At 55.5% G+C, this 87,686-nt stretch carries 79 protein-coding genes, 5 tRNA genes and 1 pseudogene; 59 read left to right on the plus strand and 26 right to left on the minus strand.

Annotated elements, in window-relative coordinates:
• Nucleotides 1–101 precede the first annotated feature (101 nt).
• A tRNA-Trp gene (locus ABLU80_RS22105) sits at nt 102–177 on the plus strand.
• A gap of 102 nt (nt 178–279) precedes the next feature.
• Here ABLU80_RS22105 and hdfR read toward each other — a convergent pair.
• On the minus strand, nt 280–1,101 hold the full coding sequence (gene hdfR / locus ABLU80_RS22110) for an HTH-type transcriptional regulator HdfR (protein ID WP_015703960.1): 822 nt from the start codon (nt 1,099–1,101) through the stop codon (nt 280–282).
• Nucleotides 1,102–1,219: 118 nt separating this feature from the next.
• On the opposite strand from hdfR, the gene ABLU80_RS22115 reads away from it, so the two are divergent.
• Entirely contained in the window at nt 1,220–1,558 is a 339-nt protein-coding gene (locus ABLU80_RS22115; protein ID WP_015368901.1) for a DUF413 domain-containing protein, read from the plus strand.
• A gap of 23 nt (nt 1,559–1,581) precedes the next feature.
• Here the strand turns inward: ABLU80_RS22115 and ABLU80_RS22120 are convergent, their stop codons facing one another.
• Nucleotides 1,582–3,102, minus strand: coding sequence for a YifB family Mg chelatase-like AAA ATPase (locus ABLU80_RS22120; RefSeq protein ID WP_348850477.1), 1,521 nt, complete (start codon nt 3,100–3,102; stop codon nt 1,582–1,584).
• A gap of 353 nt (nt 3,103–3,455) precedes the next feature.
• Here ABLU80_RS22120 and ilvL point away from each other — a divergent pair, with 353 nt between their 5' ends.
• From ilvL to ilvA, 6 genes are all read left to right on the plus strand, one after another.
• Entirely contained in the window at nt 3,456–3,554 is a 99-nt protein-coding gene (gene ilvL, locus ABLU80_RS22125) for an ilv operon leader peptide (protein WP_001311244.1), read from the plus strand.
• 140 nt (nt 3,555–3,694) lie between these two features.
• Nucleotides 3,695–5,341, plus strand: coding sequence for an acetolactate synthase 2 catalytic subunit (gene ilvG / locus ABLU80_RS22130; RefSeq protein WP_015368898.1), 1,647 nt, complete (start codon nt 3,695–3,697; stop codon nt 5,339–5,341).
• Entirely contained in the window at nt 5,338–5,595 is a 258-nt protein-coding gene (gene ilvM / locus ABLU80_RS22135; protein ID WP_015368897.1) for an acetolactate synthase 2 small subunit, read from the plus strand. The genes ilvG and ilvM overlap by 4 nt, the downstream gene beginning before the upstream one ends.
• A 19-nt stretch (nt 5,596–5,614) precedes the next feature.
• Nucleotides 5,615–6,544 (plus strand): branched-chain amino acid transaminase, encoded by a 930-nt coding sequence (locus ABLU80_RS22140; RefSeq protein ID WP_008807980.1) that lies wholly within the window; start codon nt 5,615–5,617, stop codon nt 6,542–6,544.
• A gap of 60 nt (nt 6,545–6,604) precedes the next feature.
• The gene (gene ilvD / locus ABLU80_RS22145; RefSeq protein ID WP_110200329.1) at nt 6,605–8,455 is read left to right on the plus strand and encodes a dihydroxy-acid dehydratase; all 1,851 of its coding nucleotides are present in this window, start codon (nt 6,605–6,607) and stop codon (nt 8,453–8,455) included.
• A 2-nt stretch (nt 8,456–8,457) separates the two neighbouring features.
• Nucleotides 8,458–10,002, plus strand: coding sequence for a threonine ammonia-lyase, biosynthetic (gene ilvA, locus ABLU80_RS22150; protein ID WP_015368895.1), 1,545 nt, complete (start codon nt 8,458–8,460; stop codon nt 10,000–10,002).
• On the opposite strand, the gene ilvY is transcribed toward ilvA, so the two are convergent.
• Nucleotides 9,999–10,889 carry an HTH-type transcriptional activator IlvY gene (gene ilvY, locus ABLU80_RS22155; protein WP_348850480.1) on the minus strand — a complete coding sequence of 297 codons (891 nt, stop codon included), beginning with the start codon at nt 10,887–10,889 and terminating at the stop codon, nt 9,999–10,001. The genes ilvA and ilvY overlap by 4 nt on opposite strands.
• A 155-nt stretch (nt 10,890–11,044) precedes the next feature.
• On the opposite strand from ilvY, the gene ilvC reads away from it, so the two are divergent.
• On the plus strand, nt 11,045–12,520 hold the full coding sequence (gene ilvC / locus ABLU80_RS22160; RefSeq protein WP_015703965.1) for a ketol-acid reductoisomerase: 1,476 nt from the start codon (nt 11,045–11,047) through the stop codon (nt 12,518–12,520).
• A 202-nt stretch (nt 12,521–12,722) separates the two neighbouring features.
• Here the strand turns inward: ilvC and ppiC (ABLU80_RS22165) are convergent, their stop codons facing one another.
• On the minus strand, nt 12,723–13,004 hold the full coding sequence (gene ppiC / locus ABLU80_RS22165; protein WP_002883180.1) for a peptidylprolyl isomerase PpiC: 282 nt from the start codon (nt 13,002–13,004) through the stop codon (nt 12,723–12,725).
• 51 nt (nt 13,005–13,055) lie between these two features.
• Entirely contained in the window at nt 13,056–13,337 is a 282-nt protein-coding gene (gene ppiC / locus ABLU80_RS22170) for a peptidylprolyl isomerase PpiC (RefSeq protein ID WP_032709514.1), read from the minus strand.
• 112 nt (nt 13,338–13,449) lie between these two features.
• Here ppiC (ABLU80_RS22170) and rep point away from each other — a divergent pair, with 112 nt between their 5' ends.
• On the plus strand, nt 13,450–15,471 hold the full coding sequence (gene rep, locus ABLU80_RS22175) for a DNA helicase Rep (protein ID WP_015368891.1): 2,022 nt from the start codon (nt 13,450–13,452) through the stop codon (nt 15,469–15,471).
• Nucleotides 15,472–15,475: 4 nt separating this feature from the next.
• On the opposite strand, the gene ABLU80_RS22180 is transcribed toward rep, so the two are convergent.
• The 5 genes from ABLU80_RS22180 to rhlB all read right to left on the minus strand — a co-directional run bounded on the left by ABLU80_RS22180 (nt 15,476) and on the right by rhlB (nt 21,187).
• Nucleotides 15,476–16,198 carry a DUF554 domain-containing protein gene (locus ABLU80_RS22180; protein WP_348850481.1) on the minus strand — a complete coding sequence of 241 codons (723 nt, stop codon included), beginning with the start codon at nt 16,196–16,198 and terminating at the stop codon, nt 15,476–15,478.
• A 61-nt stretch (nt 16,199–16,259) separates the two neighbouring features.
• Nucleotides 16,260–17,258, minus strand: a complete 999-nt coding sequence (locus ABLU80_RS22185) for an amidohydrolase family protein (RefSeq protein WP_015368889.1) — start codon at nt 17,256–17,258, stop codon at nt 16,260–16,262.
• Nucleotides 17,259–17,389: 131 nt separating this feature from the next.
• Nucleotides 17,390–18,307 (minus strand): LysR family transcriptional regulator, encoded by a 918-nt coding sequence (locus tag ABLU80_RS22190; RefSeq protein ID WP_015703967.1) that lies wholly within the window; start codon nt 18,305–18,307, stop codon nt 17,390–17,392.
• Nucleotides 18,308–18,326: 19 nt separating this feature from the next.
• The gene (gppA, locus tag ABLU80_RS22195) at nt 18,327–19,832 is read right to left on the minus strand and encodes a guanosine-5'-triphosphate,3'-diphosphate diphosphatase (protein ID WP_015368887.1); all 1,506 of its coding nucleotides are present in this window, start codon (nt 19,830–19,832) and stop codon (nt 18,327–18,329) included.
• A gap of 89 nt (nt 19,833–19,921) precedes the next feature.
• Entirely contained in the window at nt 19,922–21,187 is a 1,266-nt protein-coding gene (rhlB, locus tag ABLU80_RS22200; protein WP_015368886.1) for an ATP-dependent RNA helicase RhlB, read from the minus strand.
• 343 nt (nt 21,188–21,530) lie between these two features.
• Here rhlB and trxA point away from each other — a divergent pair, with 343 nt between their 5' ends.
• The 19 genes from trxA to ABLU80_RS22295 all read left to right on the plus strand — a co-directional run bounded on the left by trxA (nt 21,531) and on the right by ABLU80_RS22295 (nt 38,601).
• Nucleotides 21,531–21,860 carry a thioredoxin TrxA gene (trxA, locus tag ABLU80_RS22205; RefSeq protein WP_002883224.1) on the plus strand — a complete coding sequence of 110 codons (330 nt, stop codon included), beginning with the start codon at nt 21,531–21,533 and terminating at the stop codon, nt 21,858–21,860.
• Nucleotides 21,861–22,191: 331 nt separating this feature from the next.
• Nucleotides 22,192–23,451: a transcription termination factor Rho gene (rho, locus tag ABLU80_RS22210; RefSeq protein ID WP_002883293.1), complete on the plus strand. Its 1,260-nt coding sequence runs from the start codon at nt 22,192–22,194 to the stop codon at nt 23,449–23,451.
• Nucleotides 23,452–23,692: 241 nt separating this feature from the next.
• Entirely contained in the window at nt 23,693–24,796 is a 1,104-nt protein-coding gene (gene wecA, locus ABLU80_RS22215) for a UDP-N-acetylglucosamine--undecaprenyl-phosphate N-acetylglucosaminephosphotransferase (protein WP_015368885.1), read from the plus strand.
• Between the two features lie 13 nt (nt 24,797–24,809).
• The gene (gene wzzE, locus ABLU80_RS22220; RefSeq protein WP_032715380.1) at nt 24,810–25,856 is read left to right on the plus strand and encodes an ECA polysaccharide chain length modulation protein; all 1,047 of its coding nucleotides are present in this window, start codon (nt 24,810–24,812) and stop codon (nt 25,854–25,856) included.
• A 55-nt stretch (nt 25,857–25,911) separates the two neighbouring features.
• Nucleotides 25,912–27,042, plus strand: a complete 1,131-nt coding sequence (gene wecB / locus ABLU80_RS22225; RefSeq protein WP_015703970.1) for a UDP-N-acetylglucosamine 2-epimerase (non-hydrolyzing) — start codon at nt 25,912–25,914, stop codon at nt 27,040–27,042.
• Nucleotides 27,039–28,301 (plus strand): UDP-N-acetyl-D-mannosamine dehydrogenase, encoded by a 1,263-nt coding sequence (gene wecC, locus ABLU80_RS22230; protein WP_015703971.1) that lies wholly within the window; start codon nt 27,039–27,041, stop codon nt 28,299–28,301. The genes wecB and wecC overlap by 4 nt, the downstream gene beginning before the upstream one ends.
• On the plus strand, nt 28,298–29,365 hold the full coding sequence (gene rffG, locus ABLU80_RS22235; protein WP_046883474.1) for a dTDP-glucose 4,6-dehydratase: 1,068 nt from the start codon (nt 28,298–28,300) through the stop codon (nt 29,363–29,365). The genes wecC and rffG overlap by 4 nt, the downstream gene beginning before the upstream one ends.
• 18 nt (nt 29,366–29,383) lie before the next feature.
• Entirely contained in the window at nt 29,384–30,265 is an 882-nt protein-coding gene (gene rfbA / locus ABLU80_RS22240; protein WP_015368880.1) for a glucose-1-phosphate thymidylyltransferase RfbA, read from the plus strand.
• Nucleotides 30,243–30,917: a dTDP-4-amino-4,6-dideoxy-D-galactose acyltransferase gene (rffC, locus tag ABLU80_RS22245; protein ID WP_047047223.1), complete on the plus strand. Its 675-nt coding sequence runs from the start codon at nt 30,243–30,245 to the stop codon at nt 30,915–30,917. The genes rfbA and rffC overlap by 23 nt, the downstream gene beginning before the upstream one ends.
• A gap of 4 nt (nt 30,918–30,921) precedes the next feature.
• Nucleotides 30,922–32,052: a dTDP-4-amino-4,6-dideoxygalactose transaminase gene (rffA, locus tag ABLU80_RS22250; RefSeq protein WP_015368878.1), complete on the plus strand. Its 1,131-nt coding sequence runs from the start codon at nt 30,922–30,924 to the stop codon at nt 32,050–32,052.
• Between the two features lies 1 nt (nt 32,053).
• Nucleotides 32,054–33,304 (plus strand): lipid III flippase WzxE, encoded by a 1,251-nt coding sequence (wzxE, locus tag ABLU80_RS22255; RefSeq protein WP_015703974.1) that lies wholly within the window; start codon nt 32,054–32,056, stop codon nt 33,302–33,304.
• Nucleotides 33,301–34,377, plus strand: a complete 1,077-nt coding sequence (locus ABLU80_RS22260; RefSeq protein WP_348850482.1) for a TDP-N-acetylfucosamine:lipid II N-acetylfucosaminyltransferase — start codon at nt 33,301–33,303, stop codon at nt 34,375–34,377. Before wzxE ends, ABLU80_RS22260 begins: the two co-directional genes overlap by 4 nt.
• The gene (gene wzyE, locus ABLU80_RS22265; RefSeq protein ID WP_015368875.1) at nt 34,374–35,720 is read left to right on the plus strand and encodes an ECA oligosaccharide polymerase; all 1,347 of its coding nucleotides are present in this window, start codon (nt 34,374–34,376) and stop codon (nt 35,718–35,720) included. The genes ABLU80_RS22260 and wzyE overlap by 4 nt, the downstream gene beginning before the upstream one ends.
• 11 nt (nt 35,721–35,731) lie before the next feature.
• Complete coding sequence (gene wecG, locus ABLU80_RS22270) at nt 35,732–36,472, plus strand: lipopolysaccharide N-acetylmannosaminouronosyltransferase (protein WP_047057116.1); 741 nt, start codon at nt 35,732–35,734, stop codon at nt 36,470–36,472.
• A gap of 205 nt (nt 36,473–36,677) precedes the next feature.
• A complete protein-coding gene (locus tag ABLU80_RS22275) occupies nt 36,678–38,063 on the plus strand; it encodes an amino acid permease (RefSeq protein WP_045378701.1) in 1,386 nt (461 codons plus the stop codon).
• Nucleotides 38,064–38,165: 102 nt separating this feature from the next.
• Nucleotides 38,166–38,242: transfer RNA gene (locus ABLU80_RS22280), tRNA-Arg, on the plus strand.
• A 55-nt stretch (nt 38,243–38,297) separates the two neighbouring features.
• A tRNA-His gene (locus ABLU80_RS22285) sits at nt 38,298–38,373 on the plus strand.
• A 22-nt stretch (nt 38,374–38,395) separates the two neighbouring features.
• Nucleotides 38,396–38,482: transfer RNA gene (locus ABLU80_RS22290), tRNA-Leu, on the plus strand.
• Nucleotides 38,483–38,524: 42 nt separating this feature from the next.
• Nucleotides 38,525–38,601, plus strand: a tRNA-Pro gene (locus ABLU80_RS22295).
• Between the two features lie 393 nt (nt 38,602–38,994).
• Here the strand turns inward: ABLU80_RS22295 and ABLU80_RS22300 are convergent.
• From ABLU80_RS22300 to hemC, 5 genes are read right to left on the minus strand one after another with little or no spacing between them, the layout of a single operon-like run.
• Nucleotides 38,995–39,567 (minus strand): hypothetical protein, encoded by a 573-nt coding sequence (locus tag ABLU80_RS22300; RefSeq protein WP_042894672.1) that lies wholly within the window; start codon nt 39,565–39,567, stop codon nt 38,995–38,997.
• A 60-nt stretch (nt 39,568–39,627) separates the two neighbouring features.
• On the minus strand, nt 39,628–40,824 hold the full coding sequence (hemY, locus tag ABLU80_RS22305) for a protoheme IX biogenesis protein HemY (protein ID WP_047052966.1): 1,197 nt from the start codon (nt 40,822–40,824) through the stop codon (nt 39,628–39,630).
• 3 nt (nt 40,825–40,827) lie between these two features.
• Nucleotides 40,828–42,000, minus strand: a complete 1,173-nt coding sequence (gene hemX / locus ABLU80_RS22310; protein WP_015703977.1) for a uroporphyrinogen-III C-methyltransferase — start codon at nt 41,998–42,000, stop codon at nt 40,828–40,830.
• 21 nt (nt 42,001–42,021) lie between these two features.
• Complete coding sequence (gene hemD, locus ABLU80_RS22315; RefSeq protein WP_015368870.1) at nt 42,022–42,762, minus strand: uroporphyrinogen-III synthase; 741 nt, start codon at nt 42,760–42,762, stop codon at nt 42,022–42,024.
• The gene (hemC, locus tag ABLU80_RS22320; protein WP_032715387.1) at nt 42,759–43,700 is read right to left on the minus strand and encodes a hydroxymethylbilane synthase; all 942 of its coding nucleotides are present in this window, start codon (nt 43,698–43,700) and stop codon (nt 42,759–42,761) included. The genes hemD and hemC overlap by 4 nt, the downstream gene beginning before the upstream one ends.
• Before the next feature lie 350 nt (nt 43,701–44,050).
• Here hemC and cyaA point away from each other — a divergent pair, with 350 nt between their 5' ends.
• Nucleotides 44,051–46,603 (plus strand): class I adenylate cyclase, encoded by a 2,553-nt coding sequence (cyaA, locus tag ABLU80_RS22325; protein ID WP_015368868.1) that lies wholly within the window; start codon nt 44,051–44,053, stop codon nt 46,601–46,603.
• 133 nt (nt 46,604–46,736) lie between these two features.
• Here the strand turns inward: cyaA and cyaY are convergent, their stop codons facing one another.
• Nucleotides 46,737–47,057 carry an iron donor protein CyaY gene (gene cyaY, locus ABLU80_RS22330; RefSeq protein ID WP_320944607.1) on the minus strand — a complete coding sequence of 107 codons (321 nt, stop codon included), beginning with the start codon at nt 47,055–47,057 and terminating at the stop codon, nt 46,737–46,739.
• A gap of 139 nt (nt 47,058–47,196) precedes the next feature.
• Between cyaY and ABLU80_RS22335 the strand changes: the two genes are divergently transcribed.
• The 7 genes from ABLU80_RS22335 to corA all read left to right on the plus strand — a co-directional run bounded on the left by ABLU80_RS22335 (nt 47,197) and on the right by corA (nt 54,111).
• Nucleotides 47,197–47,400, plus strand: a complete 204-nt coding sequence (locus ABLU80_RS22335; protein ID WP_020077593.1) for a lipoprotein — start codon at nt 47,197–47,199, stop codon at nt 47,398–47,400.
• A 35-nt stretch (nt 47,401–47,435) separates the two neighbouring features.
• A complete protein-coding gene (gene dapF, locus ABLU80_RS22340; RefSeq protein WP_015368865.1) occupies nt 47,436–48,260 on the plus strand; it encodes a diaminopimelate epimerase in 825 nt (274 codons plus the stop codon).
• Nucleotides 48,257–48,964, plus strand: a complete 708-nt coding sequence (locus tag ABLU80_RS22345) for a DUF484 domain-containing protein (RefSeq protein ID WP_015368864.1) — start codon at nt 48,257–48,259, stop codon at nt 48,962–48,964. The genes dapF and ABLU80_RS22345 overlap by 4 nt, the downstream gene beginning before the upstream one ends.
• Entirely contained in the window at nt 48,961–49,863 is a 903-nt protein-coding gene (gene xerC, locus ABLU80_RS22350; RefSeq protein WP_015703983.1) for a tyrosine recombinase XerC, read from the plus strand. The genes ABLU80_RS22345 and xerC overlap by 4 nt, the downstream gene beginning before the upstream one ends.
• Nucleotides 49,863–50,579 carry a 5-amino-6-(5-phospho-D-ribitylamino)uracil phosphatase YigB gene (yigB, locus tag ABLU80_RS22355; protein WP_015368862.1) on the plus strand — a complete coding sequence of 239 codons (717 nt, stop codon included), beginning with the start codon at nt 49,863–49,865 and terminating at the stop codon, nt 50,577–50,579. Before xerC ends, yigB begins: the two co-directional genes overlap by 1 nt.
• Before the next feature lie 63 nt (nt 50,580–50,642).
• Entirely contained in the window at nt 50,643–52,805 is a 2,163-nt protein-coding gene (gene uvrD, locus ABLU80_RS22360; RefSeq protein ID WP_015368861.1) for a DNA helicase II, read from the plus strand.
• Nucleotides 52,806–53,160: 355 nt separating this feature from the next.
• Nucleotides 53,161–54,111 carry a magnesium/cobalt transporter CorA gene (gene corA, locus ABLU80_RS22365; RefSeq protein WP_002883400.1) on the plus strand — a complete coding sequence of 317 codons (951 nt, stop codon included), beginning with the start codon at nt 53,161–53,163 and terminating at the stop codon, nt 54,109–54,111.
• A gap of 52 nt (nt 54,112–54,163) precedes the next feature.
• Here the strand turns inward: corA and ABLU80_RS22370 are convergent, their stop codons facing one another.
• The 3 genes from ABLU80_RS22370 to yigI form a co-directional block, all read right to left on the minus strand.
• Entirely contained in the window at nt 54,164–55,444 is a 1,281-nt protein-coding gene (locus ABLU80_RS22370) for a hypothetical protein (RefSeq protein WP_348850483.1), read from the minus strand.
• A 127-nt stretch (nt 55,445–55,571) separates the two neighbouring features.
• Nucleotides 55,572–56,465: an EamA family transporter RarD gene (rarD, locus tag ABLU80_RS22375; RefSeq protein ID WP_063445769.1), complete on the minus strand. Its 894-nt coding sequence runs from the start codon at nt 56,463–56,465 to the stop codon at nt 55,572–55,574.
• Nucleotides 56,466–56,513: 48 nt separating this feature from the next.
• Nucleotides 56,514–56,978 (minus strand): acyl-CoA thioesterase YigI, encoded by a 465-nt coding sequence (yigI, locus tag ABLU80_RS22380; protein ID WP_004097567.1) that lies wholly within the window; start codon nt 56,976–56,978, stop codon nt 56,514–56,516.
• Nucleotides 56,979–57,131: 153 nt separating this feature from the next.
• Between yigI and pldA the strand changes: the two genes are divergently transcribed.
• From pldA to rhtC, 3 genes are all read left to right on the plus strand, one after another.
• The gene (gene pldA / locus ABLU80_RS22385; protein WP_032709537.1) at nt 57,132–58,004 is read left to right on the plus strand and encodes a phospholipase A; all 873 of its coding nucleotides are present in this window, start codon (nt 57,132–57,134) and stop codon (nt 58,002–58,004) included.
• 67 nt (nt 58,005–58,071) lie between these two features.
• Nucleotides 58,072–59,898 (plus strand): ATP-dependent DNA helicase RecQ, encoded by a 1,827-nt coding sequence (gene recQ / locus ABLU80_RS22390; RefSeq protein ID WP_015368858.1) that lies wholly within the window; start codon nt 58,072–58,074, stop codon nt 59,896–59,898.
• 61 nt (nt 59,899–59,959) lie between these two features.
• Complete coding sequence (gene rhtC / locus ABLU80_RS22395; protein WP_032709539.1) at nt 59,960–60,580, plus strand: threonine export protein RhtC; 621 nt, start codon at nt 59,960–59,962, stop codon at nt 60,578–60,580.
• A 47-nt stretch (nt 60,581–60,627) separates the two neighbouring features.
• Here rhtC and ABLU80_RS22400 read toward each other — a convergent pair.
• Nucleotides 60,628–60,849: pseudogene (locus ABLU80_RS22400) on the minus strand (ISNCY family transposase); the annotation flags it as partial.
• Between the two features lie 7 nt (nt 60,850–60,856).
• Nucleotides 60,857–61,477 (minus strand): homoserine/homoserine lactone efflux protein, encoded by a 621-nt coding sequence (gene rhtB, locus ABLU80_RS22405; protein WP_015368855.1) that lies wholly within the window; start codon nt 61,475–61,477, stop codon nt 60,857–60,859.
• A gap of 109 nt (nt 61,478–61,586) precedes the next feature.
• On the opposite strand from rhtB, the gene pldB reads away from it, so the two are divergent.
• The 3 genes from pldB (at nt 61,587) to ABLU80_RS22420 (ending at nt 64,412) form a co-directional block, all read left to right on the plus strand.
• Entirely contained in the window at nt 61,587–62,579 is a 993-nt protein-coding gene (pldB, locus tag ABLU80_RS22410) for a lysophospholipase L2 (protein WP_015703989.1), read from the plus strand.
• Between the two features lie 44 nt (nt 62,580–62,623).
• On the plus strand, nt 62,624–63,424 hold the full coding sequence (gene yigL / locus ABLU80_RS22415; RefSeq protein ID WP_015368853.1) for a sugar/pyridoxal phosphate phosphatase YigL: 801 nt from the start codon (nt 62,624–62,626) through the stop codon (nt 63,422–63,424).
• A gap of 88 nt (nt 63,425–63,512) precedes the next feature.
• A complete protein-coding gene (locus ABLU80_RS22420; RefSeq protein WP_348850484.1) occupies nt 63,513–64,412 on the plus strand; it encodes a carboxylate/amino acid/amine transporter in 900 nt (299 codons plus the stop codon).
• Here the strand turns inward: ABLU80_RS22420 and metR are convergent.
• Entirely contained in the window at nt 64,300–65,253 is a 954-nt protein-coding gene (gene metR / locus ABLU80_RS22425; RefSeq protein ID WP_015703991.1) for an HTH-type transcriptional regulator MetR, read from the minus strand. The two genes, ABLU80_RS22420 and metR, sit on opposite strands and share 113 nt — an antisense overlap.
• A 237-nt stretch (nt 65,254–65,490) precedes the next feature.
• Between metR and metE the strand changes: the two genes are divergently transcribed.
• Nucleotides 65,491–67,755, plus strand: a complete 2,265-nt coding sequence (gene metE / locus ABLU80_RS22430; RefSeq protein ID WP_348850485.1) for a 5-methyltetrahydropteroyltriglutamate--homocysteine S-methyltransferase — start codon at nt 65,491–65,493, stop codon at nt 67,753–67,755.
• 59 nt (nt 67,756–67,814) lie between these two features.
• On the opposite strand, the gene ABLU80_RS22435 is transcribed toward metE, so the two are convergent.
• Complete coding sequence (locus ABLU80_RS22435) at nt 67,815–68,627, minus strand: dienelactone hydrolase family protein (RefSeq protein ID WP_015368850.1); 813 nt, start codon at nt 68,625–68,627, stop codon at nt 67,815–67,817.
• Nucleotides 68,628–68,892: 265 nt separating this feature from the next.
• Here ABLU80_RS22435 and udp point away from each other — a divergent pair, with 265 nt between their 5' ends.
• The 9 genes from udp to tatD all read left to right on the plus strand — a co-directional run bounded on the left by udp (nt 68,893) and on the right by tatD (nt 76,848).
• The gene (gene udp, locus ABLU80_RS22440) at nt 68,893–69,654 is read left to right on the plus strand and encodes a uridine phosphorylase (RefSeq protein WP_045367532.1); all 762 of its coding nucleotides are present in this window, start codon (nt 68,893–68,895) and stop codon (nt 69,652–69,654) included.
• Between the two features lie 136 nt (nt 69,655–69,790).
• On the plus strand, nt 69,791–71,239 hold the full coding sequence (gene rmuC, locus ABLU80_RS22445) for a DNA recombination protein RmuC (protein WP_063446960.1): 1,449 nt from the start codon (nt 69,791–69,793) through the stop codon (nt 71,237–71,239).
• A 70-nt stretch (nt 71,240–71,309) separates the two neighbouring features.
• Nucleotides 71,310–72,065: a bifunctional demethylmenaquinone methyltransferase/2-methoxy-6-polyprenyl-1,4-benzoquinol methylase UbiE gene (gene ubiE, locus ABLU80_RS22450; protein WP_015368847.1), complete on the plus strand. Its 756-nt coding sequence runs from the start codon at nt 71,310–71,312 to the stop codon at nt 72,063–72,065.
• 13 nt (nt 72,066–72,078) lie between these two features.
• Complete coding sequence (locus tag ABLU80_RS22455) at nt 72,079–72,684, plus strand: SCP2 domain-containing protein (RefSeq protein WP_015368846.1); 606 nt, start codon at nt 72,079–72,081, stop codon at nt 72,682–72,684.
• Nucleotides 72,681–74,321 (plus strand): ubiquinone biosynthesis regulatory protein kinase UbiB, encoded by a 1,641-nt coding sequence (gene ubiB, locus ABLU80_RS22460; RefSeq protein WP_015368845.1) that lies wholly within the window; start codon nt 72,681–72,683, stop codon nt 74,319–74,321. The genes ABLU80_RS22455 and ubiB overlap by 4 nt, the downstream gene beginning before the upstream one ends.
• A 131-nt stretch (nt 74,322–74,452) precedes the next feature.
• Nucleotides 74,453–74,704 carry a Sec-independent protein translocase subunit TatA gene (tatA, locus tag ABLU80_RS22465; protein WP_015368844.1) on the plus strand — a complete coding sequence of 84 codons (252 nt, stop codon included), beginning with the start codon at nt 74,453–74,455 and terminating at the stop codon, nt 74,702–74,704.
• A 3-nt stretch (nt 74,705–74,707) separates the two neighbouring features.
• The gene (tatB, locus tag ABLU80_RS22470) at nt 74,708–75,244 is read left to right on the plus strand and encodes a Sec-independent protein translocase protein TatB (RefSeq protein ID WP_032715395.1); all 537 of its coding nucleotides are present in this window, start codon (nt 74,708–74,710) and stop codon (nt 75,242–75,244) included.
• A 3-nt stretch (nt 75,245–75,247) separates the two neighbouring features.
• A complete protein-coding gene (tatC, locus tag ABLU80_RS22475; RefSeq protein ID WP_348850486.1) occupies nt 75,248–76,021 on the plus strand; it encodes a Sec-independent protein translocase subunit TatC in 774 nt (257 codons plus the stop codon).
• A 32-nt stretch (nt 76,022–76,053) separates the two neighbouring features.
• On the plus strand, nt 76,054–76,848 hold the full coding sequence (gene tatD, locus ABLU80_RS22480; protein WP_161798739.1) for a 3'-5' ssDNA/RNA exonuclease TatD: 795 nt from the start codon (nt 76,054–76,056) through the stop codon (nt 76,846–76,848).
• 8 nt (nt 76,849–76,856) lie between these two features.
• Here tatD and rfaH read toward each other — a convergent pair whose 3' ends face one another.
• Nucleotides 76,857–77,345 carry a transcription/translation regulatory transformer protein RfaH gene (gene rfaH / locus ABLU80_RS22485; protein WP_015703997.1) on the minus strand — a complete coding sequence of 163 codons (489 nt, stop codon included), beginning with the start codon at nt 77,343–77,345 and terminating at the stop codon, nt 76,857–76,859.
• Nucleotides 77,346–77,522: 177 nt separating this feature from the next.
• Here rfaH and ubiD point away from each other — a divergent pair, with 177 nt between their 5' ends.
• Together ubiD and fre are read left to right on the plus strand one after the other, a co-directional pair.
• Nucleotides 77,523–78,992 carry a 4-hydroxy-3-polyprenylbenzoate decarboxylase gene (gene ubiD / locus ABLU80_RS22490; RefSeq protein WP_015368839.1) on the plus strand — a complete coding sequence of 490 codons (1,470 nt, stop codon included), beginning with the start codon at nt 77,523–77,525 and terminating at the stop codon, nt 78,990–78,992.
• Nucleotides 78,993–79,047: 55 nt separating this feature from the next.
• The gene (fre, locus tag ABLU80_RS22495; protein WP_008807928.1) at nt 79,048–79,749 is read left to right on the plus strand and encodes an NAD(P)H-flavin reductase; all 702 of its coding nucleotides are present in this window, start codon (nt 79,048–79,050) and stop codon (nt 79,747–79,749) included.
• A 104-nt stretch (nt 79,750–79,853) separates the two neighbouring features.
• On the opposite strand, the gene fadA is transcribed toward fre, so the two are convergent.
• Together fadA and fadB are read right to left on the minus strand one after the other, a co-directional pair.
• Nucleotides 79,854–81,017 (minus strand): acetyl-CoA C-acyltransferase FadA, encoded by a 1,164-nt coding sequence (fadA, locus tag ABLU80_RS22500; RefSeq protein ID WP_015703998.1) that lies wholly within the window; start codon nt 81,015–81,017, stop codon nt 79,854–79,856.
• Nucleotides 81,018–81,026: 9 nt separating this feature from the next.
• Complete coding sequence (gene fadB / locus ABLU80_RS22505; protein WP_348850487.1) at nt 81,027–83,216, minus strand: fatty acid oxidation complex subunit alpha FadB; 2,190 nt, start codon at nt 83,214–83,216, stop codon at nt 81,027–81,029.
• A 191-nt stretch (nt 83,217–83,407) separates the two neighbouring features.
• On the opposite strand from fadB, the gene pepQ reads away from it, so the two are divergent.
• Genes pepQ through hemG form a run of 4 tightly spaced genes read left to right on the plus strand, consistent with a single transcriptional unit; the run spans nt 83,408 to nt 87,391 of the window.
• On the plus strand, nt 83,408–84,739 hold the full coding sequence (pepQ, locus tag ABLU80_RS22510; protein ID WP_015704000.1) for a Xaa-Pro dipeptidase: 1,332 nt from the start codon (nt 83,408–83,410) through the stop codon (nt 84,737–84,739).
• Entirely contained in the window at nt 84,739–85,353 is a 615-nt protein-coding gene (locus ABLU80_RS22515) for an IMPACT family protein (RefSeq protein WP_015704001.1), read from the plus strand. Before pepQ ends, ABLU80_RS22515 begins: the two co-directional genes overlap by 1 nt.
• 41 nt (nt 85,354–85,394) lie before the next feature.
• Entirely contained in the window at nt 85,395–86,846 is a 1,452-nt protein-coding gene (gene trkH, locus ABLU80_RS22520; RefSeq protein WP_015368834.1) for a Trk system potassium transporter TrkH, read from the plus strand.
• 11 nt (nt 86,847–86,857) lie between these two features.
• Nucleotides 86,858–87,391 carry a menaquinone-dependent protoporphyrinogen IX dehydrogenase gene (gene hemG / locus ABLU80_RS22525; protein ID WP_015368833.1) on the plus strand — a complete coding sequence of 178 codons (534 nt, stop codon included), beginning with the start codon at nt 86,858–86,860 and terminating at the stop codon, nt 87,389–87,391.
• Nucleotides 87,392–87,686 lie beyond the last annotated feature (295 nt).

Here is an 87,686-nt window from a genome sequence, read left to right on the forward strand (position 1 = left end):
CTGCCTGTCACGCAGGGGGTCGCGGGTTCGAGTCCCGTCCGTTCCGCCACTTATTTATATTAAGCCTGCTATATTAGCGGGCTTAATAGCGAGAAAGATTTAGGGGCGTAGCTCAGTTGGTAGAGCACCGGTCTCCAAAACCGGGTGTCGCGAGTTCGAGTCTCTCCGCCCCTGCCATATATAATCCTTTGCTTCGGCAAAGGATTTTTTTTGTCTTTAATTTCCACTATCACTCTGCCTTTCCAGTTTTTTAGCCACTCCATCCATGGAGTCAGATCGCTATTCCAGGATGCTGCTTTTCAGAATCTCGCGAATATGTGCCTGCTTATCGCTATTTTGTAGCCAAATGGCATACAGAGGACGTGAAAGGGTCGCGCTATCGGTCACCGTGTGCAGGCCAGTTTTCTGCTGTGCCCAACTAACGGGTAACCAGGTACAACCATTCAAGGTAGTGAGCTGTTGATAAGCCAGTTCTGCGGAGCTCGTCGTCAGTAGCGGTACATCATCGCTGCCGATCAAACCCACTTCGTTTTGCTGGAAGTCCGGTCCCCATTCCAGCCGCAGGTAGTTCAAATCATTCTTATTTTTTCCCGGCGCGGCACAATAGAGCGCCAGGGTGAAATGACCCAATAACTGGCTGCTTAATTCATCCATCTTCGGTGATTCTGTGGTGATCAGGAGATCGAGCTGGCGTTCATGCAACTGCTTCACTAATGACTGGCGTTGAGCTATCCGCGCCTCAAATTGCAGATTATAGGGATCTTTGTAGAGCGTCCCCAGCCAACCGTTCAATAGGCATTCCCATAGCGACGCGCTGGCACCGATCGAAAACTCATTATGGCGAGAAGAGTGGGCGACCTCCTTACGCGCGGCCTGCCAGGTATTCATCAACGTTTCGGCATAGGGCAACAGTTTCTCACCGGCTGACGTCAGGCGAATATTGTTACGATGGCGGGTGAATAAATTTACGCCCAGCTGGTTCTCCAACTGACGAATGCGGAAGCTAACCGCTGATTGTGTTAAATAAAGCGCTTCCGCTGCCCGCCCAAAGTGGCGAGTTCTGCTCACTTCAAGGAAAGTTTTGAGCAATTCCGTGTCCACACTCTTCTCCGCAAAATTATTTGTCGTGATGATTTAAATGTTTTGTTTGACGCTCTGTCAAGCGTAACTAATACTCCGCGCCATAAATAGCTCGGCCAAAGAATCAGGAGCGTGTAGGATGGCGGAAAGCTTTACGACGACTAATCGTTTTTTCGACAATAAAAATTATCCACGCGGGTTCTCCCGTCACGGTGATTTCACCATCAAAGAGGCGCAACTGCTTGAACGTCATGGTTACGCCTTTAATGAGCTGGAATTGGGCAAACGCGAGCCTGTTACCGAAGATGAAAAACAATTCGTTGCGGTATGCCACGGCGAACGTGAGCCGGTGACCGAAGCGGAACGCGTTTGGATTAAGTATATGGCGCGAATCAAACGTCCGAAGCGTTTTCACACCTTATCTGGCGGTAAGCCGCAGGTTGAAGGCGCTGAAGACTACACTGAAAGCGACGATTAAAAAAAAGGGCGAAAGCCCTTTTTTTATGCCATCAGCGTCTGCAGGTGATTTAACATACGGTCGATAGCCCGGTAGCTTAACGCCTCCTGCAAATGATGACGTTCGATATCCCTATCCTCATTAAGATCGGCGATAGTACGCGCAACTTTCAGTAAACGTTGCCATGCGCGGATTGAAAGCCCTAACAGTGAGAGCGTCTGTTCCAGCCATATCGCGTCGTCTTCTTTCAGCTTGCACCAGACTTTTATCTCCCCGCTGTCCAGTTGTGCATTAAGTTTATTCTGCCGTGCGAGCTGTCTGTCGCGCGCCGCGAATACCCGTAGACGAATGGTGGCGCTTCGCTCTTCGCCAACGCCACCCCGGCTTAATACGCCCGGTGGAGGGAGTGGAATCTCAAGCGAGAGATCGAAGCGGTCGAGAAATGGCCCTGACAATCGGCCCAGGTAGCGCAGGGTCTGTTCCGGTGTGGCCCGATTATGCTGACCCCGGTAATGTCCTGTTGGGCTGGGATTCATGGCGGCAATCAACTGAAATCGCGCAGGATAGTCAATCTTAGCCCGAGTGCGGGAAAGATGAATTTTTCCTGATTCAATGGGCTCTCGTAGTGCATCCAGAACCCGACGCTCGAATTCAGGTAGTTCATCAAGAAACAGAATACCGTTATGCGCCAGGGAGATCTCCCCCGGGGCAGGGATTGAGCCGCCGCCGACCATCGCCGTTAGCGAAGCGCTGTGGTGAGGGGCGCGAAAAGGCCGCCGACGCCACTGACGCGTAACGTAATGAGCATTGACGAGGCTGAGGATAGCCGCGCTTTCCAGCGCTTCCTGGTTGCTTAGTGGCGGTAAAAGCCCCGGCAAACGGCTGGCGAGCATCGTCTTCCCTGTACCCGGTGGACCCATCAAGAGTAAATTGTGACCGCCAGCTGCGACTATCTCCAGCGCGCGTTTTCCCTGCTGTTGGCCAATGACATCGCCGAGATCGTCATAATCGTCCTCTACCGCAGTTATTTCACCAGTCGGCGGCTGCAGAGTATGTTTCCCTTCCAGAAACGCACAGACTTCCTGCAGGTGCCCTGCTATAAGGCACTCATTGCCGTTAATCAAGCCGACCTCTTCGGCGTTATCTCCAGCAACGACAATCTGCCTCCCGACTTTTATCGCTTCCATAGCGCTGGATATTGCCCCAGGAACGCCGCGTAACGCGCCTGTAAGCGCTAATTCGCCAATAAACTCATACTGATTAAGTTTCGGGGCGGCAAGCTGCTGCGAAGCGACCAGGAGCGCGAGAGCGATAGGTAAATCATATCTCCCGCCCTCTTTCGGCAGATCGGCTGGGGCAAGGTTTATGGTTATCTTCTTTGCCGGAAAGCTGTAGCCGCTGTTAATAATGGCGCTACGTACCCGATCGCGGGCTTCCTTTACCGTGGTTTCCGGCAGGCCGACCATCGTCAAACCAGGGAGTCCGTTGCTGATATGGACTTCGACGGTAATTAGCGGCGCGCTGACCCCGAGCGCCGCGCGGGTATAGACAATTGCGAGTGACATAACGCCTCCTGAGCGGAATGATTATGTCTATTCATAGAGTTTCATGAACCTGGGAATATTTAACTTTACGACGCCTGTTCCAGACAATTGTCTGCAAAGTTTTGCATTTTTATTATTTTGGGAGGGCATACGCAAATCCGTCATGACGCCGTTTTAATGCCGTAAAACACGGATGCAACGCGAGAATAAGCTGAATTTTTTTCATTTTATTTTTTTCTTTTTAAAAACAACTGGTTTAATAAAAATCGTTAGCAAGATCAGAAAATGGAACATAAAAAAATCTTGTGCTTAATGTGATGTCTGTGGTAACTCTTTAGGTATTCCTTCGAACAAGAAGCCAGAAAGAACAGAAAATGACAGCCCTTCTACGAGTGATTAGCCTGGTCGTGATTAGCGTGGTGGTGATTATTATCCCACCGTGCGGGGCTGCACTTGGACGAGGAAAGGCTTAGAAATCAAGCCTTAACGAACTAAGACCCCCGCACCGAAAGGTCCGGGGGTTTTTTTATAACTTAAAAAACATAAGCGAGGAGCAGAAGATGAGTTATAGCATAAAATTCTGTTTCTCCCGATCTATGACGGGGAAGTAACTATGAACGGGGCGCAGTGGGTGGTACATGCTTTGCGAACACAGGGGGTCGACACGGTATTTGGCTATCCGGGTGGCGCGATTATGCCGGTTTACGATGCTTTGTATGACGGCGGCGTGGAACACCTGCTGTGTCGGCACGAGCAAGGCGCCGCAATGGCCGCCATCGGTTATGCCCGCGCGACCGGCAAAACTGGTGTTTGCATCGCCACTTCCGGCCCTGGCGCCACCAACCTGATCACCGGTTTGGCTGACGCGTTACTTGATTCTGTACCTGTTGTCGCCATCACCGGTCAAGTGGCGGCGCCGTTTATCGGCACTGACGCTTTTCAGGAAGTGGACGTTCTCGGTTTGTCGCTGGCCTGCACCAAACACAGTTTCCTCGTGCAGTCGTTGGAAGAGCTGCCGCGCGTCATTGCGGAAGCTTTCCAGGTGGCAAACTCAGGCCGTCCTGGCCCGGTACTGGTTGATATTCCAAAAGATATCCAGTTGGCTAAAGGCGAATTAGATCCGCATTTCTCCACCGTCCCTGATGATGTTGAGTTCCCGCACACACAAGTCGAGCAGGCGTTAGCGATGCTTGCGCAGTCCCACAAGCCAATGCTGTACGTGGGCGGCGGTGTTGGAATGGCACAGGCGGTACCGGCCGTGCGCGAATTTCTGGCGGTGACGCAGATGCCGGTAACCTGCACCCTGAAAGGGTTGGGTGCCGTCGCCGCGGATTATCCGTATTACCTTGGCATGCTGGGTATGCACGGAACCAAGGCAGCAAACCTGGCGGTGCAGGAGTGCGATTTATTAATCGCCGTCGGCGCCCGTTTTGATGACCGGGTGACCGGCAAGCTGAATACCTTTGCCCCGCACGCCAAAGTAATCCATATGGATATTGACCCGGCTGAGCTGAACAAACTGCGCCAGGCGCACGTCGCCTTAACCGGAGATTTAAACGCCATGCTGCCAGCGTTGCAGCAGCCGTTGGCCATCGATGCGTGGCGCGAGCACAACGCACAGCTGCGCGCGGAGCACGCCTGGCGTTACGATCATCCCGGCGAGGCAATCTACGCGCCGCTGTTGCTCAAGCAGCTTTCCGATCGCAAACCGGCGGATTGCGTCGTGACGACCGATGTCGGCCAGCACCAAATGTGGTCGGCCCAGCACATGACCTATACCCGCCCGGAAAACTTCATCACTTCCAGCGGCCTCGGCACCATGGGTTTTGGTCTGCCGGCAGCCGTTGGCGCGCAGGTGGCTCGCCCGGACGATACGGTTATCTGTATCTCCGGCGATGGCTCTTTCATGATGAATGTGCAGGAGCTGGGCACCGTTAAGCGCAAGCAATTACCGTTGAAAATCGTGCTGCTGGATAACCAACGTTTAGGCATGGTTCGCCAGTGGCAGCAGCTGTTTTTCCAGGAGCGTTACAGCGAAACCACGCTTACCGATAATCCTGATTTTCTTACGCTGGCCAGCGCTTTTGGCATTCCAGGCCAGCACATCACCCGTAAAGACCAGGTTGAAGCGGCACTCGACACCATGCTTTCGAGCCAGGGGCCATACCTGCTTCATGTCTCAATCGATGAACTTGAGAATGTCTGGCCGTTGGTGCCGCCCGGCGCCAGTAATGCAGAAATGCTGGAGAAATTATCATGATGCAACATCAGGTCGCTTTACAGGCTCGCTTCAACCCCGAAACCTTAGAACGCGTGCTGCGCGTGGTGCGCCATCGCGGTTTTCAAATTTGCTCAATGAATATGGAAACCGCGTCGGATGCGCAAAACATAAATATCGAGCTGACCGTTGCCAGCCAGCGGCCCGTCGAATTACTGTTTAGTCAGTTACGCAAACTGGTCGACGTCGCCTGCGTCGAGATCCAGCAACCCACATCACAACAAATCCGCGCCTGAGCGCAGAGGAATAAAAACAATGACGACGAAGAAAGCTGATTACATTTGGTTCAATGGCGAGATGACCCCATGGGGCGAGGCGAAAGTACACGTCATGTCCCACGCGTTGCACTACGGGACTTCGGTATTCGAAGGTATCCGCTGCTACGATTCTCACAAAGGGCCAGTGGTGTTCCGCCATCGTGAACACATGCAGCGTCTGCATGATTCAGCAAAAATCTACCGTTTCCCGGTTTCTCAGAGCGTTGACGAGCTGATGGAAGCCTGCCGCGAAGTTATCCGTACCAATAAACTGACCAGCGCTTATATCCGTCCGCTGGTGTTTGTTGGCGATGTTGGCATGGGCGTTAACCCGCCGGACGGCTATAAAACCGACGTTATCATCGCGGCGTTCCCGTGGGGTGCATACCTTGGCGCAGAAGCGCTGGAGCAGGGGATCGATGCGATGGTTTCTTCCTGGAACCGCGCGGCGCCAAACACCATCCCAACCGCAGCGAAAGCGGGCGGCAACTATCTCTCCTCTCTGCTGGTCGGCAGCGAAGCGCGTCGTCACGGTTATCAGGAAGGTATCGCGCTGGACGTTAACGGCTATATCTCCGAAGGCGCAGGCGAAAACCTGTTTGAGGTGAAAGATGGCGTGCTGTTTACTCCGCCGTTTACCTCTTCCGCGCTGCCGGGTATCACCCGCGACGCCATCATCAAACTGGCGAAAGATCTCGGTATCGAAGTCCGCGAGCAGGTGCTGTCCCGCGAATCTCTGTACCTGGCGGATGAAGTGTTCATGTCCGGTACCGCTGCGGAAATCACGCCGGTACGCAGCGTTGACGGTATCCAGGTTGGCGCAGGCCGCCGTGGCCCGGTGACCAAACGCATTCAGGAAGCCTTCTTTGGCCTCTTCACCGGTGAAACGGAAGATAAATGGGGCTGGCTGGATCCGGTAAGTAAGTGATTAAAAATGGGACGGCACGCACCGTCCCATTGCATAAACAGAAATGGGAGTAAAAAGAGCATGCCTAAGTACCGTTCCGCCACCACCACACATGGCCGCAATATGGCGGGCGCCCGCGCGCTGTGGCGCGCAACCGGGATGACCGATGCCGATTTCGGCAAACCGATCATCGCCGTTGTTAACTCCTTTACCCAGTTTGTACCAGGGCACGTGCATCTGCGCGATCTCGGCAAACTAGTTGCCGAGCAAATTGAAGCTGCTGGCGGCGTTGCTAAAGAATTCAACACCATCGCGGTGGATGATGGGATCGCCATGGGGCACGGGGGTATGCTCTATTCACTGCCATCCCGCGAGCTCATCGCCGATTCAGTCGAGTACATGGTTAACGCCCACTGCGCCGATGCTATGGTCTGTATCTCTAACTGCGACAAAATCACCCCGGGGATGCTGATGGCCTCCCTGCGTTTGAATATTCCGGTGATCTTTGTCTCCGGCGGTCCGATGGAAGCCGGGAAAACCAAGCTGTCTGACAAAATCATCAAGTTGGATCTGGTTGATGCCATGATCCAGGGGGCAGACCCGAAAGTCTCTGACGATCAGAGCGAACAGGTGGAGCGTTCCGCCTGTCCGACCTGTGGTTCGTGCTCGGGGATGTTCACCGCGAACTCAATGAACTGCCTGACCGAAGCATTAGGCCTGTCGCAGCCGGGTAATGGTTCTCTGCTGGCGACCCATGCCGACCGTAAAGCGCTGTTCCTCAACGCCGGTAAACGTATCGTTGAACTGACTAAACGCTACTACGAGCAGGACGACGCCTCCGCTCTGCCGCGCAATATCGCCAGCAAGGCGGCATTTGAAAACGCCATGACTCTCGATATCGCAATGGGCGGCTCAACCAATACCGTACTGCATCTGCTGGCGGCGGCGCAGGAAGCTGAAATCGACTTCACCATGAGTGATATCGACAAGCTGTCCCGCAAAGTGCCGCAGCTGTGCAAAGTGGCGCCGAGTACGCAGAAATACCATATGGAAGACGTGCACCGCGCCGGCGGCGTGCTGGGGATCCTCGGCGAACTGGATCGCGCCGGTTTACTCAACCGTGATGTCAAAAACGTCCTTGGCCTGACCCTGCCGCAGACCCTGGAACAGTACGATGTGATGGTGACCCAGGACGACGCGGTGAAAAAAATGTTCCGCGCCGGCCCGGCGGGGATCCGTACCACCCAGGCGTTCTCGCAGGACTGCCGCTGGGATACGCTGGATGACGACCGCGCCGAGGGATGTATCCGTTCTCTGGAACATGCCTACAGTAAAGACGGTGGCCTGGCGGTCCTGTATGGCAACTTTGCCGAAAACGGCTGTATCGTCAAAACCGCCGGCGTGGACGATAGCATCCTGAAATTTACCGGCCCGGCGAAAGTTTATGAAAGCCAGGATGAAGCGGTTGAGGCCATCCTCGGCGGCAAAGTCGTGGAAGGCGACGTCGTGGTTATTCGCTATGAAGGGCCGAAAGGCGGGCCAGGAATGCAGGAGATGCTCTATCCGACCACTTTCCTGAAGTCCATGGGGCTTGGCAAAGCGTGCGCGTTGATCACCGATGGCCGTTTCTCCGGCGGCACCTCCGGGCTTTCCATCGGCCACGTATCGCCGGAAGCCGCGAGCGGCGGCAACATCGCGATCATCGAAGATGGCGACATAATTGCTATCGATATTCCGAACCGCGGTATTCAGCTGCAGCTCAGCGATGCCGAAATCGCCGCCCGTCGCGAAGCGCAAGAAGCGCGTGGCGATAAGGCGTGGACGCCGAAAGACCGCGAGCGCCAGGTCTCCTTCGCGCTGCGCGCTTACGCCAGCCTCGCGACCAGTGCCGACAAGGGCGCCGTGCGCGATAAATCAAAACTTGGGGGTTAATCATGGCCGAGTCGCAACCCCTATCCGCCGCCCCTGAGGGGGCGGAGTATCTCCGGGCGGTACTGCGCGCGCCGGTTTATGAAGCGGTACAGAAAACGCCGCTGCAAAAAATGGATAAGCTCTCTTCGCGGCTGGATAACGTTATTCTGGTGAAACGCGAAGACCGCCAGCCGGTGCATAGCTTTAAGCTGCGCGGCGCCTACGCGATGATGTCCGGCCTGACGGCGGAACAAAAATCAAATGGCGTGATCACCGCTTCGGCGGGTAATCATGCGCAGGGCGTGGCGTTCTCTGCCTCCCGGCTGGGTGTTAAGGCGCTGATCGTGATGCCGGTAGCGACCGCCGATATCAAAGTCGATGCCGTTCGCGGCTTTGGCGGAGAAGTGCTACTGCACGGCGCCAACTTTGACGAAGCGAAAGCCCGCGCGATTGAGCTGGCGCAGCAGCAGGGGTTTACCTGGGTGCCGCCGTTCGATCACCCGATGGTCATCGCCGGTCAGGGAACGCTGGCGCTGGAGCTGCTGCAGCAGGATGCCCACATTGACCGCGTATTCGTCCCGGTTGGCGGCGGCGGTCTGGCGGCAGGCGTGGCGGTGCTTATCAAGCAGCTGATGCCGCAGATTAAAGTGATAGCGGTCGAAGCGGAAGATTCGGCGTGTCTGAAAGCGGCGCTGGATGCCGGTCACCCGGTGGATCTGCCGCGCGTCGGTTTGTTCGCTGAAGGCGTGGCGGTGAAGCGCATCGGCGATGAAACGTTCCGTGTATGCCAGGAGTATCTGGACGACATCATCACCGTCGATAGCGATGCTATCTGCGCGGCGATGAAAGATCTGTTCGAAGATGTGCGGGCGGTAGCGGAGCCCTCCGGCGCGCTGGCGCTGGCGGGGATGAAAAAGTATATCGCCCAGCATAACATCCGCGGCGAGCGTCTGGCTCACATCCTGTCCGGCGCCAACGTTAACTTCCACGGACTACGCTACGTTTCTGAGCGTTGCGAGCTCGGGGAGCAGCGCGAAGCGCTGCTGGCGGTGACGATACCGGAGGAGAAGGGGAGTTTTCTTAAGTTCTGCCAGCTACTGGGTGGCCGTTCAGTCACCGAGTTCAACTACCGTTTTGCCGATGCCAAAGATGCCTGTATTTTCGTTGGCGTGCGGCTGAGCCGCGGGCTGGATGAGCGTAAAGAGATCCTCGATTTACTGAGCGAAGGCGGCTACAGCGTGGTCGATCTTTCCGATGACGAAATGGCGAAACTGCACGTGCGTTATATGGTCGGCGGACGGCCGTCTAAACCGCTGCAGGAGCGCCTGTTTAGCTTCGAGTTCCCGGAATCACCAGGCGCGCTGCTCAAGTTTCTGCACACCCTCGGCACCCACTGGAATATTTCGCTGTTCCACTATCGTAGCCACGGCACCGATTTTGGCCGCGTTCTGGCGGCGTTTGAGCTTGGCGAGCATGAGCCGGACTTCGAAACCCGTCTTAATGAACTGGGCTACGAATGTCATGACGAAACCCATAACCCGGCGTTCCGCTTTTTCCTCGCGGGCTAGTGGTTAGGCAGGATTTTCCAGAACGCATCAATAAGCGGCTCGTACAGCCGCTTTTTTTGTGCGCAGACGCCCAGCTCAAATGGCGTCTTCTCATCGCTGCGATCGAGGATCATCACGCGATTGCGGACCGGCTCGGGGCTGTTTTCCAGCACCACTTCCGGCAGTAGCGCCACGCCGCAGCCGAGGGCGACCATCGATACCATGGCTTCATGGCCGCCGACGGTGGCGTAAATGGATGGATTGCTGATTTTATGGCGACGGAACCACAGCTCGATGCGGCGGCGCACCGGGCCCTGATCGGCCATGATAAACGGCACCGTTGCCCAGTCGGGATGTTCGACCGTCACCTGATTGCGCACCGGGCAGGGCAACGCCGGGGCAATCAGTACCACCGCAAGATTTTCCAGCATCGAAAACGCCACCGAACCTGGCAGCGTCTCCGGCTTACCGGCAATGGCCAGATCGGCTTCCCCAGTGACCACTTTTTCCATCGCATCAGCGGCGTCGCCGGTCGATAACTTTATCTCTACCGAAGGATGCGCGGCGCGAAAGCGATCGAGAATCGGCGGCAGATGGCTGTAAGCGGCGGTCACGGAGCAGAAAATATGTAGCTCGCCGGAGAGCGACGGCCCCTGCTGGTTGATGGCGTGACGCAGTTGCTGATACTGCAATAAAGTCTGCTGGGCAAAGGTGCGGAGTTCTTCGCCGGCCTCGGTTAGGGTTACGGTGCGATTATCGCGAACGAACAGCGGCTGGCCGAGGTCCTCTTCCAGGCGTTGAATCTGCCGCGAAAGCGTGGAGGGGCTGACATGCATAGCCCGCGCGCTGCGGCCAAAATGGCGGCTTTCCGCCAGATGCAGAAAGGTTTTCAGATCGCGTAAATCCATGGCTCAATCCCCTGAAAATAACGTTGCAGTTATTGCAATGTGATGTTGTGAATATATCAATTTTCGCAACGAAATTCCTGTCATATAGTGGGTTCATTCTCGCAAAACGCGAACCGAACAATAAGCACGACAACACAACATCACGAGGTATCACCATGGCTAACTACTTCAACACACTGAATCTGCGCCAGCAGCTGGCTCAGCTGGGCAAATGCCGCTTTATGGGGCGCGATGAATTTGCCGATGGCGCAAGCTATCTTCAGGGTAAAAAAGTAGTCATCGTCGGCTGTGGCGCGCAGGGCCTGAACCAGGGGCTGAACATGCGTGACTCCGGCCTGGATATCTCCTATGCGCTGCGTAAAGAAGCGATCGCCGAGAAGCGCGCATCCTGGCGTAAAGCGACCGAAAACGGCTTCAAAGTGGGTACCTATGAAGAGCTGATCCCGCAGGCTGACCTGGTCGTCAACCTGACTCCGGACAAACAGCACTCTGACGTTGTGCGTTCCGTACAGCCGCTGATGAAAGACGGCGCGGCGTTGGGTTACTCCCACGGCTTCAACATCGTTGAAGTGGGCGAGCAGATCCGCAAAGACATCACCGTGGTGATGGTGGCGCCGAAGTGCCCGGGTACCGAAGTTCGTGAAGAGTACAAACGTGGTTTCGGCGTGCCGACGCTTATCGCCGTACACCCGGAAAACGATCCGAAAGGCGAAGGTATGGCCATTGCTAAAGCCTGGGCAGCGGCGACCGGCGGCCATCGTGCGGGCGTTCTGGAATCCTCCTTCGTGGCGGAAGTAAAATCTGACCTGATGGGCGAGCAGACCATCCTCTGCGGTATGCTGCAGGCGGGTTCTCTGCTGTGCTTCGACAAGCTGGTGGCTGAAGGTACCGATCCGGCCTACGCGGAAAAACTGATTCAGTTCGGTTGGGAAACCATCACCGAAGCGCTGAAGCAAGGCGGCATCACCCTGATGATGGATCGCCTGTCTAATCCGGCGAAACTGCGTGCTTACGCGCTGTCAGAACAGCTGAAAGAGATCATGGCGCCGCTGTTCCAGAAACATATGGATGACATCATCTCCGGCGAATTCTCTTCCGGCATGATGGCTGACTGGGCGAACGACGACAAAAAACTGCTGACCTGGCGTGAAGAGACCGGTAAAACCGCGTTCGAAACCGCGCCACAGTATGAAGGTAAAATCGGCGAGCAGGAGTACTTCGATAAAGGCGTTCTGATGATTGCAATGGTGAAAGCGGGCGTTGAACTGGCCTTCGAAACCATGGTTGATTCCGGCATCATCGAAGAGTCCGCTTACTACGAATCGCTGCACGAGCTGCCGCTTATCGCCAACACAATCGCCCGTAAGCGCCTGTATGAAATGAACGTGGTTATCTCCGATACCGCGGAGTACGGTAACTACCTGTTCTCTTATGCTTGCGTACCGCTGCTGAAAGAGTTCATGACTACTCTGCAGACCGGCGACCTGGGCAAAGCGATTGCCGAAGGCGCGGTGGATAACGCTCAGTTGCGTGACGTGAACGAAGCGATTCGCAGCCACGCTATCGAAGCGGTGGGTAAAAAACTGCGCGGTTATATGACCGATATGAAGCGTATCGCGGTTGCCGGCTGATTCCTCGTCGTCTTTCGACTTGCCGATGCGTTGGCTACGGTACGTACACCCCAGTCACATAGGAATCTATGTTCCTGGGGATGTACTTCCTTGCCGCCTTCCGGCAAGCCGAAATCCATAGAGGAATGGATTTGTTTAGTAGGCCTGATAAGCGAAGCGCCATCAGGCAAAAACCCGGAGATTAAGATCCCCGGGTTTTTTATTATTTCCGGTACAGCACTTTGATGATGTGGTAACCGAACTGGGTATGCAGCGGGCCGGTTGGCTCCAGTTCCGGGCAGGAGAAAACCACTTTATCGAATGCCGGAACCATCTGGCCCTGGCGGAATTCGCCCAGATCGCCGCCGCGTTTTCCTGACGGGCAGATAGAGTGTTTTTTCGCCAGCTTGCCGAAGTCGGCGCCGTTTTTGAGCTGCTCAAGCAGATCGAGAGCCAGTTTCTCTTCTTTTACCAGGATATGCAGTGCTGCCGCTGTTTTAGCCATGATTGCGCCTTGATTGAGTTGGGATAAATCAGGGCGCCATAGTAACACGCGCTAGCGGCGATACAGCACCTTGATGATATGGTAGCCAAATTTGGTTTGTACCGGGCCATAGGGTTTGAGCAGCGGACAGCTGAACACGGCCTTATCAAACGGAGCGACCATTGCGCCCTGCTGGAACTCCCCCAGATCGCCGCCATGGCGTCCTGACGGACATTTTGAGTAGCGCTTCGCCAGATGATCGAAGCTGACGCCCCGTTCAAGCTTGGCGAGGATCTCGTGTGCCAGTTTTTCTTCTTTAACCAGAATATGCAGGGCCGCTGCGCTTTTTGCCATTACTGGAGCCTCAGGATGAATTGCGTGGCTGACACTTTACCATCAGCCGGTAAATCTCGGCCTCGCTTTCTGCTACAATCCACACCCCGTTCGAAGATTGAGCAATATTCCCATGCGTTTAAACCCTGGCCAACAACAAGCCGTCGAATTCGTTACCGGACCGTGCCTGGTGCTGGCGGGCGCCGGTTCCGGTAAGACCCGCGTTATTACGAATAAAATCGCCCACCTGATCCGCGGCTGCGGTTATCAGGCGCGCCATATCGCGGCCGTCACCTTTACTAACAAGGCTGCCCGCGAAATGAAAGAGCGCGTCGGGCAAACGCTGGGGCGAAAAGAGGCGCGCGGGCTAATGATTTCCACCTTCCACACCCTGGGGCTGGATATCATCAAACGTGAATACGCCGCGCTGGGAATGAAATCTAACTTTTCTTTGTTCGATGATACTGACCAGGTCGCGCTGCTCAAAGAGCTCACCGAAGGGTTGATCGAAGATGACAAAGTGGTGTTGCAGCAGCTGATCTCGACGATCTCCAACTGGAAAAACGATCTGAAAACGCCGGCGCAGGCGGCGGCTGGCGCGAAAGGCGAACGGGACCGCATCTTCGCCCACTGCTATGGGCTCTATGATGCGCATATGAAGGCCTGCAACGTCCTCGATTTTGACGATCTTATTCTACTGCCGACGCTTCTGTTGCAGCGCAATGAAGAGGTGCGCGAACGTTGGCAGAACAAGATCCGTTACCTGCTGGTGGATGAGTATCAGGATACCAACACCAGCCAGTATGAGCTGGTGAAGCTGCTGGTGGGGCAGCGCGCGCGCTTTACCGTGGTGGGTGATGATGACCAGTCGATCTACTCGTGGCGCGGCGCGCGGCCGCAGAACCTGGTGCTGTTAAGCCAGGATTTTCCGGCGCTGCAGGTGATCAAACTTGAACAGAACTACCGTTCATCAGGGCGTATTCTGAAGGCTGCCAACATTTTGATCGCCAATAACCCGCACGTGTTTGAAAAGCGGCTGTTCTCAGAACTTGGCTACGGTACCGAGCTGAAAGTGCTCTCCGCCAATAACGAAGATCATGAAGCGGAGCGCGTCGCTGGCGAACTGATTGCCCACCACTTTATTAATAAAACAAACTACAAAGATTACGCCATCCTTTATCGCGGCAATCACCAGTCGCGGGTCTTTGAAAAGATGCTGATGCAGAACCGCATCCCGTACAAAATCTCGGGCGGCACCTCGTTCTTCTCGCGTCCGGAAATTAAAGATCTGCTGGCCTATCTGCGCGTACTCACCAACCCGGATGACGACAGCGCCTTCCTGCGTATCGTCAATACGCCGAAGCGAGAGATTGGCCCGGCGACCTTGCAAAAACTGGGCGAATGGGCGATGAGCCGCAATAAAGGCTTATTCACCGCCAGCTTTGATATGGGGTTAAGCCAGACGCTGACCGGGCGCGGGTATGAATCCCTCACTCGTTTCACCCACTGGCTGCGGGAAATTCAGCAACTGGCCGAGCGTGAACCAGTCAATGCCGTGCGGGATTTAATTCGCGGGATTGATTATGAGTCCTGGCTATATGAAACCTCGCCGAGCCCGAAAGCCGCGGAAATGCGGATGAAAAACGTCAACCAGCTGTTCACCTGGATGACCGAAATGCTGGAAGGCAGCGAGATAGATGAGCCGATGACGCTGACGCAGGTGGTTACCCGCTTTACCCTGCGCGATATGATGGAACGCGGCGAATCGGATGAAGAGCTGGATCAGGTGCAGTTGATGACCCTGCATGCCTCAAAAGGGCTGGAGTTCCCGTATGTTTACCTGGTGGGAATGGAAGAGGGATTGCTGCCGCATCAGAGCAGTATCGATGAAGATAATGTTGATGAAGAACGGCGTCTGGCCTATGTAGGTATCACGCGCGCGCAGAAAGAGTTGACCTTTACGCTCTGTAAGGAGCGTCGTCAGTATGGCGAGCTGGTACGCCCGGAGCCGAGCCGTTTTCTGCTTGAGCTCCCGCAAGACGATCTGATTTGGGAGCAGGAGCGGAAAGTCATCTCTGCGGAAGAACGTATGCATAAAGGCCAGGCCAACGTTGCGAATATCAAGGCGATGCTGGCGAAGGCGAAAAAGGGCTAACGTTTCAGGCGACAAACTGCTGCCATGTGGTGGAAAATGGCATCACCAGCAGCAGCGACGGCAGCATGTTGGCGGTGGGGAAATGGCGAATACCGCAAAGCCGAAAACCGGTCGCCAGCATAATAATACCGCCGCAGGCAGTAAAATCAGCGATCATCGATGGGCTTATCAACGTCATAATAAACGTGGCGGCGAAGAACAGAATCACGAAGATGATCAGCTGGGGAATAAAAATCGCGGTGATAATGTAGCCCAGCGTCGAAGCGAAAATGGCGGCGGTGAAAAAGTCGAGTATCGACTTGGTCAGCAGAATGGTCGGGTCGCCGGTCATCCCTTCGGTTAGGGCGCCAAAAATACCGGTACCGCTGGCGCAGAACAGGATCAGCACCGCGATAAACTGGTTCATAAAATCCTCCGCTTCTACGCCTGCGTTGTTTTGGCCTGGAAAAATGCGCTCGATGGGCGTTCGCAGCTGTGTTCCCGCCCGCTCAATCCACTTCTCAATATTCAACAGGCCGCCAATAATCGTGCCGATGATAACGGCCAGCGCAATGGGTGGCAGATTGATGAGTTTGTTAAGGAAGAACACGCCCATACTGATAGAGATTAACCCGGAAATAAGCGGTAGCGTTTTCTTAAAGTGATCCGGGATAAATCGGTTGAGTGAGGCGCCTGCAATCGCGCCGACGAGTAATGAACCGCTGCAAACAAAAATACCTACCGGCATAGTATATTCTCCCTGTAATAAAATCAGGGCCTGAGAACAGGCCCTGTCGATTTATTTTTTATTATTTGATATTAAATACGCGGCTGGCATTGCCCCAGGCTATTTTTTCTTTCAGCCCTTCATCCATTTCTAACGGATCAAACCAGTCGCAGGCCTGATGAATATCTTCATAAGGGTAATCTACGGAGAACATCACGCGATCGGCACCCATTACTTCAATCGCATTATTTAGCGAGTGAGTATTAAAATGACCGCTGGTGGTGACAATAAAGTTATTTTGCAGATAGTGCATTAACGGTTTTTCCGCCTTGCCCAAACCGCAGCCGAAACGCTGACGATAGAGGCGATGTTGAGTGCGCGGCAGCATGTGTACCAGTCCTTCACCGAGGTGTCCCAGCACCAGGTTAAGATTCGGATAACGGTCGAACAGGCCGCTCATCATCAGGCGAATAGCGTGAACGGCGGTTTCCTGCGCAAAGCCCCAGGCGGAACCGATTAGGCTTTCGTAACCGGTATAAATCCCGCGCGCCGGGCCTTCCAGCGGTTCACGCGGATGCAGGTACACCGGCACGTTTAGCTCGTTGACTTTATCCCAGAATACCAGCATGGATTCATCATCAAGATACAGGCCATGTTCGCTGTCTTTGACGTTGGTGTAGCCGTTAATCAGCGCGCCTTTCATGCCCAGTTTTTTCACCGCGCGCTCCAGCTCTTCCGCCGCAGCTTCCGGGTTTTGTAACGCCAGCGTGGCGAACGCGCTAAATTTATCCGGATTCGGTTTTACATAATTATCAACGATAAAGTCGTTAGTGTCGCGAGCGAAAGAGACCGCTTTGGCTTTATCTAAAATAGATTGCGCGCCGGGTGAAGTCAGAGAAAGAATAACGTGGTCAATATTACGTTGCGCCATTTCTTCGAGTTGAATGCTGCGGTCAAGCAGGCGGCGCTCTACGTCTTGCATATATTCGCTACCGTTACGGTTAGCTTCGCCGGTCGAATCCCATAAACGGTTATTTTCAGGAGTAGATACATGTTCTTCTAAAGCGATTTTTCCGCGCATGATAGGTTCCTTTATTTATTCGGTCGATATGAACTGATGCGGGGAGATTAAAATGTTTGACGTATTGACAGCAATAAACCAAATAGAATATAGCGTATCAGAAATCCTAATACAGCCGCTTATTTTATGATTTAAATGCTAATAGAACCGCCTGAGGCGGCAAGATCTACAATCTGCTTGCGCAGCCAGATATGCCCAGGATCGCGGTGCAGACGCTGGTGCCAGACCTGGCGAATCGCGATGTTAGCCAGTGAGAAAGGTAGCGGCCAGCTGCGGCAGGGGTAACGCCTGGTGATGTGGCGCGCCAGCTGCTCCGGCACCACCGCGATCATCTCGCTGCCGGCAACCAGCTCGCCCGCGCCTAAAAAGCTGGGCAGCGTCAATGCGATACGCCGCGGCATACTGTGTTCCGCCAGCAGTTTATCAATGTCGCCGTGGGCGGTGCCGTTGACGCGAACCGCAAGGTGCTTTTCCTGACGCCAGTCTTCGGCGCTGAACCGATGACGAATGCGCGGGTGATTGTCCGCTGCCAGACAAACATACGACTGATCGAACAGATGCTGCTGATAGACGCTCTCCGGCAGTTGGGTAAGATAGCCGATCGCCAAATCACATTTCCCTGATTCCAGCGCGCTAAGCGTCTGATCGTCAATATTCAGCACCGTAAAGGTGATGCCGCTGGCGTCCAGCCGCTGGAGCTGGCTTTGCAGCAAAGGAAGAAGCGTCATCTGGCTGATATCGGTCATGCCGATGGTGAAGTTACGGTTGCTCTCCTGCGGGATAAATTCCGGCTTAGCCGCCAGATCGGTATCGGCCAGTTGCAAAAGAGTAAAAATGGTGGGGGCGATAGCGTCCGCGCGCGGCGTTGGCGCCATGCGTTGTCCAACGCGCACAAACAGCGGGTCGTCAAAGTGCTCGCGTAGCTTTTTTAGCAGCAGGCTACCGGTTGGCTGACTGATATCGAGTGCTTCCGCCGCCGGAGAAACATTCCCCAAACGGTAGAGCGCGGAGAAAAAGCGTAGTGATTTGAAATCCAGTTCTTCCCGCATGCGCCCTCCTGGCTGGAAATTACCTCGCCGTGTCGTCGTTGATCAACAGCGCCCAGTGGACATAGCTTTGCCACTGACACTCTTGCTCGACCATTTCCCGGCCCAGCGGATGTTCCTTCAGCCAGTCATCCGGCAGCGTCAGCGTCAGTTTTTCGTCGTCGGCGGCAAGTTGAATGGCTGGCAGGAGATCGTCGCGCCGGCGGCTGGCAAACAGAATCGCCAGCCGTAGCAGGCGACACAAATGTTCGGCAACGCGCGGCGGTACCGCGTTTTGCTGATGGAGCGAAGAAAGATCGATGGCGTTAGTCTGGTTGAGCAGCAGCGTGGCGATGAGCTTCTTCTGCGCCGGGGTAAAACCGGGCAGGTCGAGGTTATTGACCAGATAGGCGGCGTGCTGCGGCGCGCGTTTAAAATCAACGCTCAGGCCAATTTCATGAAGCGCACAGGCGCTGACGAGTAAATCGCGGCTTAGCGGATCCAGCTCCCAGCCGCTGTCCAGTTGATCAACCAGATGGGTGGCCAGATTAGCCACCCGTTGCGCCTGTTCAGTATCGATCATAAAGCGCCGCTGAATATTACGCAGCGTGCGGCTACGAATATCCTGATCGACAGAAAGGTGCAACATGCCGTAGACCAGGCCTTCGCGTAATGCGCCGCCAGCCAGCGTCATGCACTGAATATTCAGTTCGCTAAAGATAGCAATCAGAATGGCAAGGCCGCTCGGAAAAACCAGTGCGCGTTCGAGCGTCAGCCCTTCGATTTCCAGCTCTTCGAGTCGGCCGCACTGGATGGCGCGCTGCTTAAGCTGCTGTAGCTTGCTGAGGGTGATGCGCTCATCCATTCCCTGCGCCATCATAATTTCCTGCAGCGCCTGCACGGTGCCTGAAGCGCCGACGCACACTTTCCAGCCGTGGTAACGCAGGACATCAGCGATTGGAAGCAGCACATCGCGCGCCGCCGCTTCCGCGAGATCGAAGTTTTCTTTCGTCAGGCTACGGTCGGCAAAGTAGCGTTCAAGCCAGGTGACGCAGCCCATCGACAGGCTGAACAGCGAGGTCGTTTGCGCGCCGGTGCCGGTCACCAGTTCAGTGCTGGCGCCACCGATATCCACCACCAGACGCTGATCGGCGCCGCCGGTGGTATGGGCTACGCCCTGGTAGATCAGGCGGGCTTCTTCCTCACCGCTAATCACCTGGACGGGGCAACCGAGGATTTCCTGCGCCTTCGCCAGAAATTCGCCGGCGTTGACCGCCAGACGCAGGGTGGCGGTGGCGACGACGCGAATTTGCGCCGAAGGAATATCCTGCAGACGTTCGGCAAACAGGCGTAAGCACTGCCAGCCGCGCTCCATCGCTTCTGCGGAGAGCGCATTGTCGCTATTCAGGCCGGCAGCCAGACGCACCTTGCGCTTAATGCGGCTCAGGGTCTGAATACTGCCCGCCACCTCGCGCACCACCAACATATGAAAACTATTGGAGCCAAGGTCGATGGCGGCATACAGCGAGGTGGAACTCATACTCTTCATCTTTCAGGCAGCTCCTGTGTCGACTGGGCTTCGTTGCCCGGGATAATCTCCGTGGCGCATCCTGAAAAATTTCGTGTATGGCATAGATATTAACCTGAGCGACGACGATTACGAGGCGGGCCATTACGGCGCGGGCCATTACCGGGGCGGGTGCGCGTTAAACGCAGCGGCTTCGGTAAATCGGTCATCAGCGCGTCCGGATTGTACTTGCTGACCGGGATCGAATGGCCGATATAGGTTTCGATTGCCGGCAGGTTCAGCGCGTATTCTTCACAGGCCAGGCTGATGGAGTGCCCGCTGGCGCCCGCGCGGCCGGTACGGCCGATACGGTGGACATAGTCTTCGCAGTCATCCGGCAGGTCATAGTTAAAGACATGGGTGACGGCTGGGATATGCAGGCCGCGAGCGGCTACGTCGGTCGCAACCAGAATATCGAGATCGCCGCGGGTGAACTCTTCGAGAATACGCAGGCGTTTTTTCTGCGCCACGTCGCCGGTCAGCAGGCCGACGCGATGTCCATCTGCCGCCAGATGGCCCCAGATATCTTCACAACGATGCTTGGTGTTGGCGAAAACAATAGCGCGGTCGGGCCACTCTTCTTCCAGCAGCGTCTGCAGCAGGCGCATTTTTTCGTCGTTGGAAGGATAGAACAACTCTTCTTTAATGCGGTGGCCGGTTTTCTGTTCCGGTTCGACTTCAACGTACTCGGCGTTGTTCATCTGTTCGAATGCCAGTTCGCGTACGCGATAAGACAGCGTGGCGGAGAACAGCATGTTCAGGCGCTGAGTGGCCGGCGGCATGCGGCGGAATAGCCAGCGGATATCTTTAATAAAGCCGAGATCGTACATGCGATCGGCTTCGTCGAGCACGACAACCTGAATGGCGCCGAGATTAATGTGGTTTTGTTTGGCGTAATCGATCAGACGACCGGTGGTGCCGATCAGAATATCAACGCCGCTTTCCAGTACTTTCAGCTGCTTATCGTAGCCGTCGCCGCCGTAAGCCAGACCGAGCTTCAGACCGGTGGCCTGCGCCAGCGGTTCGGCGTCAGCGTGAATCTGTACCGCCAGCTCGCGCGTTGGCGCCATGATCAGCGCGCGCGGTTGGTTAACCTGGCGGTCTGCGATGGCCGGGTGAGAGAGAAGATAATGAAACGTTGACGTCAGAAACGCCATCGTTTTACCGGTACCGGTTTGCGCCTGCCCGGCGACATCGCGGCCTTCCAGCGTGAGCGGAAGGGCGAGAGCCTGAATGGGTGTGCAATTATGAAACCCTTTTTTTTCAAGGGCTTCGACAACTGCCGGGTGCAGGGCGAAGTCGGAAAACTTCTGTTCTGTCAAATGTGTTTTGCTCATAGTGTGGTAGAATATCAGCTAACTATTGCATTAAGAAAGCGTATCCGGTGAAATAACGTCAACCTTTCGTTGGCGATATACGAAATTATTCAAGGTGCGTCTCCGGCTACTGAATGGATCCCGGAAAGCTTAGACTACTAAGCGCAACGGGGGCGGTAAATCTGCCGCAGGTAGATTTGCAGACAGTGCGCTTAAGCATCGGCGGTGGTGGTCCATGGTGGATCCATTCCCGCAGGTAGCTTATAAAAGAGGCATCCTGAAGAATAGCGTGCATAACGTAGCATCAACACGTCGTTGATGACTGCGACACCAACACACCAGGCTTATTCCTGTGGAGTTATATATGAGCGATAAAATTATTCACCTGACTGACGACAGTTTTGACACGGACGTACTCAAGGCTGACGGGCTGACCCTCGTCGATTTCTGGGCAGAGTGGTGTGGTCCGTGCAAAATGATCGCCCCGATTCTGGATGAGATCGCTGAAGAGTATCAAGGCAAACTGACCGTGGCTAAACTGAACATCGATCAGAACCCGGGCACGGCGCCGAAGTACGGCATCCGCGGCATCCCGACGCTGCTGCTGTTCAAAAACGGCGAAGTCGCGGCGACTAAAGTCGGCGCGCTGTCCAAAGGCCAACTGAAAGAGTTCCTCGACGCCAACCTGGCGTAATCGGTTTGCCATTCCGGCGTCCGGATTCCTATTTTTTGTGGAACTCTGGACGCCCGGCCTGAGTCGTGCTAAGTTAATTCCAGACTTCGTTTTAAACATACCTATTGTTTGAATCTTGTTTTACCCAAAGCGTCCCGCAGACTATGCGCGTGAGGCTAATAATTCCGGGCTTATCACTCATTCCGTCTTGTCGTTTCAGTTCTGCGTTCTTTCCTGTGACCAGGCAACGTACAGACACGAGATGAAGCCGCTAACAGGCATGGATGTTCCTGCCATACCATTCACAACATTAAGTTCGAGATTTACCCCGAGTTTAAGAACCCACACCACTATGAATCTTACCGAATTAAAGAATACGCCGGTTTCTGAGCTGATTACTCTCGGCGAAAATATGGGGCTGGAAAACCTGGCTCGTATGCGTAAGCAGGATATTATTTTTGCCATCCTCAAGCAGCATTCAAAGAGTGGCGAAGATATCTTTGGCGATGGCGTACTGGAGATACTGCAGGATGGATTTGGATTCCTCCGCTCAGCAGACAGCTCCTACCTCGCCGGTCCAGACGACATCTACGTATCCCCCAGCCAAATCCGCCGCTTCAACCTCCGCACTGGTGACACCATTTCCGGTAAGATTCGTCCTCCTAAAGAGGGTGAACGTTACTTCGCGCTGCTGAAAGTTAACGAAGTTAACTACGACAAGCCGGAAAACGCGCGTAACAAGATTCTGTTCGAGAACTTAACGCCGCTGCACGCGAATTCACGCCTGCGTATGGAGCGTGGTAATGGTTCTACCGAAGACTTAACCGCTCGCGTACTGGATCTGGCATCGCCGATTGGCCGCGGCCAGCGTGGTCTGATCGTCGCGCCGCCGAAAGCCGGTAAAACCATGCTGCTGCAGAACATCGCGCAGAGCATCGCGTACAACCATCCTGACTGCGTGCTGATGGTGTTGCTTATCGACGAACGTCCGGAAGAAGTGACCGAGATGCAGCGTCTGGTTAAAGGTGAAGTTGTCGCTTCTACCTTCGACGAACCGGCATCTCGTCACGTGCAGGTTGCCGAAATGGTTATCGAGAAAGCGAAACGTCTGGTTGAGCACAAAAAAGACGTTATTATCCTGCTCGACTCCATCACCCGTCTGGCTCGTGCCTACAACACCGTGGTTCCGGCTTCCGGTAAAGTGCTGACCGGTGGTGTGGACGCCAACGCCCTGCATCGTCCGAAGCGTTTCTTCGGTGCGGCGCGTAACGTGGAAGAGGGCGGCAGCCTGACCATCATCGCTACCGCGCTTATCGATACCGGCTCTAAAATGGATGAAGTTATCTACGAAGAGTTTAAAGGCACCGGTAACATGGAACTGCACCTCTCCCGTAAGATTGCGGAAAAACGCGTCTTCCCGGCTATCGACTACAACCGTTCCGGTACCCGTAAAGAAGAGCTGCTGACCACCCAGGAAGAGCTGCAGAAAATGTGGATCCTGCGCAAAATCATCCATCCAATGGGTGAAATCGACGCAATGGAGTTCCTCATTAACAAGCTGGCGATGACCAAAACTAACGACGACTTCTTCGATATGATGAAGCGTTCGTAGGACGGAATACGCCGAAAAAACGCCACGCGATTGCGTGGCGTTTTGTTTTGTAGCTTTGTATGATCCAGGCGGGAAAAGCACCGCCAGCGTTGACGTATGATATGCGCGGCGGGTTAAGCAGAAAGGACTTTAACAGTCTAAAATATATACAATAAATTTGTAATGTTCTGCTTTTCCCCTTCAGGAGTGGAGACATCATCGTTATACTCCCCGGATTAACTATGCTGAGAGCACATGTGTTGTGAATTTACTCACTGCTATTACTGAATTAATCAGTGTTTTCTTATTCACGACCCTGTTTATATTTGTTGCCCGTAAAGCAGCGAAAAAAATTGGGTTAGTGGATAAGCCAAACTATCGGAAACGGCATCAAGGTTTGATTCCGTTAGTTGGTGGTATCTCAGTTTATGCCGGTATTTGTTTTACCTTTGCGATCGCCGATTATTATATCCCTCATGCCACGCTGTATCTGGCCTGCGCGGGGGTGCTGGTGTTGGTCGGCGCGTTGGATGACCGATTTGATATCAGCGTAAAAATTCGTGCGGTTATTCAGGCCGCGATAGCCGTTATCATGATGACGGCGGGTAATCTGCATCTCAGCAGCCTCGGCTATATTTTCGGTTCGTGGGAGTTAGTCCTCGGCCCCTTTGGTTTTTTCCTCACGCTTTTCGCCGTTTGGGCGGCAATCAACGCCTTCAATATGGTGGATGGCATTGACGGGTTGCTCGGCGGGCTTTCGTCCGTCTCCTTCGCGGCAACCGGCATCATCTTATGGTTTGATGGCCAGTACAGCCTGGCGATGTGGTGTTTTGCGATGATCGCCGCCATTCTGCCCTATATTTTACTTAATCTTGGCGCGCTTGGACGTCGCTATAAAGTGTTTATGGGTGATGCCGGCAGTACCATGATTGGCTTCACCATTATCTGGATCCTGCTGGAGACGACGCAGGGCAAAACGCATCCCATCAGCCCGGTAACGGCGCTGTGGATTATTGCGATTCCACTGATGGATATGGTGGCGATTATGTATCGCCGCCTGCGAAAGGGGATGAGCCCGTTTTCGCCAGATCGTCAGCATATTCATCATTTGATCATGCGTGCCGGGTTTACTTCCCGGCAGGCCTTTGTCCTGATTACGCTGGCTGCCGCTTTACTGGCGCTGGTCGGCGTAGTGGCGGAATACACCCGTATTGTTCCTGAATGGGTGATGTTAATACTCTTTTTGTTTGCTTTTTTACTTTATGGCTACTGCATTAAGCGCGCATGGAAAGTGGCGCGTCTGGTTAAGCGCATTAGACGCAGAATTCGGCGACACAGCGGCAATAATCCAAATTTAACCAAGTAAAACTGGGGAAGTGATGACTCAACCATTACCGGGAGCACAAGCAGTGAACGTTGAGAACGAACTGGATATTCGCGGGCTGTTTCGCGCCTTATGGGCAGGAAAAGGCTGGATAGTCGGCATCGCCGTGCTGTTCGCGCTGATCGTTCTTATTTATTCCTTTTTTGCTCGCCAGGAGTGGAGCGCGACGGCAATTACCGACCGGCCGACCGTCAATATGCTGGGCGGATACTATTCGCAACAGCAGTTCTTACGTAACCTGGATATCAAAGCCGATCTGGCTTCGGTAGACCAACCTTCCGCCATGGATGAGGCATATAAAGAGTTTATTATGCAACAGGCGTCATGGGATACCCGCCGTGACTTCTGGCTGCAGACCGATTACTACAAGCAGCGCCAGTCAGGCAACTCACGCGCGGATGCCGCGATGCTTGACGATCTGATTAACGATATTCAGTTTATCCCCGGCGACCCGCTGAAAAGCGTCAATGACAGCATCAAGCTGACGGCGGAGACCGCGCCAGATGCCAATAATCTGCTGCGTCAGTACGTCGCTTTCGCCAGCCAACGCGCCGCTGGTCATCTTAATGATGAGCTGAAGGGCGCCTGGGCGGCGCGTACGGTACAGATGAAAGCGCAGGTGAAGCGTCAGGAAGAGGTGGCAAGCGAGATCTACAACCGCCGCGTGCAGAGCGTCGAGCAGGCGTTGAAAATCGCCCAGCAACATAACATTTCCCGCAGCGAGACCGATGTTCCGGCGGAACAGCTGCCGGCCTCCGAACTCTTCTTACTTGGCCGGCCGATGCTGCAGGCGCGCCTCGAAAATCTGCAGGCCGTAGGGCCGGAATACGATCTCGACTATGACCAGAACCGCGCCATGCTGAACACGCTAAACGTTGGCCCGACGCTGGATCCACGTTTTCAGACTTACAGATATTTGCGTACGCCGGAAGAACCTGTAAAACGCGATAGCCCGCGGCGTGTATTTCTGATGATCATGTGGGGGATTGTGGGCGCGCTCATCGGCGCAGGCGTGGCGTTAGCACGTCGTCGTGTCCAGTGAATGGGGCCTGTGATGAAGGCTCCGCGCCATCATCACCTAATCGAAGAGAATCGATGTGAAAGTACTAACTGTATTTGGCACGAGACCAGAAGCCATCAAGATGGCGCCGCTGGTCCATGCGCTGGCAAAGGATCCTCATTTTGAGGCAAAGGTTTGCGTAACCGCGCAGCATCGGGAGATGCTCGATCAGGTGTTGAAACTGTTTTCGATTACGCCGGACTACGATCTGAACATTATGCAGCCGGGTCAGGGATTAACCGAGATCACCTGCCGCATTCTACAAGGTTTAAAGCCGGTACTGGAGTCGTTTAAGCCGGACGTGGTGCTGGTACATGGCGATACCACGACGACGATGGCGGCCAGCCTGGCGGCGTTTTATCAGCGCATCCCGGTGGGCCACGTGGAAGCGGGCCTGCGTACCGGCGACCTGAACTCGCCGTGGCCGGAAGAGGGTAACCGCACGCTGACCGGGCGTCTGGCGATGTACCATTTCGCCCCGACCGCCACCTCGCGCGATAACCTGCTGCGGGAAAATATTAACGAAGAACGCATTACCGTCACCGGCAATACGGTGATCGATGCGTTGTTCTGGGTTCGCGATCGTGTCCTTGGCGACGAGGCGCTGCGCAATGAACTGATGCAGCGCTACCCGTTCCTCGAAGAGGATAAGAAATTAATTCTGGTGACCGGCCACCGCCGCGAGAGCTTTGGTCTCGGCTTCGAGCACATTTGCCATGCGCTGGCGGATATCGCCAGCCATCACCCTGATGTACAGATTGTTTATCCGGTTCACCTGAACCCGAACGTCAGCGAGCCGGTTAACCGTATTCTCGGGCATGTCGCTAACGTGAAATTAATTGATCCGCAGGATTACCTGCCGTTCGTCTGGCTGATGAATCGCGCATGGCTGATTCTGACCGATTCCGGCGGGATTCAGGAAGAAGCGCCGTCGCTTGGGAAACCGGTACTGGTGATGCGCGAAATGACGGAGCGCCCGGAGGCGGTCGCCGCAGGCACCGTACGTCTGGTCGGCACCGACAGGCAGCGTATCGTCGATGAAGTCACCCGTCTGCTGCAGGATGATGCCGCCTGGCAGGCAATGAGTCGGGCCCATAACCCTTACGGCGATGGTCAGGCATGCGATCGTATTTTATCCGCTCTTAAAAATAATCAGGTAACGCTATGAGTTTTTCTACCATTTCAGTGATTGGCCTTGGGTATATTGGTCTGCCAACCGCTGCCGCATTTGCTTCCCGGCAACGGCGGGTGGTTGGCGTGGACATCAATCAACACGCCGTTGAGACCATTAACCGTGGTGAGATTCATATCGTCGAGCCGGATTTAGCGAGCGTCGTAAAAACGGCGGTTGAACAGGGATATTTAAGCGCCACCACCGTGCCGGTGGAGTCGGACGCCTACCTGATTGCCGTCCCGACGCCGTTTAAAGGTGGGCATGAGCCAGATATGGCCTTTGTTGAATCCGCCGCTAAATCTATTGCCCCGACCCTGAAGAAAGGAGCGTTGGTGATCCTGGAATCCACTTCGCCGGTCGGTTCGACTGAACAGATGGCCGAGTGGCTGGCGGCGATGCGCCCCGATCTCAGCTTCCCACAGCAGGTGGGCGAGGCGGCCGACGTTAATGTCGCCTACTGTCCGGAGCGCGTGCTGCCGGGGCAGGTGATGGTTGAGCTCATCAAAAACGACCGCGTTATTGGCGGCATGTCGCCGGTCTGCTCGGCGCGTGCCAGTGAGCTGTATAAAATTTTCCTTGAAGGCGAATGCGTAGTGACTAACTCGCGCACTGCGGAAATGTGCAAGCTGACGGAAAACAGCTTCCGCGACGTCAACATCGCCTTTGCTAACGAACTATCGCTGATTTGCGCCGACCAGGGGATCAACGTCTGGGAACTGATCCGCCTGGCGAACCGCCATCCGCGCGTCAATATTCTGCAGCCGGGTCCGGGCGTCGGCGGCCACTGTATCGCCGTCGACCCGTGGTTTATCGTGGCGCAAAACCCGCAACAGGCGCGTCTGATTCGCACCGCGCGCGAGGTTAACGACCACAAGCCGGAATGGGTTATCGAACGGGTGAAAGCACAGGTTGCCGAGTGCCTGAATGCCAGCAATAAACGCGCCAGCGAACTGACTATTGCCTGCTTCGGCCTGGCCTTTAAGCCTAACATTGATGATCTACGTGAAAGCCCGGCGATGGAAATTGCCGCGCAGATCGCCCGCTGGCACAGCGGCGCGACGCAGGTGGTTGAGCCCAACATTCACACGCTGCCGAAGAAGCTTGATGGCCTGTGTACGCTGGCGACCCTTGATAATGCGCTGGCGAGCGCCGATGTGCTGGTGATGCTGGTCGATCACAACGAGTTTAAAGCCGTTAGCGGCGATAGCGTTACCCAGGCCTATATCATCGACACCAAAGGAGTGTGGCGGTGAGAACGATTCTGGTCACCGGCGGTGCGGGCTTTATTGGCTCCGCGGTAGTGCGTGAAATCATCCAGCACACCGCCGATCGCGTCGTGGTCGTGGATAAGCTGACCTATGCCGGCAATTTGATGTCGCTGGCGCCGGTGGCGCAGGATGCGCGTTTTGCCTTTGAACAGGTGGATATCTGTAACCGAGCCGAGCTGGATCGCATCTTCCAACAGCATCAACCCGATACGGTGATGCATCTGGCGGCGGAAAGCCATGTCGATCGTTCTATTGATGGCCCGGCGGCGTTTATTGAGACTAATATCGTCGGTACCTATACGCTGCTGGAAGCCGCGCGCAGCTGGTGGAATACGCTGGCGGCGGAGCAAAAATCGGCGTTTCGCTTTCATCATATCTCGACGGACGAAGTGTATGGCGATCTGCATGGCAGCGATGATTTCTTTACCGAGACCACGCCTTATGCGCCAAGCAGCCCTTATTCGGCCTCGAAAGCCAGTAGCGACCATCTGGTGCGCGCCTGGCAGCGTACCTACGGCCTGCCGACGCTTATCACTAATTGCTCGAATAACTACGGCCCGTATCACTTCCCGGAGAAGCTGATCCCGTTGATTATTCTCAACGCGCTGGCGGGAAAACCGCTACCGGTTTACGGTAACGGCCAACAAATTCGCGACTGGCTGTACGTCGAGGATCACGCCAGAGCGCTGTATCTGGTGGCGACCCGCGGCGAGCCGGGCGAAACTTACAATATCGGCGGTCATAACGAGCGTAAAAACATCGAGGTGGTGGAAACCATTTGCGAACTGCTCGAAGAGCTGGCGCCGCATAAACCGCAGGGCGTGGCGCATTATCGCGATCTGATTACCTTCGTCGCTGACCGGCCAGGCCACGATCTGCGTTATGCGATTGACGCGGCGAAGATTGCACGCGAGCTGGGCTGGACGCCGGATGAGACCTTTACTTCCGGTATGCGCAAAACTGTCCAGTGGTATCTGGCAAATGAGGCATGGTGGCGACAGGTTCAGGACGGTAGCTATCAGGGCGAGCGTCTTGGGCTGCACGGCTAACTGGCCCAGGGGGGCATGATGAAAGGTATTATTCTGGCAGGCGGTTCCGGTACGCGCCTGCATCCCATCACGCGCGGCGTGTCGAAACAGCTATTGCCGATTTACGACAAGCCGATGATTTACTACCCGCTGTCGGTGTTAATGCTGGCCGGGATCCGTGAAATCCTTATCATCACCACGCCGGAAGATCAGCGCGATTTCCAACGCCTGCTCGGCGATGGTTCCGAGTTTGGTATCCAATTGCACTATGCCGTTCAGCCGACGCCGGATGGTTTAGCCCAGGCGTTTATCATCGGGGAAGCGTTTCTCAACGGCGAACCGGCGTGCCTGGTGTTAGGCGATAATATCTTCTTTGGCCAGAGCTTTAGTCCTAAGCTGCGTAGCGTCGCAACCCGCACCGAAGGGGCGACGGTATTTGGCTATCAGGTGATGGATCCTGAGCGCTTCGGCGTGGTGGAGTTTGATGACAACTTCCGCGCCTTGTCGCTGGAGGAAAAGCCGAAACAACCGAAGTCGAACTGGGCGGTCACCGGGCTTTATTTCTACGATGGAAAAGTGGCCGAGTATGCCAAACGGGTCAAACCGTCCGAGCGCGGCGAGCTGGAAATTACCTCCATCAACCAGATGTATCTTGAGGATGGCGCGTTAACCGTCGAGCTGCTTGGGCGCGGCTTTGCGTGGTTGGATACCGGCACGCACGATAGTCTGATTGAAGCCAGCATGTTTGTGCAGACGGTAGAAAAGCGGCAGGGCTTTAAAATCGCCTGTCTGGAAGAAATTGCCTGGCGTAACGGCTGGCTTGACGATGACGGCGTCAAACGCGCCGCGAAGCGGCTGGAAAAAACCGGCTATGGCCAATACTTGCTGGATCTCCTCCGTGCCCGCCCGCGCCAGTATTGAAGCGCTGGAGTGGGAAAACCGCTTCTTCGCCGTTAATAGCGGCATCGTTCGCTTTGACGAGCGCGCGCCGCTGCTCACCGCTGAAACCCTGGCGGGATGGTCGCGAGTGCAGGCGAAAGTCGCCGCCAGCGACACCGCCCGGCTGGATGCGCTACAGGAGATCGGTTTTCAACTGGTGGAAGGCGAGGTCGATCTGGCGTTGCCGGTAGGCGAGCCGGCTGATGCCGGCGCCGAATGGGCCGTTGAAGGCGATATTGCGCGGCTACGCGAACTGGCGGCACAGGCCTTTGCTATGAGTCGTTTTCGCGCTCCCTGGTATGCCGCTGACGCCAGCGGCCGATTCTACGCGCAATGGATTGAAAACGCGGTGCTGGGGACCTTTGACCACCAGTGTCTGCTATTTCGCGCGTCCGATGGCGACATCCGCGCATTTGTTTCTTTGCGTCAGCTCAACGACACCGACGCGCGTATCGGCCTGCTGGCCGGGCGCGGCGCTGGCGCCGAGCTTATGCAGGCGGCGCGTCATTGGGCGGCGCAACGCGGGCTTTCTACACTGCGGGTGGCGACCCAAATGGGCAACACCGCCGCGCTTAAACGTTATATTCTCAGCGGTGCGAATGTGGAAAGCACCGCGTACTGGTTATACAGGTGACACGATGATTCCATTTAACGCACCGCCGGTGGTGGGGACTGAGCTCGATTACATGCAATCGGCGATGAACAGCGGCAAGCTTTGCGGCGACGGCGGTTTTACCCGTCGCTGCCAGCAGTGGTTTGAACAGCGCTTCGGCACCGCCAAAGCGCTGCTGACGCCATCCTGCACCGCGTCGCTGGAGATGGCGGCGCTGCTGCTGGATATTCAGCCTGGCGATGAAGTCATCATGCCCAGCTATACCTTTGTTTCCACCGCCAATGCCTTTGTGCTGCGCGGGGCGAAAATCGTCTTCGTCGATATCCGTCGCGATACGATGAATATTGATGAATCGCTGATAGAAGCCGCAATCACTGACAAAACCCGGGCGATCGTGCCGGTGCATTATGCGGGTGTGGCCTGTGAAATGGACACCATCATGGCGCTCGCCGCCAAATATAACCTGTACGTGGTGGAAGACGCCGCGCAGGGCGTGATGTCCACCTATAAGGGCCGCGCGCTGGGCACCATCGGCCATATTGGCTGCTTTAGCTTCCATGAGACGAAAAATTACACCGCCGGTGGTGAAGGCGGCGCAACGCTTATCAACGATCGTAAACTGGTGGAACGCGCGGAAATCATTCGCGAAAAGGGCACTAACCGTAGCCAGTTCTTCCGTGGTCTGGTGGATAAGTACACCTGGCGTGATATCGGCTCCAGCTATTTGATGTCCGATCTGCAGGCCGCCTATCTTTGGGCGCAGCTGGAAGCCGCGGAGCGGATTAACCAGCAGCGCCTGACGCTGTGGCAAACTTATTATGACGCGCTGCTGCCGCTGGCGCGCGCGGGCCGTATCGATCTGCCGGCGGTGCCGGCGGATTGCGGGCAAAACGCGCATATGTTTTACATTAAGCTGCGGGATAACGATGACCGCGCGGCGCTGATTAACTGGCTGAAAGAGGCAGAAATTCTGGCGGTGTTCCACTATATTCCGCTCCATAGCTGCCCGGCTGGCGAACAGTTCGGCGAGTTCTGCGGCGAAGATCGTTATACCACCCAGGAGAGCGAACGCCTGCTGCGTTTGCCGCTGTTCTACAACCTGTCTGCGGTAAACCAACGGACGGTGATTAATTCACTGTTGAGCTACTTCTCCTGATATGTCGTTGGCAAAAGCATCACTGTGGACCGCGGCGTCCACCTTAGTCAAAATAGGCGCCGGTCTGCTGGTGGTAAAGCTGCTGGCGGTCTCATTTGGCCCGGCGGGCGTAGGCCAGGCCGGTAACTTCCGGCAACTGGTCACCGTTCTGGGCGTCCTGGCGGGCGCCGGGATTTTTAATGGCGTCACTAAGCTGGTTGCCCAACATCACGACGATCCGCTACGCCTGAAGCAGGTAGTTGGAACCTCGTCATCAATGGTGCTCGGGTTTTCCACCCTGCTGGCGCTGGTCTTTTTGCTGGCGGCGGCGCCCATAAGCCAGGCGCTGTTCGGCCATTCGCACTACCAGAATCTGGTACGTCTGGTGGCGCTGGTGCAGATGGGAATTGCGTGGGCCAACTATCTGCTGGCGCTGATGAAAGGTTTTCGCGATGCGGCGGGTAACGCTTTTTCGCTGATTGCCGGGAGTTTGATTGGCGTTGCGGCCTACTACGCCTGTTACTACTTCGGTGGTTATCAGGGGGCGCTGTTAGGGCTGGCCTTAGTTCCCGCGCTGGTGGTGGTTCCGGCCGCCATTATGCTATGGCGGCGCGGCGCGATCCCGCTGAACGCGCTACGTCCGCGTTGGGATAACGGGCTTGCGGGGCAGCTATCGAAATTTACCCTGATGGCGTTGATTACCTCGGTGACGCTGCCGGTGGCCTATGTGATGATGCGTAATCTGCTGGCGGCGCATTACGGCTGGGAGGCGGTCGGCATCTGGCAGGGGGTGAGCAGTATCTCGGATGCCTACCTGCAGTTTATTACCGCTTCCTTTAGCGTGTATCTGCTGCCGACGTTGTCGCGGTTGAGCGCCAAAACGGACATCACGCGTGAAATAGTAAAGTCGTTGAAATTCGTCCTGCCGGCGGTGGCGGCGGCAAGCCTGACGGTCTGGCTGCTGCGCGATTTTGCCATCTGGTTACTGTTTTCCGCTCGCTTCACCGCGATGCGCGACCTGTTCGCCTGGCAGTTGGTGGGCGATGTTTTAAAAGTTGGCGCTTACGTCTACGGCTATCTGGTGATCGCCAAAGCGTCATTGCGTTTTTATATTCTGACGGAAATCAGCCAGTTCACGCTGCTGACCGCATTTTCACACTGGCTTATTCCGGCGCACGGCGCACTTGGCGCGGCGCAGGCGTATATGGCCACTTATATTGTTTATTTCGCCCTTTGTAGTGGCGTGTTTTTACTCTGGCGTAAACGGGCATGACAGCACTGATACACGTACTGGGATCGGATATCCCGCACCACAACCAGACCGTATTGCGGTTCTTTAACGACGAACTGGCCGCCGACGCGCGGGCCAGGACGTTTATGGTCGTGGGTGATGCGACAGGTATGCGCGAGGCGTATCCGGCGCTGGAGATTACCTGCTATCCGGGTAAGAAATCGCTGGCGCAGGCGGTGATTGCCAAAGCGAAAGCCGATCGCCAGCAGCGCTTTTTTTTCCACGGCCAGTTTAATACCGGTCTGTGGCTGGCGTTGTTGAGCGGCGGGATCCGCCCGTCGCAATTTAACTGGCATATCTGGGGCGCGGATCTGTATGAAAACTCAGCCAGCCTGAAATTCCGTCTGTTTTATCCTCTGCGCCGCATGGCGCAAGGGCGGGTAGGACGCGTTTTCGCCACCCGCGGCGATCTCAGCTGGTTTGCTAACCGCCATCCGCGAGTGCCGGGCGAACTGCTGTACTTCCCGACTCGTATGGATCCGTCGCTAAATTCCCTTGCCGATACCGCCCCGCGCGGTGACACCCTGACCATTCTGGTGGGGAACTCCGGCGATCGTAGTAATGAGCATATTGCAGCGCTAAAGGCGATTTATCAGCAGTTTGGCGATACGGTGAATGTCATCGTACCGATGGGTTATCCGGCCAATAATGAAGCCTACATTGATGAAGTTCGTCAGGCGGGAGCGGCGCTGTTTAGTCGCGAGCATCTGCAGATCCTCAGCGAGAAGCTTGAGTTTGATGATTATCTGGCGCTGCTGCGCCGCTGCGACCTGGGCTATTTCCTGTTTGCGCGCCAGCAGGGTATCGGCACGCTGTGCCTGCTGATTCAGGCGGGTATTCCCTGCGTGCTCAATCGCGAAAATCCGTTCTGGCAGGATATGACCGAACAACAGATCCCGGTGCTGTTTACCACCTATACCCTGGATGTCGACGTGGTGCGCGAAGCACAGCGCCAGTTAGCGAACGTTGATAAAACGCAAATCGCCTTCTTCCGCCCGAACTATCTGGCGGGCTGGCAGCGGGCGCTACAGCTGGCAGCGGAGGCGCGGGTATGACGTTAATGCAATTTAGCGGGCTGTTGGTGGTCTGGCTGCTGTCGACGCTGTTTATCGCCACCGCCACCTGGTTTGAGTTCCGCCGCGTGCGCTTTAACTTCAACGTCTTTTTCTCGTTGTTGTTCCTGCTCACCTTTTTCTTCGGCTTCCCGTTAACCAGTATCCTGGTATTCCGCTTTGACGTCAGCGTGGCGCCGCCGGAGATTTTGCTGCAGACGCTGCTGGTTGCGGTGTGCTTCTATGCCATCTACTACGTGACCTACAAAACGCGATTGCGTCCGGCATCGCGCGATGTTCCACGTCGTCCGCTGTTTACCATGAACCGGGTTGAAACCCATCTGGCCTGGGGGATTTTGATGGGGCTGGCGCTGCTGTGCGTCGGTATCTTCTTCGCCCACAACGGTTTCCTGCTATTTAAGCTCAATTCATACAGCCAGATATTCTCCGCGGAAGTGTCCGGCGTGGCGTTGAAGCGCTTCTTCTACTTCTTTATTCCGGCGATGCTGGTGATCTATTTCCTACGTCAGGATTACAAGGCGTGGATTTTCTTCCTGGTGAGCACCGTCGCCTTTGGTCTGCTGACCTACGCGATCGTCGGCGGTACCCGCGCCAACATCATTATCGCTTTCGCTATCTTCCTGTTTATCGGCATTATTCGCGGCTGGATCAGCCTGTGGATGCTGGCGGCAGCGGGCGTGCTGGGTATTGTCGGCATGTTCTGGCTGGCGTTGAAGCGCTATGGGATGAACGTTAGCGGCGATGAAGCGTTTTATACTTTCCTCTATCTCACGCGCGATACCTTCTCGCCGTGGGAGAACCTGGCGCTGCTGCTGCAGAACTACGACAAGATTGAGTTCCAGGGGCTGGCGCCGATGATCCGCGACTTCTACGTCTTTATCCCCAGTTGGATGTGGCACGGTCGCCCGACAATGGTGCTGAATACCGCCAATTACTTCACCTGGGAAGTATTAAACAACCATTCGGGGCTGGCGATATCGCCGACGCTGATTGGTTCGCTGGTGGTGATGGGCGGCGTATGGTTCGTACCGCTGGGCGCCGTCGCGGTAGGGCTCATCATTAAATGGTTCGACTGGCTGTACGAACTGGGCAACCGGGAGAGCAATCGCTACAAAGCGGCTATCCTGCACAGTTTCTGTTTCGGCGCTATCTTCAACATGATAGTGCTGGCGCGCGAAGGGTTGGATTCGTTCGGCTCCCGCGTGGTGTTTTTCCTCGTGATCTTTGGTATCTGCTTGTTAGCGGCGAAACTGCTGTACTGGCTCCTGGACAGCGCAGGATTGATTCATAAGCGGGTGAAGCCGCTTTCGCAACCGCAGGTCTGATAAGGATGAACATGACTGATAACACTTCCGCGCCGCAGTATGCGCTGCGAGGGCTGCAGCTGATTGGCTGGCGCGACATGCAGCATGCGCTCAACTATCTCTTCGCCGACGGCGAGTTGCGTCAGGGTACGCTGGTTGCGATCAACGCCGAAAAGATGCTGGCGGTAGAAGATAACCCGGAAGTGCGTGCGCTGATTGAGGCCGCCGAGTTTAAATATGCCGACGGTATTAGCGTCGTGCGCTCATTACGTAAAAAATATCCGCACGCTGAGGTGTCGCGCGTTGCCGGCGCCGATCTGTGGGAAGCGCTGATGGAGCGGGCTGGCGCTCAGGGAACGCCGGTGTTCCTGATCGGCGGCAAGCCCGAGGTGCTGGCGGAGACGCAAGCGAAGCTGCGTGAGCGCTGGAAGGTCAATATCGTCGGCAGTCAGGACGGCTATTTTTCCGCCGATCAGCGTCAGCAGCTGTTTGAGCGGGTGCGCGACAGCGGGGCGAAAATTGTCACCGTCGCGATGGGATCGCCGCGCCAGGAAATTCTAATGCGCGACTGCCGGCTGGTATATCCCGCCGCGCTGTATATGGGCGTTGGCGGCACTTATGACGTCTTTACCGGCCACGTTCACCGGGCGCCAAAATTCTGGCAGAACCTGGGGCTGGAGTGGTTCTATCGCCTGCTCCTGCAACCGAGCCGTATCAAAAGACAGTTCCGTTTACTGCGCTATTTACGTTGGCATTATTCCGGCAAGCTCTGATATTCCACTGCAACCAGGCGAGATTGCATACATATTCTGTGTAATCTCTTCACTCGCCTGATACTTTATTTGCCATTTCCGTAAAATTAATTAACCATTCGCATGCTTCAAACGCGTGGGGGAGACCTGCGCGTCGGCAAGGCTATGGTTTCAATTAATAACAATAACCGGGAGTACCCGGAGTACAGCAAACACAAGAGGCTTTATGACTGAGAAAAAAGCGGAACTCCAGCGTGGACTGGAGGCCCGGCATATTGAGCTAATCGCGCTAGGCGGGACGATTGGCGTAGGGTTATTCATGGGCGCGGCAAGTACGCTGAAGTGGGCCGGTCCATCCGTCCTGCTGGCGTATATTATCGCCGGTTTATTTGTCTTCTTTATCATGCGTTCGATGGGCGAAATGTTGTTCCTCGAACCGGTAACCGGCTCATTCGCCGTTTACGCGCACCGTTATATGAGCCCGTTCTTCGGCTATCTCACGGCCTGGTCATACTGGTTTATGTGGATGGCGGTGGGAATATCAGAGATCACCGCCATCGGGGTATACGTGCAGTTCTGGTTCCCGGAGATGGCGCAGTGGATCCCGGCGCTAATTGCCGTTGGGTTGGTAGCACTAGCGAATCTGGCGGCAGTGCGTCTGTACGGCGAGATCGAGTTCTGGTTTGCGATGATTAAAGTCACCACCATTATCGTGATGATTGTCATTGGCCTGGGCGTCATCTTCTTTGGCTTCGGTAACGGCGGGCAGTCGATCGGTTTTGGCAACCTGACCGAGCACGGCGGCTTCTTCGCCGGCGGCTGGAAAGGCTTCCTGACGGCGCTGTGTATTGTCGTCGCCTCTTATCAGGGCGTTGAACTTATCGGTATCACCGCCGGGGAAGCGAAAAACCCGCAGGTCACGTTGCGTAGCGCGGTGGGTAAGGTGCTGTGGCGTATCCTGATTTTTTACGTGGGCGCGATTTTCGTTATCGTGACTATCTTCCCGTGGAACCAGATTGGATCGACCGGTAGCCCGTTCGTCCTGACCTTCGCCAAAATCGGCATTACCGCGGCGGCGGGGATTATCAACTTCGTGGTGCTGACCGCAGCGCTGTCGGGCTGTAACAGCGGGATGTATAGCTGTGGGCGTATGCTGTACGCGCTGGCGCGCAACCGTCAGCTACCGGCAGCAATGGCCAAAGTGTCGCGTCAGGGCGTGCCGGTGGCGGGCGTCGCGCTATCGATCGTGATTCTGCTAATCGGTTCGTGCCTGAACTACATTATTCCTAACCCGCAGCGCGTGTTTGTCTATGTCTATAGCGCCAGCGTGTTGCCGGGGATGGTGCCGTGGTTTGTGATCCTGATTAGCCAGCTGCGTTTTCGCCGCGAGCATCAGCAGGCGATGGCCAGCCATCCGTTCCGTTCATTGTTGTTCCCGTGGGCAAACTATTTGACGATGGCTTTCCTCGTTTGTGTGCTGATCGGCATGGGAATTAACGATGAAACCCGGATGTCGCTCTTTGTCGGAATGATTTTCCTCGCCGTGGTGACCCTTATTTATAAGGTTTTCGGCCTCGGCAAGCGGGGAAATCTCGATAAAACGGCGGAATAAGCGCCAAAGCGCACAAACTGTGAGCAAATAGAAATTTTATTTAAAAAGGCACTAGACAGGGGTGGGGGAAGTCCGTATTATCCACCCCCGCAACGGCGCTAAGCGCCCGTAGCTCAGCTGGATAGAGCGCTGCCCTCCGGAGGCAGAGGTCTCAGGTTCGAATCCTGTCGGGCGCACCATTTACCCGGTGCTGGAGCTGCGGTGGTTTTAATACCGCGTAAAAGAATTGTTGTGGTGGCTATAGCTCAGTTGGTAGAGCCCTGGATTGTGATTCCAGTTGTCGTGGGTTCGAATCCCATTAGCCACCCCATTATTTGATAGAGTTGTGAATTGCGAAGGTGGCGGAATTGGTAGACGCGCTAGCTTCAGGTGTTAGTGTTCTTACGGACGTGGGGGTTCAAGTCCCCCCCCTCGCACCACGACTTTAAAGAATTGAACTAAAAATTCAAAAAGCAGTATTTCGGCGAGTAGCGCAGCTTGGTAGCGCAACTGGTTTGGGACCAGTGGGTCGGAGGTTCGAATCCTCTCTCGCCGACCAATTTTGAACCCCGCTTCGGCGGGGTTTTTTGTTTTCCGATTTTTTCCACGCGTCTTTTATCCCGCTGATCTTCCTCGTAAAAAATCGTTTCTAGCTCTGCGAATTATTGTCCGGAATTGTCCCAAATGATTGCTGCGATAGATGCAATCTCCCAGGATCCTGTGCGATAATAACCGGGTAGATGCTCATTCCATCTCTTATGTTCGCCTTCGTGCCTCATAAACTCGGGAATGATGCAGAGCCGTACTTACGGTGCTTATCGTCCACTGATAGATGTCGCATTTTATGTCTCATCAAACACCATGGACATAACGTTGAGTGAAGCACCCAATTTGTTGTCAAACAGACCTGTTTTAACGCCTGCCCTGATTTCAGCGCAGGCGTTTTTTTCTTTCAGGGGTGGATAACGATCCGCTGTTGGCGAGCGGGCGTCATCGGTTGGGCGTTGAGGGCTCGCACCATATCGCCCACCGTCAGCACCGGCAGCCAGGGATTATCCTCGAGCCCGCTGAGATCCCGGCCGCAGCGCTGGGCGGCCTCTTGTAATAATTCATACAGGTCATCATCATCGCCAACCAACTCCAAATCCTCATCCAGCCGATCCCCGGCGGCAAAAGCCAGCGCAGGTGCTGATGGCATTGACTGGTTAAGCTGGTTATCCAGCGTTAACCACACGGCGCGGATCACCCAGCTATCGACAAGAGAAATATCGAAGGCACGCGCGAATTGGCAAATAGTCTGGCCGGCGCGCTGTTCGGCTAGTTTTGCCCTCCGCATTCGCCAGCGGCGATTGCTGACGATCGTAACAATGAGCAGCACCAGCAGAACCCACCATGCGCCAGAGCCCAGTGCGGCGATAACCCCGCCGATAAGCGCGCCAACGATGCTGATCGCCAGCAGTAGTCGGGGTAGCGATAAACGCGGTTTGGCAGCAAGAGGAAAGAGAAAACGAGAGGGTACGCGCATCAGAACTCCTGTTCTGAAGAGTAGCTATCGCCCCATACGAGGCGATAGCGTTATCGTGAATTACTGCTGAGGGTTATTGTGTAGCGTCAACAGCAGGCCGTCACGACGCATGGTCGCCGCTTCTTCCGGCTGGTGCAAGCGGTCCAGCGCATCGGCAAGCCACGCGTAATCAAAGGCATCCGGGCGCTGCTTAAGCGCGGCGCGGAAGGCGATACTGGCCTCCTGCCATTCACCGTGACGCATCAGCGACTGGCCCAGGGTGCTCCACAGCAGCGGACGGTCGCCGACGGCTTTGATCTGCTGGCGCAGCACTTTCTCCAGTTGCTCCGGATTATTGGTCTTCAGCCGTGGGATCGGCATGACCAGGCGGTCGTCATACTGTTTCTTCAGACCATCGATAATAATCTGCTGTGCGGTATCGTGGTCGTCGCTTTCGATCAGGCGTTCGGCCATTGCCACCTGCAGCGGTATCAGCGAGCGCGTTTTACGGCTCTGGTTGCGCCACCATTCGCGTAGCCCTTCGCTACCGCCGTCGGCCAGCGCTTTATCCATAAGGCCAATCCACGCCAGCTGTTCCAACGCGGCGCGGTGCTCTTCATCCGCCACGTTGGCTTTCGCCATGGACGGAATGATGTCCAGCAGCGAATTCCACGCGCCGGTGCGGGTATAGGCCTGCTCGGCGAGACGTAGTACCTCCGGATGACGCGGGGTCACTTCCAGCAGCTTATCGATGCCGTGACGGGCGGCGTGGTTTTCATTCCGCGCCAACTGTAGGCGCACGCGGGTGATTTCGACCGGGATCAGATCGTCGCCAGCCAGTTCGGCGGCACGCTCAAGATGCTGATTGGCGCGAGCTTCATCGCCGCGCTGTTGGGCAGCTTCCGCCGCTAACAGATAGTTCACGACCGGTTGTTCGGCGTGATCGGCATTTTTCGCCATCAGCTTTTCAACCTGTTGGTAATCGCCTTCCGCCAGTTTCAGCAGCGCTTGCTCGGTTTGCTTACGCGCGCGGCGGCGCTTACGCCCGACGAACCAGCCGCGCGTGTGCGCGCCGGTACGGAAAATGCGGCGCAGAAGCCACTCGATAGCAAACAGCACGACCATTGCGAGGATCAGGATGATCACAAGACCCGTCACGCTGGTTTCGATATTGTAGTTATCGGTCTGGATCAGAACATAGCCCTGATGGCCCGCGATCATCGGCCCAACGACGATCCCGGCGATCAGCAGTGCGAAAAGCAGGAGAATTTTCAGCATCGGTTATTCTCCTTGCGGCGCAGGGGCTGGCGCGGTCGCTGCTGGCGCTGGTGTCGGAGCGGCTGCCGCAGGCTGGGCCATTAAATTACGCACCCGGGTTTGCATCAGCTTTTCCAGCAGGCTCTGGCTCTGCAGCGTTTCCGGTACGCTCATGGTGATACTCTGCTGACTGAGCTTATCCACTTCTTCAAGGAAAGCCTTGGTGGTGGCATCTTCAGTATCGTAATAAGCGCGTACCCAGGTGGAGACGTTTTCCAGCGCCTGCTTATAGGTTTCTTCCTGATGACGCGGCACCGCCTGCGCGGCGACCAGCAGGCGAGAACGGATATTTTCGCGCAGATAGACATCCTGATTCGGCGCTAACAGCGGCACCGCCGTTTCGTCGCGGCGGCGTATGGTAATGAAGCTATCCATAAAGTTCTGCCAGCTTTTCTGCAGGTTAACCCGCCATTCGCCGATGGAGCTGGAGAGCTCGTCGCTGTCGGCATCCATCGGGGAATCATCGTCGTTATTATCGGCCAGACGCAGATTGTCGATTTGATTCGCCAACTGGTTAACTTTGAGGATGATGCCGTCATAATCGACCTGGCTTACCGCCGACAGCGAAGCGATGTCATCGGTGATGGCGCGGCGCGCGCCGATAAGGCTTGGGTCGTTCATGTCGGCGAGGCTGGCATCGGCGCTTTTCAGCAGCGCGGCGGCGGTCGTCACATCCTGATCGCTCCACAGTTTACGTCCCGCCAGCTTGACCAAGAAATCAGCCTGCGCCAGCAGCCAGGTTTTGGCGTCGCTGCCGGAAATCACGGCAACTTTTTGCTGTAGCTCATCAAGCTGTTTCGTCAGGGTTTCCTGTTCACGTTTGGCTTCGCTCAACTGGTCGGCCTGCTGTTTGATGACGCTTTCCAGCTCGCTCTTTTGGCTGTCCTGCGCTTTTTGCAGCGCCGCGAGCTGGCTTGCTAATTCAGAGCTGGTTTCGTTTTGCCGCGTAACCTGCTGCTTATTCAAGCCATACAGGCCAATACCGGCGGCGAGGGCGATAGCGATAGCAATCGCGCTGAGCGCCAGGCTGGTTTTGTTGCCGGCCTTTTTCTTCTCGTTGTTTTCTGGCTGTGGCGTGGTTTCCACGGCCTCCCTGGTCTCTTCAACCACGGCGGATTGATTTTGTTGTTCCGTCATTATGGCTTCCAATGTTGAGAGTTATTGTAATGCGCGTAGCAGCGCATCGTTGTCGGCGTTATCGGCAACCTGAATATCCTGCCAGCCCAATTCCCGGGCCTGAAGGGCCAGACGTTCGCTGACAACGATAAGGCTACAGTGCAGCAGCCACTGTTCGCGATACCACTGGGGTATTAACGACCACAGCTGCTGCAGCATCTCGCCGCTGGTGACCACCAGCGTTGTGACTCCACGAGATTGCCAGCGCATAGCCTCTTCCGCACCATCATAGTACTTCGCACAACGTTGATAACATTCACAAAATGTTACTTCGGCGCCGCGATCTCGCAGCGTGTCGCCGAGTAATTCCCGCCCGCCGTTGCCGCGCAGAATCAGGGCTTTCTTGCCCGCAATGTTTTGTAATTCAGGTAATTGTAGCAAGACTTCGCTGATTTCCCGATCTAACGGGTAACGGATATTTTTACCACTGACCGTATGCAGGGCCAGCGCGGTGGTGCGGCCTATCGAGAAATAGGCGGGGTCGGAGGGCCAGCGTTGGCTCTCCTGCAGCAGACGGGCATGGGCGAATTCCACCGCATGCTGCGACAGCGCAAACAACAAATCGTCCGCGCCTAATGCCGCCAGTTGACGCGGGAGCGCTGCCAGTTCTCGCCCCGGCGTGAATTCAATCAGCGGAAAGCTCCAGGCCACGCGTCCCAGCGCGCGCAGGCGGCTGACTAACTCTTCACCTTGCGGTAGCGGACGGGTGACCAGGATGCTCATCGTGGGGCTTCTCCATCATAGACCGCCGCGAGGATGTCGCGGGCGCCGTTATCCAGTAGCTCTTCCGCCAGCGAGACGCCGAGCGCCTCTGCCTCTTCAGGCCGCCCGCGGCGTTCACCGCGCACGACCCGCGAACCATCCGGCGCGCCCACCAGCGCTCGTAGCCACAGCTCACCATCGCGCAGTTCGGCATAGCTGCCAATCGGCACCTGACAACCGCCTTCGAGACGGGTGTTCATCGCCCGCTCGGCACGTACGCGCACGGCGGTTTCCGTATGGTTAAGCGGCGCTAGCAGCGCTTTGGTCCATTCATCGTCAAGGCGGCATTCGATACCCACCGCGCCCTGGCCGACGGCCGGCAGAGATTGCTCAGGCGAGAGCGGTTGGCGAATGCGCGCTTCCAGTTTCAGGCGCTTCAGCCCGGCGGCGGCAAGGATTATAGCGTCATACTCGCCGTTATCGAGTTTGCCTAATCGCGTGCCAACGTTGCCGCGTAGCGAGCGGATCACCAGATCGGGGCGCTCTGCCGCCAACTGGCACTGGCGACGTAAACTTGACGTGCCAACGATGCTGCCAGCCGGCAGCGCGTCAATTGAGGCATAGTGATTGGAAACAAATGCGTCGCGCGGATCTTCACGTTCGCAGATGGTGACCAATCCCAGGCCTTCAGGGAATTCGACCGGGACATCTTTCATCGAATGGACGGCGATATCGGCGCGCCCCTCAATCATGGCGAGCTCTAACTCTTTCACAAATAAGCCCTTGCCGCCCACTTTCGCCAGCGGGGTATCAAGGAGCACGTCGCCGCGGGTGACCATTGGCACCAGCTCAACGGAAAGCCCCGGATGACAGGACTCCAGACGCTCTTTCACATAATGTGCCTGCCATAGCGCAAGCGGGCTTTGCCGTGTGGCAATTCTCAAAACTTTGTCTAACATGCTTGTTACCGTCATTGTCGACCATGAGCCATCCTAACATTGTTGCTTTAGGGATGTTAGTTTCGCGGTTAATGTGGGATGCTGGCATGATGACCTTTAGCGTTTCATGCGCGTGCGGTTGCCGCAAGCGTAGTGGGGAATTTACACCCGGCAAACGGTGCTACACTTGTATGTAGCGCATCTTTCTTTACGGTCAATCAGCAAGGTGTTAAATTGATCACGTTTTAAACCATTTGTCAGCCAGCAGTTCATCACAACCACACCGATGACGAATGGTGACGGTTCTTGTTGAAATACTGAAATCCTCCGTACTATTGTACGTCGGATTTTTGAACATCAGGCGATATGTCTTGTACCTCTATATTGAGACACTGAAACAGAGACTGGATGCCATCAACCAACTGCGCGTGGATCGCGCGCTTGCTGCCATGGGACCCGCTTTCCAGCAGGTTTACAGTCTTCTGCCGACATTACTACATTATCATCACCCGCTGATGCCGGGTTACCTTGACGGTAACGTTCCCCGCGGCATTTGCCTCTACACGCCTGATGAAACCCAACGCCACTATCTTGACGAACTCGAACTGCATCGCGGCCTGCTAACGCAGGAGCCGCCGAAGGGCGAACTGCCGATTACCGGCGTCTATTCGATGGGCAGTACCTCTTCCGTCGGGCAAAGCTGCTCTTCCGATCTGGATATCTGGGTATGCCATCAGGCCTGGCTGGATAACGAAGAACGCCAACTGCTGCAGCGTAAATGCAGCCTGCTTGAAAGCTGGGCGGCGTCGCTCGGCGTCGAGGTCAGTTTCTTCCTGATCGACGAAAACCGCTTCCGCCACAACGAAAGCGGCAGCCTCGGTGGCGAAGACTGTGGTTCGACCCAGCATATTTTGTTGCTCGATGAATTTTACCGCACCGCCGTGCGTCTCGCCGGGAAACGTATTCTGTGGAATATGGTGCCGGGCGATGAAGAAGACCATTACGATGATTACGTGATGGGGCTGTATGCCCAGGGCGTGCTGACGCCAAACGAATGGCTCGATCTCGGTGGCCTCAGTTCGCTGTCGGCGGAAGAGTACTTCGGCGCCAGCCTGTGGCAGCTGTATAAGAGCATCGACTCCCCGTATAAAGCGGTGCTGAAAACGCTGCTGCTGGAAGCCTACTCGTGGGAATACCCCAACAACCGCCTGTTGGCGAAAGATATTAAACAGCGCCTGCACGATGGCGAGATTGTCTCATTCGGTCTCGACCCCTACTGCATGATGCTGGAGCGCGTAACCGCCTATCTGCAGGCTATCGAAGACGACACCCGTCTCGATCTGGTACGCCGCTGCTTCTATCTGAAAGTCTGTGAAAAACTCAGCCGCGAGCGCGCCTGTGTGGGCTGGCGTCGTGAAGTGGTCAGCCAACTGGTGAAAGAGTGGGGCTGGGATGAAAAGCGTCTGATGATGCTCGATAACCGCGCTAACTGGAAAATCGATGAAGTGCGCAAAGCGCACAACGAACTGCTCGACGCGATGATGCAGAGCTATCGTAATCTGATCCGCTTCGCGCGTCGCAATAACCTCAGCGTCTCCGCCAGCCCGCAGGATATCGGCGTGCTGACGCGTAAGCTGTATGCGGCCTTTGAAGCCTTGCCGGGCAAGGTTACCCTGGTAAACCCGCAAATTTCACCGGACCTGTCGGAACCGAATCTGACCTTTATCCACGTGCCGCCGGGCCGCGCCAACCGTACCGGTTGGTATCTGTATAACCGCGCGCCGGATATGGAATCGATCATCAGCCATCAGCCGCTGGAATATAACCGTTATCTTAATAAGCTGGTGGCCTGGGCCTGGTTTAACGGCCTGCTGACCTCACGCACCCGTCTGTTTATTAAGGGCAACGGTATCGTCGATTTGCCGAAGCTGCAGGAGATGGTGGCCGACGTGTCGCACCACTTCCCGCTGCGCCTGCCGGCACCGACGCCAAAAGCGCTGTATAGCCCGTGTGAAATTCGCCACCTGGCGATTATTGTTAACCTCGAATATGACCCGACGGCGGCTTTCCGCAATCAGGTGGTGCATTTCGACTTCCGTAAGCTCGACGTTTTCAGCTTCGGCGAAGAGCAAAAATGCCTGATTGGCAGCGTCGACCTGCTGTATCGCAACTCGTGGAACGAAGTGCGTACGCTGCACTTTAACGGCGAGCAGGCGATGATCGAAGCGCTGAAAACTATCCTTGGCAAAATGCATCAGGACGCCGCGCCGCCGGATAGCGTGGAGGTGTTCTGCTACAGCCAGCATCTGCGCGGCCTTATTCGCACCCGCGTGCAGCAGATGGTCTCCGAGTGCATCGAACTGCGTCTCTCCAGTACCCGTCAGGATACCGGGCGCTTCAAAGCGCTGCGCGTCTCCGGCCAGACCTGGGGCCTGTTCTTTGAACGCCTGAACGTTTCGGTGCAGAAGCTGGAAAACGCCATTGAGTTCTACGGCGCTATCTCGCACAACAAACTCCACGGCCTGTCGGTACAGGTAGAAACCAATCACGTTAAGCTGCCGGCGGTGGTGGATGGTTTCGCCAGCGAAGGGATAATTCAATTCTTCTTTGAAGATGCGGATAACAATGATAGCGGCTTTAACATCTACATTCTCGATGAAAGCAACCGCGCAGAGGTCTATCACCACTGCGAAGGCAGCAAAGAAGAGCTTGTCCGCGACGTCAGCCGCTTCTACTCGTCATCGCACGATCGCTTCACCTACGGCTCCAGCTTCATTAACTTCAACTTGCCGCAGTTCTATCAGATAGTCGAAGTTGACGGACGCACGCAGGTGATCCCGTTCCGCAGTCAGGCGATTGCCGCCGCGGTGCCGCCGGGCCAGGAAGCGGTCGCCTCACCGGTGCTGCAGCAGCGCTACTCGTAGATTTGCCCCGGATAAGGCGCGAGCCGCTATCCGGAGATATTCCCTGCTGGCGCTGCGCTTAGCAGGGCTACGGTTGTATGTCGTCGGGTAGCCCGGATAAGGCGCGATGCGCCGCCATCCGGGAAACACCTCATTAACAGAAGCTCACCGTCTCGCCGGCTTGATTGCTTGCCGCCTGCTCCAGCAGATCCCAGAAGCGTTCGCCGCTGCGATCGCAGATCCACTCATCGCCTTGCAGATCGAAGTGATAGCCGCCTTGCTTGGTCGCCAGCCAGACCTGATGCAGTGGCTCCTGACGGTTAATAATGATTTTACTGCCATTTTCGAAGCTGATGGTCAGCACGCCGCCGTTGATTTCGCAGTCGATATCGCTGTCGCCGTCCCAGTCGTCCAGACGTTCTTCGATGGTCATCCACAGGCTATCGGCCAGGCGATGGAATTCACTGTCGTTCATGGTTCTATCCTGCTTTTTTGAAGATGGCCGCAGTATAGCGCGAAACAAAAGCGCGTGCAGTCAGATGCTAAACGCTTGCTTTTACGTCTTCTCCTGCGATGATAGAAAGCAGTAACGAATGAATCATGGGCAACTATCAATGAAAAACGTTTTACCCACGCTTGCCGTTCTGTTTGCAATCTTCAGCCTGACCGGCTGCGGTTTGAAAGGGCCGCTGTATTTCCCGCCGGCGGACAAAACCGCGCCGCCGCCGACCAAGCCGGTTAACCCAGGCATTCAGAGCGCGACGCCGGATCGGAACGATCGCGGCGATAATGGCGGTCCGACCCAGGTTAACTATTAACGATAACGTTCTGTTCCGCGCAATTGGAGTAGATAATGCAGTTCTCTAAAATGCATGGCCTCGGCAACGACTTCATGGTTGTTGATGCGGTAACGCAGAATGTTTTCTTCTCACCGGAGCTGATTCGTCGCCTTGCGGATCGGCATCTTGGCGTCGGCTTCGACCAGCTGCTGGTTGTCGAGCCGCCGTACGATCCCGATCTGGACTTCCACTACCGTATCTTCAATGCTGACGGTAGCGAAGTCTCGCAGTGCGGCAACGGCGCGCGCTGCTTCGCCCGCTTTGTCCGTTTAAAAGGCCTGACCAATAAACGTGATATCCGTGTGAGCACCGCCAATGGGCGTATGGTATTAAGCGTAACGGAAGATGATCTGGTGCGCGTTAACATGGGCGAGCCGAATTTCGAGCCGTCTCAGGTCCCATTCCGCGCCAACAAAGCGGAAAAGACCTATATTATGCGCGCGGCTGAACAGACAGTATTGTGCGGCGTCGTCTCAATGGGCAACCCGCACTGCGTGATTCAGGTCGATAACGTGGACACCGCCGCGGTTGAAACCCTCGGTCCGGTGATGGAAAGCCACGAACGTTTTCCGGAACGCGCCAATATCGGCTTTATGCAGGTAGTGGAACGCTCTCATATTCGTCTGCGCGTCTATGAACGCGGCGCAGGTGAAACGCAGGCCTGCGGCAGCGGCGCCTGTGCGGCGGTGGCGGTCGGTATCCAACAGGGATTACTCGGCGAAGAGGTACGCGTGGAATTGCCAGGCGGGCGTCTCGACATCGCCTGGAAAGGTCCGGGTCAACCGTTGTATATGACTGGCCCGGCGGCACACGTCTACGACGGATTTATTCATCTATGAAACAGATCGGGGAAGAACAGCAGGAACTCGCCACAGCGCTCGACGACAGCGCGGTAGTAGATTATCTGCTGCAAAATCCTGAGTTCTTTATTCGTAATGCAGCGCAGGTAGAGCATATCCGCGTCCCGCATCCGGTGCGCGGCACCATCTCGCTGGTCGAGTGGCATATGCTGCGGGCGCGTAACCATATCAACGTGCTGGAAGAAAATATGACGCTGCTGATGGAACAGGCGACGGCCAATCAAAGCCTGTTTCAGCGCCTGTTCCATCTCCAGACGCGCCTGGCGTCCGCCGATAGCCTGGATGAAATGCTCAACCGCTTTCATCGTTGGGCGCGCGAGCTGGGTCTGGCGGGCGCGACGGTGCGCCTGTTTCCGGACAGCTGGCATCTCGGCGCGCCGTCTAAATTCACCCATCTGGCGTTGAGCCGGCAGGCGTTCGAACCCATTCGTATCCAACGGTTGGGCCAGGCACGTCACTATCTTGGTCCGCTGAACGGGCCAGAGCTGTTGGTGGTGCTGCCGGATGCGAAAGCTATCGGCTCGGTGGCGATGTCGCTACTGGGCGATGACGACGCGCCGGGGGTGATGTTCTTCAGCAGCCGCGATCCACAACATTATCAGCAAGGTCAGGGGACGCAGCTACTGCAGGAGATTGCGCGCATGCTGCCCGGCCTGCTGGAGCGCTGGATTGAACGCGCATGACCGACTCCCCGCTATTCGCCTGCGTCGACCGCTTCCTGCGCTATCTCGGCGTAGAGCGCCAGCTTAGCCCGATTACGCTCACGAATTACCAGCGTCAGCTGGAAGCGCTGATCGCGCTGGCGGATGATGCTGGCTTAAAAAGCTGGCAGCAGTGTGACGCCGCTCAGGTACGTAGCTTTGCCGTGCGCAGCCGCCGCGCGGGCTTAGGCCCGGCGAGCCTGGCGCTGCGGCTTTCCGCCTTGCGCAGTTTCTTCGACTGGATGGTCAGCCAGGGCGAGTTAGCGGCTAACCCGGCGAAGGGGATTGCGGCGCCAAAAATTCCCCGCCACTTACCGAAAAATATCGACGTTGATGATGTGAATCGGCTTCTGGATATCGACCTTAACGACCCGCTCGCGGTGCGCGACCGGGCGATGCTGGAAGTGATGTACGGCGCGGGGCTGCGTCTTTCTGAGTTAGTTAACCTTGATATTCAGCACCTTGATCTTGAGTCAGGGGAAGTGTGGGTGATGGGTAAAGGCAGCAAAGAGCGCCGTCTGCCAATTGGACGCAACGCGGTGGCGTGGATCGAACATTGGCTGGATTTGCGCGGCCTGTTCGGCGGTGATGACGACGCGCTGTTTTTGTCGAAGCTGGGTAAGCGAATTTCAGCGCGCAACGTGCAGAAGCGGTTTGCCGAATGGGGGATCAAGCAGGGGCTCAATAGCCACGTGCATCCGCATAAGCTGCGGCACTCCTTCGCGACGCATATGCTGGAGTCGAGCGGCGATCTGCGCGGCGTGCAGGAGCTGCTGGGGCATGCCAATCTCTCCACCACCCAAATCTATACCCATCTCGATTTTCAACACCTTGCCTCGGTGTACGATGCCGCGCATCCGCGCGCTAAACGGGGGAAATAATGCGTTTTTACCGACCTCTGGGCCCGATCTCCGCGCTGACGTTCGACCTGGATGACACCCTTTATGATAACCGCCCGGTGATTGACCGGACGATGCAGGAATCGCTGACGTTTGTGCGCAATTACCATCCGGCGCTGAGCCAGTTTGATGCCCATGCGCTTAATCAACTGCGACAAACGCTATTGTCCTCAGAACCTGAGATTTATCACGATGTCACCGTCTGGCGCCACCGCGCGCTGGAGTTAGGGATGCGTAATGCCGGGCTCTCCGCCGCCGAGGCGAAAGCCGGCGCCGATGCGGCGATGGAAAACTTCGCCCACTGGCGCAGTCGCGTCGACGTGCCGCAGGAGACGCACGATACGCTGGCGAAGCTGGCGCAGAAATGGCCGCTGGTGGCTATCACCAACGGTAACGCTCAGCCAGAACTGTTCGGGCTGAATGACTATTTCCGTTTCGTGCTGCGCGCGGGCCCGGATGGTCGCTCCAAGCCGTTTGCCGATATGTACCATCTGGCGGCGGAGCGCCTGGATTTACCCCTCGGGCAGATTCTGCACGTCGGCGATGATCTGACCACCGACGTGGCTGGCGCTATTCGCTGTGGAATGCAGGCCTGCTGGATCAAGCCGCAGGACGCGTCGTTGATGAAAACCGCCGATAGCCGCCTGCTGCCGCATATTGAAATTTCACGGTTGGCATCTCTGACCTCGCTGATATAATCACCAGTAACTCTGTATATATTAACAGGGGTTCGTGGAACCCCTTCTCTTCCGGCGGTGCCAATGGACGTTTCTTACCTGCTCGACAGCCTTAATGACAAACAGCGTGAAGCCGTAGCGGCCTCGCGCACCAATATGCTGGTTCTGGCAGGGGCGGGCAGTGGTAAGACGCGCGTACTGGTGCACCGTATCGCCTGGCTGCTGAGCGTGGAGAACTGCTCGCCGTATTCCATTATGGCGGTGACCTTTACCAACAAAGCGGCGGCGGAGATGCGCCACCGTATCGGCCAACTGATGGGCACCACCCAGGGCGGTATGTGGGTCGGCACCTTCCATGGCCTGGCCCATCGCCTGCTACGCGCCCATCATCTGGATGCCAACCTGCCGCAGGATTTCCAAATCCTCGATAGCGAAGACCAGCTGCGCCTGCTGAAGCGCCTGATTAAGGCGATGAACCTGGATGAGAAGCAATGGCCGCCGCGTCAGGCGATGTGGTACATCAACAGCCAAAAAGATGAAGGGCTGCGCCCGCACCATATTCAGAGCTACGGCAACCCGGTCGAACAGACATGGCAGAAGGTGTATCAGGCCTATCAGGAAGCCTGCGATCGCGCCGGGCTGGTGGACTTCGCCGAGCTGCTGCTGCGCGCGCACGAGCTGTGGCTGAACAAACCGCACATCCTGCAGCACTACCGCGAGCGCTTCACCAATATTCTCGTCGACGAATTCCAGGACACCAATAACATTCAATATGCCTGGATCCGCCTGCTGGCGGGCGATACCGGCAAAGTGATGATTGTCGGCGATGATGACCAGTCGATTTACGGCTGGCGCGGCGCGCAGGTTGAAAACATTCAGCGCTTCCTGAATGACTTCCCGGGGGCGGAAACTATTCGTCTGGAGCAGAACTATCGTTCGACCAGCAATATTCTCAGCGCCGCCAACGCCCTGATTGAAAACAACAACGGGCGGTTGGGCAAAAAACTGTGGACCGACGGCGCCGACGGCGAGCCCATTTCGCTGTACTGCGCCTTCAACGATCTCGATGAAGCGCGTTTCGTGGTTAACCGAATTAAAACCTGGCAGGAGAACGGCGGAGCGCTGGAGCAGTGCGCCATTCTCTATCGTAGCAACGCCCAGTCGCGCGTGCTGGAAGAGGCGCTGCTACAGGCCAGCATGCCTTACCGTATCTACGGCGGCATGCGCTTCTTCGAACGTCAGGAAATCAAAGATGCGCTCTCTTATCTGCGCCTGATTGCCAACCGCAACGATGACGCGGCGTTTGAGCGCGTAGTCAATACGCCTACCCGCGGTATCGGAGATCGTACCCTGGATGTGGTGCGCCAGACCTCGCGCGATCGTCAGCTGACGCTGTGGCAGGCCTGCCGCGAGCTACTGAAAGAGAAAGCGCTGGCTGGCCGCGCTGCCAGCGCTCTGCAGCGCTTTATGGAGCTTATCGACGCGCTGGCGCAGGAAACCGCCGATATGCCGCTGCATGTCCAGACTGACCGGGTCATTAAAGATTCCGGCCTGCGTATGATGTACGAGCAGGAAAAAGGCGAGAAGGGCCAGACCCGCATCGAAAACTTAGAGGAACTGGTGACGGCGACGCGCCAGTTCAGCTACAACGAAGAAGATGAAGATCTGATGCCGCTACAGGCGTTCCTCTCCCACGCCGCGCTGGAAGCCGGCGAAGGGCAGGCGGATACCTGGCAGGATGCGGTACAGCTGATGACTCTGCACTCGGCAAAAGGGCTGGAGTTCCCGCAGGTGTTTATCGTCGGCGTTGAAGAGGGGATGTTCCCGAGCCAGATGGCGCTTGATGAGGGCGGTCGTCTGGAGGAAGAGCGTCGTCTGGCCTACGTCGGCGTGACGCGCGCGATGCAGAAACTGACGCTGACCTACGCCGAAACCCGTCGTTTGTACGGCAAAGAGGTTTACCATCGCCCATCGCGCTTTATCGGCGAGCTGCCGGAAGAGTGCGTGGAAGAGGTGCGGCTGCGGGCTACGGTGAGCCGCCCGGTTAACCATCAGCGCCTCGGTACTCCGGTGGCGGAGAACGATACCGGCTATAAGCTGGGCCAGCGGGTCCGGCATCCGAAGTTCGGCGAAGGCACCATCGTAAACCTTGAGGGCAGCGGTGAACATAGCCGGCTGCAGGTGGCATTCCAGGGGCAGGGAATTAAATGGCTGGTCGCCGCCTATGCCCGGCTGGAAACGGTGTAACTTTAAGAAAAATATAATTTTTTTGTAATAATCTGCTAGCCTTATATGCTAAAGGGCAGGATTTGCTCTTTAGCGTTCCCTTGCGTGTTGACGCCGTTTTGGCGCTGGCGTAACATGCGCGCACGATTACGCTAAGAGGACATTCGCCTTGGACACACCCAGTAGATGCTGGCTCAACTTCCTGTCATTCAGGAACAACTCCTAAGGCTATCCCCTTATGCCGATAGCCTTAGCGGTTGTCGGCGACCCGTCCTATTCCCGTCGCTCTGAGTCAGGCTTAATGGTCTGAAACCCAAATAGTTTCTGTGTGCCCATCGAACTGTCCGATAAATTTTTTGTATTGGGAGTCCCGGTCATGCTGAGCGCATTTCAACTGGAAAATAATCGTTTAACGCGCCTTGAGGCCGATGAGATCAAGCATCTTGCCAGCTCGGTGTGGGTCGATCTGGTCGAGCCAGACGATGACGAACGTAGCCGTGTGCAAACGGAGTTAGGCCAGAACCTGGCGACGCGCCCGGAACTGGAAGACATCGAAGCGTCAGCGCGTTTCTTTGAAGACGAAGATGGTTTACACATCCACTCCTTTTTCTTTTTCGAAGATGCCGACGATCACGCCGGTAACTCAACCGTGGCGTTTACCATCCGCGAAGGCCGCCTGTTTACATTGCGCGAGCGTGAACTACCCGCTTTTCGCCTGTACCGCATGCGCGTGCGTAACCAGACGCTGGTCGACGGCAACGCCTATGAGCTGCTGTTAGATCTGTTCGAGACCAAAATCGAACAGCTGGCGGATGAGATAGAAAACATCTACAGCGACCTGGAAAAGCTGAGCCGCGTGATTATGGAAGGCCACCAGGGCGACGAGTACGACGAAGCGCTGTCGACGCTGGCGGAACTGGAAGATATCGGCTGGAAGGTTCGCCTCTGTCTGATGGATACCCAGCGCGCGCTAAACTTCCTCGTGCGGAAGGCGCGCCTGCCGGCAGGCCAGCTGGAACAGGCGCGAGAGATCCTGCGAGATATCGAATCCCTGCTGCCGCACAACGAATCGCTGTTCCAGAAGGTGAACTTCCTGATGCAGGCGGCGATGGGCTTTATCAACATCGAGCAGAACCGCATTATCAAGATCTTCTCGGTGGTTTCGGTCGTGTTCCTGCCGCCGACGCTGGTGGCGTCCAGCTATGGGATGAACTTTGAGTTTATGCCGGAACTACACTGGAGCTTTGGTTATCCGGGAGCCATCGTGTTTATGATGTTGGCAGGCCTGGCGCCGTATCTCTACTTCAAGCGTAAAAACTGGCTGTAAACCCGCCGCGGCTTTCCCCCTGAAAGCCGCGTTGTTATCTCATCAGACTCGACTACCTGGCCGGGCATTCACTGCGATTGCGGAGTTCTGCTTCCAGGCTTTCTTTTTCACTCTCGGTTAGTTGAGGATTAAAATCGATGTACTTAGTCAGATAGTTGGCGCAGACCGTTTCGTCCTGGTGGCTGCTGTGATTGTAAATGGATTTTTGATGATCGAATGTGTGGGTGTTATCCAGATTGTTATCCAGCAAATAACGGATTAATGCTTTTGAACCGTAGTAAAAAATATAGCTCCGTAGTTCTACGTCTCGAGTTTCCCAAATCCCTCCCTGTTCGCTGAAGAGATAAGTATTGAGAATGTTCCTGTTGTTTTTAATTTTATTAATAAGTTCCGGATTGTTATTGAGCACATCGATAGCCAGTAAATAGTTGCTTTTTTTCGTGGTGTAAAATGACCGCAGATAATTTATCGAAAACTGACGGCCATTTTTAATCAAGTTTTCAATGTGTTTATCATCAACTTTAATAAACGCTTTAAAGTCAGGATGAGACGCTATGATTGCGTTAATACGCTCGGCGCTGAGTTGCCTGCTTTTCGCATTATCAGTGGTGTTAATATCCATGAGCAGAGAACTGGCGATTCTATCTTTGTCATATTGATTTAACTCAGCATAGAAACGATGCATAGCCAGATTTAATAATTTGGAATTGGTATTTTGAGACCGCAGCGCCTTAAGATAATATTCGTTAAGCGCATCAGTATGTTTACCCGCTTCGCTCGTTACGTTGGCGCAGTCGATAAGGTAGAGAAAAGCGCTTTCGGGATAGACTTCATTTGAGAACATCATGTGTAACCAGAAGAGATTACTTTGGTTATCCGGACATCCACTGCGAAATGTCGTTTTGAGCTTGCTAATATCTCCCTGCTGCAGCAAGGTATCCATCCGTGTTGTGTTATCTTGCGCTATCTTCTGGGGATAGTAATAGATATTATAAATCAATAAAGAACATATGAATAATGTCAGGTATGTGATCCTTCTGGTGTTGCTCTGCATTTTGAAAAATAGCGACCAGCCGGCAGGTGAGAAAATAAACAGGCTAAGGGCGAAAAAATTAATTTTCTCATCGTGAAAATCGAGTGGCAAAGTAAATAAATAGAAAGTAATATTGATGATAGTGACAACATTGACCAATGCTATGATTTTGAGTTGCGGGCGGTCATTGCCAGCCTTTATCATGGCATAAAGCACCGGAGCGATGTAAATGGCAGGAGAGGCATAAATAAAAAATAGAATGGCTAATGCCAGGAGCAAATCTCCGGTAGTAAAATACATAGAACGTCCTTAAATATCATTTTTGTTTATTAATCCATTAATAATCCCATTACGCTATCATGAATATGCATGGGTGGCTATAAACCGATCGCCTGATGGCGATCGGTATCAACGAAGAAGAGCGTACTTAGCTTTTACGTAACCGGCGTTGGGTATACAGGGCATCGACGATAAACACCGCCAGCGCTACCCAGATAAAAGCGAAGGTTAGCATCTTATCGGCACCCGGCACCTCGCCGTAAAAAATGACCGCCAGCAGGAACATCAGCGTCGGGCCGATGTACTGGAAAAAGCCCAGCGTTGACAGGCGCAGGCGGGTTGCCGCACCGGTAAAGCACAGCAGGGGGATGGTCGTCACCACGCCAGCAGCCATCAGCAACACATTGAGCGCCCAGCTATTTTGTCCCATATGGCTGGTTGGACTATCGGCTATGCCAAACAGATAAATCGCGGCGACCGGCAGCAACCACAGGGTTTCAAATAGCATCCCGGTTTGCGCGTCGACGGCGATTTTCTTACGTACAAGTCCGTAGAAAGCAAAGCTGAACGCCAGCCCCAGACCGATGATCGGCAGCGAACCGAAGGTCCATAGTTGCACCAGCACGCCACAGGCAGCCAGCACAACCGCCAGCCACTGCATGCGGCGGAAGCGCTCGCCGAGGAAAATCATCCCGAGCACGATATTAACCAGCGGGTTAATAAAGTAACCGAGGCTGGCTTCCAGCATATGATGGTTATTGACCGCCCAGATAAAGAGCAGCCAGTTGCCGCCGATCAACACCGCCGACAGCGCGAGCAGGAACACTTTATGCGGCGTTTGCAGCAACTTTTTTACCTGTGGCCACTGATGGCTGAAGCTAATCAGCGCCACCATAAAGAAGAAGGACCAGATCACGCGATGCGTCAGGATTTCATCAGCGGGAACGTAGTCGATAAGCTTGAAGTAAGCGGGCGCGATACCCCAGATAAAATAGGCGGCCAGGGCCAGCATAATGCCCAGCCGCGTTTGTTTTGCGTCCATTGGTAGAATCCATTGCCAAAGAGAGTGATGTTACTCGATCTGCGGCAATCAACCCACCATATAGGTGGCTGTGGCGCTGGCGATATAAACCTGCTCTTCGTTATGCAGCTCGACGCGAGCCACGGCGACTTTGTTTCCGGCACGCAGCAGGCTGCTGGTCGCGGTGAAGCGTTCGCCGCGGCCAGGGCGTAAATAATCGACGCGCAAATCGATAGTTCCCATCCGCGAGAGACGCTGGCGCAGCTCTTCTTCGTTGATGGTGTCATGGCGAGTCAGGGTGCTGCCGACGCAGACCAACCCCGCGGCGACATCCAGCGCAGACGCAATAACGCCGCCGTGCAGAATACTTTGCGCCCAGTTACCAACCATCATCGGCTGATTATTAAAGCTGAGCTGGGCAAACTCTTTTTCATACCGTTCCAGTTCCAGCCCTAGGGCACGGTTAAAAGGCATATGATAAACAAAAATCTCTCCCACCAGCTTTAGCGCGGCGGCGGCGGTCAGTTCAGACATAGCAGAGGTCCATTCGTTAATGAAATGTTGATTTTATGCTTCAAAAATATTGATTTCCACTTTCGGAGGCGATAACGCAGCGGGAGGTGGATAAATAGGTAGAATGGCAGCAGGACAAAACATTAATAAGAACCATTCATCAGGAGAACAGTAATGCGTATCTCTTTAGCCTGGCTGCTGGCGCTTAGCGCGTTACCAGCAGGCGTTCTGGCGCAGGACGCGCCGATTGAACAAACCGTTCATGACAAACCCGCGGTACGGGGCAGTATTATCGCCAACCTGCTGCAGGATCATGATAATCCGTTCCTGCTTTATCCTTATGAGAGCAACTATCTGCTCTATACATGGACCAGCGATCTCAATAAAGAGGCAATTCGTAGTTACGACTGGGCCGATGACGCGCGTAAGGATGAGGTGAAGTTCCAGCTCAGCCTGGCGTTCCCGTTATGGCGCGGTATTCTCGGCGATAATTCGCTGCTTGGCGCTTCCTATACGCAAAAATCCTGGTGGCAGCTCTCTAACAGTAAAGGCTCGGCGCCGTTTCGCGAAACCAACTACGAGCCTCAGCTCTTCCTTGGTTTCGCGACGGATTATGAGTTTGCCGGCTGGACCTTGCGCGATATCGAAGTCGGCTATAACCACGACTCTAACGGCCGTTCCGATCCAACGTCACGTAGCTGGAACCGCCTGTATACTCGCCTGATGGCGCAAAACGGTAACTGGCTGGTTGAAGTGAAGCCGTGGTATGTGGTCGGCAGTACCGATGATAACCCCGATATCACCAAATACATGGGTTACTACCGCCTGAAGATTGGCTACCAGCTGGGGGAGGCTATTTTTAGCGCTCAGGGGCAATATAACTGGAATACCGGCTACGGCGGCGCGGAAATCGGGGTCAGTTACCCTATTACCAAGCACGTGCGCGCCTATACTCAGGTGTACAGCGGTTATGGCGAGTCGCTCATCGACTATAACTTCAATCAGACGCGCGTCGGCGTCGGTGTGATGCTCAACGATCTGTTTTAATCGTTGCACTCTGGCTCTCAGGCGCTGAAAATAGCGCCTGTTTTCTTTTCAGGCGAATGGGGTCAACGTGGCACAGGCGGAAGTATTAAATCAGGAATCGCTGGCTAAGCAGGTTTTACAAGAGACCTTCGGCTACCAGCAGTTCCGCCCGGGCCAGGAATCGATCATCGCCACGGCGCTGGAAGGCCGCGATTGCCTTGTAGTGATGCCGACAGGCGGCGGTAAGTCGCTGTGCTACCAGGTACCTGCATTGGTCCTCGGCGGCCTGACGGTTGTCGTGTCGCCGCTGATTTCGCTGATGAAAGACCAGGTCGATCAACTGCTGGCGAACGGCGTCGCCGCGGCCTGTCTTAATTCAACGCAAAGCCGCGAGCAGCAGCAAGAAGTGATGGCGGGCTGCCGCAGCGGGCAGATTCGTCTGCTGTATATCGCGCCGGAACGCCTGATGCTGGACAACTTTCTCGAGCATCTGAGCCACTGGAACTTAGCGATGCTGGCGGTAGATGAGGCGCACTGTATCTCGCAGTGGGGCCATGATTTCCGCCCGGAATATGCCGCGTTGGGCCAGCTGCGCCAGCGGATGCCGCATATTCCGTTTATGGCGCTCACCGCCACCGCGGATGACACCACCCGCCGCGATATTGTTCGCCTGCTGGGGCTCAACGATCCGCTGATTCAGGTCAGTAGCTTCGATCGCCCCAATATTCGCTATATGCTGATGGAGAAATTTAAGCCCCTCGATCAGTTGATGCGTTACGTCCAGGATCAGCGCGGTAAATCAGGGATTATCTACTGTAACAGCCGTTCTAAAGTTGAAGACACCGCCGCCAGGCTGCAAAGCCGCGGCATCAGCGCGGCGGCCTACCATGCTGGTCTGGAAAATGATATTCGTGCCGACGTGCAGGAGAAATTCCAGCGCGACGATCTGCAGATCGTGGTGGCGACGGTGGCCTTCGGTATGGGCATTAACAAACCGAACGTCCGTTTTGTGGTGCACTTTGATATCCCGCGCAACATTGAATCCTATTATCAGGAAACCGGCCGCGCCGGGCGTGACGGGCTGCCAGCGGAAGCGATGCTGTTTTACGATCCGGCGGATATGGCGTGGCTGCGCCGCTGCCTGGAGGAGAAGCCCGCCGGGCCGCTGCAGGATATTGAACGTCATAAGCTGAATGCGATGGGCGCCTTTGCCGAAGCGCAGACCTGTCGCCGTTTGGTGCTGCTGAACTATTTTGGCGAAGGGCGTCAGGAGCCGTGCGGCAACTGTGATATCTGTCTTGATCCGCCAAAGCAGTACGATGGCTTAATGGACGCGCGCAAGGCGCTTTCGACTATTTATCGGGTGAATCAGCGCTTCGGGATGGGCTACGTGGTTGAAGTACTCCGCGGCGCCAACAATCAGCGTATCCGCGACCTGAACCACGATAAACTGCCGGTGTACGGTATTGGTCGCGAGCAGAGCCACGAGCACTGGGTGAGCGTGATTCGCCAGTTAATCCACCTCGGGCTGGTGACGCAAAATATTGCCCAGCACTCCGCGCTGCAGCTCACCGAGGCCGCGCGTCCGGTACTGCGCGGTGAAGTCCCGCTGCAGCTCGCCGTGCCGCGTATCGTGGCGCTAAAACCGAAAGCGATGCAGAAATCCTTCGGCGGCAATTATGACCGCAAGCTGTTCGCCAAGCTGCGTAAATTACGTAAAGCGATCGCCGACGAGGAGAATATCCCACCCTATGTCGTCTTTAACGACGCGACGCTTATTGAGATGGCCGAACAGTCGCCGCTCACCGCCGGGGAAATGCTCAGCGTCAACGGCGTGGGGACCCGCAAGCTTGAGCGCTTCGGTAAAGAATTCATGGCGCTGATACGTGCTCATGTCGATGGCGATGATGAGTAGTCAGCCGCGGGAAAAGGTGCCAGAATAGTTTCCTTCTTCACTATTTCCCTGCGAGTTAAACATGTTGATGCTTTTTCTCACCGTGGCGCTGGTGCACATCATTGCGCTAATGAGTCCGGGGCCGGATTTTTTCTTCGTTTCGCAAACCGCGGTGAGCCGCTCGCGCAAAGAGGCGATGATGGGCGTGCTGGGGATCACCGGCGGCGTGATGGTCTGGGCGGGCGTAGCGCTGCTCGGCTTGCATCTGATTATCGAGAAAATGGCCTGGCTGCATACGTTGATTATGGTCGGCGGTGGGCTGTATCTGTGCTGGATGGGCTATCAAATGCTGCGCGGCGCGCTGAAGAAAAACGACATTGTCACGGCGGAACCGCAGGTTGAGTTGGCGCGTAGCGGGCGCAGTTTCCTGAAGGGCCTGCTGACCAATCTCGCCAATCCGAAAGCGATTATCTACTTCGGTTCGGTCTTTTCACTGTTCGTTGGCGATAACATCGGCGCCGGTGCGCGTTGGGGGATTTTCCTGCTGATCGTCCTTGAAACGCTGGCGTGGTTCACCATCGTAGCCAGCCTCTTCGCACTGCCGAAAATGCGCCGCGGCTATCAGCGGATGGCAAAGTGGATAGACGGCATCGCAGGAACCCTGTTTGCCGGTTTCGGCATTCATCTGATCATTTCGCGCTAACTCGTCATGCGATTATCCACCCGGTTTGTTGCCGGGTGGGGCAGACATTAGTGACGAAGCTGCTGTAGTTCATCCCTGGTCAAACCGGTCATTTCCAGGATAGCATCGTCATCCATGCCGCGATTGAGCATTGCTGCGGCGACCTGTAAAAGGGCCTGTCGTTTTCCTTCTTTGATGCCTTCTTTGATACCTTTCTCTCTGCCTTCTGCGAGCCACGTTTCTGCCAGAGTCATTAGCATTCCTCCATGCTGCGGCACATGCTGTGCCAGCTTATATTCAGGCGTGACGGGCGGAAGCGAGTAGCGCCCCCACCAGCATAAACAGCGAGCCAAACACTTTATTCAGCGCCTTCATCTGCTTCGGACCTTTAATCCAGGCCGCAATGCGCTGCGCCAGCGTCGCGTAACCGATCATCACAATGATATCGACCACAATGGTGGTGACGCCGAGTACCAGGTACTGCATCACCTGCGGCTGATGCGGGACGATGAACTGGGGAAACAGCGCGGCGAGGAAGACGATACTTTTTGGGTTGGTCAGATTGACGAACACCGCGCGTTTATAGAGCTTACCGCGGCTTTGAGTTCGCGCCAGCGTATTCAGGTCAATTGAACCCGCCGCCCGCCACTGCTGGATCCCCAGCCAGATAAGATAGGCCGCGCCCGCCCATTTCAACACTTCGAATGCCAGTACCGAGCGGGAGAAGAGCGTGCCCAGACCGACGCCGACCAGCACGATATGAATGGCCAATCCGGTTTGCAGGCCGGCAATAGAGGCCGCCGCGCCGCGATAGCCGTGGTTGATGGATGTGGTCATGGTATTGATCGCGCCGGAACCCGGCGACAGGCTGAGAATGATTGATGTCAGCAGATAAGCGAACCACCACTCGAAGGTCATGAGAATCTCCCTGATTGTCTATTTTTATGCCACAATACGCTATTGCATCAGCATTGTGTGATGTGCGACAAAAAAACGATTTTCAGCGGTTAACAGGGGTGTAAACCCGATGTTTGGGCAGCAAAAGGACTGGGACACACGAGAAAACGCGTTTGCGGCCTTTACCATGGGGCCGCTGACGGATTTCTGGCATCAGCGGGAAGAAGCTGAATTTACGGGCGTCGATAAGGTTCCGGTACGCTTTGTGCGCTTTTGTGCCGCAAATAACGACCGGCTGGTGGTCATTTGCCCCGGCCGCATCGAAAGCTACGTGAAGTATGCCGAACTAGCCTACGATCTCTTCCACAGCGGCTTTGACGTGATGATTATCGATCATCGCGGCCAGGGGCGCTCCGGTAGGTTACTGTCTGATACCCACCGCGGTCATGTTGTGCGCTTTAGCGATTATGTTGACGATCTGGCTGCGCTCTGGCAGCAGGAAGTGGTTCCCGGCCACTGGCGTAAACGTTTTATTCTCGCCCACTCGATGGGCGGCGCCATTGCCACGCTGTTCTTGCAGCGTCACCGGCAGCATTGCGACGCCATTGCCTTATGCGCGCCAATGTTTGGCATCATCATGCGCCTGCCGGACTGGATGGTGCGCCATATTCTCGACTGGGCTGAGGGCCATCAGCGTATTCGTGAAGAGTATGCCATCGGTACGGGCCGCTGGCGGGCGCTGCCGTTTTCGCTCAATGTGTTGACTCACAGTCGCCAACGCTATCGTCGCAACCTGCGTTTTTATGCCGACGATCCGCGGTTGCGCGTCGGCGGGCCGACCTATCACTGGGTGCGCGAAGGTATTCTGGCCGGCGAAGAGATATTGTCTGGCGTTGAGAAAGATACGACTCCGACGTTATTGATTCAGGCCGAGGATGAAAAGGTGGTCGATAACCTGATGCACGACCGCTATTGTGAACTCCGTTCCGCTGCCGGGCACCCTTGTGAAGGCGATAAGCCGCTCGTTATTGAAGGGGCATATCACGAGATCCTTTTTGAAAAGGACGCTATGCGCTCAGTCGCGCTAAATGCCATCGTCGATTTTTTCAATCGACATACTTAATCCGACGATAGATCTCGTCGCCCTGCTTAGAGGTTAAATTTTTTATGTACCAGGTTGTTGCGTCTGATTTAGATGGCACGCTGCTTTCCCCCGACCATTTCCTCACCCCCTATGCCAAAGAGACGCTGAAGCTACTCACCGCGCGCGGGATAAATTTCGTTTTCGCCACTGGCCGCCACTACATCGATGTGGGGCAGATCCGCGATAATCTCGGCATTAAGTCGTACATGATCACCTCTAACGGCGCGCGGGTACACGATAGCGAAGGTAAACAAATCTTCGCTCATAACCTCGACCGCGATATCGCCAGCGATCTGTTTGAGATGGTGCGTAACGATGTGAAGATTGTGACCAACGTCTATCGTGAAGATGAATGGTTTATGAATCGCCATCGCCCGGAAGAGATGCGCTTCTTCAAAGAGGCGGTGTTCAACTACAAGCTTTATGAACCGGGCGAGCTGGATGCGGATGGCATCAGCAAAGTTTTCTTCACTTGTGAAGATCATGAACATCTGCTGCCGCTTGAGCAGGCTATCAACGCGCGCTGGGGCGACCGCGTGAATGTGAGTTTCTCCACACTAACTTGTCTTGAAGTGATGGCTGGCGGTGTTTCGAAGGGGCATGCGCTGGAGGCCGTCGCGAAAATGCTCGGCTACAGCCTCAAAGAGTGTATCGCCTTTGGCGACGGCATGAACGATGCCGAGATGCTGTCGATGGCCGGTAAAGGCTGCATCATGGCGAACGCCCATCAGCGGTTGAAGGATTTGCATCCTGAGCTGGAAGTGATCGGCAGCAACGCCGATGATGCCGTACCGCATTACCTACGCAAGCTGTACCTCGATTGATAAAGATTGACGACTGGCTAATAACTGGTCAGTCGTCAACCTCTCTCTCCGCTACAATGCCTGTTCTTTATTCAATGAGACGACCATTGTGGCGCTATTAATTATCACCACTATCCTGTGGGCCTTTTCTTTTAGCCTGATTGGCGAATACCTTGCCGGTAGCGTCGATAGCTATTTTTCCGTGCTGATGCGCGTGGGGCTGGCAGCGCTGGTGTTTTTGCCTTTCCTGCGTACGCGCGGCCAGTCTCCGCGCACCATCGTACTCTATATGCTAGTGGGGGCGATGCAGCTTGGCATCATGTATTTGCTGGCTTTCCGCGCCTATCTTTATCTGACGGTCTCGGAATTTCTGTTGTTTACGGTCTTTACCCCGCTGTATATCACCCTGATTTACGATCTGCTCAGCGGTCGTAAACTGCGCTGGGGCTATCTGCTTAGCGCGGCGCTGGCGGTATTAGGGGCGGCGATCATCCGCTATGACAAAGTCAGCGATCATTTCTGGACCGGGCTATTGTTGGTGCAGTTGTCGAATATCTGCTTCGCCATCGGCATGGTGGGCTACAAGCGTTTGATGGAAGTCCGCCCGATGCCGCAACACAATGCTTTTACCTGGTTCTATGCCGGCGCCTTTATTGTGGCGGTAGCGGCGTGGTTTATGCTGGGCAATCCGCAGAGGTTGCCGACTACCGGCCTGCAGTGGGGAATCCTGGTCTGGCTTGGCGTGGTTGCTTCCGGATTGGGTTATTTCATGTGGAACTACGGCGCGACGCAGGTGGATGCCGGTACGTTGGGGATCATGAATAACGTTCACGTCCCCGCCGGGCTGTTGGTTAATCTCGCTATCTGGCAGGAGCAGCCCCACTGGCCGAGCTTTATCATTGGCGCGCTGGTAATCCTGGCTTCGCTATGGGTCCATCGCCGCTGGGTCGCTCCGCACTCCGTACAAACGGCAGATGATCGCAAGCGTGGTTCCGCGCTGAGCGAATAAACGCTTCTGTTACCGGCTGGCGTTGCTCGCCATCGCGCACTGCAGCATACAGCCGGCTCCACAGTCCTTCTCCCAGGGTTTTGGTGACAATTAAACCCTGGCGTTCAAAACTTTCCACCACCCAGTGCGGCAGGGCGGCGATACCCATCCGCGCGGCGACCATCTGAATCAACAGCAGCGTGTTATCGACACTTTTCAACTGTGGGCTGATCCCCGCCGGTTGCAGGAAGTGGCGCCAGATATCCAGCCGCCCGCGCTGTACCGGATAAATCAGTAACGTTTCCGCAGCCAGATCTTCCGGGGAGATGCGCGTTTTCGCCGCCAGCGGATGTTCCGGAGCTAACACCAGACGAACTTCATAATCAAACATCGGTGAATAGTGCAGGCCGCTACGCGGCAAAATATCTGAGGTCATCACCAGATCGAGTTCACCCTGCTGCAGGGCTGGCTGCGGGTCAAAGGTGACGCCGGACTGAAAATCAACTTCCACCAGCGGCCAGCGGGCGCGGAAGCTTTCCAGCGCCGGGGTGAGCCATTGAATACAGCTATGGCACTCAATCGCCAGCCGCAGACGGGTTTGCTGTGGTTCATTGCAATCCTGTAGCGCGCGAGCGATCTGCGGCAGCACCTGATTGGCCAACTGCAGCAGAATTTCTCCTTGCGGCGTGAAGCGTAGCGGCTGGCTTTTACGCACAAATAAACGGAAGCCAAGGCGCTGTTCCAGATCGCTAAACTGGTGGGACAGGGCCGACTGGGTTTGGTGCAGGGCCGCCGCCGCGCCCGCCAGCGAACCGCTGTTCCGCAACGCCTGTAGCGTTTTCAGGTGTTTAATCTCGATCATGAATGTCCTTCACTTCGGCATGAATAATTTGCGCTTGAGGAATATACAGTACCTTTACATTATGGATGTGTAAACATCTGGATGGCTAAAATCCTTCGTCTTTTGAATTTATGGTGCGTTGGCTGCGTCCGCTCACCCCAGTCACTTACTTCAGTAAGCTCCTGGGGATGAGGCAAACTTGCCGCCTTCCCTAAATACAAAATCCTTTGGATTAATAATTAATTAGAGGAAGAACACATGACCATTATTAATCACACCCTCGGTTTTCCTCGCGTTGGCCTTCGCCGCGAGCTGAAAAAAGCGCAAGAGAGCTACTGGGCGGGCAACGCCACGCGTGAAGAGCTGTTGGCGGTAGGTCGCGAACTTCGTGCTCGTCACTGGGAGCAGCAGAAACAGGCTGGCATTGATCTGCTGCCGGTGGGCGATTTTGCCTGGTACGACCATGTTCTGACCACCAGCCTGCTGCTGGGCAACGTGCCGGCTCGTCATCAGAACAAAGACGGCACCGTCGATATCGATACTCTGTTCCGCATTGGTCGCGGCCGCGCGCCGACCGGCGAACCCGCTGCCGCCGCGGAAATGACCAAGTGGTTCAATACCAACTATCACTACATGGTGCCGGAATTTGTCCAGGGCCAGCAGTTCAAGCTGAGCTGGACCCAACTGCTGGATGAAGTGGACGAAGCGCTGGCACTGGGCCACAAGATTAAGCCTGTACTGCTGGGGCCGGTAACCTATCTGTGGCTGGGCAAAGTAAAAGGCGAACAGTTTGACCGTTTAAGCCTGCTGAACGATATCCTTCCGGTTTACCAGCAGGCACTGGGCGAGCTGGCGAAACGCGGCATTGAGTGGGTGCAGATTGATGAACCGGCGCTGGTACTGGAGCTGCCGCAAGCATGGTTGGATGCCTTTAAACCGGCTTATGAGGCCCTGCAGGGGCAGGTAAAACTACTGCTGACTACCTATTTTGAAGGGATCGCCGACAACCTTGATGTTATCACCGCGCTGCCGGTACAGGGGCTTCACGTCGATCTGGTGCATGGCAAAGATGATGTTGCTGAACTACATAAACGTCTGCCGGCCGACTGGCTGTTATCCGCCGGGCTGATCAACGGTCGTAACGTCTGGCGCGCCGATCTCACGGAAAAATATGCGCAAATTAAGGCGATTGTCGGTCAACGTGAGCTATGGGTCGCCTCTTCCTGCTCCTTGCTGCATAGCCCGATCGATCTGAGCGTAGAGACCCGTCTTGATGCCGAAGTAAAAAGTTGGTTTGCTTTCGCCCTGCAGAAGTGCGGCGAACTGGCGCTGCTGCGCGATGCGCTGAACAGCGGTGATACGACGGCGATCGAGGCGTGGAGCGCGCCAATCCAGGCTCGTCGCCATTCGACTCGCGTACACAACGCGGCAGTGGAAAAACGGCTGGCGGCAATCACCGCCCAGGACAGCCAGCGCGCCAGTCCTTATGCCGAGCGCGCACAGGCGCAGCGCAGGCGCTTTAACCTGCCAGCATGGCCGACGACGACGATCGGTTCATTCCCGCAGACAACCGAAATTCGTACCCTACGTCTGGACTTCAAAAAGGGCAATCTTGATGCCAGTCATTATCGGACGGGTATTGCCGAACATATTAAGCAGGCGATCGTCGAACAAGAACGTCTGGGTTTAGACGTGCTGGTGCACGGAGAAGCCGAGCGTAATGACATGGTGGAGTATTTCGGCGAACATCTGGACGGTTTCATCTTTACGCAAAACGGTTGGGTGCAAAGCTATGGCTCTCGCTGCGTGAAGCCGCCGGTGGTTATCGGCGACGTCAGCCGTCCGCAGGCGATCACCGTCGAATGGGCGAAGTACGCGCAGTCTCTTACCGACAAGCCGGTCAAAGGCATGTTGACCGGTCCGGTGACCATTCTGTGCTGGTCCTTCCCGCGCGAAGATGTCAGCCGTGAAACCATCGCGAAGCAGATTGCGCTGGCGCTGCGCGATGAAGTGGCGGATCTGGAGGCGGCCGGTATCGGTATTATCCAGATTGATGAACCGGCACTGCGCGAAGGTCTGCCGCTGAAGCGCAGTGATTGGGATGCTTATCTACAGTGGGGCGTCGAAGCTTTCCGCATCAACGCCGCGGTTGCTAAGGATGACACCCAGATTCATACCCACATGTGTTATTGCGAGTTTAATGACATCATGGATTCTATCGCCGCGCTGGATGCCGACGTCATCACCATTGAAACTTCGCGTTCTGACATGGAACTGCTGGAGTCGTTTGAAGAGTTCGAATATCCGAACGAAATCGGCCCGGGCGTTTATGATATTCACTCGCCAAACGTACCGAGCGTGGAGTGGATTGAAGGGTTGCTGGAGAAGGCCGCGCAGCGTATTCCGGCGGAGCGCTTGTGGGTTAACCCGGACTGCGGCCTGAAAACCCGTGGTTGGCCGGAAACCCGCGCCGCGCTGGCTAACATGGTGCAAGCGGCGCAGAATCTGCGCGAATCAGCCTGATAGATACGCGGAAAACAACAGAGGAGGCCACTGCCTCCTCTTTTCATGTATCAGGCGAGTTACCCTTTTTTACCGCCATATTGAGCAAACCAGTCCAGCATCCGCTGCCAGCCGTCTTTGGCTGACTCTTCGTGATAGCTGGCGCGATAGTCGGCGTTAAAGGCGTGATCGGCCTCGGGATAGACCACGATCTCGGCGTTCGCATTTGCCGCCCGCAGCGCCTGGCGCATGGTCTCGACGGTATCCTGCGGAATGCTGGCGTCTTTAGCGCCGTACAGGCCAAGTACCGGCGCGTTGAGATCGACGGCGATATCCACCGGGTGTTTTGGCGAATTCAGCGATTTTTCTCCCACCAGTTTGCCATACCAGGCGACGCCTGCCTTCAACTGCGGGTTATGCGCGGCATACAGCCAGGTGATGCGACCGCCCCAGCAGAAACCGGTGATCAGCAGACGATGGGCATCGCCGCCGTGGCGTGCCGCCCAACTGGCGACGTGGTCGAGATCCGCCAGCACCTGTGCGTCAGGCACCTTAGTGACCAGTTCTTTGAACAGGGTAGGGATATCGTTGTACTCATTCGGATCGCCCTGGCGGAAGTAGAGTTCTGGCGCAATCGCCAGATAGCCTTCCTGCGCCAGGCGGCGGCACAGATCGCGAATATGCTCATGTACGCCGAAAATTTCCTGCACCACGATAACGATCGGCAGCGGGCCGTCAGCGTTTTTCGGGCGGGCGTGATAGGCAGGCATATTCTCGCCCTGCGATGGGATCGAGGTTTCTCCGGCGGTAATGTGCTCATCCGACGTATGGACGGCGGTAGAGGCGTGCGGCGAGGCTGCAGGTGCGAATCCGGGTTGTTTGGTGGTGGTCATGGTATTCTCCGTACCCTTATTTATTAGCGCATCGATAAATATAGACTCTTAGACTGAACGTTAATAAAGCACAGTGCCTGAAAGCGGCTATCTTTTGTTCTGTGACCGCGAATATAACTTGTTAATGTGATGTGAATCACTATTTCTTGAAAAACAAATGCAATCATTGTTATGCATGGTGACTATCATCACAAAAATAAGCGAGTGGCTTCTGTAAAGTACCCTTTTGCTTCTGCTGATACTTCGACCCACAGAGGAGTTTTTTATGTCCAAGTCTGATGTTTTTCATCTCGGCCTCACCAAGAAAGATTTACAAGGGGCTACGCTGGCTATCGTCCCTGGCGATCCGGAGCGTGTGGAAAAGATCGCCGCGCTGATGGATAAGCCGGTTAAGCTGGCATCACATCGTGAATTTACCTCCTGGCGCGCTGAGCTGGACGGCAAACCGGTGATTGTTTGCTCCACCGGTATCGGCGGCCCGTCGACCTCTATCGCCGTGGAAGAGCTGGCGCAGCTGGGGGTTCGTACCTTCCTGCGTATCGGTACCACCGGCGCGATTCAGCCACATATCAATGTTGGCGATGTACTGGTGACGACCGGTTCTGTCCGTCTGGACGGCGCCAGCCTGCACTTTGCGCCGATGGAGTTCCCGGCCGTTGCTGACTTCGCCTGTACCACCGCGCTGGTGGAAGCGGCGAAATCAATCGGTGCGACCACCCATATCGGCGTGACTGCTTCTTCTGATACCTTCTATCCAGGCCAGGAGCGTTACGACACCTTCTCCGGCCGCGTCGTGAGCCGTTTCAAAGGCTCGATGGAAGAGTGGCAGGCAATGGGCGTCATGAACTATGAAATGGAATCCGCTACGCTGCTGACCATGTGCGCCAGCCAGGGCCTGCGCGCCGGGATGGTGGCAGGGGTTATCGTCAACCGTACCCAGCAAGAGATCCCTAACGCCGAAACCATGAAGCAAACCGAAAGCCACGCGGTGAAAATCGTTGTGGAAGCGGCGCGCCGTCTGCTGTAGTTCTTCTCTTTTTCTCACAGGGCCGGATCTTCCGGCCTTTTTTTTGCGTAGCGCCTCGCAGGAAAATCCTTTTCAACTGGACGTTTGTACAGCACAATTCTATTTTTGTGCCGTAAGTGGTTGCCGGGGAGGCGTTGTGGATATCTCTATTGTGATAAGCGCCGTGGTGGCGCTGGCGGCAGGGTTAATCGTTGGCTGGCTGGCGACAAAAGCCCGCGCCGATCAAATCCGTGCCGATCTCATTGAAGAGCGCCGCGAGCTGGATATTGAACTTAGCGCCGCACGTCAGCAGCTGGTGCAGGAATCGCACTGGCGCGATGAGTGCGAACTTCTCAACAACGAGCTGCGCAGCCTGCGTGATATCAACACCTCGCTGGAGGCCGACCTGCGTGAAGTGACCACCCGTCTGGAATCCACGCAGTTGCACGCCGAAGATAAAATTCGCCAGATGGTCAACAGCGAGCAGCGCCTGAGCGAGCAGTTTGAAAACCTGGCGAACCGCATATTTGAGCACAGCAACCGACGGGTTGATGAACAAAATCGCCAGAGCCTGCATGGCCTGCTGACGCCGCTGCGCGAACAGCTCGACGGCTTCCGTCGCCAGGTGCAGGACAGCTTCGGCCAGGAGGCGCGTGAGCGCCACACGCTGGCGCACGAAATCCGCAATTTGCAACAGCTGAACGCACAGATGGCGCAAGAGGCGCTGAACCTGACGAAAGCGCTGAAGGGTGATAACAAAACTCAGGGCAACTGGGGAGAAGTGGTGCTAACCCGCGTGCTGGAGGCCTCCGGCCTGCGCGAAGGCTATGAGTATCAAACTCAGGTGAGCATCGAAACCGATAACCGCTCGCGGATGCAGCCGGATGTTATCGTGCGTCTGCCGCAGGGCAAAGACGTGGTTATCGACGCCAAAATGACCCTCGTCGCCTATGAGCGCTACTTCAACGCTGACGACGACTACACCCGCGAATCGGCGCTACAGGAGCATATTGCCTCGGTGCGTAACCACATTCGCCTGCTGGGGCGTAAAGATTACCAACAACTGCCGGGACTTCGTTCGCTCGACTATGTGCTGATGTTCATCCCCGTTGAGCCTGCGTTCCTGCTGGCTATCGACCGCCAACCTGAGCTTATCAGCGAGGCGCTGAAGAACAATATTATGTTGGTTAGCCCGACAACCTTGCTGGTGGCGTTGCGCACCATCGCCAACTTGTGGCGCTATGAGCATCAAAGCCGTAACGCGCAAAAAATCGCCGAGCGCGCCGGGCGTCTGTACGACAAGATGCGGCTGTTTGTCGACGATATGTCGGCTATCGGTCAAAGTCTTGATAAAGCGCAGGATAACTATCGCCAGGCGATGAAAAAGCTTGCCTCCGGGCGCGGCAACTTGCTGGTGCAGGCCGAGTCATTCCGTGGCCTGGGGGTCGAGGTTAAGCGCGGGATTAATCCTGATTTAGTCGAGCAGGCCACGGCGCAGGATAACGAATATCGCCTTGAGGAAGATGAAAATTCACCGCAGGAAGATGTGTTTAGCGCCGATTCCGACCCTGCAGCGAGCGCAAACGAGCACGTCAGGCCAAGCTGAAACGTATGGGAAATGGCCTGAATCTGTTACACTCGCTGAACATTTTCTTGATAAGTAAGCGGGCATAGAGATGGTTGAGGATTCACAAGAAACAACGCATTTTGGCTTTCAAACGGTAGCCAAAGAGCAGAAGGCGGACATGGTGGCGCATGTATTCCATTCTGTCGCTGCAAAATATGATGTGATGAACGACTTAATGTCGTTCGGGATTCATCGCTTGTGGAAGCGCTTCACCATCGACTGCAGCGGCGTGCGTCGCGGGCAAACTGTGCTGGACTTAGCGGGTGGTACCGGCGACCTGACGGCGAAGTTTTCCCGTCTGGTGGGCGAAACCGGCCGTGTGATGCTCGCCGATATCAATGATTCGATGCTCAAAATGGGCCGCGAAAAACTGCGCAACATCGGTATTGTCGGTAACGTCGAGTATGTTCAGGCCAACGCTGAAGCGCTGCCGTTTGCGGATAACACCTTTGACTGCATCACCATCTCCTTTGGCCTGCGTAACGTTACCGATAAAGACAAAGCGCTGCGTTCAATGTACCGCGTGCTGAAACCGGGCGGACGTCTGCTGGTTCTGGAGTTTTCTAAACCGATTCTCGAACCGCTGAGCAAAGCCTACGACGCTTACTCCTTCCACGTGCTGCCGAAAGTCGGCGAGCTGGTGGCAAACGATGCGGAAAGTTATCGCTATCTGGCGGAATCCATCCGCATGCATCCCGATCAGGACACCCTGAAAGGCATGATGCAGGAGGCGGGTTTTGAAAGCGTCGACTACTACAACCTGACGGCAGGTATTGTCGCGCTACACCGCGGCTATAAGTTCTGACAGGAGGGACGCTATGCCTTTCGCACCACTGGTTACCGCTGGCATCGAAACGGTTCTTAATACTTTTCTCTGGCGCGACCGCGCGCTTAAACCGGCGCGTCAGCGCCTGCTAGGGAAAGTGCTGCGCGTAGAGCTCAAAGAGCTGTCGGCGCCTGTCGTGCTGGCCTATAGCGAGCAGCAAATCGACGTGCTCGGCGCATGGGAAGGCGAAGCTGACTGTACCGTGATAACCCGCCTGAGCGTGCTGCCGCAGCTGCGTAACCGCCAACAACTGACCGCGCTGATCCGCAGCGGCGATCTGGAAGTACAGGGCGACCTGCAGGTTGTGCAGAACATGGTCGCACTTTGCGATCTGGCGGAGTTCGACCCGGCAGAGTTATTGGCGCCGTATACCGGCGATATCGTCGCTGAAGGGGTTGGCAAGGTGCTTCGCGGCGGCGCGCGCTTCCTGCTGCAGGGCGCGAAAAGCCAGCAGCGCTACGTCGCTGAAGCGATTACCGAAGAGTGGCGACTGGCGCCGGGGCCGTTGGAAATGGCCTGGTTTGCTGAAGAGTCCGCCGCTGTAGAACGCGCGCTGGCCGCACTGGAAAAACGGCTGGAAACGCTGGAGGGCAAATGACGCCAGGAGAATTACGGCGCCTGTATTTTATCATCCGCACCTTTTTGAGTTACGGGCTTGATGAGCTCATTCCCAAAATGCGTATCACATTGCCGCTGCGCATCTGGCGGCGAATGTTGTTCTGGATGCCGAATCGCCACAAAGATAAACCGCTGGGTCAACGCTTACGCCTGGCGCTGCAGGAGCTGGGCCCGGTGTGGATTAAGTTCGGCCAGATGCTCTCCACCCGCCGCGATCTGTTCCCGCCGCAAATCGCCGATCAACTGGCGCTGCTGCAGGATCGCGTCGCACCTTTCGATGGCAAATTGGCTAAACAACAGATCGAACAAGCGATGGGCGGGCTGCCCATTGAAGCCTGGTTCGATGATTTCGCCATTGAGCCGCTCGCTTCCGCCTCCATCGCCCAGGTCCATACCGCGCGCCTGAAAGACAACGGCAAAGAGGTCGTCATCAAGGTCATCCGCCCGGATATCCTGCCGGTGATCAAAGCGGACATGAAATTAATCTACCGCCTGGCGCGCTGGGTACCTCGTCTGCTGCCGGATGGCCGCCGTCTGCGCCCGCAAGAAGTCGTCCGCGAATATGAAAAAACGCTGATGGACGAGCTGAATCTGTTACGCGAGTCGGCTAACGCTATTCAGCTACGGCGCAATTTCGAAGATAGCCCAATGCTATACGTGCCGGAAGTCTATTCCGATTACTGCAGCGAAGGCATGATGGTGATGGAGCGGATCTACGGTATTCCGGTTTCCGACGTCGCTGCGCTGGAAGCCCAGGGCACCAACATGCAGTTGCTTGCGGAGCGTGGGGTGCAGGTCTTCTTTACCCAGGTGTTTCGCGACAGCTTTTTCCATGCGGATATGCATCCGGGTAATATTTTCGTTAGCTACGATCATCCGCATGACCCGCAATATATCGGTATCGACTGCGGTATCGTCGGCTCGCTGAACAAAGACGATAAGCGTTATCTCGCAGAAAACTTCATTGCTTTCTTCAACCGCGATTACCGTAAGGTTGCCGAGCTGCACGTCGATTCCGGCTGGGTGCCGCCGGATACCAACGTTGAAGAGTTTGAGTTTGCGATTCGCACCGTGTGCGAGCCCATCTTTGAAAAGCCGCTGGCGGAAATCTCCTTCGGCCACGTATTGCTGAATCTGTTTAATACCGCGCGGCGTTTCAATATGGAAGTCCAACCGCAGCTGGTTTTGCTTCAGAAGACATTACTTTACGTAGAAGGGGTAGGTCGTCAGCTCTATCCTCAGTTAGACTTGTGGAAAACGGCGAAGCCTTTCCTCGAGTCGTGGATTAAGGATCAGGTCGGTATTCCCGCGCTGGTGCGTGCGTTTAAAGAAAAAGCGCCGTTCTGGATTGAAAGGATGCCGGAAATTCCTGAGCTGGTGTACCAAAGCCTGCAGCAGAGCAAACAGCTGCAGACCAGTGTCGATACTATCGTGCGCGACTTCCAGGTGCGTCACGTGCGTCAGGGGCAGTCCCGCTATCTGTTTGGTATAGGCGCCGTTTTGCTTTTAAGCGGTACGCTGTTATTTATCCACCGCCCGGAGTGGGGCATGATGCCAGGCTGGCTGATGGCCGGCGGCGTCGTAACCTGGCTTATTGGTTGGCGAAAAACGCGCTGACAGGTTTCGCGTTTATTCTGGCGCATTGATTCTTGCGCGAAGTCATGTGAGCGGTCTGACAAAGAGGCGTCTCACCGGATGACGTGTATAATGCGCTCTCATCATTCATCATCTGTCATAGGGGAACGTGTATGGGTGGTATCAGTATTTGGCAGTTGTTAATTGTTGTCGTCATCGTAGTTCTGCTTTTCGGGACGAAGAAGCTGAGCTCGCTGGGTTCGGATTTAGGCGCATCGATCAAGGGCTTTAAAAAAGCGATGAGCGATGATGAGAAATCTGATAAATCCTCAGCCGATGCAGATTTTGCAGCGAAAACTATCGCTGATAAACAAGATGATGCGAAAAAAGACGAGACAAAACGCCACGACAAAGAGCAGGTGTAATTCGTGTTCGATATCGGTTTTAGTGAACTATTGCTGGTGTTCGTGATTGGCCTCATCGTATTGGGGCCACAGCGACTACCTGTCGCCGTCAAAACGGTGGCCAGCTGGATCCGTACGTTGCGCTCGCTGGCGACCACCGTACAAAATGAGCTTGCCCAGGAGCTAAAACTGCAGGAGTTTCAGGAGAGCCTGAAGAAGGTGGAGAAAGCCAGCCTGGATAATCTGACTCCGGAGCTCAAAGCCTCGATGGACGAGCTGCGTGAAGCAGCTGAATCTATGAAGCGTTCCTATACCGCCCACGATCCTGAAAAGGCCAGCGACGAAGCGAACACCATCCATAATCCGGTCGTCAAAGGTAGCGAAGCGCAGCGCCAGGATATTACACCGGCAACGGCGGAACATCAGGTCAGCGCCCCGGCACATACCCCGGAGCCCGTTGCCGAGGAGCCATCCGTTTCGCCGGCTGAAGTCCCGGCGGCTAAGGAAAAAGCCGCCGCGGCAGTGCCAGATTCTTCCCCCGCATCGAGTGATAAAGCGTAAAAAATGGGCGTAGACGAGACTCAACCGTTAATTTCACATCTGATTGAGCTGCGTAAGCGTCTGCTCAACAGCATCATTGCCATCCTGGTGATCTTCCTGGCGTTGGTTTACTTCGCCAACGATATCTATCAACTGGTATCCGCTCCGCTTATCAGCAAAATGCCGGTAGGCGCGACGATGATCGCCACCGATGTCGCTTCCCCTTTCTTCACGCCGATCAAACTGACCTTTATGGTTTCGGTGATCCTGTCGGTGCCGGTCATTCTTTATCAGGTATGGGCATTCGTGGCGCCGGCGTTGTATAAGCATGAACGTCGGCTGGTCATGCCGCTGCTGGTTTCCAGTACGTTGCTGTTTTATATCGGTATGGCTTTCGCTTATTTCGTCGTGTTCCCGCTGGCATTCGGCTTCCTGACTCACGCCGCGCCGGAAGGGGTATTAGTTTCGACCGATATCCGTAGCTACCTCGATTTTGTCATGGCGTTGTTTATGGCTTTCGGCGTGTCGTTTGAAGTGCCGGTCGCCATCGTCCTGCTCTGCTGGATGGGCGTCACGACGCCGGAAGATTTACGTAAAAAACGGCCCTACGTGCTGGTGGGCGCCTTCGTGGTCGGTATGTTGCTGACGCCGCCGGATGTGTTCTCGCAAACGCTGTTGGCCATCCCCATGTATTGCCTGTTTGAAGTCGGGGTGTTCTTTGCCCGTTTCTACACCGGTAAACGCCTGACGCGTGACGAAGATGCCGACGCCGAAGAGGCGGAGAGCAAAGAAGAGTAACAACGCCAACCGCCCGTCAGGGCGGTTGTCATATGGGAGTTATGATGTTTGATATTGGCGTAAATCTGACCAGCTCGCAGTTTTCCCGCGACCACGACGAGGTGGTTGCGCGCGCGCAGGCGGCAGGTGTCCATGGGATGTTGCTGACCGGCACCAATCTGCATGAAAGCCAGCAGGCGCGGCAGATGGCTGGCCGTTACGCCAACTGCTGGTCTACCGCGGGTGTACATCCGCACGATAGCAGCACCTGGACTGAGTCGGTGGCCGAAGAAATCCACGCGCTGGCCCGCCAGCCGCAGGTGGCGGCGATTGGCGAATGCGGTCTTGATTTCAACCGTAATTTCTCAACGCCGCAGGAACAAGAGAAGGCATTCAGCGCCCAGCTGGCGTTGGCGGCCGAGCTCTCAATGCCGGTATTTTTACACTGCCGCGACGCCCATCAACGGTTCCTTGAGCTGCTGGAGCCGTGGCTCAATAAACTGCCCGGCGCCGTGTTGCACTGCTTTACCGGTAGCCGCGAGGAAGTAATTCAGTGTCTTGATAGAGGTTTATTTATCGGTATCACCGGTTGGGTGTGCGATGAGCGGCGGGGACTGGAGCTTCGTGAACTGTTGCCGGCAATCCCGGCGGAACGTCTGCTGCTGGAGACCGATGCGCCATATCTATTACCGAGGGATATGAAGCCGAAGCCCTCCTCGCGGCGCAACGAGCCCGCGTATCTGCCGCATATTCTGGCAAGCGTAGCGGGCTGGCGAGGCGAGGAAGCGCAATGGCTGGAGGAGGTTACGGATGCGAACGTCAGGAAGCTGTTTGGCGTGCGCTTTTAACCGCGCCGTCAGATTTTATAGAAGTCGGTATTTTTAACGCTTTGCAGGACCTGTTTATTCAACAGATTGAGGAGCAGCATTGAACGGGCTTCGCCGTCGGGCTCGGTGAAAATAGCCTGCAGCCCTTCAAAAGCACCGTCGGTGATTAACACGCTGTCGCCTTCATGAGGCGTTTCCGGGTCGGTAATACCTTCCGGTTTATAGATGGAAAGCTGGTGAATCACCTCTGAAGGGACCACTGCCGGTTGGGCGCCAAAACGGACGAAACTGTTCACCCCTCGGGTAGCGCTGATGGTGGTGGTATGAATGATCTCGGGATCGAATTCGACGAACAGATAGTTTGGGAACAGGGGCTCGCTGACCGTAGTACGTTTACCACGGATGATTTTTTCCAGCGCGATCGTCGGCATCAGGCAATTGACTGCCTGACGTTCAAGGTGTTCCTGGGCGCGCTGAAGCTGCCCACGTTTGCAATAAAGTAAGTACCAGGCTTGCATAATGACTCTTTCCGCTTTACTACCTGCAAGCATAACAAAAGCCTGGAACAATCGCGAAAACCATTATAAGCGAAAGCGTAAATAGCCTGTTCATTTACGCTTATTTAACAAAAGTACAGCATCGTTGCGGCGAAAATCGTATAATCAGCCGCTTGTATAGAGGTCAATAATAACTCCATGAAATACCACGATCTACGCGACTTTCTGACATTACTTGAGCAGCAGGGCGAGCTAAAACGGATAACCCTGCCGGTCGACCCGCATCTGGAAATTACCGAAATTGCCGACCGCACCCTGCGTGCCGGCGGCCCGGCGCTGCTGTTTGAAAACCCGAAAGGCTACTCGATGCCGGTGCTGTGCAACCTGTTTGGCACGCCGCGTCGTGTGGCGCTGGGGATGGGCCAGGAAGACGTCAGTTCGCTACGGGAAGTCGGGAAGCTATTGGCCTTTCTGAAAGAGCCGGAACCGCCAAAAGGCTTCCGCGATCTGTTTGATAAGCTGCCGCAGTTCAAGCAAGTGTTGAATATGCCGACCAAACGCCTGCGCGGCGCGCCTTGTCAGCAAAAAATCATCCAGGGCGATGATGTCGATCTCAACAAAATACCGATTATGACCTGCTGGCCGGAAGATGCCGCGCCGCTGATTACCTGGGGGCTGACGGTGACCCGCGGCCCGCACAAGGAGCGGCAAAATCTGGGTATTTATCGCCAGCAGCTGATCGGCAAAAATAAACTCATCATGCGTTGGTTGTCCCACCGCGGCGGCGCGCTCGATTTCCAGGAGTGGTGCGCGGCGCATCCCGGCGAACGTTTTCCGGTTTCCGTGGCGCTTGGCGCCGATCCGGCGACTATTCTGGGCGCGGTGACGCCGGTTCCTGATACCCTGTCGGAATACGCTTTCGCAGGCTTGCTGCGCGGCACCAAGACCGAAGTGGTGAAGTGCGTTTCCAATGACCTTGAAGTGCCGGCCAGCGCGGAAATCGTGCTTGAAGGCTACATTGAGGCCGGCGAGATGGCGCCGGAAGGGCCATACGGCGATCATACCGGCTACTACAATGAAGTAGACAGCTTCCCGGTATTTACGGTGACCCATATTACCCAGCGCGAAGACGCGATTTATCATTCGACCTATACCGGTCGTCCGCCGGATGAACCCGCGGTGCTGGGCGTGGCGCTGAACGAAGTCTTTGTGCCGATTCTGCAAAAGCAGTTCCCGGAAATCGTCGATTTCTATCTGCCGCCGGAAGGGTGTTCCTATCGCCTGGCGGTGGTGACCATGAAAAAACAGTACGCAGGCCATGCCAAGCGCGTGATGATGGGCGTCTGGTCGTTCCTGCGCCAGTTCATGTATACCAAGTTCGTGATTGTCTGCGACGATGACGTGAACGCGCGCGACTGGAATGACGTGATTTGGGCGATTACTACCCGTATGGACCCGGCTCGTGATACGGTACTGGTAGAAAATACGCCAATAGATTATCTGGATTTTGCCTCGCCGGTTTCCGGCCTGGGTTCAAAAATGGGGCTGGATGCCACAAATAAATGGCCTGGCGAAACCCAGCGTGAATGGGGTCGTCCAATCAAAAAAGATCCTGAGGTGACGGCGCGTATCGACGCCATCTGGGATGAACTGGCCATCTTTAAATAACAGTAAGCGGGGCTAACGCCGCTGTTTTGCTCTATAGACCCGACAGAGGGGACGCATGACAACCTTAAGCTGTAAAGTGACCTCGGTGGAGGCGATTACCGATACCGTGTATCGCGTTCGATTAGTACCGGAAGCGGCATTTTCTTTCCGCGCCGGCCAGTATCTGATGGTAGTGATGGATGAGCGCGACAAGCGTCCGTTCTCTATGGCTTCCACGCCGTCAGAGCACGAGTTTATCGAGCTGCATATCGGTGCTTCTGAACTCAATCTGTATGCGATGGCGGTGATGGATCGCATTCTGAAAGAGCGTGAAATTGAGGTTGATATTCCGCATGGCGAAGCGTGGCTGCGCGATGACGAAGATCGCCCGCTGATTCTGATCGCCGGCGGTACCGGATTCTCTTATGTGCGTTCTATTCTGTTAACCGCGCTGGCGCGTAACCCGGATCGCGATATCGCCATTTATTGGGGCGGCCGCGAGGCTAAGCATCTGTACGATCTGGCCGAGCTGGAAGCGTTAAGCATCAAGCATCCGAATCTGCGCATCGAGCCGGTGGTCGAGCAGCCGGAAGAAGGGTGGCGTGGTCGCTCCGGTACGGTACTCACCGCCGTGCTGCAGGATTACGGTACGCTGGCCGAGCATGATATTTACATTGCCGGTCGTTTTGAGATGGCCAAAATTGCCCGCGACCTGTTCTGTAATGAGCGCGGCGCGCGTGAAGATCGCCTGTTTGGCGATGCGTTTGCGTTTATCTGAAAATAAAAAACCCGCCCCTGACAGGCGGGAAGAACGGCAACTAAACCCCCTCTAATCCATTATTGCCTGTTGGCTGGCAGGCAATAATGGCATCGAGTTTTTTCCTACATCCGCTCGAATACGGTGGCGATCCCCTGGCCTAAGCCGATACACATGGTCGCCAGACCGAACTGCGCGTCTTTGCGTTCCATCTGATTGATCAAGGTGGTGCTAATACGCGCCCCGGAACAGCCCAACGGGTGGCCGAGCGCGATCGCGCCGCCGTTAAGGTTGATCTTCTCGTCGATCTGCTCCATTAAGCCCAGATCTTTAATACACGGCAGGATCTGCGCGGCAAACGCTTCATTCATTTCAAAGACGTCGATATCGCTGGTGGATAATCCCGCTTTTTTCAGCGCCAGCTTTGAGGCCGGAACCGGGCCGTAACCCATAATGGACGGATCGCAGCCGACCACCGCCATTGAACGGACGCGAGCGCGCGGCTTCAGCCCCAGCTCGCGGGCGCGGCTTTCGCTCATCAGCAGCATTGCCGCCGCGCCGTCGGAAAGCGCGGAAGAGGTACCTGCCGTTACCGTGCCGGTCACCGGATCGAAAGCCGGTCTCAGCGCCGCCAGCGCTTCTACGGTGGTTTCCGGGCGGATCACTTCGTCATAATTAAAGGATTTCAGCACGCCATCGGCATCGTGGCCGCCGGTCGGGATAATCTCCGCCTTGAATGCCCCGGATTGCGTCGCCGCCCAGGCGCGAGCGTGGGAACGTGCGGCGAATTGATCCTGCATTTCACGGCTAATGCCGTGTAGACGCGCCAGCATTTCCGCGGTCAGCCCCATCATACCGGCGGCTTTCGCCACGTTACGGCTAAGGCCCGGATGGAAATCGACACCATGACTCATTGGCACATGGCCCATGTGCTCAACGCCGCCAATCAGGCAGACGCTGGCGTCGCCGGTCATGATCATACGGGCGGCATCGTGCAGCGCCTGCATGGAGGAACCGCACAGGCGGTTAACCGTTGTTGCCGGTACCGAGTGCGGTATTTCCGCCAACAGCGCGGCGTTACGCGCAATGTTGAAACCCTGCTCCAGCGTTTGTTGCACGCAGCCCCAGTAAATATCGTCAATCGCGCTCGCCTCAAGGGACGGGTTACGCGAGAGCAGGCTTCGCATCAGGTGTGCGGAGAGGTCTTCCGCACGCACGTTGCGAAAGGCGCCGCCCTTTGAACGGCCCATCGGGGTGCGAATTGCATCGACAATGACAACCTGTTCCATTGTGACTCCTTAAGCCGTTTTCAGTTCGCCAACCGGACGGGCTGGTTCTACTGGAGGATAATACGCTTCGTTATGACGGGCCTTATTACGCAGACCCTCCGGCACGGCATAAAGCGGGCCGAGGTGCTGGTATTGCTGCGCCATATCGAGATATTTTGCGCTGCCGATGGTGTCCAGCCAGCGGAATGCGCCGCCGTGGAACGGAGGGAAGCCCAGGCCGTATACCAGCGCCATATCCGCTTCCGCCGGGCTGGCGATAATACCTTCTTCCAGGCAGCGAACAACTTCGTTAACCATTGGGATCATCATGCGGGCGATAATCTCTTCATCGCTGAAATCGCGCTTCGGCTGGCTGACTTCGGCCAGCAGACTATCGACTGCGGCATCTTCTTCTTTCTTCGGCTTACCTTTACTGTCTTCTTTATAACGCCAGAAACCGAGGCCGTTCTTCTGGCCGAAACGGTTGGCGTCAAACAGCGCGTCGATCGCATCGCGATAATCTTTCTGCATCCGCTGTGGGAACCCCGCCGCCATTACCGCCTGAGCATGGTGCGCGGTATCGATGCCGACAACATCCAGCAGATAGGCCGGGCCCATCGGCCAGCCAAACTGTTTTTCCATCACTTTGTCGACTTTGCGGAAATCCGCGCCGTCGCGCAGCAGCTGGCTGAAGCCTGCGAAATAGGGGAACAGGACACGGTTAACGAAGAAGCCGGGGCAATCATTCACCACGATCGGTGTTTTGCCCATTTTGCTGGCCCAGGCCACGACTTTGGCAATGGTCTTGTCCGAAGTTTTCTCGCCGCGGATCACTTCAACCAGCGGCATGCGATGTACCGGGTTAAAGAAGTGCATACCGCAGAAATTCTCCGGGCGCTGCAGAACGCTGGCCAGCTCGCTGATAGGAATCGTTGAGGTGTTGGAAGCCAGCACGGTGTCCGGACGCACTTTCTCTTCGGTTTCCGCCAGTACCGCTTTCTTCACTTTCGGGTTTTCCACCACCGCTTCAACGACGACGTCCACGCGGTCAAAACCGCTGTATTCCAGCGTTGGCTGAATGGTGCTAATCACCCCGGCCAGCTTCAGGCCGTCGATTTTTCCGCGTTCCAGCTGTTTATTCAGCAGCTTCGCCGCTTCGGTCATGCCAAGGGTCAGCGATTTGTCGCTAATGTCTTTCATCACCACCGGCACGCCTTTCCAGGCTGACTGGTAAGCAATGCCGCCACCCATAATGCCGGCGCCTAATACGGCAGCGTGCTTCGGCGTCTCGACATCTTTAGTGAGTTTTTTCGCTTTCGCTTTGACGTACTGGTCGTTAAGGAAGATACCGACCAGTGCGCGCGCTTCGTTGGTGTGCGCCAGCGGAACAAAACTTTGGTTTTCCAGCTTCAGCGCGTCATCACGGCCAAGACGCGCGGCGGCTTCGATGGTTTTTACCGCGGTGATCGGCGCCGGGTAATGTTTTCCGGCGGTTTGCGCGACCATACCTTTGGCAATAGTGAAGCTCATGGCGGCTTCAATTTTGCTGAGCTTCAGCGGCTCCAGTTTCGGCTGACGTTTGGTTTTCCAGTCCAGGTCGCCATTAATCGCCTGGCGCAGAATCGCCAGCGCTCCGTCATGCAGTTTTTCCGCGGCAACAATGCCGTCAATGAGGCCAATTTTCAGCGCTTGATCGGCACCGACGTCTTTACCGGCGGCAATAATTTCCAGCGCGCTATCGGCGCCGAGCAGGCGCGGCAAACGTACGGAACCGCCGAAGCCAGGCATAATGCCCAACTTGGTTTCCGGCAGGCCGATGCGCAGATCCGGCGTGGCGAGGCGATAGTCGGTCGCCAGTACGCATTCGCAGCCGCCGCCCAGCGCGTAGCCGTTAACCGCTGACAGAGTAGGGACCGGTAAATCTTCCAGACGATTGAAGACGCTGTTGGCGAAGTGCAGCCACTGGCTCAACTGTTCTTCCGGCACCAGGAATAGAGAAAGGAATTCGGTGATATCGGCGCCGACAATAAAGGCCGCTTTTTCAGAGCGCAGCAGCAGCCCTTTGAGATCTTTTTGTTTTTCGAGTACGTCCAGCGCGTGACCGAGGCTGGCAACGGTTGCAGTATCAAGCTTGTTAACCGAGCCGGGGGCGTCGAAAACCAGTTCGGCAATGCCATCTTCCAGCCAGTCGAGGTACAGGGTGTCGCCTTTGTAGAGCATGTCAGTCTCCTGAATCCAGCAATATGATCTGGTCATACCAGATGACTCGGAGTGTGGAATTTATGTTAAGAAAATGCAAATTACTCTTTAAATAATTGCTGGTCGGATCACATCCGGTAGAAATCACCCGGCCTGGAGCCAATGTGCTAAGATGCGGAGAATCACGATCCAATAAAAGCAAAGGATAAAAGATGGAATCACTGGCCGCGCTTTATAAAAATCATATCGTTACCCTACAAGAACGTACCCGCAAAGTTTTAGATCGCTTCAAGCTGGATGCTCTGCTTATCCACTCCGGCGAGCTGATCAATGTCTTCCTCGACGATCATCCGTATCCGTTTAAGGTTAACCCGCAGTTTAAGGCGTGGGTGCCGGTGACCCAGGTGCCAAACTGCTGGCTGCTGGTGGATGGCGTGAATAAACCGAAACTGTGGTTCTATCTGCCGGTCGATTACTGGCACAACGTTGAGCCGCTGCCGACCTCTTTCTGGACTGAGGAAGTGGATGTTATTGCGTTGCCGAAAGCCGATGGCATTGGCGGTCAACTGCCCGCGGCGCGTGGCAACATAGCGTATATCGGCCCGGTGCCGGAACGTGCTTTAGGTCTGGAGATCGCGGCAGACAAAATCAACCCGAAAGGCGTTATCGACTATCTGCACTATTATCGCGCTTACAAAACCGACTATGAGCTGGCCTGTATGCGTGAAGCGCAGAAATCGGCGGTGAACGGCCATCGCGCGGCCCACGAAGCTTTCCAGTCGGGGATGAGCGAGTTCGATATTAATCAGGCTTACCTGACGGCGACCGGTCATCGCGATACCGACGTCCCTTACAGCAATATCGTGGCGCTGAATGAGCATGCGGCCGTATTGCACTACACCAAGCTGGATCACCGTGCGCCAACTGAAATGCGTAGCTTCCTGTTGGATGCGGGCGCAGAGTACAACGGCTATGCCGCGGACCTGACTCGTACCTGGGCAGGCCACAGCGACAACGATTTCGCGCAGCTGATTAAAGACGTTAACGACGAGCAACTGGCGCTGATTAGCACCATGAAGGCTGGCACCAGCTACGTTGATTACCATATTCAGTTCCATCAGCGCATCGCAAAGCTGCTGCGTAAACACCAGCTAGTGACCGGCATGAGCGAAGAGGCGATGGTGGAAAACGATCTGACCGGGCCGTTTATGCCACACGGGATTGGTCATCCGCTGGGCCTGCAGGTTCATGATGTCGCCGGTTTCATGCAGGACGATACCGGTACGCATCTGGCGGCGCCGTCGAAGTATCCTTACCTGCGCTGCACCCGTATTCTCGAACCGCGTATGGTGTTGACTATCGAACCAGGCATCTACTTTATTGAGTCGCTGTTGGCGCCATGGCGTGAAGGGCAGTTCAGCAAGCACTTCAACTGGCAGAAAATTGAAGCCATGAAGCCGTTTGGCGGGATTCGTATCGAAGATAACGTGGTGGTTCACGAAAACAGCATCGAAAATATGACGCGCGACCTGAAACTGGCGTAATGGAAAGTTGGTTGGTGCCGGCCGCGCCGGTGAGCGTTGTTGAAGAGATCAAAAAGAGCCGTTTCATCACGCTGTTGGCGCATACCGACGGCGTGGCGGCGGCGAAAGCGTTTGTCGAATCGGTCAGGGCTGAGCACCCGGACGCTCGTCACCACTGCGTGGCATGGGTTGCCGGGCCTCCTGATGATTCACAGCAGCTGGGTTTCTCTGACGATGGCGAACCGGCGGGAACGGCAGGTAAACCCATGCTGGCGCAGCTGATGGGCAGCGGCGTCGGCGAGATAACCGCGGTGGTGGTGCGCTACTACGGTGGTATTCTGCTGGGTACCGGCGGTCTGGTGAAGGCCTATGGCGGCGGTGTCCATCAGGCGCTTGCGCAGTTGAAAACGCAGCGCAAGACGCCGTTAACCGCATATACTTTGCAATGTGAATACGGACAGCTGGCCGGGGTAGAAGCGTTGCTGGCGCAGTTCTCGGGCATTATTGTGGAAAGCGAATATCAGGCGTCTGTGCAACTGCGCGTCGCGCTTCCGCAAGCTGAAGTGGCCTCTTTTTCGACAAAACTGGCTGATTTTAGTCGTGGTTCATTGCAATTACTGAAGATTGACGAATAATCCCCACCTGATTTTTTTGTAACCCAAAGGAAGCGCCAGAGATGCATTTTCGCGCGATAACCCGAATCGTTGGACTGTTGGTCATCTTATTTTCGGGGACAATGATTGTCCCGGGATTAGTGGCCTTGATATATCGCGATGGCGCGGGGCGAGCTTTCACCCAAACCTTCTTTGTTGCCCTGGCGATTGGCTCCATGCTGTGGTGGCCGAACCGCAAGCAAAAAGGCGAACTGAAATCCCGCGAGGGGTTTCTGATTGTCGTGCTGTTCTGGACCGTGTTGGGCAGCGTCGGTGCGTTACCGTTTATCTTTGCTGAACAGCCTAATCTGACGGTGACGGATGCCTTTTTTGAATCCTTCTCCGGCTTAACCACTACCGGCGCGACGACGCTGGTGGGACTGGACTCACTGCCTCATGCCATCCTGTTCTATCGCCAGATGCTGCAGTGGTTCGGCGGTATGGGGATCATCGTGCTGGCGGTGGCGATTTTGCCTATCCTCGGCGTCGGTGGGATGCAGCTCTACCGGGCGGAAATGCCGGGCCCGTTGAAAGACAATAAAATGCGCCCGCGTATTGCCGAGACGGCAAAAACGCTGTGGCTTATTTATGTCTTATTAACCGTCGCCTGCGCATTGGCGCTGTGGTTTGCCGGAATGCCGGCATTCGACGCGATTGGTCATAGCTTTGCGACCATCGCTATCGGCGGCTTCTCAACTCACGATGCCAGCGTCGGCTACTTTAATAGCCCGATGATTAACTCCATCATCGCCATCTTCCTGCTGATCTCCGGCTGTAACTATGGCCTGCACTTTTCGCTATTAAGTGGACGCAGTTTGCGGGTTTACTGGCGTGACCCGGAATTCAGAATGTTTATCGGTGTTCAGCTAACCCTGGTTATCGTCTGTACACTGGTATTGTGGCTACATAATGTCTACGGCTCGGTGTTAACAACGCTGAACCAGGCGTTCTTCCAGGTGGTATCGATGGCGACGACCGCTGGGTTTACTACCGATAGTATTGCGCGTTGGCCACTGTTCTTGCCGGTATTGCTGCTATGCTCTGCGTTTATCGGCGGCTGCGCCGGGTCAACGGGCGGTGGCTTAAAGGTCATTCGTATCCTGTTGCTGTTTAAGCAGGGGAATCGTGAGCTTAAGCGCCTGGTGCACCCGAATGCGGTCTATAGCATTAAGCTAGGCAACCGTGCGCTACCGGAACGTATTCTGGAAGCCGTGTGGGGATTTTTTTCCGCCTATGCGCTGGTCTTTATCATTAGTATGCTGGCTATTATTGCGACTGGGGTTGATGACTTCTCTGCCTTTGCTTCAGTTGTGGCGACATTGAACAACCTGGGGCCTGGTCTTGGGGTCGTTGCTGATAACTTTGCGACAATGAACCCGGTCGCGAAATGGATCCTGATTGCTAACATGCTGTTTGGTCGTCTGGAAGTGTTCACCTTATTGGTGCTCTTTACTCCCACTTTCTGGCGCGAATAACAGGAGTGCTCGTGAAAACTTTAATTCTTTTCTCCACCCGGGATGGGCAGACCCGTGAAATTGCCTCCTACCTGGCTTCTGAACTCAAAGAGCTGGGGGTTGATGCGGATACTGTGAACCTGAACCGTACCGAGACGGTTGAGTGGCATCATTACGATCGGGTGGTGATTGGCGCTTCTATTCGCTACGGGCACTTTCATCCAGCGCTGGATCGCTTTGTGAAAAAGCATCTGGCATCTCTGCAGGCGTTGCCGGGGGCGTTCTTCTCGGTAAACCTGGTGGCGCGCAAACCGGAAAAGCGCACCCCGCAAACCAACAGCTATACGCGCAAGTTTCTCCTTAACTCGCCGTGGCAGCCGCAGAGCTGCGCGGTATTTGCCGGTGCGCTGCGTTATCCGCGATATCGCTGGTACGATCGAATGATGATTCGCTTAATTATGAAGATGACCGGCGGGGAAACGGATACCAGTAAAGAAGTGGTTTATACCGATTGGCCGCAGGTGGCCAGATTTGCCCGAGAAATCGCGCAAATGACGAGCAAATAGCGCGTAAAACTCGCGTTATGGTGGAAAATCGAGCGAACGAAAAGTTTTTTTGAATTTCCTCTTGTCACTTCAGAATTACTCCCTATAATGCGCCACCACTGACACGGAACAACGGCAAACAAGCCGCCGGGTCAGCGGGGTTCCGGTGAGAACCTCGCGGAGAAAAGCAAAAATAAATGCTTGACTCTGAGGCGGGAAAGCGTAATATGCACACCCCGCGCCGCAGCGAAAAACGAAGCGGCACTGCTCTTTAACAATTTATCAGACAATCTGTGTGGGCACTCAAAGTGACATG

This window comes from Klebsiella sp. CN_Kp104 (assembly GCF_040064515.1).
Classification (GTDB): domain Bacteria; phylum Pseudomonadota; class Gammaproteobacteria; order Enterobacterales; family Enterobacteriaceae; genus Klebsiella; species Klebsiella aerogenes.

Excerpts from the sequence above, each read along its gene's own strand:
- ABLU80_RS22115 (WP_015368901.1), top strand. The coding sequence starts at position 1,220 with ATGGCGGAAAGCTTTACGACGACTAATCGTTTTTTCGACAATAAAAAT.
- ABLU80_RS22120 (WP_348850477.1), bottom strand. The coding sequence starts at position 3,102 with ATGTCACTCGCAATTGTCTATACCCGCGCGGCGCTCGGGGTCAGCGCG.
- ilvL (WP_001311244.1), top strand. The coding sequence starts at position 3,456 with ATGACAGCCCTTCTACGAGTGATTAGCCTGGTCGTGATTAGCGTGGTG.
- ilvG (WP_015368898.1), top strand. The coding sequence starts at position 3,695 with ATGAACGGGGCGCAGTGGGTGGTACATGCTTTGCGAACACAGGGGGTC.
- ilvM (WP_015368897.1), top strand. The coding sequence starts at position 5,338 with ATGATGCAACATCAGGTCGCTTTACAGGCTCGCTTCAACCCCGAAACC.
- ABLU80_RS22140 (WP_008807980.1), top strand. The coding sequence starts at position 5,615 with ATGACGACGAAGAAAGCTGATTACATTTGGTTCAATGGCGAGATGACC.
- ilvD (WP_110200329.1), top strand. The coding sequence starts at position 6,605 with ATGCCTAAGTACCGTTCCGCCACCACCACACATGGCCGCAATATGGCG.
- ilvA (WP_015368895.1), top strand. The coding sequence starts at position 8,458 with ATGGCCGAGTCGCAACCCCTATCCGCCGCCCCTGAGGGGGCGGAGTAT.
- ilvY (WP_348850480.1), bottom strand. The coding sequence starts at position 10,889 with ATGGATTTACGCGATCTGAAAACCTTTCTGCATCTGGCGGAAAGCCGC.
- ilvC (WP_015703965.1), top strand. The coding sequence starts at position 11,045 with ATGGCTAACTACTTCAACACACTGAATCTGCGCCAGCAGCTGGCTCAG.
- ppiC (WP_002883180.1), bottom strand. The coding sequence starts at position 13,004 with ATGGCTAAAACAGCGGCAGCACTGCATATCCTGGTAAAAGAAGAGAAA.
- ppiC (WP_032709514.1), bottom strand. The coding sequence starts at position 13,337 with ATGGCAAAAAGCGCAGCGGCCCTGCATATTCTGGTTAAAGAAGAAAAA.
- rep (WP_015368891.1), top strand. The coding sequence starts at position 13,450 with ATGCGTTTAAACCCTGGCCAACAACAAGCCGTCGAATTCGTTACCGGA.
- ABLU80_RS22180 (WP_348850481.1), bottom strand. The coding sequence starts at position 16,198 with ATGCCGGTAGGTATTTTTGTTTGCAGCGGTTCATTACTCGTCGGCGCG.
- ABLU80_RS22185 (WP_015368889.1), bottom strand. The coding sequence starts at position 17,258 with ATGCGCGGAAAAATCGCTTTAGAAGAACATGTATCTACTCCTGAAAAT.
- ABLU80_RS22190 (WP_015703967.1), bottom strand. The coding sequence starts at position 18,307 with ATGCGGGAAGAACTGGATTTCAAATCACTACGCTTTTTCTCCGCGCTC.
- gppA (WP_015368887.1), bottom strand. The coding sequence starts at position 19,832 with ATGAAGAGTATGAGTTCCACCTCGCTGTATGCCGCCATCGACCTTGGC.
- rhlB (WP_015368886.1), bottom strand. The coding sequence starts at position 21,187 with ATGAGCAAAACACATTTGACAGAACAGAAGTTTTCCGACTTCGCCCTG.
- trxA (WP_002883224.1), top strand. The coding sequence starts at position 21,531 with ATGAGCGATAAAATTATTCACCTGACTGACGACAGTTTTGACACGGAC.
- rho (WP_002883293.1), top strand. The coding sequence starts at position 22,192 with ATGAATCTTACCGAATTAAAGAATACGCCGGTTTCTGAGCTGATTACT.
- wzzE (WP_032715380.1), top strand. The coding sequence starts at position 24,810 with ATGACTCAACCATTACCGGGAGCACAAGCAGTGAACGTTGAGAACGAA.
- wecC (WP_015703971.1), top strand. The coding sequence starts at position 27,039 with ATGAGTTTTTCTACCATTTCAGTGATTGGCCTTGGGTATATTGGTCTG.
- rfbA (WP_015368880.1), top strand. The coding sequence starts at position 29,384 with ATGAAAGGTATTATTCTGGCAGGCGGTTCCGGTACGCGCCTGCATCCC.
- rffA (WP_015368878.1), top strand. The coding sequence starts at position 30,922 with ATGATTCCATTTAACGCACCGCCGGTGGTGGGGACTGAGCTCGATTAC.
- wzxE (WP_015703974.1), top strand. The coding sequence starts at position 32,054 with ATGTCGTTGGCAAAAGCATCACTGTGGACCGCGGCGTCCACCTTAGTC.
- ABLU80_RS22260 (WP_348850482.1), top strand. The coding sequence starts at position 33,301 with ATGACAGCACTGATACACGTACTGGGATCGGATATCCCGCACCACAAC.
- wzyE (WP_015368875.1), top strand. The coding sequence starts at position 34,374 with ATGACGTTAATGCAATTTAGCGGGCTGTTGGTGGTCTGGCTGCTGTCG.
- wecG (WP_047057116.1), top strand. The coding sequence starts at position 35,732 with ATGACTGATAACACTTCCGCGCCGCAGTATGCGCTGCGAGGGCTGCAG.
- ABLU80_RS22275 (WP_045378701.1), top strand. The coding sequence starts at position 36,678 with ATGACTGAGAAAAAAGCGGAACTCCAGCGTGGACTGGAGGCCCGGCAT.
- ABLU80_RS22300 (WP_042894672.1), bottom strand. The coding sequence starts at position 39,567 with ATGCGCGTACCCTCTCGTTTTCTCTTTCCTCTTGCTGCCAAACCGCGT.
- hemY (WP_047052966.1), bottom strand. The coding sequence starts at position 40,824 with ATGCTGAAAATTCTCCTGCTTTTCGCACTGCTGATCGCCGGGATCGTC.
- hemX (WP_015703977.1), bottom strand. The coding sequence starts at position 42,000 with ATGACGGAACAACAAAATCAATCCGCCGTGGTTGAAGAGACCAGGGAG.
- hemD (WP_015368870.1), bottom strand. The coding sequence starts at position 42,762 with ATGAGCATCCTGGTCACCCGTCCGCTACCGCAAGGTGAAGAGTTAGTC.
- hemC (WP_032715387.1), bottom strand. The coding sequence starts at position 43,700 with ATGTTAGACAAAGTTTTGAGAATTGCCACACGGCAAAGCCCGCTTGCG.
- cyaY (WP_320944607.1), bottom strand. The coding sequence starts at position 47,057 with ATGAACGACAGTGAATTCCATCGCCTGGCCGATAGCCTGTGGATGACC.
- ABLU80_RS22335 (WP_020077593.1), top strand. The coding sequence starts at position 47,197 with ATGAAAAACGTTTTACCCACGCTTGCCGTTCTGTTTGCAATCTTCAGC.
- dapF (WP_015368865.1), top strand. The coding sequence starts at position 47,436 with ATGCAGTTCTCTAAAATGCATGGCCTCGGCAACGACTTCATGGTTGTT.
- ABLU80_RS22345 (WP_015368864.1), top strand. The coding sequence starts at position 48,257 with ATGAAACAGATCGGGGAAGAACAGCAGGAACTCGCCACAGCGCTCGAC.
- xerC (WP_015703983.1), top strand. The coding sequence starts at position 48,961 with ATGACCGACTCCCCGCTATTCGCCTGCGTCGACCGCTTCCTGCGCTAT.
- yigB (WP_015368862.1), top strand. The coding sequence starts at position 49,863 with ATGCGTTTTTACCGACCTCTGGGCCCGATCTCCGCGCTGACGTTCGAC.
- uvrD (WP_015368861.1), top strand. The coding sequence starts at position 50,643 with ATGGACGTTTCTTACCTGCTCGACAGCCTTAATGACAAACAGCGTGAA.
- corA (WP_002883400.1), top strand. The coding sequence starts at position 53,161 with ATGCTGAGCGCATTTCAACTGGAAAATAATCGTTTAACGCGCCTTGAG.
- ABLU80_RS22370 (WP_348850483.1), bottom strand. The coding sequence starts at position 55,444 with ATGTATTTTACTACCGGAGATTTGCTCCTGGCATTAGCCATTCTATTT.
- rarD (WP_063445769.1), bottom strand. The coding sequence starts at position 56,465 with ATGGACGCAAAACAAACGCGGCTGGGCATTATGCTGGCCCTGGCCGCC.
- yigI (WP_004097567.1), bottom strand. The coding sequence starts at position 56,978 with ATGTCTGAACTGACCGCCGCCGCCGCGCTAAAGCTGGTGGGAGAGATT.
- pldA (WP_032709537.1), top strand. The coding sequence starts at position 57,132 with ATGCGTATCTCTTTAGCCTGGCTGCTGGCGCTTAGCGCGTTACCAGCA.
- rhtC (WP_032709539.1), top strand. The coding sequence starts at position 59,960 with ATGTTGATGCTTTTTCTCACCGTGGCGCTGGTGCACATCATTGCGCTA.
- rhtB (WP_015368855.1), bottom strand. The coding sequence starts at position 61,477 with ATGACCTTCGAGTGGTGGTTCGCTTATCTGCTGACATCAATCATTCTC.
- pldB (WP_015703989.1), top strand. The coding sequence starts at position 61,587 with ATGTTTGGGCAGCAAAAGGACTGGGACACACGAGAAAACGCGTTTGCG.
- yigL (WP_015368853.1), top strand. The coding sequence starts at position 62,624 with ATGTACCAGGTTGTTGCGTCTGATTTAGATGGCACGCTGCTTTCCCCC.
- metR (WP_015703991.1), bottom strand. The coding sequence starts at position 65,253 with ATGATCGAGATTAAACACCTGAAAACGCTACAGGCGTTGCGGAACAGC.
- metE (WP_348850485.1), top strand. The coding sequence starts at position 65,491 with ATGACCATTATTAATCACACCCTCGGTTTTCCTCGCGTTGGCCTTCGC.
- ABLU80_RS22435 (WP_015368850.1), bottom strand. The coding sequence starts at position 68,627 with ATGACCACCACCAAACAACCCGGATTCGCACCTGCAGCCTCGCCGCAC.
- udp (WP_045367532.1), top strand. The coding sequence starts at position 68,893 with ATGTCCAAGTCTGATGTTTTTCATCTCGGCCTCACCAAGAAAGATTTA.
- ubiE (WP_015368847.1), top strand. The coding sequence starts at position 71,310 with ATGGTTGAGGATTCACAAGAAACAACGCATTTTGGCTTTCAAACGGTA.
- ABLU80_RS22455 (WP_015368846.1), top strand. The coding sequence starts at position 72,079 with ATGCCTTTCGCACCACTGGTTACCGCTGGCATCGAAACGGTTCTTAAT.
- ubiB (WP_015368845.1), top strand. The coding sequence starts at position 72,681 with ATGACGCCAGGAGAATTACGGCGCCTGTATTTTATCATCCGCACCTTT.
- tatA (WP_015368844.1), top strand. The coding sequence starts at position 74,453 with ATGGGTGGTATCAGTATTTGGCAGTTGTTAATTGTTGTCGTCATCGTA.
- tatC (WP_348850486.1), top strand. The coding sequence starts at position 75,248 with ATGGGCGTAGACGAGACTCAACCGTTAATTTCACATCTGATTGAGCTG.
- tatD (WP_161798739.1), top strand. The coding sequence starts at position 76,054 with ATGGGAGTTATGATGTTTGATATTGGCGTAAATCTGACCAGCTCGCAG.
- rfaH (WP_015703997.1), bottom strand. The coding sequence starts at position 77,345 with ATGCAAGCCTGGTACTTACTTTATTGCAAACGTGGGCAGCTTCAGCGC.
- ubiD (WP_015368839.1), top strand. The coding sequence starts at position 77,523 with ATGAAATACCACGATCTACGCGACTTTCTGACATTACTTGAGCAGCAG.
- fre (WP_008807928.1), top strand. The coding sequence starts at position 79,048 with ATGACAACCTTAAGCTGTAAAGTGACCTCGGTGGAGGCGATTACCGAT.
- fadA (WP_015703998.1), bottom strand. The coding sequence starts at position 81,017 with ATGGAACAGGTTGTCATTGTCGATGCAATTCGCACCCCGATGGGCCGT.
- fadB (WP_348850487.1), bottom strand. The coding sequence starts at position 83,216 with ATGCTCTACAAAGGCGACACCCTGTACCTCGACTGGCTGGAAGATGGC.
- pepQ (WP_015704000.1), top strand. The coding sequence starts at position 83,408 with ATGGAATCACTGGCCGCGCTTTATAAAAATCATATCGTTACCCTACAA.
- ABLU80_RS22515 (WP_015704001.1), top strand. The coding sequence starts at position 84,739 with ATGGAAAGTTGGTTGGTGCCGGCCGCGCCGGTGAGCGTTGTTGAAGAG.
- trkH (WP_015368834.1), top strand. The coding sequence starts at position 85,395 with ATGCATTTTCGCGCGATAACCCGAATCGTTGGACTGTTGGTCATCTTA.